The 115,343-nt window shown below is 68.3% G+C and carries 66 protein-coding genes and 4 pseudogenes; 23 read left to right on the plus strand and 47 right to left on the minus strand.

Features of this window, described 5'->3' with window-relative positions; translation table 11 throughout:
* Positions 1–135: 135 nt before the first annotated feature.
* Positions 136–1,428 carry a salicylate synthase gene (locus ACYVLQ_RS06640; RefSeq protein WP_460696495.1) on the minus strand — a complete coding sequence of 431 codons (1,293 nt, stop codon included), beginning with the start codon at positions 1,426–1,428 and terminating at the stop codon, positions 136–138.
* Between the two features lie 153 nt (positions 1,429–1,581).
* Here ACYVLQ_RS06640 and ACYVLQ_RS06645 point away from each other — a divergent pair, with 153 nt between their 5' ends.
* A complete protein-coding gene (locus tag ACYVLQ_RS06645) occupies positions 1,582–2,295 on the plus strand; it encodes a class I SAM-dependent methyltransferase (RefSeq protein ID WP_460696496.1) in 714 nt (237 codons plus the stop codon).
* Positions 2,296–2,303: 8 nt separating this feature from the next.
* Here the strand turns inward: ACYVLQ_RS06645 and ACYVLQ_RS06650 are convergent, their stop codons facing one another.
* From ACYVLQ_RS06650 to ACYVLQ_RS06680, 7 genes are read right to left on the minus strand one after another with little or no spacing between them, the layout of a single operon-like run.
* Positions 2,304–3,710, minus strand: a complete 1,407-nt coding sequence (locus ACYVLQ_RS06650; protein WP_460696497.1) for an MFS transporter — start codon at positions 3,708–3,710, stop codon at positions 2,304–2,306.
* 33 nt (positions 3,711–3,743) lie between these two features.
* Positions 3,744–5,093, minus strand: a complete 1,350-nt coding sequence (locus ACYVLQ_RS06655; protein ID WP_460696498.1) for a cytochrome P450 — start codon at positions 5,091–5,093, stop codon at positions 3,744–3,746.
* The gene (locus ACYVLQ_RS06660) at positions 5,090–5,878 is read right to left on the minus strand and encodes a thioesterase II family protein (protein WP_460696499.1); all 789 of its coding nucleotides are present in this window, start codon (positions 5,876–5,878) and stop codon (positions 5,090–5,092) included. The genes ACYVLQ_RS06655 and ACYVLQ_RS06660 overlap by 4 nt, the downstream gene beginning before the upstream one ends.
* A complete protein-coding gene (locus tag ACYVLQ_RS06665) occupies positions 5,875–7,053 on the minus strand; it encodes a Gfo/Idh/MocA family oxidoreductase (RefSeq protein ID WP_460696500.1) in 1,179 nt (392 codons plus the stop codon). The genes ACYVLQ_RS06660 and ACYVLQ_RS06665 overlap by 4 nt, the downstream gene beginning before the upstream one ends.
* Complete coding sequence (locus ACYVLQ_RS06670; RefSeq protein ID WP_460696501.1) at positions 7,050–8,255, minus strand: saccharopine dehydrogenase NADP-binding domain-containing protein; 1,206 nt, start codon at positions 8,253–8,255, stop codon at positions 7,050–7,052. The genes ACYVLQ_RS06665 and ACYVLQ_RS06670 overlap by 4 nt, the downstream gene beginning before the upstream one ends.
* The gene (locus tag ACYVLQ_RS06675) at positions 8,252–13,774 is read right to left on the minus strand and encodes a non-ribosomal peptide synthetase (RefSeq protein WP_460696502.1); all 5,523 of its coding nucleotides are present in this window, start codon (positions 13,772–13,774) and stop codon (positions 8,252–8,254) included. The genes ACYVLQ_RS06670 and ACYVLQ_RS06675 overlap by 4 nt, the downstream gene beginning before the upstream one ends.
* Complete coding sequence (locus tag ACYVLQ_RS06680; RefSeq protein WP_460696503.1) at positions 13,771–22,062, minus strand: non-ribosomal peptide synthetase; 8,292 nt, start codon at positions 22,060–22,062, stop codon at positions 13,771–13,773. Before ACYVLQ_RS06680 ends, ACYVLQ_RS06675 begins: the two co-directional genes overlap by 4 nt.
* 148 nt (positions 22,063–22,210) lie before the next feature.
* Here ACYVLQ_RS06680 and ACYVLQ_RS06685 point away from each other — a divergent pair, with 148 nt between their 5' ends.
* The 4 genes from ACYVLQ_RS06685 to ACYVLQ_RS06700 all read left to right on the plus strand — a co-directional run bounded on the left by ACYVLQ_RS06685 (position 22,211) and on the right by ACYVLQ_RS06700 (position 26,172).
* Positions 22,211–23,059: a class I SAM-dependent methyltransferase gene (locus tag ACYVLQ_RS06685; protein WP_460696504.1), complete on the plus strand. Its 849-nt coding sequence runs from the start codon at positions 22,211–22,213 to the stop codon at positions 23,057–23,059.
* The gene (locus ACYVLQ_RS06690) at positions 23,056–24,069 is read left to right on the plus strand and encodes a methyltransferase (RefSeq protein ID WP_460696505.1); all 1,014 of its coding nucleotides are present in this window, start codon (positions 23,056–23,058) and stop codon (positions 24,067–24,069) included. The genes ACYVLQ_RS06685 and ACYVLQ_RS06690 overlap by 4 nt, the downstream gene beginning before the upstream one ends.
* Positions 24,070–24,165: 96 nt before the next feature.
* Positions 24,166–25,401, plus strand: a complete 1,236-nt coding sequence (locus ACYVLQ_RS06695; protein WP_460696506.1) for a cytochrome P450 family protein — start codon at positions 24,166–24,168, stop codon at positions 25,399–25,401.
* A gap of 45 nt (positions 25,402–25,446) precedes the next feature.
* Positions 25,447–26,172 carry an alpha/beta fold hydrolase gene (locus tag ACYVLQ_RS06700; RefSeq protein ID WP_460696507.1) on the plus strand — a complete coding sequence of 242 codons (726 nt, stop codon included), beginning with the start codon at positions 25,447–25,449 and terminating at the stop codon, positions 26,170–26,172.
* Between the two features lie 44 nt (positions 26,173–26,216).
* On the opposite strand, the gene ACYVLQ_RS06705 is transcribed toward ACYVLQ_RS06700, so the two are convergent.
* The 6 genes from ACYVLQ_RS06705 to ACYVLQ_RS06730 form a co-directional block, all read right to left on the minus strand.
* Positions 26,217–26,861, minus strand: a complete 645-nt coding sequence (locus ACYVLQ_RS06705; protein WP_460696508.1) for a TetR/AcrR family transcriptional regulator — start codon at positions 26,859–26,861, stop codon at positions 26,217–26,219.
* 9 nt (positions 26,862–26,870) lie between these two features.
* Complete coding sequence (locus ACYVLQ_RS06710; protein WP_460696509.1) at positions 26,871–28,625, minus strand: ABC transporter ATP-binding protein; 1,755 nt, start codon at positions 28,623–28,625, stop codon at positions 26,871–26,873.
* Entirely contained in the window at positions 28,622–30,514 is a 1,893-nt protein-coding gene (locus ACYVLQ_RS06715; protein ID WP_460696510.1) for an ABC transporter ATP-binding protein, read from the minus strand. Before ACYVLQ_RS06715 ends, ACYVLQ_RS06710 begins: the two co-directional genes overlap by 4 nt.
* Positions 30,515–30,851: 337 nt before the next feature.
* Positions 30,852–31,628 (minus strand): hypothetical protein, encoded by a 777-nt coding sequence (locus ACYVLQ_RS06720; protein WP_460696511.1) that lies wholly within the window; start codon positions 31,626–31,628, stop codon positions 30,852–30,854.
* Positions 31,629–31,785: 157 nt separating this feature from the next.
* A complete protein-coding gene (locus ACYVLQ_RS06725) occupies positions 31,786–32,073 on the minus strand; it encodes a hypothetical protein (protein ID WP_460696512.1) in 288 nt (95 codons plus the stop codon).
* A gap of 371 nt (positions 32,074–32,444) precedes the next feature.
* Positions 32,445–32,810 carry an ArsR/SmtB family transcription factor gene (locus tag ACYVLQ_RS06730; protein ID WP_460696513.1) on the minus strand — a complete coding sequence of 122 codons (366 nt, stop codon included), beginning with the start codon at positions 32,808–32,810 and terminating at the stop codon, positions 32,445–32,447.
* 109 nt (positions 32,811–32,919) lie between these two features.
* Between ACYVLQ_RS06730 and arsM the strand changes: the two genes are divergently transcribed.
* Positions 32,920–33,702, plus strand: coding sequence for an arsenite methyltransferase (gene arsM / locus ACYVLQ_RS06735; protein ID WP_460696514.1), 783 nt, complete (start codon positions 32,920–32,922; stop codon positions 33,700–33,702).
* 91 nt (positions 33,703–33,793) lie between these two features.
* On the opposite strand, the gene ACYVLQ_RS06740 is transcribed toward arsM, so the two are convergent.
* Positions 33,794–34,168, minus strand: coding sequence for a nitroreductase/quinone reductase family protein (locus ACYVLQ_RS06740; RefSeq protein WP_460696515.1), 375 nt, complete (start codon positions 34,166–34,168; stop codon positions 33,794–33,796).
* Positions 34,169–34,313: 145 nt separating this feature from the next.
* Here ACYVLQ_RS06740 and ACYVLQ_RS06745 point away from each other — a divergent pair, with 145 nt between their 5' ends.
* On the plus strand, positions 34,314–34,964 hold the full coding sequence (locus ACYVLQ_RS06745; RefSeq protein ID WP_460696516.1) for a TetR/AcrR family transcriptional regulator: 651 nt from the start codon (positions 34,314–34,316) through the stop codon (positions 34,962–34,964).
* Between the two features lie 32 nt (positions 34,965–34,996).
* Here the strand turns inward: ACYVLQ_RS06745 and ACYVLQ_RS06750 are convergent, their stop codons facing one another.
* Positions 34,997–36,241, minus strand: a complete 1,245-nt coding sequence (locus tag ACYVLQ_RS06750; protein ID WP_460696517.1) for an MFS transporter — start codon at positions 36,239–36,241, stop codon at positions 34,997–34,999.
* 83 nt (positions 36,242–36,324) lie between these two features.
* Between ACYVLQ_RS06750 and ACYVLQ_RS06755 the strand changes: the two genes are divergently transcribed.
* Positions 36,325–37,218, plus strand: a complete 894-nt coding sequence (locus ACYVLQ_RS06755) for a LysR family transcriptional regulator (protein ID WP_460696518.1) — start codon at positions 36,325–36,327, stop codon at positions 37,216–37,218.
* Positions 37,219–37,241: 23 nt separating this feature from the next.
* Here ACYVLQ_RS06755 and ACYVLQ_RS06760 read toward each other — a convergent pair whose 3' ends face one another.
* Positions 37,242–37,808, minus strand: coding sequence for a TetR/AcrR family transcriptional regulator (locus ACYVLQ_RS06760; protein ID WP_460696519.1), 567 nt, complete (start codon positions 37,806–37,808; stop codon positions 37,242–37,244).
* A gap of 99 nt (positions 37,809–37,907) precedes the next feature.
* On the opposite strand from ACYVLQ_RS06760, the gene ACYVLQ_RS06765 reads away from it, so the two are divergent.
* Together ACYVLQ_RS06765 and ACYVLQ_RS06770 are read left to right on the plus strand one after the other, a co-directional pair.
* Positions 37,908–38,831 (plus strand): NmrA/HSCARG family protein, encoded by a 924-nt coding sequence (locus ACYVLQ_RS06765; RefSeq protein WP_460696520.1) that lies wholly within the window; start codon positions 37,908–37,910, stop codon positions 38,829–38,831.
* 180 nt (positions 38,832–39,011) lie between these two features.
* On the plus strand, positions 39,012–39,752 hold the full coding sequence (locus ACYVLQ_RS06770) for a phosphotransferase family protein (RefSeq protein WP_460696521.1): 741 nt from the start codon (positions 39,012–39,014) through the stop codon (positions 39,750–39,752).
* A gap of 2 nt (positions 39,753–39,754) precedes the next feature.
* On the opposite strand, the gene ACYVLQ_RS06775 is transcribed toward ACYVLQ_RS06770, so the two are convergent.
* The 3 genes and pseudogenes from ACYVLQ_RS06775 to ACYVLQ_RS06785 form a co-directional block, all read right to left on the minus strand.
* Positions 39,755–40,240 (minus strand): aromatic-ring hydroxylase C-terminal domain-containing protein, encoded by a 486-nt coding sequence (locus ACYVLQ_RS06775; protein ID WP_460696591.1) that lies wholly within the window; start codon positions 40,238–40,240, stop codon positions 39,755–39,757.
* A gap of 93 nt (positions 40,241–40,333) precedes the next feature.
* A pseudogene (locus ACYVLQ_RS06780) lies at positions 40,334–40,519 on the minus strand (FAD-dependent monooxygenase); the annotation flags it as partial.
* A gap of 64 nt (positions 40,520–40,583) precedes the next feature.
* Positions 40,584–40,898: pseudogene (locus ACYVLQ_RS06785) on the minus strand (FAD-dependent oxidoreductase); the annotation flags it as partial.
* A gap of 78 nt (positions 40,899–40,976) precedes the next feature.
* Between ACYVLQ_RS06785 and ACYVLQ_RS06790 the strand changes: the two are divergent.
* The 3 genes from ACYVLQ_RS06790 to ACYVLQ_RS06800 all read left to right on the plus strand — a co-directional run bounded on the left by ACYVLQ_RS06790 (position 40,977) and on the right by ACYVLQ_RS06800 (position 42,131).
* Positions 40,977–41,402 carry a MerR family transcriptional regulator gene (locus ACYVLQ_RS06790; protein ID WP_460696522.1) on the plus strand — a complete coding sequence of 142 codons (426 nt, stop codon included), beginning with the start codon at positions 40,977–40,979 and terminating at the stop codon, positions 41,400–41,402.
* Between the two features lie 76 nt (positions 41,403–41,478).
* Positions 41,479–41,715, plus strand: coding sequence for a FitA-like ribbon-helix-helix domain-containing protein (locus ACYVLQ_RS06795; RefSeq protein ID WP_460696523.1), 237 nt, complete (start codon positions 41,479–41,481; stop codon positions 41,713–41,715).
* A complete protein-coding gene (locus ACYVLQ_RS06800; RefSeq protein ID WP_460696524.1) occupies positions 41,712–42,131 on the plus strand; it encodes a type II toxin-antitoxin system VapC family toxin in 420 nt (139 codons plus the stop codon). Before ACYVLQ_RS06795 ends, ACYVLQ_RS06800 begins: the two co-directional genes overlap by 4 nt.
* Here the strand turns inward: ACYVLQ_RS06800 and ACYVLQ_RS06805 are convergent.
* From ACYVLQ_RS06805 to ACYVLQ_RS06815, 3 genes are read right to left on the minus strand one after another with little or no spacing between them, the layout of a single operon-like run.
* On the minus strand, positions 42,128–42,337 hold the full coding sequence (locus tag ACYVLQ_RS06805; protein WP_460696525.1) for a DUF397 domain-containing protein: 210 nt from the start codon (positions 42,335–42,337) through the stop codon (positions 42,128–42,130). The genes ACYVLQ_RS06800 and ACYVLQ_RS06805 overlap by 4 nt on opposite strands.
* Positions 42,338–42,355: 18 nt before the next feature.
* On the minus strand, positions 42,356–42,565 hold the full coding sequence (locus ACYVLQ_RS06810; protein ID WP_460696526.1) for a DUF397 domain-containing protein: 210 nt from the start codon (positions 42,563–42,565) through the stop codon (positions 42,356–42,358).
* Entirely contained in the window at positions 42,519–43,451 is a 933-nt protein-coding gene (locus ACYVLQ_RS06815) for a helix-turn-helix domain-containing protein (protein WP_460696527.1), read from the minus strand. Before ACYVLQ_RS06815 ends, ACYVLQ_RS06810 begins: the two co-directional genes overlap by 47 nt.
* A gap of 427 nt (positions 43,452–43,878) precedes the next feature.
* Between ACYVLQ_RS06815 and ACYVLQ_RS06820 the strand changes: the two genes are divergently transcribed.
* Positions 43,879–44,082, plus strand: coding sequence for a hypothetical protein (locus ACYVLQ_RS06820; protein ID WP_460696528.1), 204 nt, complete (start codon positions 43,879–43,881; stop codon positions 44,080–44,082).
* Positions 44,083–44,096: 14 nt separating this feature from the next.
* Here the strand turns inward: ACYVLQ_RS06820 and ACYVLQ_RS06825 are convergent, their stop codons facing one another.
* Positions 44,097–44,672 (minus strand): CGNR zinc finger domain-containing protein, encoded by a 576-nt coding sequence (locus ACYVLQ_RS06825; protein ID WP_460696529.1) that lies wholly within the window; start codon positions 44,670–44,672, stop codon positions 44,097–44,099.
* A 105-nt stretch (positions 44,673–44,777) separates the two neighbouring features.
* On the opposite strand from ACYVLQ_RS06825, the gene ACYVLQ_RS06830 reads away from it, so the two are divergent.
* The gene (locus ACYVLQ_RS06830) at positions 44,778–45,953 is read left to right on the plus strand and encodes an epoxide hydrolase family protein (RefSeq protein WP_460696530.1); all 1,176 of its coding nucleotides are present in this window, start codon (positions 44,778–44,780) and stop codon (positions 45,951–45,953) included.
* A gap of 9 nt (positions 45,954–45,962) precedes the next feature.
* Here ACYVLQ_RS06830 and ACYVLQ_RS06835 read toward each other — a convergent pair whose 3' ends face one another.
* Positions 45,963–46,547, minus strand: a complete 585-nt coding sequence (locus ACYVLQ_RS06835; protein WP_460696531.1) for an SDR family oxidoreductase — start codon at positions 46,545–46,547, stop codon at positions 45,963–45,965.
* A gap of 230 nt (positions 46,548–46,777) precedes the next feature.
* Here ACYVLQ_RS06835 and ACYVLQ_RS06840 point away from each other — a divergent pair, with 230 nt between their 5' ends.
* Positions 46,778–47,212: an SSI family serine proteinase inhibitor gene (locus ACYVLQ_RS06840; protein ID WP_460696532.1), complete on the plus strand. Its 435-nt coding sequence runs from the start codon at positions 46,778–46,780 to the stop codon at positions 47,210–47,212.
* A 143-nt stretch (positions 47,213–47,355) separates the two neighbouring features.
* Here ACYVLQ_RS06840 and ACYVLQ_RS06845 read toward each other — a convergent pair whose 3' ends face one another.
* The 6 genes from ACYVLQ_RS06845 to ACYVLQ_RS06870 all read right to left on the minus strand — a co-directional run bounded on the left by ACYVLQ_RS06845 (position 47,356) and on the right by ACYVLQ_RS06870 (position 55,133).
* Positions 47,356–48,804, minus strand: coding sequence for an NCS1 family nucleobase:cation symporter-1 (locus tag ACYVLQ_RS06845; RefSeq protein ID WP_460696533.1), 1,449 nt, complete (start codon positions 48,802–48,804; stop codon positions 47,356–47,358).
* Positions 48,805–48,820: 16 nt separating this feature from the next.
* Positions 48,821–50,326 (minus strand): CoA-acylating methylmalonate-semialdehyde dehydrogenase, encoded by a 1,506-nt coding sequence (locus ACYVLQ_RS06850; RefSeq protein WP_460696534.1) that lies wholly within the window; start codon positions 50,324–50,326, stop codon positions 48,821–48,823.
* Between the two features lie 32 nt (positions 50,327–50,358).
* Positions 50,359–51,669 carry an aminotransferase class III-fold pyridoxal phosphate-dependent enzyme gene (locus tag ACYVLQ_RS06855; protein WP_460696535.1) on the minus strand — a complete coding sequence of 437 codons (1,311 nt, stop codon included), beginning with the start codon at positions 51,667–51,669 and terminating at the stop codon, positions 50,359–50,361.
* Positions 51,670–51,805: 136 nt separating this feature from the next.
* Entirely contained in the window at positions 51,806–52,831 is a 1,026-nt protein-coding gene (locus tag ACYVLQ_RS06860; RefSeq protein WP_460696536.1) for a TIGR03842 family LLM class F420-dependent oxidoreductase, read from the minus strand.
* Between the two features lie 9 nt (positions 52,832–52,840).
* Entirely contained in the window at positions 52,841–54,262 is a 1,422-nt protein-coding gene (gene hydA / locus ACYVLQ_RS06865; protein WP_460696537.1) for a dihydropyrimidinase, read from the minus strand.
* Between the two features lie 22 nt (positions 54,263–54,284).
* Positions 54,285–55,133 (minus strand): nitrilase-related carbon-nitrogen hydrolase, encoded by an 849-nt coding sequence (locus tag ACYVLQ_RS06870; RefSeq protein WP_460696538.1) that lies wholly within the window; start codon positions 55,131–55,133, stop codon positions 54,285–54,287.
* A gap of 111 nt (positions 55,134–55,244) precedes the next feature.
* Here ACYVLQ_RS06870 and ACYVLQ_RS06875 point away from each other — a divergent pair, with 111 nt between their 5' ends.
* A complete protein-coding gene (locus ACYVLQ_RS06875; RefSeq protein WP_460696539.1) occupies positions 55,245–56,636 on the plus strand; it encodes an aminotransferase-like domain-containing protein in 1,392 nt (463 codons plus the stop codon).
* Here the strand turns inward: ACYVLQ_RS06875 and ACYVLQ_RS06880 are convergent.
* The 4 genes from ACYVLQ_RS06880 to ACYVLQ_RS06895 are packed head-to-tail and all read right to left on the minus strand — an operon-like array spanning position 56,599 to position 59,574.
* A complete protein-coding gene (locus ACYVLQ_RS06880) occupies positions 56,599–57,150 on the minus strand; it encodes a dihydrofolate reductase family protein (RefSeq protein WP_460696540.1) in 552 nt (183 codons plus the stop codon). The two genes, ACYVLQ_RS06875 and ACYVLQ_RS06880, sit on opposite strands and share 38 nt — an antisense overlap.
* 56 nt (positions 57,151–57,206) lie before the next feature.
* Positions 57,207–57,677 (minus strand): hypothetical protein, encoded by a 471-nt coding sequence (locus tag ACYVLQ_RS06885; RefSeq protein WP_460696541.1) that lies wholly within the window; start codon positions 57,675–57,677, stop codon positions 57,207–57,209.
* 22 nt (positions 57,678–57,699) lie between these two features.
* On the minus strand, positions 57,700–58,338 hold the full coding sequence (locus ACYVLQ_RS06890) for an asparaginase domain-containing protein (protein WP_460696542.1): 639 nt from the start codon (positions 58,336–58,338) through the stop codon (positions 57,700–57,702).
* Between the two features lie 42 nt (positions 58,339–58,380).
* Positions 58,381–59,574, minus strand: coding sequence for a phage tail tip lysozyme (locus tag ACYVLQ_RS06895; protein WP_460696543.1), 1,194 nt, complete (start codon positions 59,572–59,574; stop codon positions 58,381–58,383).
* 245 nt (positions 59,575–59,819) lie between these two features.
* Between ACYVLQ_RS06895 and ACYVLQ_RS06900 the strand changes: the two genes are divergently transcribed.
* The 3 genes from ACYVLQ_RS06900 to ACYVLQ_RS06910 all read left to right on the plus strand — a co-directional run bounded on the left by ACYVLQ_RS06900 (position 59,820) and on the right by ACYVLQ_RS06910 (position 92,331).
* Positions 59,820–61,553, plus strand: a complete 1,734-nt coding sequence (locus ACYVLQ_RS06900; RefSeq protein WP_460696544.1) for a WXG100 family type VII secretion target — start codon at positions 59,820–59,822, stop codon at positions 61,551–61,553.
* Positions 61,554–61,574: 21 nt separating this feature from the next.
* Positions 61,575–62,009 carry a YbaB/EbfC family nucleoid-associated protein gene (locus ACYVLQ_RS06905; RefSeq protein WP_460696545.1) on the plus strand — a complete coding sequence of 145 codons (435 nt, stop codon included), beginning with the start codon at positions 61,575–61,577 and terminating at the stop codon, positions 62,007–62,009.
* Between the two features lie 70 nt (positions 62,010–62,079).
* Positions 62,080–92,331, plus strand: a complete 30,252-nt coding sequence (locus ACYVLQ_RS06910) for a sigma-70 family RNA polymerase sigma factor (protein ID WP_460696546.1) — start codon at positions 62,080–62,082, stop codon at positions 92,329–92,331.
* Positions 92,332–92,510: 179 nt separating this feature from the next.
* On the opposite strand, the gene ACYVLQ_RS06915 is transcribed toward ACYVLQ_RS06910, so the two are convergent.
* The 3 genes from ACYVLQ_RS06915 to ACYVLQ_RS06925 form a co-directional block, all read right to left on the minus strand.
* Positions 92,511–94,313: a WXG100-like domain-containing protein gene (locus ACYVLQ_RS06915; RefSeq protein ID WP_460696547.1), complete on the minus strand. Its 1,803-nt coding sequence runs from the start codon at positions 94,311–94,313 to the stop codon at positions 92,511–92,513.
* A gap of 86 nt (positions 94,314–94,399) precedes the next feature.
* On the minus strand, positions 94,400–95,209 hold the full coding sequence (locus ACYVLQ_RS06920; protein WP_460696548.1) for a glycosyltransferase family 2 protein: 810 nt from the start codon (positions 95,207–95,209) through the stop codon (positions 94,400–94,402).
* Positions 95,206–96,327, minus strand: coding sequence for a hypothetical protein (locus tag ACYVLQ_RS06925; protein ID WP_460696549.1), 1,122 nt, complete (start codon positions 96,325–96,327; stop codon positions 95,206–95,208). Before ACYVLQ_RS06925 ends, ACYVLQ_RS06920 begins: the two co-directional genes overlap by 4 nt.
* A gap of 547 nt (positions 96,328–96,874) precedes the next feature.
* Between ACYVLQ_RS06925 and ACYVLQ_RS06930 the strand changes: the two genes are divergently transcribed.
* Positions 96,875–97,573, plus strand: a complete 699-nt coding sequence (locus tag ACYVLQ_RS06930) for a hypothetical protein (RefSeq protein ID WP_460696550.1) — start codon at positions 96,875–96,877, stop codon at positions 97,571–97,573.
* A gap of 252 nt (positions 97,574–97,825) precedes the next feature.
* Here the strand turns inward: ACYVLQ_RS06930 and ACYVLQ_RS06935 are convergent.
* The 6 genes and pseudogenes from ACYVLQ_RS06935 to ACYVLQ_RS06960 all read right to left on the minus strand — a co-directional run.
* Positions 97,826–98,101 (minus strand): annotated as a pseudogene (locus ACYVLQ_RS06935) (WhiB family transcriptional regulator); the annotation flags it as partial.
* A 386-nt stretch (positions 98,102–98,487) separates the two neighbouring features.
* Positions 98,488–101,004: an NB-ARC domain-containing protein gene (locus ACYVLQ_RS06940; RefSeq protein ID WP_460696551.1), complete on the minus strand. Its 2,517-nt coding sequence runs from the start codon at positions 101,002–101,004 to the stop codon at positions 98,488–98,490.
* A gap of 12 nt (positions 101,005–101,016) precedes the next feature.
* Positions 101,017–103,524 carry an ATP-binding protein gene (locus tag ACYVLQ_RS06945; RefSeq protein WP_460696552.1) on the minus strand — a complete coding sequence of 836 codons (2,508 nt, stop codon included), beginning with the start codon at positions 103,522–103,524 and terminating at the stop codon, positions 101,017–101,019.
* Positions 103,525–103,645: 121 nt separating this feature from the next.
* Positions 103,646–104,212, minus strand: a complete 567-nt coding sequence (locus ACYVLQ_RS06950) for a dihydrofolate reductase family protein (protein WP_460696553.1) — start codon at positions 104,210–104,212, stop codon at positions 103,646–103,648.
* Positions 104,213–104,356: 144 nt separating this feature from the next.
* Entirely contained in the window at positions 104,357–104,905 is a 549-nt protein-coding gene (locus tag ACYVLQ_RS06955) for a hypothetical protein (protein ID WP_460696554.1), read from the minus strand.
* Positions 104,906–105,094: 189 nt separating this feature from the next.
* Positions 105,095–105,829 carry a MerR family transcriptional regulator gene (locus tag ACYVLQ_RS06960; RefSeq protein WP_460696555.1) on the minus strand — a complete coding sequence of 245 codons (735 nt, stop codon included), beginning with the start codon at positions 105,827–105,829 and terminating at the stop codon, positions 105,095–105,097.
* A 131-nt stretch (positions 105,830–105,960) separates the two neighbouring features.
* Between ACYVLQ_RS06960 and ACYVLQ_RS06965 the strand changes: the two genes are divergently transcribed.
* Positions 105,961–106,317 carry a DUF1707 SHOCT-like domain-containing protein gene (locus ACYVLQ_RS06965; RefSeq protein WP_460696556.1) on the plus strand — a complete coding sequence of 119 codons (357 nt, stop codon included), beginning with the start codon at positions 105,961–105,963 and terminating at the stop codon, positions 106,315–106,317.
* Here ACYVLQ_RS06965 and ACYVLQ_RS06970 read toward each other — a convergent pair whose 3' ends face one another.
* Positions 106,318–108,774 carry a serine/threonine-protein kinase gene (locus ACYVLQ_RS06970; RefSeq protein WP_460696557.1) on the minus strand — a complete coding sequence of 819 codons (2,457 nt, stop codon included), beginning with the start codon at positions 108,772–108,774 and terminating at the stop codon, positions 106,318–106,320.
* A 239-nt stretch (positions 108,775–109,013) separates the two neighbouring features.
* On the opposite strand from ACYVLQ_RS06970, the gene ACYVLQ_RS06975 reads away from it, so the two are divergent.
* Complete coding sequence (locus ACYVLQ_RS06975; RefSeq protein WP_460696558.1) at positions 109,014–110,078, plus strand: SPFH domain-containing protein; 1,065 nt, start codon at positions 109,014–109,016, stop codon at positions 110,076–110,078.
* On the opposite strand, the pseudogene ACYVLQ_RS06980 reads toward ACYVLQ_RS06975, so the two are convergent.
* Both ACYVLQ_RS06980 and ACYVLQ_RS06985 read right to left on the minus strand, forming a co-directional pair.
* Positions 110,056–110,178, minus strand: a pseudogene (locus tag ACYVLQ_RS06980) (GNAT family N-acetyltransferase); the annotation flags it as partial. The gene ACYVLQ_RS06975 and the pseudogene ACYVLQ_RS06980 overlap by 23 nt on opposite strands.
* Before the next feature lie 95 nt (positions 110,179–110,273).
* Positions 110,274–115,214: an NAD-glutamate dehydrogenase gene (locus ACYVLQ_RS06985; protein ID WP_460696559.1), complete on the minus strand. Its 4,941-nt coding sequence runs from the start codon at positions 115,212–115,214 to the stop codon at positions 110,274–110,276.
* Between the last annotated feature and the right edge of the window lie 129 nt (positions 115,215–115,343).

Below are 115,343 nucleotides of genomic sequence, written 5' to 3' on the forward strand. Positions count from 1 at the left end.
GGCCGAGGCCGCTGCCCTGGCTGAAGCGCAAGCGCGACGGGTTATGGCAAAGCTGAAAGCGTGACACAGCGGTTGCTCCCCGACCGTCCAGTGGCCGAAGGAGGGTCAGTGATGACAGGGTTGTCGGCCGAAATCCTAACCCCTTCGGTGGAGCGGGACGATATGGTTGGCGACGCTGGCGAGTTTCTCGCACGTTTCCTCGAACTCGCGATCGGGCCGGGACTGCTCCACGATTCCGGCGCCCGCGTGTAGCCACGATCGGTTGCCGGATTGGTACACAGCCCGCAGGATCAATGCGGCGTCGATCGCACCGGAGGGCGAGAGGGCCACCACCGCACCGGAATACGGTCCTCGTGGGTGGTTTTCGTGGCGAAAGATGGCATCGATGGCCGGGTGTTTGGGGATTCCTGAAGCCGTGATGGCGGGAAAGAGAGCCTCGACCGCATCCCACCCGTCGCGGCCTGGAGCGAGTATGCCCTGCACGGTCGAAGCCAGGTGTTGCACGCTGCCTCGTTCGCGGACCGACATGAAATCCGATACCGAGGAGGAGTCGGGGGCGGCGACGGTCGCGAGTTCGGCGAGGGCGGCCTTCACCGAGATGGCGTGCTCGACTATCTCCTTGGGGTCCGACTGCAGATGATCGCGGGCGCGGCGGTCGGCGTCGGCGCCGCGCCCGAATGCCCGGGTGCCGGCCAACGGCTCGGTGCTGATCCGGCCGTCCTCGGTGGTCGCGACGATCAGTTCGGGGCTGAATCCGGCGGCCGCCATGCCGTCGAGCCGGAACAGGAACGATCGCGCCGGGGTGTTGTGAGCACGGGCGAGCCGGTAGGTAGCAGGCAGGTCGACCGGGTACGGCACATCCACCCGCCGGGAGAGGATCACCTTCTGGTAACGCCCCGAACGGATTTCGGCCCCAGCGGCGGCCACCCGTTCACGATAACCGCTCGGGTCCGCGTGGATGTCGACGAAGCCGGGAACGTCCGACGGCGCAGGCGGACCCGTGAGAAGGTGTTCGAGCACATCGAGATCGGATGGTGTCGCGCCACGCACGACGACGCCCGATGTGGCGACCTGTACCTCCAGCCGTGGAACCATCAAGCGCGCCAAGGGTGTTCCCTCGGGGACATAGCGGTCGGCGCCGAACCGGTGGGCGCAGAGCTCGAAGCCCAGCCATCCGTACACGACACCGTCGCAACCCTGCGCGCGTAACTCGTCCAGACCGGACCGCAGACCGGCTATGGGCCGGTCGGCCCACGGCAGCACCCGATTTCGGCCTTGGTATTCGAGTCGGAGTTCACCGTGGTCCAGCTCGATACGACCCACCGGATCCGCCGCGAAGACCCAGGAACCGGGTCGCTCGTAAACGACGTGATCGCCGAACCGATCCGATGCCGCCAGAGCGGCCACCGTCGCCACCGGATCCGCCACCGCGGATATCCGCGGTCGCGACTCTGGTACCGGAACCGCCGCTGTCGAATCCACGGTCGCCATCGAAACCCCTTCTGCCCGAACTCAATTTAATGATAATGATAATCTTTTTCAACAAAGCTGGTCAGCGATGTCACCTACAGGGAGAGGCACATGGACGACTTCTATTCGCCGGTCGCGGAGTTCTACGATCTGGTTCCGCGCGCGCATCCGGAGGGCGAATCGGCACTGCGATCGACGCTGGCCGAGGTCGATCCGAGTACGGGCCCCGTGGTCGACATCGGGGCCGGTACCGGGCGGACGTGCCGCATCATCGCGGAGGTGTTGCCGCAGGCGCGCATCCTGGCCTGCGAGCCGGCGCCGGCGATGCGCGCGGTCCTCACCCACGATGTCGTCTCCGACGAGGATCTGCGGCGGCGGGTGACCATCGTGCCCGAGGGCGTGGAGTCGGTGGCGCTGCCCGAGTCGATCTCGGCGTTGGTGCTGTTCGGGGTGATCGGCCACGTCTCTCCGGAGGCGCGGCGGGCGCTGTGGGATCGCGTTCTGCCCCGCCTTGCCCCCGGTGCGCCCGTGCTGGTCGAGCTGCTGCCGATCACTCGTCCGGCGCCGCTGCCCAGGATGGCCCTGGCCCGGGAGCAGATCGGCGACCTGCTCTACGAAGGCTGGATCGAAGGCGAGCCGGGTGTCGGAGATCTCATGCGGTTGACCTCGACCTGGCAGGTCAGCGGGCCAGCCGTGCCGACGAGGACCGTGCGCAACGTCAGTGAGTGGCACACGTTCGGCCTCGACGATCTCGCCGCGGAGACCGGCCTGAGCGGTGAGCAGCTCACCACACAGGCCGGAGTGCTTCGCACGCCCCGCCGGTAAACGCGCGGTCACGCCCGTTCCGCGGCGGCCTTCCGGGCCGCCGCGGGCCGCGGCACGAGCACGGCGACGGCCGCGGTGCCGAGCACGATGAGACCCGCGCCGAGCAGCAAGGCCGAGCGGTAGCCGTGGCTGAGCGCCTCGGGTGTCTGCTCGCCGGAGGTGACCGCGGCGGCGACCGTGGTCAATACCGCGAGGCCGATCGCGCCGCCGAGTTGGCGGGAGCTGTTCAACAAACCCGAGGCCATGCCCGCGTCCGCGGGCGGGACACCGGTCATGGCGACCGCACCCATGACCACGAAGCTGGCGCCGATACCGATACCGGCCACGATCGATGGCCCGAGCAGGTCGGTAACGAACGTGCCACCCGGCCCGGCGAGACCGAACCAGGCGATTCCGATGGCTCCCAGTAGCCCATTGGCCACCAATGCCGTCCGGGCGCCGAAGCGCTTCACGACCGCGGCGACCGCGCGCATCCCGGCCACGGCGCCGACCGCGAACGGCACGAACGCCACGCCGGCGGCGGCCGGAGAGTAATGCGCCACCGTCTGCATGTGCAGGGAGACGAAGTAGAACGCGGCGAGCTGCCCGGCGGTGATCATGAACCCGAAGACGTTGCCGCCCAGCACACTTCGATGCGCCAGCAGGCTCAACCGCATCAACGGCTCGGCCACCCGCGACTCCACCGCGACGAACGCGGTCAGCAGCGCGGCCGCGAGCGCGAGGGTGCCCACGGTGACCGCCGACGCCCAGCCCTGTTCCTCGGCGCGCACGACACCGAGGATGAGCAGGACCATGCCCGCGGTGACCAGCACGGCACCGGCGATATCGAGACGTGGCCGGACGCCCTCGCGTTCGTCACCCATCCCCGTGGCCGCGGTCACCATGGCGGCGACGACGATCGGCACATTGATCAGGAACACCCACCGCCAGTCGGCGAAGTCGGTGAGCAGACCGCTCGCGACGACGCCGGTCGTGCCGCCGAGCATGGTCGATCCGCCCCACAACCCGAGGGCCTTGGCGCGGGCGGGCCCCTCCGGGAAGGTCACGGTGATCAGTGCCAGCGATAGCGGCGACAGCGCGGCGGCCCCTAAACCCTGGACGGCCCGGGCGCCCACGAGGATCGACGGGTCGGTGGCCAGCCCGCCGACGAGGCTGGCGAGGCCGAAGAGGCCGAGTCCGAGGAGCATGGTCCAGCGGCGGCCGATCAGGTCACCGAGGCGGCCGCCGAGGAGCAGGAATCCGCCGAACACGACGGTGTAGGCATTGATCACCCACTGCAGTGCGGTCGCCGAGATGTCGAATTCGGCTTGGATCGCGGGAAGTGCGACGTTCACCACCGAGAGGTCCAGCGAAACCATGAACTGCACGATCACCACGGTCGCCAGCACCGCGGTGGTTCTGTTGTGTTGCGTCATCTGTGCTCCAAGAGGTTCGAAACAAGCAGGTTCTCAACGCTTTCCGATGATGCGCAGGTTCAGCCCGCCGGCCGGGCGCATCCCGATCAGTCCGGTCGGGCGCACGTCCACGGCGACGGGCTCGCAGTCGACGTGGCCGGCCACCGCCACGAAGGCGGTTTTGACGGCCATGGTCGCGAAGTTGGCGCCGATACAGCGATGCGGGCCGCCGCCGAACGGAAGGAACTCGTGCGGCGCCGGGCGGTGATAGTCGGCCGAGGCCGGATCCCATCGGCTCGGATCGAACCGGTCCGGGTCGGGCCAGATCGATGCCAGCCTGTGGGTGTGGTACGGACTGAGGATCAGCAGGTCACCGGGGACGAATTGCTGTCCGGCCAAGGAGAATTCGGTCGCGGTCATGCGCGAGACGACGGCCGTGGCCGGATAGAGCCGGATCGCTTCGGACACGAGGTGGTCGAGCCCGGTCACGTGGTCCAGGTCGGCGGGTGCCGGTGGCGTACTGCCCGGCAGTCGGTCGGTGATCGCGGCGGTGATATCGGTCCAGATCGGTCGCTCGCGCGAGGCGCAGTGCAGCAGCCATGCCAGCTGCGCCGCAGTGGTTTCCGCCCCGGCCTCCAGCAGGCTCACCAATTGGTCGGTGATCTCCTCGTCGGACAGCCGGGTGCCGTCCGCGCCCTCGAGCAGCGCCCCGAGTACGTCGCGGCCGGGGCCGGGATGCTCGCCGCGGCGGTGAATCTCGGCCACCACCCAGCGGTGTACCTCGGCGCGTGCCGCGAGCGCCCGGCGCCAGGTGGGCAGGCCCCAGCGCTGGATCTTGCCGCGGACCAGCCCAGCGTCGACGGCGCGGTGGATATCGTGCAGCCGGGCGTCCAGACCGTCGGAGCGTTCGATCGCGGTGGAGCCGAACAGGCTCTCCAGGGTGGCCCGGCGCAGTGCCCGGCGCAGCGGCTCGTACGCCTCGACGACATCGCCCGGTTGCCATTCGGCGACGGCCTGCCGCACATGGCGGGTGACTGTTTCGATGTGGTCGCCGACGCGGCGGACGGTGAACGCGGGCGCGACGAGCCGGCGCAGCCGCCGGTGCCGGTCACCGTCGTTGGCCAGTAGCGCGGCCGGACCGGCCAGCGGGACCAGACCGGCGAAAGCGCGCTCCCAGCTGAACAACTGACTGTTGGCCAGGATGAACTCGTTCACCTCCGGTCCCAGGGTCAGCCGGAACCGCATCGGCCCCGCGCCGAGCACCGAGATCGCCCCGTTGTCCTGATACAGCCGCTGCATCGCGGCATAGGGGTCGGAGGAGAACGCGCGCAGGCTCGACAGACCGCGCAGGGTGGACCGGAAACCGGCGACGGGACGGGAACCGGATGCGTCCACGCTGGTCATGCGGCACCTCGATTCCGGTCGGTGGACGATTGATGCGGGCCGGGGCGGTCGCGGTGGCCGAGCAGGGCGCGTTCGACGATGTCGAGGACCGTGGCGCGTTGGTCGACGAGGTAGAAATGGTCGCCGGGCAACCGCCACACCGTGGTTCGGCCGGTGGTATAGCGTGCCCAGTCACGTGCCTCACCGACGCTGACCTCCGTATCGCGGTCACCGATCAGGACCGTGAGCGGGCAGTCCAGTGGGGGTGGCGTGCCGGGGCGGTAGGTTTCGATGAGCCGATAGTCGTTGACCACGACGGGCAGGATCAATTCCGCCAGTGCGGAATCACCGACCAGGGCCGCATTGCGCGGACTCAACCGCACGAGTTCGGCGGCGACCGCCGACACTCCCCGGGTGTGCAGGTCACCGGCGCGCTGATGCATGGGCGGTTCTCGTCCCGATACGGCCATATGCGCCACCGGATTTCGGTTGTCGTGGCGCAGGCGGAGCGCCACCTCGTGAGCGACGGCGGCGCCCATGCTGTGCCCGAACAGGGCCAGCGGGCCGTCCGGCAACACCTCGAGGATCCCGTCGGCCAGCACCTCCATCCGGTCGACGAGTGGATCGTCGAGCCGGTCTTCGCGTCCCGGGTACTGGACGATATGTGTTTCGATACCGGAATCGATGGTTGCGGGCCAGTCGCGGAAGAAGCCGGCCGTTCCTCCCGCATGCGGGAAACAGATCAACCGCAGCCGCGCGGCCGGATTCGGCCGCGGGCAGCGCAGCCATCGGTGCTCGAGGCTCATGCTCGCACCTCGCTGTCGATCGGGTCCGACCTGCGAGCGGTTCGCTGCTCCTCCGCGGAGGGCCTGGCGGCGAGCAATTCCGGCAGCGGCACCGCCCGCGGTGTGCCCGGCTGGATCAGTTCCGGCGGCCCGAGCACGGCGGTGAGCCGCTGCCAGATCCCGGTGACGGTTACCGCCCACTGACCGGCGCCGACATGGCGCCGCGGGTCGGCGATGTCGGCCCGCAACTCGGCCAGTGCGGCGCGAACGCCCTGCGGCCAGACCTCGTCGAAGATTGCGCGGAATGTGGATGTGCCAGCGGATTCGAGTACTTCGGTGCTCGGCGCCTCGAGCCGCTCGGTACCGGGCCCGGCCATGATCAGCCGTCCGGTCTCGTCGCGCTCGCTGTGCAGCCGCGGGCTCCACAGCACCGGGCCGTGCGTGTCGGCCAGGGTGAGTATTCCGCCCTCGAAGGCGATCGACAGCCGGTGCAGCTGCAGGGCGTGGTTGTCCGGGTCGGCGGGGTGGATCTGGTTCTGCACCCGCAGCGACAGCGGAACCCCGCCGATCACTCCGGTGACGTGCTCGTAGGGCATCGGCCGGTCGGCCAGGGCGGCCACCGCGGGTGGCACCGGTGCGGGCTCGCCGACCGCCCACGGGCGTAGCCTGCCGACGGCTCGCCCGATGATGTCGAGCAGTGGATAGACGACTTGGGCTCCGGCCATCGCATCGACGTGCAGCGGTTCCTGTTGCTCACGCAGCAGCCGGGCGGCGTGCAGGAACAGCTGAACCGGCCGCAGGTGCGGGTAGAAGGCGTTGAGCCGGTACCGCACGCCGTGCTCGCGCGCCGTCCGCAGGCAGTCCGCCAGCTCGTCCGGGTGAAGCAGATGCTCCTGCAGCACGTGGATGCCACGAGCCAGCAACCTCCGCGCCAACGCACCGCCCTCGCCGCCCGCGACCGCGGCACGCACCGCGACACAGGCGATGTCGATATCGCCGGGAAGCTCGTCGATCTCGACATAGTGCGGTACCCCGTAGGCCCGGGCGGTATCGCGGGACGCGCTGCTCCCGCGCGAAACCACCCCGGCCAGTTCGACATCCGGGTCTTCGTGCACCGCCCGCAGATACACCCGGCCGAAGGAGGTGCCGCACACTACGACCTTCGGTCTCGCGCGGACAGGGATGGAGTCGTTCACAGGATGCCTTCTTCCAGTGGTTCGTCATGGGCATGCCGGTGGGTCTGCCACACGGGCAGCGCGCCCAGATCGATCACGCCGTCGAGAAGTTCTCGGGGATCGAGGATGTCGTCGGCATAGTGCAGGCCCGCGGGCACCGCGCCGCGCAGGATGGCCATCACCGCCCGCACCGCGGTAGCCGCCGTGAGTTCGAAACTGCTGGGCGTCCGCAGCAGCGCGGTGTCGGTGCGGCCGGGCCGCGACACCGTGAATGCCATCAGATAGAACGGATCGAGTCCGGCCAGGTCGAGGTCGGCCGCCGCGCGGACCTGCGCGACGGCCCCGGCCAGCGGCTGCCGCACGCCGGATACGCGTCCGCGCAGCCCGGCAAGGGTCAGTCGCAGCGCGGAGCCCAGAAAGACGTTGTACCACCGCAAGTCGGACAGGCCGGTCGACTTGGCCAGCCGCTCGGCGTCGGCGGTGAGGAACGGCATCGTGGTCACCCGGCCGGGAAATCCGGCGATCTCGACGTCCTCTCCCACCGGCAACGCTTTTCGCCGACGACGGCCGTTCTGCCAGGCGGCCAAGGCCTCGCCGTACCAGTGACCGGCGCCCGCTCCACCCGGCGTCGCACCGGACCCGTCCGAAGCGTCGACCGACAGCGCCAGATCCCCGGCCGCGGCGGGGGAAAACGGTTCGATGCCGCCGGCGTAGACCACCAGCCGCGCACCGATCAGGTCGTCGGCCAAGAGTCTCGGCACGAGATTGGCCAATCCCGGCAGCATTCCCGCGGACAGCACCGCTGTGCGCGCTCCGTCGAACAGTGGCGAGCCTTCGAGCAGCCGGTAGGCCGGGCCGTCGCCCGATACATCGACATAGTCGCTGCCCGCCGCCAGCGCTGCCCGCGCGACCCGGTCGAGCAATAGATACGACGGTCCCGCGCAGTTGAGGACGAGACCGGCCCCCCGGCAGAACGCGGTCAATGATTCCGTGTCGTCGGCGTCGACCCGGCACCGCTGGGCGTCGGGCGGCGCCGGGAGTGCGTCCAGGCGCTCGCCGCACCGCGCGCCGAGGCGCAGTCCGGTGACGCCGAGACTTGTCAGCATCCGCACCGCGGCCCGGCCGACGACACCCGTGGCGCCGAGCACGGCAACGCGCCGTCGGCCACCCGCGCCATCGGCGTGCCGCCCAGGCGAGACGATCTCCTCGTTCGGCTCGATCATGGGACCACCACCCCCGATCCCCGCACGGGCGCGGTGATCCGGCCGCCGAGCGCCGACGAGTGGGCGGCAGCCATGCAACCGAAATGATCGCCCGGAATGTCCTCGACGGCCAACGGCCCGAGGCAGATCCGGGACCAGAACTCACCGACGTCCTCGCGCGTCCCCGGCAATAGCGTCGAGGACTCGCTGTTGCGCAGCAGCCGCACCGGTCCGAGATACGGTTCGGGCCGGTGTGCCGCCACCGCGCGCAGGCTCTGCGCGAACACGTCGAACAGGCGGCGGAATTCGTCCAGCGCATGCCCGCCGGAGTTGTAGGCGCTACCACCCGTGGACGCGGTGTGCAGGGCGGCGATGCGTTCAGCGCGCGGCACCGCCGACAGGTCCCGGAATTTCGCCGCAAGCGGTGCGTGCGGTCCGTCCAGGCTCGCGAGGGCGGCGCGCGGGATCCGGTCGGGGCTCCGGTCGAGGATGGTGCGCACGGCGGCGCCGAATGCGTCGGCGTCCCCGGGGAATCCGGCGTCTTCGAGGTCGGCGCCGACGGCCAGCGCGAAGATGTGGTCGACCATCACCTCGTCGTCCACCGCGGGGGGCTGATACGAGCTGATCACCGTGAGCTCGTCCACCACCGCACCGGCCTCGGTCAATATCCGGCCGATCTCCGTGGCGAGCAGCCCGCCGACGCAGTAGCCGATGATCCGGAAGCGGCCGTGGTGGTCCCCGTCGAGCAGTTCGGTCGCGTAGTCGGCCGCCATCCTGGTGATCACCGATTCCGGGGGCAGTTCGAGGTACCGGCTCAGGTCGGGTGCCTGCAGTCCGACCAGCGCACCCGGGTGCGCGGCACGCAGGTGCGGGATCAGCGCATGATAGGGCTGCAACGTGCCGGTGCCACCGTGCACCAGCACCCACGTCCCGGCGGGATCGGCCTCGTCGCCACCGAGCGGTAGCAGCGCACTCGCCGATTCCGCCTGTGCCACACCGGCGTCGGGGCGGCGCAGCTGGGCCGCCAGGCCCGCGACCGTGGCGTCGCGCAGCATGTGCCGCAACAGCTCCTGCCATTCGACGGCCGCGGCCTGCGCCTCACGCTCCCGCAGTCGGCCGATCATCCGTGACAGCAACAGCGAATCGCCGCCCAGTGCATAGAAATCCTGATCGCGGCCGACACGCTCCACACCGAGCATCTCGGTCCACAGGTGGGCGATCCGCTGCTCGAGCCCATCGGCCGGGGCGACGAACCCGGCCACCTCGCCGTCTCCGGAGTCATGGGATGTCCGTGCGGCCAGTGCGGCGCGATCGAGTTTGCCATTCGCCGAGCGCGGCAGCGCATCCAGCAGCCACAGCTGATCGGGCACCATATGACCGGGCAGCAGCGCGGCGACGTGCTCGGTCAGCTGCTGCTCGGTCAACGCGTGCCGGTCGCCCTTGAATCGGGCGATGAATACGCCTTGGCCCGACGTCGCCAGCGGGTCACCGTCCGCGGGCAGCGCGCGCACCCGATCCGCTCCGGCGTCGGCGAGCAACCGCAGCCACTGGTCGCGGGTGAAGAAGGCTTGTCCGGTGCCCGCGCGCACATCGGTGAAGGTGGCGAGTTCACTGAAGAACTCGAATTCCATCGATACCAGCAACGCGTAGTTGTGCTGCCTGGTCGGCTCGAGGAAGACCAGCCACCCACCGGGAGCGAGGATCTCGCGCAGGCGCGCCAGGACCTCGTCGGCGTTGCGGGAGTTGTGCAGCACGTTGGCGCACAGGATCACGTCGGCCGAATTCGGACGCAAGCCCTGTTCCCGCGCGTCGGTGTTGATGTCGAAGCGCCCGTATCGCATCCACGGATAGTCGGCGAATGTCCGGCGCGCCTCGCTGAGGAAGAACTCCGACAGGTCGGTGAAGTGATAGTCGGGCTCGTATTCGGCCAGCGCCGGGATCAGATCGGTACTGGTACCACCGATGCCGCCACCCACCTCGAGGACCCGCACTCGGCGCGGGGTTCGCGCTGCGATCGCGCGCACGGTATCGATCACGACGCGGTGCACGCCACGGGCCACCAGGTTCGTCCGGTACACCGCATGCGCAGCACCGAATTCGCCTGCGGGAAAGAGCAATTCACGAACGTCGAGGTCACCGCGCAGCAGCTCGTCGAGCCGAGTGCTGCAGGTGCGGATGTAGTCGAGGGTGGCACGGCCGTATCCCACGATGTCATCCAGTTCGTGAATGCGGCGCCACCGCTGCTCGACCATGTCCGCGTCGGCCTCGACGAGGTCGCGGTAGCGGCCGGTCTCCGGATCGTGGACAACTGCTCCGGCATGTGCCAGCGCCGTCATCCAGCGGGCGAGCAACCCGCTCTGACGGTCCGAAACGCCTGTGGCCGTGGCGATCTCGGCGATGTCGTAGGATCGGCCCGCATCGCGGAACAGCCCGTCGGCACGCAACCGCGCCGCGATGGACAGCACCGCCACCTCGTCGACCGCGCGCATCAGCGCCTCGAACGATTCACCATCGATCTCGCCGCGGACCGTGGCGGCGGCGGTCTCGGCGGCCTCGAGTATCCGGTCCCCGGCCGGGTCGGCCGCCGTAGGCGCCGACGGGTCGAGCGCGATCTCGGCGAAGCCGAGCAACCGTGCCCCCGGGCCGTGCGCGTCGAGCACGACCGCGGCGTCGGCGACAGCGCGGTGACGGCGCAGTGCCGATTCGATCTCGCCCAGTTCGACCCGGTGTCCCCGGACCTTGACCTGGCTGTCTTCTCGGCCCAGGAACTCGATCCACCCGCCGGGGTGGAACCGCCCCAGATCGCCGGTGCGGTACAGCCGGGCACCGGTACGCGGATGCCGGAGGAACCGCTCGGCGGTCAGCTCGTCGTCGTGCAGGTACCCTTCGGCCAGACCGACACCCCCTATGTACAGCTCGCCGGTCACATGCTCGGGGCAATCCTGCGACACGCCGTCGAACACGTGCACGGTCTGATTGCTCAACGGTGTGCCGTACGGGATGCTGCGCCACCGCGGGTCGACCTCGCCCACCGGATGATGGATCGACCAGATGGCGGCTTCGGTGGCCCCGCCGAGGCCCACCACGCTGAGACCGGGGTGTTTCGCGTGGACCCGGCCGGGCAGGTCCAGCGGAATCCAGTCGCCGGACACCAGCGCCAGCCGCAGCGATCCGGCGTCGTGACCCGGCGCGCTGTCCAGGAAGTCCTGCAGCATCTGCAGTTGGCCGGGCACGCTGTTCCACACGGTGACCGCATGGCGCTGGATCAGGTCGGCCCAATGCGACGGGTCGGCCGCCCGCGCCGCCTCCGGAAGTACCAGCGCGCCCCCGGCGGCGAGCACCCCGAAGATGTCGAACACCGAGAGATCGAAGCTCAGATTCGCCAGACCCAGCACTCGGTCGCCGGGGCCGACGGCGAAACGCTCCTCGAGATCGTCGAGGGTGTTCGCGGCGGCGTGGTGCGTGACCACGACCCCCTTCGGTTCCCCGGTCGAGCCCGAGGTGTAGATGACGTAGGCCGGATCGACCGGGTCGGCGGAGCCCGCGAGATCGGGCGCGCCGTCGTCGCCCGCGACCTCGTCGACGAGAATCGCGGGCACGGCGGCGGGTGGTTCACCGGCTGCGTGGAGCCAGGACTGCGTCAGCACCACACCGGCACCGGCGCGGCCGAGAATCCGCTCCCGGCGCGCCGCGGGCTGGGCGGCCTCGATCGGCACATACGCCGCTCCGGCCAGCAGCGCCGCCAGCGCGGCGACCACCTGCTCGGGTCCCTTCTCCATCACGATCGCGACGCGCTGCCCACGCTCGACTCCCGCCTCGCGCAACCGGATCGCGGTAGCGGCCGCACGCCGGGCCAATGCGGCGAAATCGAGTGTGCCGGTCGGGTGGATCACGGCGGGCGCGTCCGGATGGGTGGCGGCCCGATCGAGGATCCGCTGGTGCAGCAGCCGGGGCGTGCGATCCACAGCGGTGGCGTCATAGGCGTCGCGGCGCACCTGTTGCGCGGTGGGCAGCGGCACCGGATATCGGGCCGACCAGGTCCCTGGGGCTCGGGCCAGATCGGTGACGAGGTCGGCGAATGCCGCGAAGGCATCGGCGGCGGTGTCGCCGGGCAGCACGCCGCGCCGGACGTCCCACGCCAGCAGTAGCCCGTCCTCGTGCGGGGTCACCTGGCAGTCGAGCCACACCTGCGGCGTGCGGGTCATGCCGCGCAGGATCCGGCCCCGCTCGGTCGAAGGGAAGGCGTCGCCTTCCGCACCGAGGGTGCTGGTATACACCACCGGCATGAGAACCGGGGCGCCCGCGCGGCGGGTCAGCTCGCCGAGGACCTCCACGCCGTCGAACAGGCGGTGATCGAGGTCGGTGAACAGTTGTGTGGTGATCGCCCGGGCGCGGTCGGTGAAGGTGTCCTGGTCGTCGAGGTCGATACCGAGCAGGCTGACCGAAGTGAAATCGCCGAGGACGGTATCGATATCGGCGTGCACCGGGAGGCGGTTGAACACCGGCAGGTTCAGGGTGAACCGGCGGTGCCGGCTCCAGCGTCCGATGACCTCCGCGTAGGCGGTCAGCACCGCGCCGGAGGCGGTGAGCCCGTGCGCCGCGGCGTGACCAGCCAGACCGGCCAGGTCCGCGCTGGTCAGCACGCGGTGGTGCCGGTCGAATTCGCCGGTGCCGGAATCGGATCCGGTCTCGGTGCCGAAACGAACGTCGAGGGCATCGACCGGGAGGGCGGGCGCGGGCGGCAGGTCGTCGAGCCGACGCTGCCAGTAGTCGCGGTCGCGGTGGTACCGCGAACCGTTGCGCAGCCGTTGCACGCCGAGCACATAATCGCGGAACCCGATCGCCGGTGCAGGTCGGGAATTCGACCGGCCGTACACGAGGTCGTCCAGCTCGGCCAGCAGTTGCTGCACGCTCGCCGCGTCGAGGACGAGCAGTTCCACCAGCAGGTGCAGGATGCTCCCCCGGTCGGTACGGGTGACGTGCAGATCGAACAGCGGCCACTGCTCGCTGCTGCGGGTCCCGCTCAGCATCGCGTCTCGCCTGCGGTCGCGCTGGGCGGCGAGGGCGGCCGCGTCCTCGCCGCGGGCATCGGTCACCGGAATCCGGTAGTGAGGCGCCTGCGGGTGGATGCGCTGGTACCCGTCACCGTGCACGGTGGCGCGCAGCATGTCGTGGCGCCGGACGAGTTCGTTCCAGGCCGCTTCCACCCGGTCGGGTTCGACAGCGGCATAGTCGATTTCGAGATAGCTGGTGCAGGCGACGCCGCCGTAGGCGTAGGCGTGGTTGCGGCCGATGAGATAGGCGGACTGCACCGGAGTCAGCGGAAACGGTTCGTGGACGGCGCCCGGGTCGGCGGTGACCCGAAGGGCCGCCTGGTCTCGGGTGAGATGGTCGATCACCGCGGGTTTGTGCGCGACGAGCAGTTCCCGGTGTTCGGCGGTGAGCACTCCGCGGGGCGCGCGGAACCGCAACCGGTCACCGTCCACCCAGAGGTGGATCCCGCGTCGTTGTAGGTCGGACACCAGATCGACGGGGTTCACAGGACACCTTCCTCGAGGTCGACTTCGTGCTGCGGCAGGCTCCGCGCGAGCCCGGCGATGGTCGGCGTGGCGAAGAACTCGCGCAGAGTCACGGCGATGCCGAGTTCGGTTTCGAGGCGGCTCACCAAGCGGGTGGCCGACAGCGAATCACCGCCCGCGGCAAAGAAACTGATCTGCCGATGCGACGGCGCCGCGCCGGTTACCTGTCCCCACACCTGCCCGATCCGCGTCTCCAGTCCGGAGCGGATCGGTTCACCGGGCGTGGATTCCACTGCCGACAGGGCGCTGTCCGCGCGGCGGGCCAGCGCCGCATGGTCGATCTTTCCGTTGCCGGTGAGCGGTGGGTCCGGCAACGAGATCAGCGCGGGCAGCCACGCGGACGGAACGCGGGCCGCGACGAAGTCCGCCAGGTCCGCGGGCAACTCCGGTTCGGTTGCGCCCGTGCCGGTCTCGGGCTCGACGAACGCCACCAGCCGGGTGTGCTCGCGGTCGCCGACCGCGAGCGCGAGGGCGCGACGGACGGCCGGGTGCGCGCTGATCGCGTGTTCGATCTCGCCCAATTCGATGCGGTGGCCCCGGATCTTGACCTGCCGGTCGGAGCGTCCGAGAAATTCGAGTAGTCCGCCGGGACGGTAGCGCCCCAGATCCCCGGTGCGGTACCAGCGGGTGCCCGCGTCCTCGAGGAAGGCGGCCGCGGTGAGCTCCGGCTCGCCGCGATAACCGCGGGCCACACCGGCGCCGCCGATCCACAGCTCGCCCACCGCCCAGTCGGGGCGGTCGCGGCCGGCTTCGTCCACGACCCGGTACCGCTGATTGCGCAACGGGAATCCGTACGGGATCGAGGTCCATTCCGGATCCACCGCATCGACCTCGAAACAGTTCGACCAGATCGCCGCCTCGGTGGCCCCGCCGAGCGCGAGCAGCCGACAGTCGCGCGACAGCTCGCGGACCCGGCGGGGCAGGTCCAGCCCCACCCAGTCACCGGACACCAGCACCAGTCGCAACGTCCGGGGGAGGCCGGGTCCGGCCTCGGCGACGGTGAGCAACATGTCGAACACGGCCGGGACGCTGTTCCACAGCGTCACACCGTGATCGCGGGCCAGCGCCAGCCACCGGAGCGGATCGCGCCGGTCCTCGTCGCCGGTGACCACCGCGCTGCCACCCGCGCCCAGGACGCCGAACACGTCGAACACCGACAGGTCGAAGTCGGCGGCCGCGACCGCGAGCACCCGATCGCCCGCGCCGATGTCGTAGCGGCACCGCAGGTCGTCGAGGGTGTTGACCGCACTGCCGTGGGTGATCTCGACGCCCTTCGGAGTCCCGGTCGAACCCGAGGTGAAGATGACGTACGCGAGGTCGCCGGGGTCACCCCGGTACACCGGCGCCGGGGGACACCGGTCCGCCTCCGCGATATCCACGATCCGGCACGACTCGGGCACCTCGCCGCAGCGCTCGCTGTCGTCGGTGAGCAACACCGACACCTCGGCGCTGTCGAGTATCGCGTTGCGGCGCTGCGGCGGTTGATCTTTCGCGATCGGCACGTACGCCGCGCCGGCGGCGAGGATCCCGTAGAGCGCGGCGATCTGCGCGGCGCCGCGCGCGGCGGTCACCCCGACCGCCGCCCCGGACCGTATCCCGCGCTCGATCAACAGCGCGGCGATCCGCCTGCTGTGCTCGGCCAGCGCGCCGAAGCCGATATCGGTGTCCGCATCGATGAGCGCCGTGCGGCCGGGGTCGGCCGCCGCGACATCGAAGAACGATGTGTGCAGCAGGCCGCCGCCGGGCGCCTCCCGCGGGCTCGGCCCGGTGGTGTCGTTCGCCCGATCTCGCACCGCGCGCTGCTGGGGCGGAACCGGATCCGGCAGGGGCAGTGTCCAGTCCGCGTCCGCGAGACGGCGCAGCTGTGCCACGTAGGTAGCGAACATATCGTCGACCATCCCGGCGGGGAACAACTCGTCGACCGAGTCCCAGCTCAGCAAGAGGCCGTCGGGCAGCTCGATAACCTGGTGGTCCAGCCAGACCTGCGGCGTCTGCGAGCAGGTGTGGTCCGGCCAGCGGACCGCCCAGGCCAGTTCGTCGTCCACGCCGAGCATGCTGGTGAACACCACGGGTACGGGTTCGGCCGGCGCCGCGTTCTCCCGAGCGAGTTCGCGCAGCACGCGCACCGCCGAGACCTGCTGGTGGTCGAGATCGCGCCACAGCTGTTCCTGCAGCCGCCTGGCCCGGTCCAGCCAGCTCTCCACATCGGCGGGGCGGTCGGCCAGCAGAAGCAGCGAGGTGAAATCGCCGACCACCCTGGTGATGTCGGGGTGGACGTCGCGGCGATCGAAGCGGGTCAGGGTGACGGTGAGGTCGCGCTGTGCGCTCCACGCGCCCAATACCCATGTGTAGCAGGCCACGAGCAACACGCTCGGAGTGAGCCCGAAGGCGCGGCCGCGCTCGGTGATGCGGTGCCAGGTCTCGCGTTCGAGCCGCGCCTCCCGCCGGGCGAACCGCGGACGGTCGATGCTGCCGGGCGAAACACGCAGCGGCAGTTGCGGTCCCGGCGGCAGATCCGCCGATCGAGCCCGCCAGTACGACAACGCGCTGCGGATCTCCGCCTCCGACGGAGCACAGTGGGTGACGTAATCGCGGAATTCGATACCGAGGGGAGGCAGCGGTGTACCCGGATCGGCGTACAGCCGCATCCATTCGGAGACGAGCACCAGTGTGCTGAGGCCGTCGGCGATCAGATTGTCGAAGACGGCGCACACCCGGGTCCGGTCGCCGTCGCGGACGACCCGGACCGCGAACAGCGGCCAGGCGCCCGCGTCGCGCGCCGCGCCCGACAACTCCGCGCGCAACACCGATGAGGCGGTGTCGATATCCGCCTCGGCGGCAACTGTTTCGGCGTCGATGATGGGGATGCGGTATGCGGGAACCTCGGCGAGCACCCGCTGCATACCGTCCGGGTCGATGATGGCCCGCAGCATCGCGTGCCGCTCGATCAGCCGGTTCCAGGCGTGTTCCAGCCGGGTCGGATCGAGGTCGGGCCAGTCGTATTCGAGGTAGAGTTGGGCGCCGATGCCACCGAGGTCGAAATGGTCGGACCGGCCCAGCCAGTAGGCCGTCTGGATGTCGGTGAGCGGGAACGGGTCGTGGCGGCGGGCCGGGTCCGATTCGAGTTGCGGCGCAGAGGAATCCGGCGATTCTCGGGGGCCTACAGTGATCGTGGCGGCGAACTCGTGCAGGACGGGGTGGGTGAACAGACGAGCCAGTTCCGCCCCGTCCAGCCCCTCGGACCGCAGGCCGCTCATCAACCGTGTGGCGACGATGCTGTCACCACCGAGATCGAAGAAGTTGTCGGCGCGGTCGACATGGTCGACGCCGAGCAGGGCCTGCCAGAGGCGCGCGACGGTCTGCTCCACCGCGCTGTCGCCGCCGGGTGTGTCGGGCGGTGTCTCGCTGCGGGCCGGGGCCGCCTCGCGCAGCGCCCGCGCTGCCGCGTCGCGCAGCGTGCGTTGTTCCTCGCTCAGCACCTCGGGCAGCGGCCGGGACCAGTCCATCTCGGCCAGTCCCTCGACGAGCCGCACATAGCCGTCGAACATCGCGGACGTCGTTGCCGCACCGAACAATTCGGCCACGACGTCCCAGTCGATGCCGATACCGCCCCGGTTCTCGGACACCTTGTTGTCGAGCCAGACCTGCGGCGTCTGGGTAATGCCGTAGATCGGTTCCGGGAAGGCGGGCGACAATTCCAGCGACGCATCACCGTTCGCGACGCCGAGGACGCTGGTGAAAACCACCGGCATCGGCGCGGACGCGGTACCCCGGTGCCGGGCAAGTTCGCGCAGCGCCCAGATGCCGGAGGCGTCGCGATGGGCCAGATCGCGCCCCTGCTGCCGATGCAGACGCTTCGCGACGGCCGCGAAACCCTCTCCCGGCGCCCAGCTGTGGCCGAGTAACAGCAGCGACGCGAAATCGCCGACCACGCCGTCCACCGCAGGACTCGTCTCCACCCGATCGAACATGGTGACGTTCACCGTCAGCGCGCGCTGTGCGCTCCACTCACCGAGCAGCTGGAAGTAGCACGCCAGCAGGGCGGCGTTGGGTGTGATCCCGTGCGTGCGCGCGGCCTGGGCGATCCGATGCCACCGGTCGGCGTCGATCAGGTGCCGCAGGCGCACGAAACGGGGCCGCACAATCTCGCGCGGCGCTCGGACCAGCGGCAACGGCGGCGCAGGCGGCAGCTCGCGGACGCGGCGTGCCCAGTACTCCTGCGCGGCCGCGGTGCGGTGCGGATCGGATCCGATCTGACGCACGTAGTCGCGGAACGACAACGGCACGGGAGGCAGCGTGGCGTCGGGATCGCGGTAGAGCCGGTCCCATTCGGTGAACAAGACCATGATGCTGCGACCATCGGCGATGATGCTGTCGATTCCGGCATACAGCCGCACGCGGGTCACCCCGTCCCGGCCGTAGGTGGCGGCCCGGATCGTGAACAGCGGCCAGGTTAGTACGTCGAAAACCTGGTGCGACAACACTTCCCGAAGCTGGTGCAGAGTGAACTCGGGCGCCCGTCCGGCCTCGATGCGCTCGATCCGGTAGTGCGGGACCTCGGGGAGAATCTGTTGCGTCCCTTGCGAAGTCACGACCGCGCGCAACATCTCGTGCCGGGCGATCACCGTGTTCCAGGCGGCCTCGAGCCGGTCCAGGTCGACCCCCGCCCCGTCGAACTCGAGGTAGAAATGCGATCCGACGCCGCCGAGTTCCATCCGCTCCGCGCGGCCTATCCAGAACGCCCGTTGGACGTCGGTGAGTGCGAAGGGGTCGTGCCGCTGCTCCGGCTCCGGGCGAATCACCGGCACGCCCTCGGACTCGCCGAATGTCAATGCCGCCGCGAACGCGGCCAGGGTGGGCGTGGCGAACAACTGGGCCAGATCGGCGCCGGACAGCCCTTCGCCACCGAGCCGCCGGATCAGCCGGGTGGCCAGCAGACTGTCTCCCCCGAGCATGAAAAAGTCGTCGTCACGCCGGATCTCATCGACGCCCAGCAGTTCCCGCCAGATCGCCGCCAGAGCGACCTCTGTCCGACCCTGCGGCACCGAGATCCCGGCGGGTTCACCGTCGCGGCCGCGCACGAGGAGCATTGCCCGCACGGCCGCCCGATCGACCTTGCCGTTCCGGGTGATGGGAAGTTCGGCCGCACGTATGAAACGCCGGGGAACCATATAACCGGGCAGGCGGTCGCCGAGCCAGGCCGTCAACGCCTCGTCCTCGACGGCGTCGTCCGCGACAACGACGACAGCGCCCAACTGCCGGGTCGCGTGTTCCACCACGGCCGCCGCCGCAGCGGTGACCTGCGGGTGGTCAGCAAGAACCGCCTCGATCTCGCCCAATTCGATGCGGTGGCCACGGATCTTGACCTGATGGTCGGTGCGGCCGAGGAATTCGATCGTCCCGCCGGGCCGGTAACGCACGAGGTCACCGGTCCGATACCAGCGGGCTCCGTCGCGGTCGACGAACCGCTCGGCGGTCCGCTCGGGGTCACCACGATAACCGTGCGCGAGGCCATGGCCCGTGACCCAGAGTTCACCGGGCACCCAGTCCGGCCGGTCCCGTCCATGTCCGTCGACGACACGGCAGCGCGCGTGCGGCAACGGAATTCCGTAGGGCACGCTCGACCAGTCGGCGTCGACAGCTCCGACCTCACAGATCGTCGCGTGGATCGCGGCCTCGGTCATCCCGCCCAGGCCCGCGAACCGGCACCCCGGGACGAGTCGGCGCAGCCGATCCGGCAGATCGACGGTGACCCGGTCGCCGCCCAGCATCACCACGCGCAGCGCGCTGCCGAGACCGGAGTCCGCGGCGGCGACGAGCAGCATGTCCAGCAGCGCGGGCACGGCGCTGATCACCGTCACATTCCAGCGGCGGACGAGTTCGGCCCAGGCCGCGGCGTCGCGGCGCTGTGCCTCCTCGACCACCACCACGCTCCCGCCATAGGCGAGGAATGCGAACAGGTCGTAGGCCGACAGGTCGAAATCCAAGGCGGACAACGCGATCGTGCGATCATCCGCCCCGATGCCGAAGTGCGTGTTGACCGCGTCGACCGTAGCGGCCACGGCGCGATGCGGCACCTCGACACCCTTCGGGATTCCGGTGGAACCGGAGGTGAAGATCACGTACATGACGTCTTCGGGATCTACCGCGACTGCCCCGGCCGCGGGCTCCGCGTCCCGTGCCTGTGCGGGCAGGACCAGATCGATGCCGTCCGGCACACCGGCCGCGGCGGCGTCCGCGTCGGTGACGACCAGCCGCACACCCGCCGCGCGATAGACCTGCTCCCGTCGTGCGGCCGGAACGTCGACTCCGGACGGCACGTAGGTCGCACCGGCGGCGAGCACTCCGAGCGTCGCCACGATCTGGTCGACGCCCTTGGGCAGGGTGACGGCCACACTGTCACCCCGGCCGATTCCCCGGGCGGCCAGCAGCCCCGCCATGCGGTAGGCGGCCGCCGCGAGGTCCCCGTAGGAAATCGGTTGCTCCGCGGTCAGTAGCGCGATGCGGTCCGGTTCCGCGGCGGCGCGGGCGAAGAAGCGCTCGTGCAGGGCGGTCGGCGCCGCGCCGTCGGATGCGGAAGCGGCCGCATCCGGGGTGCCGAGGCCCGCGATGATCGGCCAGGGCGCCTCGCGCCGCCACGCGGTCTCGTCGTCCAGGAGGAGGTCGATGCATCGGATGTAGGCGTCGAACATCGCATCGAGCATCCCGGACGGGAACAGCGACACCCGGACATCCCAATTCAGCAGGAGACCGCCGTCGACCTCGGTCACCTGAGCGTCCAGCCACACCTGCGGTCCCTGCGACACGGTCCAGCTCGGTGCGCCGAGACAGGCGCGGACATCGGGCGGGTACAGCTCGCCCAGGCTCAGCGCGCTGGTGTAGACCACCGGCGCCAGCACCCGTGCACCGCCGTTGGCCCGGCTCAGATCGCGCAGCACCTCCACGCCGGTGTAGGCGGCGTAGCCCGAGACTTGTCGCAGCCGTTCCTGAATCGCCTGTCCCCGTTCGGCAACCGGCATCCGGGTGGACAGGTCGACGTCCAGCAGCACCGAGCTGGAGAAGTCGCCGACGAGCCGATCCACGTCGTCGTGCAGCGGTTCCCGGTCGAATACCGGCAGATTCAGCAGGAACCGATCGGTCGCGCTCCAAACGCCGATCGTCTCCGCGAAGACGGTGGCGAGGGCGGTCGCGGTGGTCAGTCCGGCACGGCGGGCGCGCTCGTGCAGCAGGGCCACCCGTTCCGGCGGCAGCCAGCGGTGGCGGCGTGCGACTTTCGGCCCGCCGGTGGCGTTCTCATGCGCCAGCAGGGGAAGTTCGGGAGCCCCGGGCAGGGTCGGCAGCTGTGTGTGCCACCAGTCACGGGCCCGCGAACGAGCCTGCGCCCGTGCACGATCGCGCTCCGCGAGGTACCGGGCGTAGCTGAAATCGATGGCGGGCAGTGCGCCGGGGCCCTCGTGGTACAGGGTGGTCAGATCGGCGAGGAGGGTACGCAGGCTCAAGGCATCCGCGGCGATCATGTCGAGGTCCAGGTGCAGGCGCGCGCGGCCGCCGGGAAGCAGGGAGACCCGGAGGTCGAACACTTCACCGGCCGCGACGTCCATTCGCCTGTGCGAGAGGACATCCCGTGTGTCCGCCAGTCGCCGCGCGGCTACGTCTCCCGGCAGTGAGCGGAGATCGTCGATGAACAGGCCGCGCCAGTGCCCGCGTTCGGTCACGCGCTGCATCCCGGCGCCGTCGATGGTGATGCGCAGCATCGCGTGCCGCGCCGTCAGATCGCGCACCGCCCGATCCAGTCGATCGAGGTCGAGACCGTCGTCACGATCGAATTCGGTGTAGAGATGCGCGGCAACACCACCCAGTCGCTGCGAGTCGGCACGCCCGACCCAGAACGCGTGCTGCATCACCGCCAGGGGGAACGGCGCCGTCTCGTCCCTCTCGACTGCCCCGGCAGCCACTGCGGGTGGATCGTCGGAGTTGTTGCGCTGCAACAACTCCCACCACATGCGGAGGGTAGGACCGGCCAGCAGGTCCCGGTACTCCACCCGGGCGCCCGCCCGACGCATCAGTCCGGAGATCCGCATCACGGTAACCGAATCCAGGCCCAGGCCGAACAGGTCCACGTCGTCGGTCAATACCTCGGTGGGCAGGCCCGACAGAGCGCCGATCGCTTGCCGCAAAGTCTCCACACTGTCGCCCCAGTGCGTACCGCTCACCGCATGCGCACGCGGCAAGCCCAGCTGTTCCCGCATCACTTTCCCACCCTTAAGAAATGACAATCATTTTCATTAGGGTAGAATCTACGACGTTCGCAGGACGCCGTCAACTCGCGGCGATGAGCTCCGGCGCGGCAAATGCGTTCGCAGCGAACGTCTTTCGCGCTCGACAGAGGAAGGGTCCATGCCAGGAAAGCATCCCGTCGCGCTGGGAGCGGCCCAGGAAACGCTGCTGATACCGCTCTACGCCCGCGCACTCGAGACCCGGAAGAGGCGGCCGCTGGTGGCCGACCCCCGGGCGGTCGCCATGGTGGAACGGATCGACTACGACTTCGCCCGGCTCGGCACGGGGCGCAGCATGATCGGATCGGTCATGCGCGGGCTCACGGTCGACGCCTGGGTCGGACGGTTCCTCACCGCACACCCGAGCGGCACAGTGGTCGAGATCGGCGCGGGGCTCAATACCCGCTACGAGCGTCTCGACAACGGCACCGCCGGATGGGTCGAGTTCGACCTGCCCGACGTGATCGCGCTGCGCCGACAGTTTTTCGACGAGACCGAACGGCGCACCATCCTGTCCGCCTCCGCCGTGGACGACACGTGGGTGGCCGCCGTCCGTGAACGACCCGGCCCGTACCTCTTCGTCTCCGAGGCGGTGCTGATCTATCTGCCCCAGCCGGACGCGGCGACGGCGGTCGGGCGCATTCAGCGGGAATTCCCCGGCTCCGATCTGATCCTCGACTCGTTCTCACCCGCCGGTCTCGCGGCCCTGAACGGGCACGACACCCTGCGGCATATGAGCGCGCGGCCGGGCTGGGCGATCGACGATCCCCCAACCGATTTCGCCGCCTGGGACGTCGGATTGTCGGTCCTCGAGTCCCGCACGGTCACCGACCCGCCGGGCGAGGTCCGCGACCGGCTGCCCTGGCGGTTGCGCGCGACGCTGGCCCTGGTCGACCGCAGCGCCAAGGCCGCTCACTATCGACTGCACCGGCTGCATGTGGCCGGTGCACCCCCCAGGAAGCAGGCATGACACCTCATCTGCGTCTGATGAACATGATGTTCGGGACGATCTGCTCCCAGGTCGTCGGCGCCGCGGCCCGCCTCGGCCTGGCCGATCACCTCGGTGATGCCGAACTGACCCCCGCCGAACTGGCCGCGGCCACCGGAACGCATCCCGGTGCGCTTGCCCGGCTGCTGCGCGCCCTGGCCGCCCTCGACCTGGTGACCGAGACCCGGGCGGGTGCGTTCGGGCTGTCCGAGACCGGCATGCTGCTACGAACCGATCGACCCGACTCACAGGCCGCGGCGGCGCTGCTGTTCACCGATCCGGCCATGCTCCGCGCCTGGGAGCGTCCGGAGGACGCGGTCCGCACCGGACGCCCGACGTTCGAAGGGTTGTACGGCACCGATTTCTTCGGCTTCCTCGCCGCGAATCCGCAACTGTCACAACGATTCAACACGACGATGCGGCAGATCACGCTACCGATCGCCCAACTGCTCCCGGCCAGCTACGAGTTCACCCGGCACCGCACGCTGGTCGACGTGGGAGGCGGCGACGGCACCGTCCTGTCGGAGATCCTGCGGGCCGTTCCCGGGCTGCGGGGGGTGCTGTTCGACAGCGCGGCCGGTCTCGCCGAGGCAGCGGCCACGCTCGCCGCGGCGGCGGTGACCGACCGCTGTCGCGTCGAAGCGGGCGACTTCTTCTCCGCCGTCCCCGCCGGTGCGGACGCGTACCTGCTCAAGAGCATCCTGCACGACTGGGACGACGAGCGCTGCGTGGCCATCCTGGGCCGGTGCCGGTCGGCGATCTCCGATTCGGGGCGCCTGCTGATCGTGGAGACCGTGCTGCCCGAGGCCGCCTCCGGCGCCGAGCCGGCGCTGTACCTCAGCGATGTGAACATGCTCGTCAACATGGGCGGGCAGGAACGCACCCGGTCCGAGTTCGAAACCCTCTGCGGCCGAGCCGGATTCAGTATCACTGCGGCGCATCCGATGACGCCGCCCGCGCCGTACTCGATCATCGAGGCGAAACCGGTCTGAGTGATCCCCCCGGCACCGCACGGCCCGCAACGTCAGCCGCCCTCCCCGCACAGCAGAGATCGGCAGCCCCGCCGATTCCCGAACGGAGCATCACCCGTGACCGACGAACCCGAACCGATCGTGGTCGACCTTCTCGCCGAAGATTTCCACGAGCACGCCCATGACATCTACGACCGGCTGCGGACGCAGTCACCCGTCGCCTGGGTGCGGCTCCCCCAGCAGCCGGGCCGCGGATTCTGGATGGTCACCGGATACTCCGAGGCCGAGGCCGCCCTGCGTGATCCCCGATTGGCCAACGACCCGCGAACCGTGCTGTCGGCCGACGAGATCGCGGCCCGGCCCGAAACACAACACGTGGGCGCCCAGGCCACCATGCTGTTCTCCGATCCCCCCGAGCACACTCGGCTGCGGCGCATCGCCCAGCGGGCGTTCAGCCCCAGATTCGTTGCCGCGCTGCGTCCGTCGGTGATCCGGCATGCCGAACGGCTGCTCGACGCGGCGGAGCAGACAGCCGCCGACGGCGCCGTGGATCTGCTGCACGCCTTCGCTTACCCCCTGCCGATCGCGGTGATCGGCGAGATGCTCGGCTATCCCGAGGCGTGGCATGCGGACCTGCAGAAATTCGCGGTCCGGGCCGCCACCGAGTCCACCCCGCTCGCGGCGCCCGACGAGGGCCTGCGGGCACAGCTGGAGGGGTACGGGCGCGACCTCATCGCCCTCCGGCGCGACGACCCCGCCGACGACCTGGTCAGCCGGATGCTGCATCCGGGGCCGGACCAGGAGACGCTGACCGAGACCGAGATCATGGCGATGATCGGCCTGCTCACGGCGGCAGGTTTCGAGACGACGGCCGGGCTGATCGGCAGCGCCACCCTGGCACTGATGACCCACCGCACCCAGTGGGCGGACCTCTGTGAGAATCCCGAACTGGCCGGGCCCGCGGTCGAGGAAACGCTGCGTTACTGGGGCCCGGTCGAATCGGCGATGATGCGCTTCGCCGCGGAACCATTCGACCTGGGCGGCAAGCACATCGCGACCGGCGACACGGTGCTGGCCTTCCCTGCCGCAGCCAACCGCGACCCGGCCCACGTCACCGACCCGCATCGCTTCGACATCCGCCGCACCTCCCGCGGCCACCTCGGGTTCGGCGGCGGGATCCACACCTGCCTGGGCACCGCCCTCGCCCGCACCGAAGGCCGCATCGCGCTGACCACACTCACCCGACGCTGGCCGGAGCTGCAGCTGGCGGTTCCGCCGAGCGAACTCCGATGGCGTCCCGGAATGGGACTGCGGGGGCTACGCCGACTGCCTGTGCGCCCATCGCCCGCCTGAAGCCACACCGTTCCGACCGAGTCACCCCGGAAAGAAGATCGCACCATGCCCCAGACCACCGTCGTCCTCGTGCCGGGAAACTTCACCGGCGCCTGGATGTGGACCGACACGATAGCGCTCCTGCAGCGCGCCGACATCCGGGCGATCGCCCTGGAACTGCCGACCATCGGATCGCTGGCGCTCGATACCGACTTCTACGCCGATGCGCGGGCCGTGCGCGCCGTACTCGACGCGCTGGAACCACCGGTCCTGTTGTGCGGCCACTCCTACGGCGGCGGGGTGATCACCGAAGCCGCCGCGGGGCCGCACCCCGCGGTCGAACACCTAGTGTATCTCAACGGCGTCGTCCCGGACAGCGGTGACACCCTGGTGAGCCTGATGACCGCCGCCGTGCTCGGCGCGGAAGCCGACAACCGCCCCGACCACGGACTGCGGATGCGCGCCGACGGACTCGCCGAACTCACCCCGGAGCACGCGCGCCGGGTGTTGTTCGGTGACTGCCCGGACGAGCGCGCCGAGGCCGGGTTGGTGAGGCTGCAGCCCGCCAATGTCTCCGGTGGCACCCAACCCCTGACCGGTGCGGCCTGGCGCGAACTGCCCGCGACCTTCGTCCGCTGTGTCGAGGATGTCATGCCGGAGGCCGTCGCACCCGCGTTCTTCGAGCGCGACCCCGAGGTGGTCGAGCTTCCGGCAGGGCACAGCCCGCAATGGAGTCGACCGGAGCTACTGGCCGAACTGCTCACCCGCCTCGCCAAATCGCTTCAGCCGTAACCGGTTCCGCGGCCCCGCACCGGCACTGCGAGGCGGGGCCGCGATCACATCTCCGGCCAGTAGTGTTCGAGGCCCTTGATGATGAAGTCCATTTTGATGTCGAGGATCCCGCGGTCGGTCCACGATTCCTGCGGCCGGAAACCGGTGGTGGTGTCGTCGACGGCCGCGCGGACCTGCTCCAGCCCGGTGGTACCGCGGTGATCTGTGGTGCGCATCGCGTCCACGGAGAGGTGGCAGGCGAAGACGTTATCGCCGATGAAGTCCAGCGCAAACATGGCCTGGCCGTGAGTAATTCCCTGCGCGGTCATACCGGCGGCGTAATCGGAAAGAACGTCGGCGATGCGGGTGAACGCCGGCGCGAAGGAGTACACGACGCGGTCGAGTCCCGGATACTCCTCGCATACCCGCCAGCACTCATCCGACCATTGGCGCAGCACCGCTTGCCAATCGCTGCCGGGAGCGGGTCGCCGGATCGTCGCGGCGATGACGTCCAGGCAACCGATGACGATATCGTCGCGAGACGGAAACAGCCGGTAGATCGCGGTGGTGACGACGCCGACCCGGTCGGCCACGGCGGCCAGAGTGAACTTCTCGATGCCCAAGTCCAGCGCGGCCCGCACGACCTCGTCCTCGGTGAAGGCAGGTTTCCGACCGACCTTCTTCCCTGCCGCCCATCCGGTACCACGCATGCGAACAGGCTAATGGTTCGCCAGTTGCCACCCCTGCGCGTTGTGCAGGTGCTCCCAGAAGCGGGCGTAGGTACCGCCCGCGGCCAGGAGTTCGTCATGGGTGCCCTGCGCGGCCACGCGGCCGTCGCCGTCGAGTTGCACGATGAGATCCGCCCGGGCGATGGTGTCCAGGCGGTGTGCGATGACGACGACCGTGGCCTGCTGACGCAGTGCCTCGACGGCGGCTACCACGTGGGTTTCGTTCTCGACGTCGAGGGCGGAGGTCGCCTCGTCGAGCAGGACGATGGGCGCCTTCTTGAGCAGTGCCCGCGCGATAGCGACTCGCTGGCGCTCGCCGCCGGACAGGGCGCGCCCGCCCTCACCGACCCGGCTGTGCCACCCATCGGGCAGGCGATGCGCGATTTCGGTGACACCGGCGAGGTCTGCGGCGTGGCGGATCTCGGCCTCGGTGGCATCCTCGCGACCCACGGCGATGTTCGCCGTGAGGGTGTCGTCGAACAGGTAGACGTCCTGGAAGACCATCGACAGCTGCCCCATCAACTGTTCGCCGGTCTGTTCGGTGACCGGAACGCCGCCGACCAGCACCTGCCCCTCGTCCACGTCGTAGAAGCGGGAAATGAGCCGCGCAATGGTCGTTTTCCCGCTTCCCGACGGACCGACGAGAGCCACCATCGACCCTGCGGGCACGCGCACCGACAGCTCCCGCAACACCGGTTCGGACCCGTAGCCGAAGGTCACCCCCGCCAACTCCACGGTGCCGGGAGCGGGGAGTACGGCTGGCGTGGCGGGCTCCGGCAGCGGCTGGGCGGTGAGCACCTCGTCCAGCGAGTCGAGCAGCGGGCGGCGGGACTCCAAAGCCACCGCGCTCTCGGTGATCGCGGATACCGTGGAGGAGAACCGCAGGGCCAGCCCGATGAACGCGAGAGCGGGGATCGGTTCCAGCGTGCCCGCGACCGCCAGTGATCCGGTCGCACTGATCAACGCGACGACGACGCCCTGGGTGACCATGCCGCTGAGCAGCATTCCCGCGGACTCGAACCACAATCCGCGGACCTTGGTGGAATATGCCTTCTGCAATGCGGCCGACAGCGGAGGGAAGTCGTCGCTGCGACCGCACGAGCGCAGCGCGCCTTGGCACTGGGCGTATTCGACGATCCGGTCGGCGAGGACGAGTTCCTCGGGTTCATGGATCGACCTGCCCTTGCCCATGAGCCCAGTCGATACGAGTGTGATCCCGGCGAAAACCGGGATCGCGATGGTGAGGATCAGTCCGAGCAGGGGGTTCCAGAGCCATGCGGCGACGACGATCACCGCGGCAGCGGTGGTCCGGGATACCAAGGGGCCGAACATGTGCGCGAAGATCTCCCCGGCCGACATCAGTTCGGTGGAGACCATCCGCGACAGCCGCCCGGCCACCGGCCGGGCGAACCAGCCCAGGGGCTGTTTGGCGACCTGGTCACCGGTCAGCCGGTGGATGCTGCGCAAGAAGTCGAGCGCGACGGCGTAGTTCTTGCGGCTCTGCGCATAGTTGACGCCGAAGCTGGCCACCGCCAGCGCGGCGAACACCCACAGCCATCCGGCCAGTCCCATCCCCCAGACCGGGGCGTCGCGGGCCAGGGCGCTGATGGCCGGGAGGAGCGAGGCGAGCGCCAGGCCCTCGACCAGCCCGGCGGCCACGCTGATGGCGAGCGCCGGTTTCATCTGTTCCGGATGTGCGATCATCCGGCTCATCCGCGGCACGATGTCGATCAATGGCAGATTCATCGCCGGTCTCCTTCGAATGTGCCGGTGGCAGCCTGAGCATCGGTTTCCGGCGCGGCTCCGGTGGATCGCCACAGTTGCGCGTACCCGGGCTGGGTGAGCAGCTCGTCGTGGGTGCCCGTCGCCGTGATCCGCCCGGACTCGATGAGAATGATCTGGTCGACGCCGCGGATGGCCTCGGGGCGGTGGGCGATGAGCAGCACGGTCCGGCCCCGGGCGAGCGCGGACAGCGCCTGCTGGATCTCGTGCTGCGATTCCGGATCGGTCAGCGCGGTGGCCTCGTCCAGCACGAGGACCGGTGCGTCGACCAGCAGTGCCCGGGCGATCGCGATGCGTTGGGCCTGCCCGCCCGACAGGCCGGTGTCCCTGCCGTAGACCGTGTCGAATCCTTGTGGCAGCGCCTCGATTTCGTCGAGTACCTGCGCGGCGCGGGCAGCGTCGCGGACCTCCGCATCGGTGGCGCCGGGACGCCCGAGGGCGATGTTGTCGCGGATGCTGATGCTCAGCAGTTGCGGATCCTGCAGGACGAAGCCCACCTGCGCATAGAGATTCGCGACCTGCGCCACGGGCACCCCGCCGATGCTGATGGCGCCCGACAACGGATCGTCGAACCGGGCGAGCAAGGTGGCGATCGTCGATTTGCCCGATCCGGACGGGCCGACGAGCGCGGTCACGGTCCCCGGCCGGAGCGTGAAGCTGACGTCCTCGACGGCAAGTACGGAATCGGTATCTGCGCCATAGGAATAGCTGACACGGTCGAAAACGACCTCATGGGACTCCGGTTGCACGGTGTCTTCCGCACCGTGTTCCGGTAGCACGGGAGTCTCGAGCAGATCGGCGAGCCGCAGCGCGGCGCCCCCGGCGAGTTGCTGGGACCACATCGAGTGCATCAGTACTTCCAGTGCGTAGGGGACCAACAGCGCGATCAGCGCGGTGGCGAGCACATCGGCCGTACCGACAGCGCCCTGATGAACCAGCCAGGACCCGGCTCCGATATTGATCAGCAGCACCAGCGGGACAGCGAGGAAGGAGGTGCCCAGCGCGGAGACCCGGATCAGCGGTTTGACCCAGTCGCGGTAGAAGTCGTAGAAGTCGTCGGCGGCATGCTGATAGCTGCGATGTGCCCGACCGACCCGCCCGAACGCCTTGACCACCGTGATTCCGGTGACGAACTCGACCATCCGCGCCGACACGGTCGACAGCCGGTGATCCATTTCCACGGTCTTGGCCCCCATGCCGATCATCGACAGAGACATCGCCCCGACATACAGCGGCAGGGTCGCGATCGACAACAGGCCCAGACGCCAGTCGATGACGAAGGCGTAGACCATCAGAGCCAGCGGCATCACGACGGCGTTGGTGCCGTCGACCGGCTTGTGCGCGATCAGCTGGTGGACCGTCCCTATCTCATCCTGCAGCGCCTTGCGTACCCGGCCGGAATTGGTGGAGGTGAACCACGCCAACGGAACCCGGGAGAACCGCCGCACCATGCGTTCACGGAGCAGATGCCCCAGCCGGGCATCGGCCAGGTGCGTGACGAACAACGCGACGAAGTAGATCAGCAACCGAAACGCGAAGGCAGCCAGCAGGATCCGCAGCCAGCGCTGTACTTCAGCCGCATCGACCTCCGCGCCCGCGGTATGGGCGTCGAGCAGCACCTCACCGATACGCACCAGTGCGATATACGGAACGACAGCGAGCACACCGGACACGACCGCGAGCAGCCTGCCGACCGTCAACTGCGCCGAAACCGGCTGCAACAGACCCGTGAGCGCCCGCGCACCGGCCTTCTGCTGTTCCCGCTCGGACTTCTGACCGGTGTCACCGACATCCGGTGGCGCGGCGGTGCGGACTTCGTCGGACGCGGCGGCCGACACGGACGCTGTGGACATGACACTCCTGGATCGGGTGCCCAAGCACCGGTCCGAACGAACCTCGAGCTGTGGGACTTAGGTTTGCCATACTAAAAAATGAATGTGGTTCAGAATAAGCATCGACGGTCGTGGGCACAAGAGCTTCGGACTCTATTGGAATCGATTTTCAATAGCAAGCACCCGCCCATGCCCTCCTCATGGGTGAAGTCGCCCCCACCCCTGCACGCTCGAGCCAACTCGAGCGCAACCCTGTGATGACGAGGAGGGGCACCACAGGATCAGCGAAGTCGCCCGGGCCGCACTCGGACCCGAGTCGACGGCTTCGTGCCGATGCCGGACGAGTTCGCCGAGATGTTCACGGATCGACCGGGGGTTGGAGGCTGATCCGGTCGGCGAGTGCGTCGACGGCCTCCGCGTCGGCGTATGCCTCGGTGGTCAGCTCCAGTATCGCCGCCCATCGCTGGATGCGTGGTGTCCAGCGTGCGATGTAGGCGCGAGCGTGTTCGATCTCCGCCAGGTTTCCCTCGCGTCGTGCCCGCGTCTCCGCCTCGGTCGCCGCCTGGACGGTGGCCTGGGCGAGTGCGAGTTGTTCGCGGCAATGATCGGCGTCGGGGACCTCTTCGCGCACGGTGGCGGCCTCGACCCGCAGCGTGTCGATCAGGCCGCGCAGCCGCGGGTCGGCCGGTTTCGACGGTGGCGCGGCGGTACCGGCGGCGATCGCGCGCTCTCGCCGTTGCTGGCGCTGCGCCGCGCGCTTGTCGATCAGTGCCTGTTCCTTGCGGTGACTGTCGACGTCCGCTTCGCCGACCGCTGCGTAGGTCAACGTCGCCGCCGCCGAAAACCGTTCTGCGCCATCGTGGTCGCGCAAGGTCAAGCTGAGCCGGTCGAACGGCGGATCCGGGTCCGGACGCCCCTCGATCCGCGCGTCGAGCACCTCGTAGCGATGGTCGACGACGATGCCGTCCGCGATGTAGTCGAACACCGCGGTGCCCACCTCGACGTAGGTGCTGCACGGACGCCCGGTCATGGGGTCGGGGCCGCCCAGCTCACCGGCTCCGGAGTCGACTAGGCGCTCGCCCTCCGAATTCGTGCCCACGATCTCCCAGTTGTAACTTCCCTCTGCCGCTGACATGAGAGCTTCCACAGTCGAAGAGTAGTCCCGCGGCGCCGTACCGGAGAGATCAGCACACGAGTGAACGGAAATCCGCTCGAGCACGCCCGAATTCACGCCCTACGCATCGGCCTGCCCCGTCGCCCACGGTTCGCCGACCGATGCCGAGGGGCGCGCGCTAATCGCGGAACGGCTCGGTGCGGTGGGACAGTCGCTCGGCGAAGGTTTCCGCCCACGCGACCGATTCGGGCTCGTCGTCGATTTCCGGCCTGCGCCGTGCGGCCCGCAGTCCGCGCAGTTCGCTCGATGCGGGTGTGCGGCCGGGGCCGTTCTGCGCCGCGAGCAGCCGCACACCCCAGGCGATATAGGCGCACATGCCCATCCCCGCGCATTCGGCGGCGTCGTTCAAATTGAGCCATTCGGCTTCGTCCACGGTCACGGTCACCGTGATATCCCTGGTCGACATGCGAGCCCACCGTAGTCGTATCCGGTGGCGGCCGTCACGACTGGGGACAAACCCGCACGATTTCCGAACAACCCCCACCCGGTTAGAGACCAAGCGGTTTGAAGTAACGGATCGGTTGCTACCGTACAGAAATGTCCGGCTACCCAGTCCGGTTGCCATAGGGTCATGATCGTTCCCGGGTGCCCCTGGGAACACCCGACGGTGATCGGCGGTAGCCCAAGCCGCGGATCGCCCGCTGTACGCAGTCCGGTGCGGCCCGAGGGAAAGTCAGCCCATTCCCTCGGGCCTCATCATGTCCCGGTCGGCGCGCTCACGAATTCGGCAGAATGACCGCGCGGCCGTTGCCCTTCGCGGGCCCAGGTCCCGCCCCGCTACCCGGCTGCGACACCCTGCGGAACAGCGGGCGACAACGCCAGGGAAAGGCGTTGCAGCGCTTCGGGAATCACCCAGTAGTACACCCAGGTACCGCGCCGCTGGCTGTCGATCAGCCCGGCCTCGCGCAGCACCTTCAAATGGTGGGAAATCGTCGGCTGGGACAACTCGAACGCCGGGGTCAGCTCGCAGACGCACACTTCCCCGCCTGCGCGCGCCGCGATCAGCGACAGCACCCGCAGCCGGACCGGGTCCGCGAGAGCCTTGAACATCCTCGCCAGCCCGGCCGCCGCGTCGACCTCCAACGGCGCCGACAGGGCGGGCGTGCAGCAGTCCGTGGATACCGGCGAAATTTGTTTCGACACACATCTATATTGACACTCACCGAATCAAGGCGCAAACTTGCATCGATACTCATCAATACAATCCCCGGCGCCTCTTCCGCCGGGATTGCTCGCCAAGGAGTGTGCAGTGATGCCCGACCAGCAGCAGATCGAACTGAGAGAGACTGTCCGAGCACGGTATGCGGCCGCCGCCGAAACCGTGACGGCCGGCGGCATGGCCGAGGATTGTTGCGGAACAGACTGCTGCGCAACAGGTTCGGTCGATATCGACCCGACCTTCGGTGCGAGCCTGTACGGCGCGGACGACCGCGGCCGGTTGCCGGTCCAGGCGGTGGCGGCCGCGCTGGGCTGCGGCAACCCGACCGCCGTCGCGGAATTGCGCGAGGGCGAGCGGGTGCTGGACCTCGGCTCCGGCGGCGGCATCGACGTGATCCTGTCCGCGCGTCGCGTCGGCGCGTCGGGCAAGGCGTTCGGGGTGGATATGACCGAGGAGATGCTGGCCCTGGCCGGACGGAACGCGGCCGCGGCCGGGGTGTCGAACGTGGAGTTCCTGAAGGGCACGATCGAGGCGATTCCGTTGCCCGCCAACACTATCGACGTCGTGATCTCCAACTGTGTGATCAACCTGTCGGTCGACAAGCCCGCGGTGTTCGCCGAGATGGCGCGAGTCCTGGCGCCCGGCGGGCGCATCGGCATCGCCGACGTGGTCTCCGACGACGCCCTAGGCCCGGCCGAGCGGGCCGAGCGGGGCGACTATGTCGGCTGCATCGCCGGAGCGATGTCGTTCACCGAATATCGCGAGCAGTTGGAGGCCGCCGGATTCACCGATATCGACATCACCTCGACCCACGCGGTCGCCGACAGCATGCATTCGGCGATCATCAAGGCGGTCAAGCCTTCCGGCATCAGGTGATCAGGCGCTTTTCCTTCGCAACGGCCGCCGCGGCGGATGTGCAGGGCGCCCGGCCGATCCGAGATCGCGGTCCTGCTCCGCGGCGGTTGAACTACCCCGGGACCAGATCCATGCGGAGGAACTCGGTGATGCGGAGCAGTTTGGGTGGGCGGGCTGTGTCGTCGGAAAGGGATTGGAACGCTTCGGATTTCCCGATCAGGCGGGGTGCGGTGAGATCCACCTCTCGGCCGTCGATCCGGAGCCGGGCGGCGCCCGACGCGAACACGTTCTGCACCCAGTCCGCGCCCGGGCCGTACACGGGGACGAACAGATAACCGCCGTCGACGGGATGCGCGTCCATCGGCGTCCGGTACGTGACGCCCGACCGTCGGCCGACGTGTATCAGCACCGGCCACTTCCCGCTCGCGACGGCGCGCGGGTTGAACACCCGCTTGTTCACGTGCCCCCACCATCTCGGCATCGGCATCGCGATCTCCTTGCTCTCGCCCCGGCCGGTCGGCGGTTTTCACCGATCCTGCGCGAGTGTGGCTTACGACTGTAAGGCTAGCTTACACCTGTAAGGTAGACTCCGCTCAGCCGACCTGTCAACACCCTCGCGCCCAGGAGCCGCAATGCCACGACCGCCGTCACCGCTCAGCAGAGACCGCGTGCTGGAAGCCGCCGTCCGAGTCGCGGAACGCGGTGGCGTGGAGGCGATCACGATGCGGCGGGTGGCGCAGGAACTGGGCGTGGAGGCGATGTCGCTCTACCACCACGTACCGAACAAGGACGCGATCCTCGACGGCGTGGTCGACGTCGTGTTCGCGGCCATCGCACTACCCGAGGCGGGGCACGGGGACTGGCGCGCCACGATCCGTGGGCGCGCCCACTCCGCACGGGAGGTCCTGTCCCGGCACCGATGGGCGCTGGGCCTCGTGGACTCCCGCCGCAGCCCCGGACCGGCCACGCTGCGCCACCACGACGCCGTCCTCGGAACACTCCGGAAGGCGGGGTTCACGCTGCCGATGGCCGCGCACGCCGTCTCGCTCATCGACAGCTACATCGGCGGGTACGTCCTCCAGGAAGCCAACCTGCCGATGGCGACGCCCGCCGACGTCGAGGAGGTAGCGGGCGCCCTCCTCGAAGAACTGCCGCCGGATCGCTTCCCACATCTCCGGGAGATGATCGTCGACCATGCCCTGCGCCCCGGCTACGACCACACGAGCGAATTCGACTACGGCCTGGACCTGATCCTGGATGCCCTCGAGGCCCGCCGCGGCTGACCCGCCCGTCTCGAGCTTTCGCATCGCCACGATCAGCCGATCCGCAGTTCGTCGTGGTCAGCGGCACGACGGCGCAGTGCCGGCGCCAGCGCCCGTTGAGCGGCGAACAATGCGACCCCGCCGAGCACGCACGCGGATCCGAGGACCGCGGGTCCGGACAGTTCGAGCAGCGTGGTTCCGGCCAGGGGACCGAGCACCGTGCCGGTGCTCCAGGTGGTCGAGGCCAGGCCCATGTACCGGCCGCGCAGTTCGGCGGGTGCGAGGTCGGCGAAGGTATCGCCGAACCGGACGGCGATACCGATCTGCCCGAGGGTCCAGATCAGGACCGACCCGGCGAATCCGGCGGTACCGTGGCTCACTGCGCCGATCCCGGCGCCGATCCCGACCAGCAGCATCGAAAACGCCGATACCGCACTGCCGTTGCGGCCCGCGAGCAGCCGGACCGCGAACGGCTGGACGACCACGATGGCGATTCCGTTCAGCGCCAGCACCGCGCCGTACGTCGCGGGACCGAGGCCGTCGGCCGTCATCAGCAGCGGCAGCGTCGTGAACGTCTGGAGGAACAGCGTGAAGTAGCCGACGTGGACCGCCATCATCGCGATCATCAACCGGTCCCGCAGCAGCACGGGCAGCAGCGCCTGCCGCGTCGGCATCGACCCTGCCGGACGGGTTTCCGGCACCAGCCGCCAGACGATCAGCGCCGCCACGAGCGAGGCCCCCACGTTGATCCAGAACAGCGGACCGTACCCGTGCTTGGCCACGACGCCGGCCGTGACCGTGGCGACCGAGAAGCCGACGTTGGCGGCCCAGAACAGCAGTCCGAACGCGCGGATTCGCTGCTCCGCGGGAAGATCGGCCACCGCCGCCGATCCGGCCGGGCGGAACAGCTCGATCGTCAGCCCGACCCCCACCGCGGCCGCCCAGATCTGGGGCATCGAATCCGCGGAGCCGAGGGCCGCGAGCGCCGCCGCGGCGCCCAGGAATCCGACCAGCATCGTGTTGCGCCGACCGATTCGGTCGCCCAGCCAGCCACCCAGCAATTGGGAGCCGATGTCGCCCACCCCGACGGCTGCGACCACCGCGCCCGCGGTCGCGGGCGAGAGGTGCTGTGCCTGCGTCAGATAGAGCACGAGAAACGACCGGACCACACCTCCGGCCCGGCCGACGAAATGTGTGGCCGCCAGTGCCCAGACCAGGTGCGGCAGCCCGAAGCGCAGCCGGGCCGGTCGGCTCGGTACTGCCGTGGGTGCGGGATTGATCGTGCTCGAGATCGTCATAGCTATGACGCTAGGTTCGCGGAAGCATTACGAAAAGCGATGATTTTCGATCAAATCAATCGCTATGACTTATGTTCTCTCTCGTGGCGGACATCGAACTGCGTTACCTGCGAACCATGGCCGTGATCGCCGAGGAGGGAACGTTCGGCCAGGCGGCGGCCCGGCTCGGCTATACCCAATCGTCGGTGAGCCAGCAGATCGCCGTGCTGGAGAAGGCCGTGGGCGGCCCGGTCTTCGATCGGCCCGGCGGGCCCAAACCCGTCCGGATCACGCCGCTCGGCGAGGTGGTCCTGGCCCACGGCCGCGACCTGCTGGCTAAGGCAGGGGCACTGACCGACGCCATCGATCGCTTCCGGGCGGGCAGCGGCCGGATAGATATCGGCACCTTCCAGGGCGTCTCGAATCTGATTCTGCCGATGGTCATTCGCCGCCTGCTGGACGAGCATCCCGGCTGCGACATCAGGCTGTCCGACGTGCAGCCGGAGGATCCGCGAATAGGCGATCTCGACCTGCTGTTCCACGACGGACCGGTCGCGGGCGATGTCGAGCACATCAAGCTCTTCGATGAGCACTATTTCCTGGTGACGCGCGCGGACGCGCTCCCCGACGGTCCGGTGCGCGTCAAGCGGCTCGACGATGTTCCGATGGTCGGCTGGCCGTCCACCTACCACCAGAAATGGCTGGAGCGGACCTTCGCCCGCGCCGGAGCGCAGCCCCGGTTCGTGTTCCGCACCGTAGGCCACGAAACCATCCTGTCGATGGTGCGGGTGGGCATCGGCTGGGCCGTACTCCCCTGGCTCGCCCTGCGCGGCACCGATGCCTGGTCCGAAGATCAGCTCCGCATCCACCGGCTGCATCCGTCGCCTGCCCGCGAGCTGTCGCTGTACCGCCCCGCCGGACGCACCGAATCCCCGCTAGCGATCCGGACCCGGGAGATCGCCCTCGACGTCGCACGCGGTCTCGCCGAGCAGATGTAGAGATGGTGCGGCGTCTTGCGTCGTCACCGTGATGGCTCTAGTCCCGCTACCGCCAGCCGGAAGAGCCGGCCCGCGTGGTCGGCGGGGTCCGGGGCGTGCTCGGTGGCGAGGGTTATGCCTACGATCAGGGTGATCAGGTCGGAAACCGTGGCGCTGGTCGAAACCTTTCCCTCGCGTACTGCTCGGTGCAGCAAGGGATTTCCCGCCTTCTCCAGGGCGGCGGAACACGCGTTGTCGTGCGCGGGGTCCGCTCCGGCGCTGTCGTAGGACAGCGCGACCGCCAACCCTCGCGCGCTCACGCAGTAGGCGACCACGTCGCCCAGCCACTCCAGCAGCGCGGCCCGGCTGTCCTGCGCACCGGCCAGTTCGCGGGCGCGCTCACACAGTGCCGCGATTCGCTTGTGGGACACCGCTTCCAGCAGCGCGCGGCGGGTCGGGAAGTGACGGCGCACGGTCGCCGAGCCGACCCCAGCGACGCGGGCGATCTGCTCCAGAGACGCGGCGGGGCCGTGGGCGGCGATCTCCTGCTCCGCCACGGCGAGGACATGCGCGTAGTTGCGACGGGCGTCGGCACGCTGACGCTCGGGCATGCCATCACCTCCAGGGTTGCTAAACGGCGGGGCCCGCCATATCGTAGCCGAAGGTAAATGGCGGGCCCCGCCGTTTATGTCGAGCACTAGAGGAGCATCATGTCCGCACCTTCCGCACCGGTTCTGGTGACCGGCGCCACCGGCAAGCAGGGCGGCGCCACCGCCCGCGCACTACTCGCGGCGGGAGTTCGGGTCCGTGCCCTGGTGCGCGACCCGGCGACCGACCGAGCCAAGGCCGTCGAGGCACAGGGGGCCGAACTGGTCACCGGCGATCTGCACGACCGTGAGTCGGTGATCCGCGCGGCCGCGGGCGCCCGCGCGGTGTTCTCCGTGCAGATGCCCGAATTCACCTCGGCGGGAGTGGATTTCGATGGCGAGTTCGCCCAGGGGGTCAACCTCATCGAGGGGGCGAAGGCGGCGGGGGTGCCGCAGTTCGTCCACACCTCCGTGAGCGGCGCCGGTCAGCACACCGACATGCCCGGCTGGGAGGAGGGGCGCTGGGTTGCGTTGGAGGCGTCCATGTCTACCAAGGCCGCGCTCCAAGACCGCGTCCGCGCCGCGGGATTCCCGCATTGGACGCTGCTCAAACCGGGGACGTTCATGGAAAACTTCCTCCCGTCCATGGCGTACATGTTCCCGCGCGGCATCGAGGGCGGGTTGGTGAGCGTCATCGAACCCGGGACTCGGCTGTCTTTGATCGCGGTGGACGACATCGGGTGCGCGGCCGCCGCGGCCGTCACCGCGCCCGAGCAATTCGACGGTGTCGAACTGGAGCTGGCGAGCGACTATCTCTCGATGACCGAGATCGCCGAAGTCCTGTCCCGCGCGCTGGGTACGTCCGTGTCCGCTCCGGATATGACCGAGGAACAGGCCCTCGCCGCCGGAATGCCGCCCATGGGCGCCGGGCTCGCCTGGCTGAACGTGGCGGGCCAGCCTGCCCGCCCCCAGTACGCCACCGACTTCGGCATCCCGCTCACCAGCTTCGATGATTGGGCGCGAAAGTACATGGGCCCCAAGGCCTGAGCCACCACGACCCGCTCGCGGGTACCGCCCCGGAGAGTTGCTCACCGAGCAATCGCGGCTGCCGTCGATGGGCGAAATCCATGAACGTGGGCCGGCGGAGGTTTCGGATTTCGAGGCCAGGTCGGGTCGCGGGCGAAAACCCGTGGCATCGATGCTGGCTGGCCCGCGACAATGATCGGCGTGGACGAGGAGGTCGAGGTGGTCGTCGCTCACCACGAGCGTGCGACCCTACGGGTGGGCAACGTGTTCCTGAAGGTCGACGCCGATCGGGGACGCGCCGCCGTCGAGGTGGAGGCGATGGCCATGGCGCCGATTCCGACTCCGGAAGTGCTGTGGCACAAGCCGCCCGTCCTCGCCCTCGCCGCCCTCCCGGGGACGGCGCTCGGCCGCCTCTGCGAGCCGTCGACCGCGTCGGCGGCGGCGTGGGCCGCGGCGGGCGCCGCCGTGCGGAAGCTGCACGACGCGCCGCCGCCGCCATGGCCCGGTCGAAACCCCGACCACAGCATGTCGGAGCTGGACGGCGAATGCGAATGGATCATCGCCAACGGCGTCCTGTCCGCCGAGGTGGTCACCCGCAACCGCCGCATCGCCGAGGCCGCGCTCCGGCCGTGGACGCCGGTGTTCACGCACGGCGATCTGCAGGTCTGCCACGTATTCGTCGATGGCGACGAGGTCACCGGCGTGCTCGACTGGTCCGAGGCGGGCCACGGCGATGCCCTGCGCGACCTCGCCACCCTGACCCTCGGACACCAGGAGCACCTTCCCGACGTCCTCGCGGGCTACGGCGCCGATGTCGAGCTCGACGTGATCCGCGCATGGTGGTCGCTGCGAAGCCTGCTCGGGCTCCGCTGGCTCATCGAGCACGGATACGACCCGTCGACGCCGGGCGGCGAGGTCGACGTGCTGAAATCCCAAATGTGAGCTCACCTCCCGAGGCCTCCGGGCGCGCTGCGGTCTCGTCCCAGGATCGCCCCGACAGCATCGCCGAGACCCTCACCATTGCTGCTTCCCACATCGGAGGCATGCCAGGCGACGAATCCGTCCGGCCGCACCAGCACGGCGCCGGTCGCCGCCAGCCCCGCGGCCGTTCTGTTCTCCGATTCCGTCTCGCCGGTCGACCCGTGCGGGTCGGGCAGCGCGCGCACCCGCAGGTCGATCCCGTACGCCGTGGCGACGGCGGCGGCCACCGCCTCCCACCCCGCTGCCTCCCTACCGGTCAGCAGCAGCCATCCCGGACCGGCCAGATCGATCGTGGAGCACCGGCGCTCGGGATCGAGCCACAGATGCGGCAGCCGATAACCGGGCAGCGCGACGTCGGTCAGCACCGACAGCGCGTCGCTGTCCGCGGTCGACCGCTCGAGCTGATCTCCGTCCACGACCGCGGCCGACCGGTAGCGGTAGAACATCATCGCTCGCAGGTACTCGACGCCGATGCGGTCGTACCAACCGGCGGGGTCGGCGTCCCGGTCGGCGAATCCATAAGACAGGCTGCGTGACAAGGCAAGCGACGCCCGCGCCGCGGCACGGCGCTCGGGCTCGTAGCTGTCCAGTAGCGCGGGGTCGGCGCGGCCGTGCAGCACCGCCGCGAGTTTCCAGGCCAGGTTGTGGCCGTCCTGGATGCCGGTGTTCATGCCCAGCCCACCCGCCGAGGTCTGCACGTGTGCGGAGTCCCCGGCCAGGAATACCCGGCTCCGCCAGGATCACCGCTTCCAGCTCGCCCTGGGGCACCAAACGGGAATCGAACGGGCTACACGTCTCCAGTCGCTGGGAGAACCGATCCGGCAGATCGATCCGCGCCAGCTCAGCACCGAACGCGGTGTCCTTCACCACCGCCCGCAACGCCCCCCAGGTCCGCCAGCCCAGCCGCGCCATCTCGTCGCCGAGCCCGAACGATCGGAAAATCTCCAGCGTGCGCAGGCTCGCCCCCGCCCGGTGATGCGGGAACGTCGACGACCGCTTGTCCACCACCATCGCCCGCACACCCTGGCGCGCCAGGAACAACGCGGTCGACAATCCCACCGGCCCCGCCCCCACCACCAGGACATCCACATCGTTTTCCGCGTTCACAGCTGGCTCCTCTCGCCGGTCATCAGGTTCCGGCGCCAACCCTGCACGCTGAAGCCAGCTTTAGCGCAAGCTGGAGAGGTGAACGACGACCACTACTCCATCAGCCATGTCGCGCGCTGCTTCGGCCTGCGCGTGTCCACGCTGCGCTACTACGACCAGATCGGCCTGCTCACCCCCGCCGGACGCCGCGGGACCGTCCGCTACTACAGCCACACCCAGCTGAGCCGTCTGGCCCTGATCCAACGGCTGCACCACCACGGACTGGTCAACCTCCCCGATACCGCCGCCCTGCTCGCCGACCCGCCGCCCACGAGCACACCCTCCGGGCGAGACATCCTCACCACCACCATCGAGGAACTCGACCGGCAGATCACCCACCTGATCGCCGCCCGCGACACCCTCCGTCACATCCTCGAATGCCCAGCCGACGACCCTGTCCGGCAATGCTCCTACCTGCGTGACGAATTGGACGACACAGTCACGCGAGCCCTCGAGGACCTCTGACACACCCACGTCGTTCGACGGTTCCCCCTGTGGCGCCAGAGAGCATGCACATGCCATGCGCATGTAGACTGGTGGCATGCCTGTTGCTATTCAGATCAAGGACGTACCCGAGGAGGTACGGGACGCGATCGCCGCCCGAGCCGCGGCTCGCGGCCAGTCGACCCAGGTCTACCTGCGTGCCCTGCTGGAGCGCGAATTCCGTGCCGAGCGCAACAAGCATCTTCTCGAGAGCCTGGTTGGCCGCCGGAGCCTGTCCCTGAGCGCCGACGACGTCGTCGATGAGATTCGGAGCGGACGCGAGGACGACGAGTGATCGTTGTCGATGCCAACGTCATGGTCATGGCGTTGTCCAGCCCGACGACACAGGGCGACGCCGCACGCGCGGCGATGCTCACCGACGACGACTGGGTGGCTCCCGCGCACATGCCCCTCGACGTCTTGCGCACACTGCACAAAGCCGTACTCGGCGGCTTCCTCACCGCCACGGATGCCGACGCGGCATTCGGAGCGTTGACCGCCGTGCAGATCGACTACATCGGAACCGATATCGCTCTGTTGCAAGCGGTTTGGGCCATGCGCCACAGTGCCTCGATCCACGACGCCGCCTACCTGGCCATCGCTACGGTCCACGACGCTCCCCTCGTCACATTCGACGCCCGGCTCGCCAAAGCTGCCGAACAGGCGGCGCCCAACGTGAGCCTCGTCCTCCTCGATCGTTCGGCTACCTAGGCCGAAGTACCGAACTCCGCGTTGGTGATTCGCGCGGTGAAGGCGTCCCATTCGGCGGGGGTGAACACCAGGGCCGGGCCCGACGAGTTCTTCGAGTCGCGAACACCCACCAGGCCCCGGTCAAGGAACGCGACCTCAACACAGTCCTTGGAGCCTGAGCTGCGGGTGCTCTTGAACCACTGCGCGCGGGTCAGGTCTACATTCATGCGCCACACTCCAATTGGCTATGCGGGTGGGATGGAATCCTCGCTGGCAATACCTGTGGTGAAAGCATCCCACTCGGCAGGGGTGAACACCAGGGCCGGGCCCGACGGGTTCTTCGAGTCGCGGACGCCGACCAAGCCCTCGTCGAGGAACGCAACCTCCACACAGTCTTTGGATGCGGTGCTACGAGTGCTCTTGAACCACTGCGCTCGAGTCGGGTCTACGTTCACGCGGCAACTCCTTTGCGATGTTCAGGATAAGAGCGCGGCTGTCGGCCTCATCCAGCGCCAGTCGTTCGATACCGGCACATACCTCACGATACTGTCGGACCTCCTCTGGCCGCTCGAGGTACAGATCACCGAGGAACCCCTGGACGTACACGACCGGGCGCATCGCCAACTGGGCCTTCGGATGTGGTGGGAAGTCCAGGATCACGAACGTACCGATCGTCAAGCCGCGATAAGTCCCTGCCGATAGCGGGACGACACGAATCGACACGTTGCGGAGCGATCCCAACTCCGCCAGGTGATGCAACTGGGCCGCCATGATCGATGCATTGCCGGTGGTCCTGCGCAACGCGGTCTCATCGATCAACACGTTCAGAGCCAGCGGCTTTTCCTCGCTGGTCAGCCTCTCCCGACGCTTCATAGCAACTTCCAACATTCGTTCGTGCTCATCGGTGGGCTTGTGCGGGAACTCGACCCAGCTCAGCGCCCGCCGGTAGTCGGTCGTGTGCAAAAGCCCAGGGATGAAAGAGGTCTGGTACGACGTGATCCGTTCGGCCGCGTCCTCCAAACTCACGAACAACCCGAACTCCTTGGGGATCGCATCCTCTGAGAACGCCTGCCACCAGCCCGTCGCCCTCGTCTCCTTCACCAGTTCCAGGACGACCTGGATCTCCTTCGGCGTCGCCTCGTACAGCTCGCACAGATGCTTCATCAGGACCGGGTTCAGGCGGGCGTGCTGGCCCGTCTCGATCTTCCAGAGCGTGGATCTCGCGATCGCGATGGCATCCGCAGCATTCTCGCGAGTGATGCCTTGCTTCTTACGCATCGCCTCCAAGGTGAGGCCGAGCATGCGGCGAGCCACATTCGGGTCGGGCTTGGGGGGTGTCATCGGGTGGGCCTCCTGGGCTCGTTTCAGAAAGCGCGTTGTTACTCGAACAGGAATTCACGCGCTACTCGAACCGCGTGAATTTTTCCTCGGACATTCGCTCCCGAGTGTTGCACAGCAACGCTTCTCGGTGTGTTCTATGTATACCCGAATCCCGGAACGGGAGTCCCCGAAACCATTGCGCGAGTAGCGATCTCGATGGATAACCCAAAGGAGCACAACCATTGTTGCCCCAACTGCATCCGGTCCTGGCCAACCATGAGGCACCGCCGCCCGACCACAGCTGGACCGTCGAAGAATCCCACGCGGTGATGCAGGTTCACCGCGATTGCCCGCTCACCATCTGCCCCGCCAAGAGATACGCGAAGAAACGTCTCATCGACGCGAAAAGGTTGGTGCCAGCGGATGTTCCGCATTTCGGATTCGGACAGTGAACCGGCACCTGCGGCCGGTCCCGCCCGACCCGGAATCGATGCGCGTCCGGCGGCTGATGCTCCGATCGCGCCGCGCCGGTTATCAACTCGTGCGCGACCCACGCCCACCGCACGAATGGCGCCTGCTCGACCTCGCCGACGGCCTCCCCCTCCACACCGCCACAACCCTCGAGCAGATAGACACCTGGCTCGACGAATAACCCTCTCTCCGTAGCTATTTCGCCGAGGCCGGCTGCTCGCGCCGGGTGGCGTTGAAACGGGCCTTCTTCTGCTTGTTCCCGCACGTGTTCATATCGCACCATCTGCGGGTGCGGCTCTGGCTGGTGTCGAAGAAGGCGGCCCGGCAAGTCGGCGATGCACACAGCGCCAATTTCCCGTCGCGTTCGCCGGCGATGATGCTGATCGCGTCGGCGGCGATGACGCCCAAGGCGTCCTCCACGGAGGAATCCGAGCCGAGCCGCCACCGCCGATCGCCCTCGTGCGACAGGACGGCCGCCGCTCGCCCCGCGATGCTGCGGTCGTTGATGACCCGGACGGCCGCCGCCGGGAGCGGGTCCCCGACCGCGGCGGCCGTCGCGGCGGAGTGAATCGCCTCCCGCAGCTCCCGAGCGAGTTCGAGCTGGGCGGGAGTGCAGGAGTCCACGGCGAGGCCGTACACCGCCAGCCAGTCGACGAGCCGCTGCGGCGTGGGGATGCGCTCCACGGCGTTGCCATGACGCTCCGACAGCGTCCCCGTGAAGCTCGTCGCCAGCACGGCGCCCAGGCGGAAGTCGGGAAACCCAGCGCTCATGGAACCACCTTAGCTGGTTGCATATCGGCACGGTCGCGTGTTAGAACCATCTTAGCCGGTTCTGAACTGTCAAAGCCGGTTCCGCAGAGATCAGGAGCACATACCATGGACCGACCTACCGATGACGTGCAGGCATTCGAAGCCCACGCGACCGACGCCGACCTCGACGATCTGCGGGCGCGATTGGCCGCGGCGCGACTGCCGGAAGTCGAGACGGTTCATGGCGCCGCGCCCGGCCCCCGACGCTGGGATCAGGGCGTTCCCCTCGCCGACCTCATCGAGCTCGTGCACTACTGGCGCACCGAATACGACTGGCGAGCGTTCGAAAAGCGCCTCGACAGGATCGGCCAGTTCCGCACGACCATCGATGGTCTGGGAATCCACTTCCTGCACCGCCCATCGGCGCGGCCGGACGCCATTCCGCTGATCATGACGCACGGCTGGCCGGGCAGCGTCGCCGAATTCGTCGACGTCATAGACGAACTGGCGAATCCGAGGGACGCCGACGCTCCGGCGTTCCACGTCGTGGCCCCGTCGCTGCCCGGCTTCGGTTACAGCGACAAGCCGACCACCACCGGATGGGGCATCGAAACGATCGCGGCCGCGTGGGTGGAACTGATGGACAGGCTCGGCTACCGCGAGTTCGCGGCCCACGGCGGCGACTGGGGCGGCGTGATCACCACAATCCTCGGCGGCAGGTACCCGGAACACGTGCTCGGCGTCCACAATTTGACCCCGCAGGCGCCGCCCGGGTTGACGACGGAGGGGCTGACCGCCACCGAGCGCCGCTGGACCGAGGAAAGCCGTGCCTTCTGGCATACCCGCCACTCGGCGTTCGCGAAGCAGCAGGCGGCCCGGCCGCAGACCATCGGCTACTCGCTCGTGGACTCACCGGTCGGGCTGCTCGCCTGGATTCTCGACAAGTTCGCCGAATGGACGGATACCGGGGACAGCCCGTTCGAGACTATTTCCCGAGACCGGTTTCTCGACAACGTCACCCTGTACTGGCTGACGGCGACCGGCGCGTCGGCCGCGCGCATCTACTACGAAAGCCACAATTCGCTCGACCCCGAACTCCGGGTCGACGTCCCGTCGGCGCTCAGCGTGTATCCCCGCGATATCGAGAAGTGCCCGCGCCCTTGGGCTCAGGAGCGGTTCCGGCAGATCGTCACTTGGCGGGCGCCCGAATTCGGGGGACACTTCCCGTCGCTGGAGGTTCCCGAGTATTTCGTCGAGGACGTGCGAGAAGGTTTCGCGGCCGTGCTCGCCGCGCATCGGTGAGCGGGCGGCTCAGCCCTGACGGGTCGGGCGGATCGTCAGGTCGCCGATTTCCACATCCTCGGGCTGGTCGATGACGAAGGCGATCGCCCGGGCCACGGCCGCGGGATCGATACCGAGATCGGCCATATTCCGCCTGGCCTGTTCGCGCACGGCCGGATCGTCGACGGCGTGGTCGATGAGTTCGGTGCGGACATAACCCGGGGAGATCGACGTGGTTCGCAACATCCCGTCGGTGCTCTCCTGCCGCAGCCCCTCCAGGAGCGTGCGCACCGCGTTCTTGGTCCCGGCGTACACCGCTTGCGCGGGAACGATTTTCAGGCCCGAGGTCGAGACGACGGTGACGAGGTGGCCACTGCCCTGACGGCGCAAGACCGGCAGGGCCGCGGCGATCCCGTGCAGGATGCCCTTGACGTTCACGTCGACCATTGCCGACCAGCCGTCGACATCGAGATCGGCGACCACCCGGTCCAGCCGGTCGGTGCGGCGGGCTCCGAGGACGACGGCCGCGCCGCGAGCGGCGAGGTGGCGCGCTGTGGCTTCGCCGATTCCGCTGCTGGCCCCGGTGACGACGACGACCTTGCCGTGGACGGTCATGATGATTCTCCCCTCGGCACGGACGAATGTCCGGCGGCGGGTGATGCGTTGATCGAGGCCATGGAACACAGTGTTCAACCTGGAGGGCACTCGAAGTCAAGCGTGACCGGGAACTCCAGCGCTCCGCGCGGGGATCCACGAGTGCCGCCGCCGCTGTGGCATCGCGGCGATACGGGCAGCACGGTCGATAGGCGTGGACCACGACGCATCCCGCGGGCTACGGTCGCGCCATGCGGAAGACGTTCACCCGCGCATCGCCGGGTCAGGCGGCATTCGTCGCGATCGCGGCGGTGGAGCTGGCGCTGGGGGCGGCACCGGCGCGGGCCTACACCGACTCGCCCGCACCCTCGGCGCTTGTGCTCACCGTTCGTGAGATCGCCCCGGAGGCAACACATCTCGGTGTCAGAATCGCGACTCTGACCTGTGGGCCCGCGGTCGGCGGCAACCATCCCCGGGCGGAACTGGCCTGTGCTGAACTGGAGGCGGCGAACGGGAACCTCCGGGCGCTGACCGACGTCCCCGATCCGGCCATCTGCCCGCAGAATTTCGACCCGCTCGTCGCCACCATCGGCGGCACCTGGCACGGCGCCCCCTTGGCCGACTACGGCACCTTCTCCAACCGGTGCGTCATGCAGGCGACCACCAAGTCCGTATTCGACGTCTGATCTGCGCGAATGTGGGACCGGGTCCCGGCTCCGCCGGGATGACGAAGGCCGGACCTCAATACCCGGGACGACGGGGCCGGACCTCAATACCCGGAACGACGAGAACCCGACCTCCATACCCCGGGATGACCGGGGGCCTGGGCTCACTGCTCCGGGGCGCGGCGACCCGTGCTCAGGGCGTACATGATTCCTGCGCCGAGGAGGGCGCCCGCGGGCCAGGACAGTGCGGTCACCGACTGGGAATCCGGGACCAGGGCTACCGCCACACCGACCACGCCCGAGATCAGCAGGGCGATGAGCGCACGCGGGTTGAAGCCGCGGGTGTAGTAGTAACTGCCTTGCGGGACAGCCGAATACAGCTCGGAGACCTCCGTGCGGCGACGTCGCACCAGGTAGTAGTCGACGACGAGGATGCCGAAGACAGGGCCCATGAGCGCGCCGACGCCGCCGAGGAAGTTGACGATGAAATCCTGGTTGGCCCACAGCTTCCATGGCATCACCAGGATGGACAGCACCGCCGTGATGATGCCGCCGGTACGGAAGGAGATATATTTCGGCGCGGCATTGGAGATGTCGTAGGACGGCGAGACGAAGTTCAGCACCACGTTGATGCCGACGGTGGCGATCGCGAACAGCGCCGCGGCGATGATGACGATCGTATCGCTCTCCACGTGAGCGACGAGTTCGACCGGGTCCGAGAGGATCTCGCCGTACACCTTCAGCGTCGCCAGCGAGATCACGATCGAAATCACCACGAACGCGGTCTCGTTGAACGGGATGCCCCACGCATTGCCCCGCAGGATCGCCTGCTTGCTCGGCGAGAAGCGAGCGAAGTCGGCGTAGTTGACCAACGGCCCGGCCATGAACGCCACCATCAGGAACGCCACACCGATGAACGCCGACACGGTCTGCCCGCCGCTCAGCGCCGCACCGCTGCGCGCACCGAAATCGATGCTCCAGTCGGCCTTTCCGAGAATCCAGACGGCCAGCGCGATCATGCCGATCCATACCACCGGGCCCGCGAAATCCGACGCCTTGCGCACGACGTCCATGCCGTAGGTGATGATCAGCAGCTGCACCGTCCACAGCGCCAGGAACGAAATCCAGCCCAGCGCAGACAATCCCAGGAAGGTCGAGGTGGTCCAGGACTCCAGCCCGGGAGCGACCCGCAGCAGCAGGACGATGATCGCGGTGGAGGCCAGATAGGTCTGGATGCCGTACCAGAACACCGCCACCAGCGCCCGGAGCAGCGCCGGGATATTGGCGCCGAACACCCCGAAGGCGCCGCGGGCGAAGACCGGGAACGGCACACCCACCCGCTGGCCCGCGACGCCGATGAGGTTGCTGCCCAGCCAGAGCAGCAGGACCCCGGCGAACAGCGCCAGCATGGTCTGCCAGCCGGTCATGCCCAGTGCGAGCATGCCGACGGCGAACCCGTAACTACCGATGCTGTGCGCCGAGGTCATCCAGAGACAGAAGAGGTCCCAGGTGCGCCAGACTGCGGTTTCCTTGGTGGTGGGCAACAGATCGCTGTTGACCAGCACCGAACTTTCGGGTGTGCCCGCGGGCTCCCGGACCTGGGTTTCTGTCATCGAATTTCCTTGTTCTCTAACTGTTCTGCGGGAATCCGAGATTGATGCCGCCGTGGCTGGGGTCCAGCCAGCGCGACGTCACGGCCTTCTCGCGGGTGAAGAATGCGAAGCCCGCGGGCCCGTAGGCCTTGGCATCGCCGAAGATCGACGCCTTCCATCCGCCGAAACTGTGATAGGCCACCGGAACCGGAATGGGCACGTTGACGCCGATCATCCCGACGGTCACCTGCCGTTGGAACCGTCGTGCAGCGCCACCGTCATTGGTGAAGATGGCGACGCCGTTGCCGTACGGTGACGCGTTGATCAATTCCACGCCCTGCTCGAAACCGCCGACCCGCACCACCGACAGCACGGGGCCGAAGATCTCGTCGCGATACACCTGCGAGCCGGTCGAGACGTTGTCGATCAGAGTGGGGCCCAGCCAGAATCCGTCCGCGGCGCCATCCGGCTGCACGGCACGCCCGTCGACCACGACGTCCGCGCCATCGCGGGCGGCAACGTCGAGGTATCCGGCCACTGTGTCGCGGTGCGCGCGGGTGATCAGCGGACCCATGTCGCAGCCGCGACGGCCGTCGCCGGTGCGCAGGCCGCCCATGCGTTCGGCGATCTTCGCGACCAGTTCGTCGGCGACGGAGTCCACCGCCAGCACCACGCTCACCGCCATGCACCGCTCCCCCGCCGAACCGAACCCGGCGTTCACGGCGGCGTCGGCGGCCAGATCCAGGTCCGCGTCGGGCAGCACCAGCATATGGTTCTTCGCGCCGCCCAGCGCCTGCACGCGCTTGTCGTGCGCGGCGGCGGTCTGGTAGACGTAGCGCGCGATGGGGGTCGAGCCGACGAACGAGATCGCGGCCACGTCCGGGTGCACCAGCAGGGCGTCGACCGCTTCCTTGTCGCCGTGCACCACGTTCAGCACACCGGCCGGGAGGCCCGCTTCGATGGCAAGGGCCGCAAGCCAATTCGAGGCCGACGGATCCTTCTCGCTCGGCTTCAGCACCACCGTGTTCCCGGCCGCGATCGCGATCGGGAAGAACCACAGCGGCACCATGGCCGGGAAGTTGAAGGGGGTGATGATCCCGACCACCCCGACCGGTTCCCGCACCGAGTACACGTCCACGCCGGTGGAGGCGTTCTGGCTGAACTCACCCTTGGTCAGATGCGGCATGGACAGGGCGAATTCGACCACCTCGAGGCCGCGGGCGATCTCACCCGCGGCGTCGCTGAGCACCTTGCCGTGCTCGGCGGTGAGGATCCGCGCCAGCTCGTCCTTGCGGGCGTTGAGCAGTTCCCGGAAGGTCAGCAGGAAGCGGCTGCGGGTGGCGACCGAGGCCTCGCGCCAGGCGGGCAGGGCCGCGGCGGCGGAGGCCACCGCCGCGCTGACATCGGTCGCGCTCGCCATCCGCACCGAGCGCTGCCGCGTGCCCAGTGCGGGGTCGAAAACCGGTGCGACACGGTCGGATTCGCCCGACCAGGGCTTGCCGTCGACCCAGTGGTCCAGAATGTCGGTGGTCGTCGACGTCATCGTCGTCTCACTCTCCTTCACAGCATCTTCGATCACAGTGCGGTCAGTACGTCGCGGAACGCGCGCATCGCGGTGTCGACCTCGGCGGCGGTCACCACGCACGGCGGCACCACGTGAATGCGGTTGTCGGCCCCGAACGGCAGCACGCCGCGGGCCACCAGCCCGGATTTGATTCGCGCCATGGCGGCCGCGGGCACGGGTTCGCGGGTGTCGCGGTCGACCACCAGCTCGAGGGCCCAGAACACCCCCTCGCCGCGGACCTCGCCGATCACCGGGAAGTCCCGGGCCAGGGCCGCGAGCGCCGGGCCGATCGCCTCCCGCCCGATGCGCTCGGCGTTCTCGACGATCCGTTCCTCCGCCATCGCGTCGAGCGCGGCCACGATCGAGGCGCACGCCAGCGGGTGCCCGCTGTAGGTGAGGCCGCCGGGGAACACCTGGTCATCGAAAGTCCTTGCCACAGCGTCGGATACGATGACGCCGCCGACCGGCACGTAGCCGGAGTTGACGCCCTTGGCGAAGGTGATCAAGTCGGGCACCACATCGTGGCCCTCGAAGGCGAACCAGCGTCCGGTGCGACCGAATCCGGACATCACCTCGTCGAGAATCAGCACGATGCCGTAGCGGTCGGCGATCTCGCGGACACCGGCCAGATAGCCCGGCGGCGGCACCAGAATGCCCGCGGTGCCCGGCACGCTCTCCAGCAGGATCGCCGCGATCCGTTGCGGCCCTTCACATTGCACCACGCGCGCCAGGTGGTGCAGGGCGCGCTCGCACTCCTGCTCGGGCGATTCCGACCAGAACTCGCTGCGGTAGAGGTACGGCCCGAAGAAGTGGACGTGCCCGCGCGCGTACTCGTTCGGCATGCGCCGCCAGTCGCCGGTTGCGACCACCGCGGCACCCGTATTGCCGTGGTAGGAGCGGTAAGTCGACAGGACCTTGTCCCGCCCGGTGTGCAGGCGCGCCATCCGGATGGCGTTCTCGTTGGCGTCGGCGCCACCGTTGGTGAAGAAGACCTTGTCGAACCCCTCCGGCGCGAGCGCGGTGATCCGCTGCGCGGCTTCACCTCTCGCCAGGTTGGCGGTCGCGGGGGCGATGGTGGTCAGCTGCGCGGCCTGGGCGGCGATCGCCGCTGTCACCGCCGGATGCTGGTGTCCCACATTGACATTCACCATCTGACTGGCGAAGTCGAGGTACTCGCGCCCGGCATGGTCCCACACCCGGGTCCCGCTGCCACCCGCGATGACCAGAGGATCCAACGCCCCCTGCGCCGACCAGGAATGAAAGACGTGTGCGCGATCCAGCTCATACGCGCGTGCGTCCAGATCGATCTGCGTGCTAGTCATGCTGCTCCTCTCTCAGCGACGTGAACGGAAGTACCTGTCCCCCTCTCGATTCCGGCGAAAAGCGTGCCGGAAAAACTTGGTGAGGCGGCGCCGGAGGGACGAGGGGAGGTGGCTGCGGAGCGAGGTGTGTGGTCACTCATAGCGTGCCCTTCGTTGCCGTGATCGACGGTGCCAGTTGGGGGATGATGGTTTCGCCGTAGACGCGTAGGGTTTCTTCCTTGTTGTCGTGTTGCAGGTAGCCCGCGAACTGGTCGACGCCCAGGTCGGCCAGGCGGCGCAGCTTGGCGATGTGGTCCTCGGGGGCGCCGAGGAGGCAGAAGCGGTCGACTATGTCGTCGGAGACGAAGTCGGCGTGGGTGTTTCCGGCTCGGCCGTGTTGGTTGTAGTCGTAACCTTCGCGGTCGGCGATGTAGTCGGTCAGGGCCTGCGGGATACCGCCCTCGGCGCCGTAGCGGGCGACGATGTCGGCGACGTGGTTGCCGACCATGCCGCCGAACCAGCGGCACTGGTCGCGCATGTGTTTCAGGTCCGTGCCGACGTACATCGGTGCCGCGACACAGATTTTCACCGCGTCCGGATCGCGTCCCGCCGCGGCGGCCGCATCCTTCACCGTGCGGATCATCCACTCGGCGATATCGAGGTCGGCCAGCTGCAGGATGAACCCGTCGGCCACTTCGCCGGTGAGCGCCAAGGCTTTCGGACCGTAGGCGGCCACCCACACGTCGAGCGTCGAGCCGATGCTCCACGGGAACTGCAGCACACGGTCGCCCACCTCCACCGGCCGCGAGTTTGCCAATTCCTTTATTACCCTGATGGATTCGCGCAGCGTCGCCAGGGACGTCGGTCTGCCGCCGCCCACGCGCACGGCCGAATCGCCCCGGCCGATCCCGCAAATGGTGCGATTGCCGTACGCCTCGTTCAGGGTCGCGTAGGTGGAGGCGGTCACCGCCCAGTCCCGGGTCGCGGGATTGGTCACCATGGGCCCGACCGTGATCCGCTTGGTCTCGTTCAGGATTCGGCTGTAGAGCACGTACGGCTCCTGCCACAGCACGTGCGAGTCGAAGGTCCACACGTGGCTGAAACCGTGTGCCTCAGCGAGTTTCGCCAGCTGCACCGTGCGCGCCGAGGGCGGGTCGCACTGCAGCACCGCTCCGAATTGCATGCGTGTCTCCTAGATCAGGTACTGGCAGGGATCGCGGCGGACGAACCGCCCGTCGCCCTTGCGGCCGAGATACTCGCCTCCGCCGACGACGACCTTCCCCCGCGAGAGCACCGTGTCGACGCGGCCGTCGATCTCGTAGCCCTCCCAGGCGGAGTGGTCCATGTTCATGTGATGGGTCTTGCCCAGCCCGATGGAGGTGTGCCCGACCGGGTCGTAGACCACGACGTCGGCGTCGGCGCCGGGCGCGAGCACGCCCTTGCGGCCGTACAGCCCGAACATCCGCGCCGGAGTCGTGGAGGTGATCTCGACCCACCGCTCCAGGGTGATCTTGCCGTCCACCACGCCCTGGTACATCAGGTCCATGCGGTGCTCCACCGAGCCGATGCCGTTGGGAATCTTGGAGAAGTCACCGACGCCCATATCCTTCTGCCCCTTCATGCAGAAGGGACAGTGGTCGGTGGCGACCATCTGAACGTCGTTGGTGCGCAACGCCTGCCACATATAGTCCTGATGGTGCTCGTGCTTGGACCGCAGCGGCGTCGAGCACACCCACTTGGCGCCCTCGAACCCCGGCGCGCCGAGTTGATCCTCCAGCGACAGGTACAGATACTGCGGGCAGGTCTCGCCGAAGACGTTGCGCCCGCGATCGCGCGCCGAAGCAAGCTGCGCCACGGCCTGTTTCGCGGATACGTGCACGACATACAGTGGGGCGCCGGTCAGATCGGCGAGCATGATCGCGCGGTGCGTCGCCTCCTCCTCGAGCTGCCAGGCCCGCGCGATACCGTGGTAGTACGGATCGGTCTTGCCCTGCTCGAGCAGCTGGCTCACCAGCACGTCGATGGCGGGCCCGTTCTCGGCGTGCATCATCGTCATCAGGCCGGTGTCGGCGCCGACCTGCATGGCCCGCAGGATCTGCGCGTCGTCGCTGTAGAACACGCCCGGATAGGCCATGAACAGTTTGAAGCTGGTGATGCCCTCGCCGGGCAGGTCCCGCAGCGCCCGCAGCGAGGCCTTGTCGACGTCGCCGACGATCTGGTGGAAGCCGTAGTCGATCGCGCACTGCCCCGCCGCCATCTCGTGCCAGGTCTGCAGGCTGTCCTGTAGGCGCTCGCCGAACTTCTGCACCGCGAAGTCGATGATCGTGGTCGTGCCGCCCCAGGCCGCGGCCCGGGTCCCGGTCTCGAAATCGTCTGCGGCCGTAGTGCCCCCGAACGGCATCGACATGTGAGTGTGCGCGTCGATGCCGCCGGGGACGACGTATTTGCCGGTGGCGTCGATGACGGTGTCGGCGGTCTCGGCCAGGTTCGCGCCGAGCACGGTGGAGCCGGGCTCCAGCAGTGCGACGATGCGCTCGCCGTCGATGAGGATGTCGGCGGCGCCCCTGCCGGTCGACGAGACGACCGTGCCCCCGGTGATCAAAGTTGTTGCCATACTGCGCGTTTCCTTCTGTCGATCAGGGGGCGACGATGGAGTCGTAGGAGTCCGGGCGGCGATCGCGGTAGAACTGCCAGTCGCCGCGCACCTCGCGGACCACGCCCAGGTCGATCTCGCGGACGACCAACTCCTCGGTGCCGGTGGAGGCGACCTCGCCGACGTAGTTGCCGCGCGGATCCACGAAATAAGAACTGCCGTAGAAGGTCACGGCCGCGTCGCCGAATTCGTCGGTCTCCGTGCCGATCCGGTTGTTGGCGGCGATGAAGTACTGGTTGGCGGCCGCCGCGGCGGGCTGCTCCAGCTCCCAGAGACGGTTGGACAGACCGGGTTTCGTCGCCGACGGGTTGAACACCAGCTCCGCGCCGCCGAGGCCCAGCGCGCGCCAGCCCTCCGGGAAGTGCCGGTCGTAGCAGATGTAGACGCCGACCTTGCCCGCCGCGGTGTCGAACACCGGATAGCCGAGATTGCCGGGCCGGAAGTAGAACTTCTCCCAGAAGCTCGGCAGGTGCGGGATATGATGCTTGCGGTATTTGCCCAGGTAGCTGCCATCGGCGTCGATCACCGCGGCGGTGTTGTACAGGACGCCCGGCTGCTCCTCCTCGTACACCGGCAGCACGATCACCATGTTGTGCCTGCGTGCCAGCTCCGCAAAGCGCTCCGTGGTCGGCCCGGGGACGGATTCGGCGTACTCGTAGTACTTCTTGTCCTGAACGTTTCCGAAATACGGCCCGTAGAACAGCTCCTGGAAGCAGATCACCTGCACGCCCGCGGCGGCGGCTGTCTCGACGAACTTCTCATGCTTGGCCAGCATGGACTCCTTGTCGCCGGTCCATGTGGCCTGGGTGATGGCTGCCTTGATCGTGGTCACCAGTAGATCTCCTGCCTCGCTCGATTTTGTTATTCTGCATGGTGAACATTTCCTGAATATTTCAGCGAGTGCCGGAAGTGTAAACCTGCTACACCGATTCCCGAGGCGGAAATGAGCAGACCGATACAGATCGATGACCCGACCCCCGCAGGCATCGCGGGCGCCATCGCCCGGATGATCCGCAGCGGCGAGCTGCGGCCCGGGGACCGGCTGCCGACGGTGCGGGAGCTGTCGGGTCAGCTGGGCGTGAGCCCGGCGACTGTGAGTCACGGGTGGAAGGCGCTCGCGCAGGCAGGTCTGGTCGTATCACGCGGCCGCAGTGGCACTTTCGTCGCCGAGCCCGCGGCCTCGGAGCACCGCCCCGCCCCGGCGCGCACCGCGCGGATGGTCACCGATACCGGGGACGCCCGGCTGGATCTGTCGCTGGGCACACCGGATCCGACCTTGCTGCCCGAACTGGGACCGCTGCTCGCGCACGTCGCGCTCAGCGCCGAGCCCACGGACTATCACCAGGCCCCCGTGGTCCCCGAACTCGGGCGGCTGCTGCAGGCCGACTGGCCGACCACCTCGGGCGGGCTCACGGTGGTCGACGGGGCGATGGACGCGGTCGCACGCGGGCTGCGCGCCGTGGTCCGCTACGGCGACCGGGTGATCGTGGAGAACCCGACCTTTCCGCACTTCCTGGACTATCTGGAATCCATTGGCGCGCAACCTGTTCCGGTGGCGATGGACGAGCACGGCATACTTCCCGACGATTTCGAGCGGGCCCTCGCCCTGGCCCCCGCCGCCGCGATCATCCAGCCCCGGGCGCAGAATCCCACCGGCGCTTCGATGACCGCCGAGCGGATCCGGGAGCTGGCGGACATCCTGCGCCGCAGTGAACATCGCTGCATGATCGTCGAGGACGACCACTCGGGGCGCATCGTGCCGACCGCGGACCTGAGCATCGGCCGGTGGCTGCCGGATCAGGTGCTGCACGTGCGCAGCTACTCCAAATCACACGGCCCCGACCTGCGGATCGCGGCGCTGTCCGGGCCGGAGGAGGTGATCGACCGGGTCGTGGCCACGCGCATGCTGGGGCCGGGGTGGACGCCGCGGATCCTGCAGCGACTGCTCTACGAACTGCTGCGCGACGACACCGCCACCCGCGCGGTCGACAACGCCCGCGAGCAGTACCGCATCCGCCGCCGCACCTTCGTCGACGCCCTGCGCCGCCACGGAGCGCCGGTCGGCGACGGCGAGGGGCTCAACGTCTGGGTGCCGGTCTCCGACGAACGGACGACACTGGTTCATTTGGCGGCCAACGGTATTCGCGTCGCGCCCGGCGGCCCGTTCTGCACCGACACCCGGGGCAGGCACCCCCAGGCGGTCCGGGTGACGGTGGCGCCGCTCGCCGACGGGAGCGAGGAGGTGGCCCGCATATTGGCCGCGACGACGCAGTCACGGCAGTCGGACTACTTCTCCCTCAGTCCGCGACATACCGCAGCAGCACCGCGGTCTTGAACTGCCGCGTCTCGGCGAGCCGGACCGGAATGCGCTTGTCCAGCGGCGGGAACATCGGCGTGCCGCCGCCGAGCACCACGGGGCACACGAACATGTGGTACTCGTCGATGAGCCCGTGCGGTATCAGGGAGGCCGCGAGGATCGCGCCGCCGACCTCCATGACGCCGTCGCCCTCGGCCTTGAGCCGGCGGACCTCCTCGACCGCGTTCTCGCTGACCAGCGTGCTGTTCCAGTGGACCTCGGCGAGAGTGCGGGAGAAGACGACCTTCGGCTTCTCCGTCCACAGCCTGCCGAACTCACGCTCGATGGGCGGCGCGTCCTCGCGCACGTGCGGCCAGTACTCGGCCATCAGCTCGTACATGCGCCGCCCGTGCAGTGAGATCTCGTGCGCGCGGAAGCGGTCGTTGTGAAACTGGTGCAGTTCGTCGTCCGGATCGGTCCAGTCGATGGTGCCGTCGCGGTCGTTGACGTAGCCGTCCAGGGATACACCGAACGGGTAGATCAGTCTCCTCATATCGGGTAGACGACTCGGGCATCCGAAACTCATCGGTGCCGGGCGCACCGATCAGCTCAGCTCGGCCGGGGCTTCTCGGGGCAGTCGGCCTCCACCCAGGTGGCCGTCAGGTCGCGACAGGTCACCGTGAGTGTTCCCGGGCGGAAGGCGATCTCGTGCGTGCAGCCGACCGCGCCGGGCAGCACCTCGTCCAAGATCACGCCACCGAGGTTGCGCCACTCGCCGCCGGGAGCGTCGATGTCGAAGCCGGAGACGCCCACATACCGAATGTGCAGATCTTCCTCGTGCTTCCAGCAGTTGTGCCGAAACCGGAGTTCGATGTCGCCGCCGCATATTTCGACGGACTCGAGTTTCAGGTCCTTCACACATCGCTTGCCGTAGAAGTCGTAGTGCTCCGCGTCGGTCGCGAACGATCGGGCCCCCTCGGGGAGCTTCTCGACGAACGAGGGCAGTCGGTTCAGGTACTCCGTGGGGCTGATGACCCCGGTCAGCTCGCCCACTGTCGCGTCGAGGTCGACGTATCGCACGTGCCGCTCCTTCGTCCCCAACTCACCTCGTCGGGCTGCGGACATCTTCCCAGATCAGGCCCGTACGGCGCTGTTCGGTCGCGGGATCGAACGGAACTTGCGAACACTGTACGGTGACTACAGCCGGGACACCGGGCGGGGTGGCGCTCAGCGCGGTGGCCGGTCGCATGGCCCCCGCGAGCACGACCGGCTTATCGCCGCCGACGACATTGTCGAGGAAGAACGCGGTCTCCTCGATGGTGTCGGTGCCGTGCGTGACCACCACCCCGTCCGCGGCATTGTCGGCGAAGAGCTGGTTGATCCGGCGGGCCAGGGTCAGCCAGATCTCCTCGGTCATATCCTGACTGCCGACATTGGCGATCTGCTCGGGCTGCAGTGTCGCGATCTTGTCGATCCCGGGCACGGCGTCGACCAGATCCTGCGCGCTGGCCTGGCCCGCGGTGTACCCGACGCCCGCACCCGGCGTGGACTTGCCCGCGATGGTGCCGCCGGTGGCCAGGATCGCGATGCGCGGCAGCGCTCCGGGGGCGGGCGGCGGCGGTGTGGCGGATACCGTGTTACCGCTGGTGTCAGCCGGTTTCGGCGGGTCGGCGGCGCACCCCGCGATCAGTGCGACGCCCAGCGCCAGTCCGAAGAGACGAATCACCGTTGAGCGCGCCATATCAATTCCTTCCGGTTTCCGGAATGATAATGGCACCCGCACCTAGACGGCGACGTTCGCGGACTTGCTGTTGTAGGACTTCAGCAGTTCGATCGCATCCGCCTTCCGACTGCCGGTACTCAATCCGGCGCTCTTCTCATAGTGATGGTCGAAACCCGCTGCCACGGCACTGGGGTTGTCCGGGTTCGCGTTCACGATGTTATTGGCCTGCTGATACCCTCCGCCGCGCAGTTCCTTGACCATGTAATCGAGATGGGTTCGCCAGTCGCCCTCGCCATACTCCGAGTTGGCCGCGTGGTTCTTGAATCCGGTGTGCCGATCGAAACGCCACTGGAACAGGCCGTGGGCTGTCGGTTGACCATTCCGAAGGTCGCCGCCGGCATTGAGATTGAACTTCGACTCGTGCCAGGCATTCGCGACGATGCCCGCTGCTTGCGCCGGCGTGAATTTGTGCTCTTTGACGAGATAGTCGATCATGGCCATCGCGGTCTCGTGGGCCTGTCCGGACTTCAGGTCGCCGCTCGGCGCGCCGCCACCGATACCACCGCCGTAATCCTGCGCCGACACCGGAGTCGCTCCCCCGCCGCCGGTGCCGCCCCCGCCGCCGGTACCACCCACACCGCCACCGGTGTTGCCATTACCCACAGGCGGCACTTCCGGAGCTTCTTTGCGGATTTTGACCGCCTCGGCCGCTACTTTGTCCGTGATCCCGCTGACGTTCTTGTAGGTCGTGTCCAACGTCTCCCAGAGACCGTTGAAAAGTTTGTCGACCATCCACTGGGGCAATTTCTGCTTGGGGTTGCCGTTCTCATCCTTCGCCGGCTTTCCCTCGCTGTCGAGCACGTCCTCCTTCTTGACGTCATGGGCGGCCTGGATCTTCCCGTTGAGCTCCTTCACCGAGGTGCCGATGGCGCTGTAGGCGTTCGTAACGACCTCGCCGATCCCGTCGGTACGGAGGGCGATGTCGTCGTCCTTGTCGTGGATGCCCTTCGTGGCCTTCTCTATCTCGTCCTTGTGGTCGCCGTACTTGTCGACCATCTCCGACCGGTCCTCGGGCTTGGTAATTCCCTCCTTACTCAACCGCTCACGCAGGTTGGGAGCCTTGGAGGGTGTGCCGGAACCCAGATCGTGGGTCTGGGCCTTGATAATCATCTCGCCCTTGTCGAACCATGCCTTCAACCCCTCGGGTGCGCAGCCCGGAAGCGGATCCAGATCCCCCAGTACCTTGGGGCTCATCGGCGCCTCGCTCTCACCCGGACGGACACTGTCGACGCTCTCACCCGGGTAGACAGCATCGACATGCGCTGATTATCGAATGTTCCCGGGCGTGGGAACGCTCAGCGCGTTGTCCGCGGGCGCGGTATTCCCACGACTGGGATTATCAGCGCGGACAGCCGACTCCCCCGGTGGACCACAATCGAACCCGGATCCGGTCGGTGCCATTATCTCCGCACGCCGCGCGACGCTACCCGAGGGGCTTTGTGAGCGACTCCCTGTCGGTCGACCCGGCCGAATTACGTGCCTCCGCAGCGGAATTGAAGCAGCAAGCCGACGAGACCGAACAGATGCTGCGGGAGATGCGAACGATCATCGCCACCGAGGGTCGCTGCTGGGGCGACGACGAACTGGGCGAAACATTCGCGAAGAGTTACGAACCGGATTCCGAACGCGGCCTGGAAGGTCTGGAAGACCTCGTCGCAGAGCTGCGGGCGATGAGCGCCAACCTGGCCAAGTCGGCCGATGAGTTCGAGAACCAGGATCGCGGCGGCGGGCAGCACGTCCGGGACGCGATCCCCCTCGCTCGTGACAGCGCGGCACCGCCCACCTCGAACCCGTTCGCGGATCCTGCGCCGCGACCGGAACCGTCCGAATACCCCGATCCCACAGGCGATCCCACACCGCAGCCGAGCGCCTCCGAGCGCCCGGCAAGCGAACCGAACCCGCGTCCGGAGTCCACGAACCCTCCAGGCTCCGTCCCCGCCGCCGACTCCGGCCGCAACACGGACCCCGGTCCCGCTGCCCAGCAGTCGCCGAATCCCGGCCGGTCGGACGACCCGTCGAATTCGGAGGCTCCCGACACCGACGCTCCCGGCGATCGGGCCGAGGGCCTACCTCCGGACGCCGCGTCACAGACGCCGTCCACGACCGGAGATCCCGCGAGACAACAGCACTCCCCGGCGGGCAAGCGGCCGAACGCGCCGTCGACCGCGGACGGGCGCGCACCCGCCGGTCGTTCGGCGGCGGAATCGCCGTGGTCCCAGAACAAGTCGGGCACGCCGTGGTCCAGGCCACCGGCCCCGGCGCCCACCCCCGCGAACGAAACACCGCCGCGGGTGTCGCCGCCGCAGGCGCCGAACCGCCCGCCCGGCGGGAAGAAGCCGGACGAGCCGCGGCGAGACCGTCCCGGCCGCCGCTCGAAACCACGGGTGTCACCGCCCCGGACGAACAAGCCGACCGACGCCGAGGCGATGAGGATCGCCCGGGAGATGGCCGCCCGGCACGGCCTGAACATCGTCGGGTTCGAGTCGGCGGGTATCGAGGCGAGCACTGTTCAGGACATCGCCGATGCCGTCGACACCGTGCTGGCGCGGTGCCCCGCGGTCCTGCGCGGGATCGAGATCACCGAGGTGACGAATACGCTGCACGCCCTCGAGAACCGCGGCGCGGCAACGGCATCGAAGATCGCAGCGCCCTGGATCGTGCTGGCTCGTACCGCCGCGGTCAATCCCGGGCTGCTGGCCGACAAGCGCCCGGCGACCGTGCAGGACGCTCCCCCGCACCGCCCCATGTACACGACGATACTGCGGGAGCTGGGTGCCGCCGTCGACCTCACGGGCGGGTTCCGCGCGCGTAAGGAGGCGCAGCGCGCCCTGATCACCGAGTATCTGCGAGTGCACGGCGCGCAGGGCGAGACACTGGCCCAGGTGGTCGGCGGCTACAAGCGATGGCGTGCCCAACTCGGTGACGACTGCTTCGAACAGGGTGTCTTCGTCCCCGCGCGGGCGCTGACCGAAGCGTTCGCCGCGGTGGAATCGAGGGGCGCCCGAGCCAGTGGTCCGGCGAAGGTTCTGCACCGCACACTCGTGATGATGTCGCAGGCCCCGGTCCGGCCCGGGAGCCACGACCTTCCCACCAGCAGTAAGGACTATCCCCACCCCCGGCCACCTTCCTCGGTAGATTCGAGGTCCCCCGCGAGTGTTTCGGTTCGCCGGTGATTTCGAGGTGTTAGGGGCGTCATGGATCGATGGGAGCGTGAGGGCCTACGCTCGGCGAACAACGGCATGCGCAACCAACTCGACCACCTCCTCGATGCGTTCGAACGGCAGCAGGCCCGGCTGACCGAGGTGTACAAGCAGGTCGAAACCTCTCGCACACAAGCCGTTTCACCGGATAGCTCGGTGGAGGTGACCGTCGACGCCGCCGGCGTGCTCACCGATCTGCGGCTCACCCCGGCGGCTCTGCGCCACAGTCCGGACCAGTTGAGTCGGTCGATCGTGGAGGCCGTTCGAACCGCGGCACACCAAGCACAACACCAGGCCGAGGCTCTTACCGCGCCTGTCGATGCCGATCTCGACGATCTGCCCGACTACACCGACATCACTCCGGACGCACCCAGCTTTCACGACATTCGGGCACTCTTCCGCGCCGGCAAGGAAGACACCCCGGCCTGACATCGATGGCACGGGACAAGGTGAGGCGCCGGTCTTCTCGCCGGGCGGGCGTTGACGGGTTCGAGCGCCGATGAGTTTGATATTGCCGCCGTGGCTGCCCGAGACGGTGGTGGCATGCGCGGCAGGGCGCTTCCCGGCGGGCGGAGAGGACGAGCTGCGCCGGCTCGCCGACGGCTGGTCGGACCGGGCCGAAGAGAGCCGTAAGAAGGCCCAGTTCCACGAGCACAAGGCCCGCATGCCCAGCGAGGCGCGCGGCGAGGTGGCCGCCGCCGTCAGCAAGAAGCACGAGCAGTTCGCCGATCGCTTCCGCAAACAGGCCAGCTATTACGACAGCCTCGCCAGGGGACTGTACAAGTACGCCAATACCGTCGAATTGATGAAGATCACCATCATCGGCATCCTGGTGATCCTGTCCATCGCGCTGTTGCGCTGCGCACTGATGTTCGCGTTCGGGGGCGCGCTGGAGGCCCATATCCAGCGCTTGGCCGCGCGAACCGCAATCGAGAACGCCTGGAAGAAGGCCCTGCAACTGCTGGCCGGACGCATCGCCCAGCTGGCGGCCGAACGCGGCGGGATCGTATTGGTCGGCCACGGTATGGCGATCGGCATGCTCCAGGGCGGCGGGCTGAACGTCATCGGACAGGGCATTCAGGTTCTCGAGGGCAATCGCAAGGAGATCGACGGGAAGGCCGCGGGTGTGGCGACGGCCGCCGGTGCGGCCGGTGGCCTCGTAGGCGTGCTGTCCGCACGCTGGCTCGGCCCCAAGGTCGGGGCGTACGCCGCCAGCCGCGAGAGCAACGGGGCCCGGATCGGCGTGCAGCTCGCCGGAACCGCCGCCATCGGCGGTCTCGGCGGGCTCGGGGGCGCCGTCGCGGGCACCGCGGTCTCGCTCGGGTTGACCGGAGAGGCGTTCACCGCCAAGGCCTTTACCGAGGGCATGCTGCCCGGCCTCGTCGGTGGCGCCGTCATCGCCGGCGGCTACGCGGCCCGCGACATCCGCGCGGCCACACCGGTTTCCGTGCCGACCGGGGAATCGCCGAAACCCGCTGCGAAACCAGAGGCTTCCGATGCCGCGCTCTTCGATGCGCTGGCGACGCACGGCCTCACCACCAGGGATTTCGATCCTGCCGACCCCGCCGTCGCCCAGCAGCAGATCAACCAGCTCGTCTCGCGGATGCAGCAGGCGAACCAGCAGGCCGATGCCTCGCGTCCGGCCCCGGCGGTCAACAACAGCCGCGATTGGCAGCCCGCGGGCATGCCGAAGATTTCGGTGGACAACCTCAACCCGGTCAAGACCCCCGAGAGCAAATTCGGCGTCAACACCACCGCGGACCCGGTACCGAAGCCGACGAAGACCTCACCGTCGCCGGACGCGGTTGCGGAACCGGCGGCGGATGCCGGCGCGGGCAATCGTCCACCTGATGTGTCGCCGCCGAAACAGTACAAACCACCGCCGGAGCAGCCCTTCACCGTGGGGAACAACAGCACGGACTGGCAGCCCACAAATGTGCCGGGCGTGGTGGTCGACAACGTCAATTTCGTCAAGAACTACTCCTTCCCCGCCGTGGCGGCCCCCGTCAACCCGCTCGGGGCGCCGATCACCGGGACACAGGAGTCGGCGTCCCCGGAGGCCCCCGGGCCGCAGAACGCTCCTGCCGCACAACCGGATTCCGCGGCCGTCGGTGACGCCACCCCGCCGCCTGCCGGGGGTTCGGACGGGCCCCGACCGGCCACCGGTGCGGCGGAGCCCGCGGTCGGCGCGGGCAAACCGCGACCGGTGGGTGACGAGGTGGGCGCTGCCCGGCCGCCCTCGCCCGAGTCCGCCGGGGACGATGGCGGGCGTGCCGATCTCGGCGTGCCACGTCCCGCCCCGAAGTCTTCTGCGGAACAGGAGAATCCGGGTGCTGCGGACAAGCCGCGCCTCGACGGCTCCGATCCGGTCGGTGCCGCGGGACAGGGGCGCGCGGGCGCCGTGAAAGCTGGCGCCGCGGGACCGCCCGTCGCGGAGGGCGGGGGTGCGGGGCGACCGCCCTCCGCCGACGGCGAGCAGGCGCCCGCCCGGCCCGGCGACCAGACCGCCGCGCAATCGCCTCCGGAACGCCGAAGCGGCGCGGCCGATGCGGAAGCCGGTCCCGCGGCGCGGCCTCCTGCAGCGAAAGACGAAGCGGCGCAGCTAGCCCCGGCGGCAGCCGACACCGACAACACTCCCGCGCAACACAGTACGACGGGCGCGGATACCCCGCCCGCGGTCTCCGAACCGGCTCCCGCCGGGCACCGTGAGGGCGTCGAAGCGGCCGATCAGAACGCCGGACCGGTGATGACGGTCGCCGGTCCCGACGCGCCCGCGCCGCCGCGCGGCACACCCGGACAGCCCAGCGGCACGGGAGAAGGATCGGGCGCGCCGGTACGGCAGCAACCGGCCGCACAGCCCACGGGCGGCAACGCGCCGCGGGCCCCCGCACCACGCACCGGTCCGCCCGCGGAACCGCCCGCCGCCGCAAGCGGGAATCGCCCGCCCGCCGTCTCGGCGCCGAAAGTCGCCGCGTCGGAACGCCCCCCGGCTGTCGAACCAGCGAAAACCGGGGCCGGGCAGCCCGACAAGGCCGGAGCCACGGCCCACGGCCCCGACCAAGGGCGCACTGAAAACGGTGTCGCACAAAAGAACCCGACGAATACCGACGAGGCCGCCGGAAGGATATCGTCCGCCGAGGGCCCGGCCCCGCCGCACGTGCCTGTGGACGACAGCGCGAGCCCGGTGAAGACCGAACCCGCCGGCGCGGAGGTACCGAAGGGGGACAAGGCAGGACGCCCCGTTTCGGCGGAGCAGCGTCAGAACGAGCTGGTCTGGGAACACCATCGGCAGCGGATCCAAGAGGCGAACGAGCGTGTGCAGGACACGCATGCCGAGCTGAAACTGCAGGAGCAGGCCGTCGATGTGGCGGAGGCGCACGAGCTGTCCGGTCAGCTCAGCCGGGCTCAGGAGGATCTGGCCGAGTGCCGAACCGCCTATCAGGAGGCCGTATCCGCGCGCAATGACGCCGCGTCGGCGCTGGCAAAGGATCTGCTGGCCATGCTGCCGTCCGCGGACCCGAAGGTCAGGGCGGATCTCACGCCCGAGCAGCTGACGCGGTTCAAGACGACAGCGAAAGCAGTGCAGATCGTGTACCGCCTGCGGAGCGAGGAGTTCGCGGGCGCCTCGTGGACGCAACGCAGGCAGGGGATCGAAAGCGGCGACGACCTGGCGTCGCTGCTGTGGTGCGTCGATACCGTGCGCGAGGCCACCGGTTTGACGCCGCGCTGGAACCAGAACGAGGCGGTCTTGCTCGGTGAGCACGGGTACATGCGCCAGATGGGCACGGGGCAGGGAAAGTCGATCGTCGGTGCGATGGACTCGCTGCGGCAGTTGTCGCGCGGGGAGCCGGTGCAGCTCTCCGATAGCCGACGGGAACGGGTGCACCATGTGATCACCACGACCGAGACCTTGGCCAACGAGGGAATCCGGCAGTTCGCGCCGATGTTTCGCGATCTCGGTTACGAGGCCGCCCGCTGGGACACCCACAATCCACCGGCCGAGCCGGATGTCCCCACGGTCTATTACATGACCTACGACGAACGGGCGACGGCCCAGCTGTTCGACCAGCCCCCACCGGGGAACACCGCGACGATCGACGAGGCCGACGCGGTGCTGGTGCACAACCAGACGGTTCATTACCAGTCCGATGGGCAACGTGAGGTCGCATCGGACGTGGAGGCGGCCGAGGTATATCGGGTCCGCGATTTCATGCGCGGGATACTGAAAGAGCGGGAGCTGACATCGGCGAACCTGCGCGCCGACCCGGAAGGGAGCCTCGAGAAGGCCGGACGGCTGTGGGAACAGCGGTCCGGTCGAGCGCTGTCGTCGGAGGAAACCGAGATGGCCCGCGCGTTCATGGACGTCAAGGCCGGCCGGGTGAAGTTGAATCGGGACTTCCAGATATTCGATGGAAAGATCCAGATCCTCGACGAATACGGGAAACCGCGCAGCGATCCGAAGGTCGGCACCGAGAGCCGCTGGTTCGGTGGTCGCCACAAGATGGTCGAGGCGATGTTCGGCGTCGACGTGTACTCCGATGGGAAGGGCTCGAAACAGGTCACCGTCGAGGATGTATTCGGCGATTATCGGCGGTTGAACCTGATGTCCGGCACGCTGGAACGGACCGCCGCCGAAATCAAGGAGAATTTTCCGGTCGAGGGCGGGCTGGCAAAGGTGGAGGACTTCGCCAGATCGAAACTGACCGGCGAGCAGGACCGAATTTTCCTCACCGGGCCGGAAAAACTGAAGGACGCCGTGGCGCAGGTGCTGAAGCTCCAGGCCGAAGGACGTCCGGTCCTGGTGATCAGCCCCACCAACGACATCGCGAGGAATTTCTCGCTGATGCTGACGAAGGCGGGAATCGAACACGACGCCATCCACGGCCGCTGGTTCGCCGAGCATCGCGACAACAACGCGGCCGAGGAAAACCTGCTGTCGGTCAAGGACGGGGCGGGCGAGCGAGGCCGGGTGACAGTCGGCACGGGCATGCTGGGCCGCGGCTTCGACGTCTCGATCACCGACGAGGTCAACGCCCTGGGCGGGGTGCACGCCCAGATGCTGGGCCGCTCGGCGCGCAACCCGGACGAGGATCACCAATGGGCCGCGCGCGCCGGTCGCAACGGCCGCAACGGCAGCTACTGCTTCAATGTCGCGGTCAGCGACCGCCTCTACACCGACATGCCGAACCACCAGGCACAGGTCGCCATCACCCACTACCGGGCCGCGGTGGCCGACCACGCCGAGGCCACCGCCGGGAACTCCGGAGCGGCCCACCATCCACCGGACGGGACACCACCGGCTCATACCGTCGACGAGGCCGCGCGGGCGAAGGCCGCTGCCGCCGAAACGAACCTCGAAGCGGCCGCGGACCGGATCCGCGAGGTGACCCCCGAACTGCAGAAGGAGGCCGCCGACCGCGCGTACCAGGAGCGCTCGATGCGGCGCGCCAACCCGGCCAACGCCCCGCCCGGTGATCCGGCAGGGCAAACCCAGCAGTCCCAGCACGCCACCGTCACCGTCGACGGCGTCCCCGTACCGACGGCGGCCGGGCTCGCCGCCGGGGCGGCCGCCCCCCTGGCCTCCGGTAACCCACCGGCCACCCCCCACCTGCGGGACGAGCACGGCGACAGCGTCCTGCGCCAGCTACTGCAACTGCTGGACGCACCGGGCGGGCAGGCGGCCGCGCCGCTGCTGCCGGTGGCGCAGGCCGTCCAGCAGGCGGTATTCGAGGCGGTCGAGACCCACGGGATCCCCATCGGCACCGACGTCACCGACCACCTGCGCACGACCGCGCGAAATCTGTTGGACGCCAGTCTCGACCAACTCGACCCGGCGCAGCGTCGAGTCGTCACCGAGGCCGGTACCGCGCTGCGGCAACGCCATCAGCTCGGCGCCGAGCAGGGCCAGGCCGCCACCCGGTCCATCGCCCAGGCGGTCGCCGACGTGGTCGGGCACGTTCAGACCGCCCAGCAGGCTCTCGCGGCCACACCGACCTCCGGCATTCCGTTCGACCTGTGGTCGGCCGCCGACCGCACCGAGACGGTGCGGCTCGCCCAGCAGGGCGACCGGGCCGCCGCCCAGACACTGGACCGCCATTACGGCCCCGCCACCGCCCAGGGCCTGTGCACCGTGCTCTGGGGCACGGACCGCGGCACGCCACCCACACAGGTTCAAGTCTTGGCGCACGCGGTCGCCCGCGCCACGATCGCCGCCGCGACGGCCGGTGGTTGGCAGGTCGACCCGAGCGTGGATGTCGGCGACTGGCTGCTCGGCATGGCACGAAGCAAGGTCCTGCCCGACAGCTTCAATCTGCTCAATCCGGCCGTCCGGCGACTCGTGAGCGAAACGCTGAACTCCCGGTCTCCCGACGACCTCACCGACGCCCAGATCAATTTGTTGGGGTGGGCCGCACAGGCGATCGCGGTGCGGAACACCACCGATCCGACGACTCGGCAGCCGCCGTCCTCGGCCGAGCGGAGCGGCGCTCGCACTACCTCTGATCCGACAGCCGCGGATCGAGATACCAAGCAGGCCATCGCCCGGCAGTTGTTCGAGACGTACGGGGTCGAGGTGCTCGGGCTGGACAAACCGGGGATCTCCATCGATACGGCGCTGTCGATCAGGAATGCGATCGCCGATGGTTTCGCCGCAGACCCTTCGATCAAGCTCGACGTGGTACTCCTCGCTCCCATGGGCGGCAAGATCGGTGCCTGCATCTGGTCCCCCGACGGCATCGGCGAGACGACCCCGACCTGCATGGTGCTGAACGAGAATCTCTTCGGTGATCCCGAGGAATTCCAGCGGTCCATGCGGAGTGCGGTGCGGGCGGGTCGCCTGAATGCCCCGACCGGCGATCCGGCGTACGACGCCATCAGTCATGAGATGGGCCACCTGCAAGATCACGCGCTCCGGAACAACCTGTACAACCGGTCGCCGATCGCGAACCTGGAAGCCAAGACCGCCTGGAAGGACAGGAGCGACGATTCACCGGTCGCGAACCCGCGGAACGAAACTACTTGGAAAGGCGATGAGAAAGAGCGATCTATACCCGACCCGCGAAGGGATGGCAGCTGGAAAGACAAGGACGAAAAATCACCGATCGCCCATCTCCCGAACGACTCCGGTAGAAACGATCTCGACAACTCGAAGAAGACACGGGGTTTCGGTTTCCTGTACGAACACTTCATCGGATTCAAAAAGTCCGGTCAGCTGTCACCGGACACGGAGTTCGATGAGTGGCTGGGACAGCTCAACGCGTACAGCGCCGACAGGAAGAACCTGACGAACGATGAGGAAGCACGCCTGCGCGCGACCTTCGAATCGTGGTTGAGTCGGTTCGAGACTCGCACGGATTTCGATGTATGGCTACGGCAAGCCGGGGTATCGGGAAGGAATGACCGCGCGGTTGCCGCGGGGAAAAATACCGAAGAATACGAAAACGTCGGCCGGATCGCGCCCGAGGTCGTATACCGCGCATGGCGGAGATGGCTCGACGACGATGTACTCAACCGAATACTCGCGGTCGAAAAAGCCGGACCGGATGCCTACGAACGCAATCTGCGAAGCCTCAGAATATTCAATCCGGTGGAGGCGATGGCCGAGTCGAACAACGCCTTCGGCAGGAGTGCTCCGACCGACCCCACACACCCCGCCTACGTCCTGCAGGCCCTGCTGCGCCGCATCCCGCACGCCCAGGTGGTGACCGAAGCCGGACAACGTAACGCCCTGGTGCGGGCGAACTATCGCGGCTCGATCCCGGCCGCGACCGAATCCGGCCCGAGCCTCGCGGACAGGGGCCCGGCCGCGTCCCTGGCCGCGGCATGGCGCGCGAAGCCCGCCGCCGCCCGCACCGCCTACGCGAAACAGCAAGTCGCGTACCTGAACCCCGACTCCGGTTTCGTACTCGACGAATTGGACCGACTGGAGGAAGCGGCGCAGCGGGCCGATCCGGCGAACACAACACAACCTCCCCGAGCCGCGCCGCCCCGACAGCGCATCGGGTCCAGGGAGCGGGCGGCCGCTCCCGTTCCGGTCGACCTGGGCGAGTCCGAGGACGGGCAATCCGAATCCTCCGGCGAGCGTCGAGCGGCACCCGTGCCCAGAACAGTGCTGCGCCAACTGATCGACCGTTACCTCGCGCAGGGGCGCCGCGACGAGGCGATCGAGGTGCTACGGAACCAGTTCGGCGACAAGGTGTTTCGGTGGATATCGACCGCCTTCACCGAGCCCCGTGTGGCCCAGGAGATTGCCGACGAAGCGTTCGAAACGAGCGTGGATCGTTTCGCTCAGATCCCCGACCGCGACGTTGAGAAATGGATTGTCTTCGTCGCCCGTAACCTCATGCCCAAGCATGCCGAATTCGCCCGCTTCCGGGACCGCATTCAGCAGGCATTCGCGGAGTCCGGAGGCGCCGAGGAACTCCGGCGCCCCCTGGCAGAGGCTACGACGTCGGAACTGCGGCGCGCCATGAGCGCGATCGCGGCAGGCCAGCGGGCGAACATCAACCGCTTCGGCCCCGACCAACGTCGTCACGGTGCGGCACAACCTGTGCCCTCCGGCAATCTCGCCGCTCGAGACCGCCCATTGTGGGCCGCCGTCCAGGCATACGTACTTGCGATCGCGGCCATGCGGAGTCACCCCTCCGAGACTGCCGCCGGTTCGGCCGGGCAGCCGAGCGGGCTCCAGGTCGAACTGCTCCGCCTGGCCGCACAGGGCAAGTCCGACGCGGAAGTCGCGGAACGCTGGGGAATAACCGCACAGGATGTCTCCGAGCAATTCACGACGATCGCTCAGCAGCTGAACCTGGACGTCCGCGATGCGGCACTGCGTGCAGCGGGCCACTGGTTCGGAGAAGGCCATGGAACGAGTGCGGTCGACCTACCCGATAGGCGGTACAAGGCTCTGACGGAGGGACAGAAAGAACTGTTCCGCATGGCCACGGCGGGCAAGAGCGATGCCGATATCGCGGCTGCCTGGGGAATTTCCGTGCACGATGTCACGACACGTTGGCTACAGGTCGCGGACAAACTCGGCGTCGAATTTCGGACCGACCTGTTGGACGTTGCGACAAGGGCCGGTTTTGTAGACTTTCCGAACGACCCGGCCCCTCCTCACCATAATGCCGCATTACCTTCCGATCATATCGAGCTGCTGCAGTTGATCGCCGCGGGGTGGACCGATAAGAGGATAGAGAAAGCCAAACAGCTACCACCCAGAACAGTCGAAAGACAATTGAGGCTGGTCGCGAAGGCTCTCGGAGTAGGCGGCAACCGAGTCGCCATGGTAGCTTTCGTGATCCGCAATGGCATTTTCGAAGCTCCCGGACCGACCACCGCGTTGAAGTTCCTCACCCCGAGGGATAAGGCATTGCTCGAACTCGCAGCGGAAGGCAGGAGCGACCGAGAAATAGGGGAGATGGTCGACAAGACCACAGGGGCCATCGGAGAGTACTTCCGGGATATTCGCGGACTGCTCGACGCGAAGACACGAGCCGAGATGGTCGCGATGACTGTCACCGTGCTGGACGACCGATCGAATTCAGCGGCGGAACCTGGGCGGCGCGACAAGCTGCGCCAATTGTTTCCGGCAGAACCGCCGGCTCCGACCGAGCTGCCGGACCCCCGCCATTCGACGTATATACACGAGTGGCTCAGAGAGTTGCGGCGATATTTCGACATTACTCAAGATAGATTCGCACGATACGCGGGGACGACAGCTCCGACGGTTTCCCGAATGGAGCGCGGTTTCAACAAACCACGGGTTGTAGTGCTACGGACTTTGCGAACCGAACTCGGTCTACCCGGTGACTTTATCGTCGAAGCGCTGAAGCGCTTCTACGTGCGCCCCGACACGAAGGCAGCCGATCCGGCGATACAGCACTTGTTCTGGCAGTTGGTCGCCACCGAACCAGGCTCCCGAGAGCAATGGGAGCTGCAGGAGCGGATCTACCGAGAACATTATTCATGGATTCCAGCCGTGGTCGCTCCCGGCTGGGCGGAATCCGACACGCATCGCCAAGACCTCATAGAGCTGGCCGCGAACAACATAAAGACCGCGATAGTGAACTTCGCCCCAGTCGGCGACTTTTCCGACCTGGCGTGGTCGACAGCCCGCTATTCCTGCCTCGACGACTATTTCGCGCGCCGGTTCCCGGATCTGGATGAGAGCACCCGGAAACTGGCCGTGCGAGTCGATACATACATCAGGCGCAATGGCGAGCCGGACAGTATCTCCGACACGGAGATCGCGCAGGCAGTCGACCTCGATCTCGCGCAGGTCGCTCGGGCGCGTGCGATTATCGAACAGCGCTGGTCCGCAGGCCAGCCGCTATCGAAAAAGTATTCGGCCATCCTTCGGAAGGCGCTGGCGGACAATCCCGACGCCGAACTCGCGGTGCAGGTTGTGCTACTGCATTTCCTCGAAGAGCTTCCGATGACGCGGGTCGCCCGGCGCCTGGCGATCTCGCCCGAGGAGGCTCAGCGCATCGCCGACGAGGCGGTCCCACTCGTCCGAGCCGCCTTCCGACAGACGCCGCCCACCCAGCACACACCCGCCAGCGATCACCGGGGCACCGACCCGGTCGCGATCTCACTGGACGACTCCGACGATCCCGAGACGCCTGATCAGACCAACACCGGTTCGCCACAGATCCGCCTCCGCGACCTCGCCGCACGCGACCCAGCCGAGGCCCACCTCGTGGCGCGACGACTCACCACCCTGCTGGAAGGCTGGTCGTCCTCCGGGTACGTGAGCGACATCGCCGACGCGGTCGCCGCGTCCGTCCGATGGGGAGTGGGAACCATTACCCTCACCGTCGAACTCACGGACAACCGACTGCACATCCGGCTCCTCGACTCCACCGGCGATCACAGCCACGTCGAAGTCAACTGGCATCTCGACCCAACACCCGGCCCCGTCGAACACGCCGCCCGAGAGCCGGTCACCGCATCTTCCAACGAGTTGGATGAGGCGCGCGCACTGGAGATGTACGGCGACCTCGACGACGACGACCCACCGTACGTCCAAGAGGTCGGAGCGGCTCGTAAAGCCCTTGTCGAAAATCTGCGCCGCCTAGAGCAACACCCCTGGCGCACCCGTGACGAAACCGCTCCTATCGAGCGCGCTGTCAGCGAACTTCTCACCAATGCCAAGAAGCACCTGCACAACAAGGCCGAGGAATACGGGCTCGAGCCTCGGGAAGTCTTCGAAACCGCCCTGTCCGGATCAGGTGACGATCACAAACTCCTCCTTACCGTCACCAACGACCTCGCACCGGGATCCGCGGCAAACCTGCCGGAATGGTCCGAGCGCGAACAAGCGGCGGATCGTGAAGGCGGGCGGGGAACTCAGGTGGTCGTCACAGAAAGCACGATTGCCGTCAGGCGTCTTACCTTTACCGCGACCAGGAGTACCGTCGAACACTCCGTCGAATACTGGCAACGGCCTCCGGCGGAACCTCGGCCCGGACCCGATCCCGTCGCCATCGACCTCGCCGGTCCGGACGAGTCCGCACAACCTCGTCCGGCGCTGACGGTCCGCCAGCGGGAGATACTCAATCTGGTCGCCACCAGGCGGACGAATCCGGAGATCGCGGCGTTCCTCGGCATCTCGGTGCGGACCGTGGAGAAGCATCTGGACAATCTGCGCGCCATCTACGGGCCGGGATCGCGGTGGCACCTGGTATCGGCCGCCGAACCGGACGGCATCTTGCCTGTCGCCGCGCCACCGCGAGAGCCGACGTCTACCGCGCGGGACCACCCGGCGTCGAGGCGAGCCCCGCACCGCGGCGAGGAACCGAGAGTGAAACCGACGGTCCGCCAGCTGGAGATCCTGGCGCTGGCCGGTGCGGGCCGACCCAACCAGGAGATCGCGGAAATCCTCGGCGTCGCCCCGGAGACCGTGAAAAAACACCTGGAAAATGCTCGGAAGGTGTATGGCCGTGGGTCTCGCGCCCAGCTCGCGGCGGCCGCCGAAAGAAATGGTGACCTTCCCTGGACCGCGCTGTCCAGTGGCAAGAACGAGTTCCTGGAATGGTACCGGCGACGGCGTGACCGCAGGTCCGGTCGACCGGTCCAGAGCCTCGAAGATTACGCGGAGATGAATTTCCTCGAGCCGGCGCAGTTGCACCGCTGGCTGGACGATGCCGGAATCGGCCGGAACCGCGAGGACGCGCTTCCGGTAGGACGCATACCGCGACCCGACGGGAACGCGGCACTCTGGACCATCGAGTTGCGACATTTCCTGGCGACGACACCGGCCCGGATGGACAGGCTGGTGGGCGCCGTGCCGGGCACGTGGGAGGCGGCGGAGCGCGGCGAGCGCGACCTCGAGATCCGGCAAATCCGGGCAGCCCTGCGCCGGATACCCGGCGCGCGTGCGGTATACCTCGATGCGGCGCGTATCTACCCGGCGTTGATTACCGCCGATGGCTCGCCCGCATATCCGGAGGGATATCACCGCATCGGCGAGTATGTGAAGTTCCGCCGAACATCCCAGCATCTCCAGCGCGCACAGCTCGCCAGCCGATTGGAGAAGGGGAAGAATACCGTCTCCCGCTGGGAATCGACAGACAGCGAAATTGCACGAGAGGATGTCGCCGCATTACTCGCGGCCACAGCCACCGAAGAGGATGTGGTATACGACGAGGTCGCCGAGTGTTACTCCTATCTGCCGAGAAGCATGATTCGCTATCCCAGCCCGCTCGACTCCGAATCTCTCGGCGAGTACATGCGGCACTTCCGGCGCGTGAACCGGCTTTCCTCGCCGGAAGCCGGGACTATGTTCGGCATCTCGGCCGGTGCGGTCCAGAGCCTGGAGGCCGGAGTGCGGGATCCGCTCGATCTCACCGTGACGCGGATCTACCGGCGCGCCCTGCATCGCGCCGGTAGGTGGAGTGAGGTCGATACCGCATGGGGACTACATCATCTTCCGGATCTCGACAGCCCATCCGTTCCTCACCCCACCGACTGCGATTCCATCCAGGATTGGATTCAGAGCGTACGAATCTATCGGGGAATCACACCGGTCGAGCTGGCCGCCAGAATTGGAAAATCTGTCGCCTGGGTCGGAGCTGCAGAGAATGATCTCAAACCCGGGGTGGAAGACCTCCGGAGAATCCGAGATGCGCTCGACACATCCAACGACACCCTCGTCTCGGCGCTGCTGACCTACTATTCGCGCACGGATATCGGGGAGCGTAATCTCGAGGAAGAGCGGTACTTCTGGGATCTGATCGCCACCCGGCCGGGTTCCGAAGAGGAAAAGAACATCAGAAAGAAGATAACCGAAGGATACGTACAGCTCGCATACGAGGTCGCTGGCCGCCGGTCCATTCCGGCCGAACATCGCAACGAGTACGCACAACGGGCAGCGTTGGCGATCGTGCTGGCCACCCGAAATTTCGTACCGCCCGGCAGCTTCTTTCCGGCCGCCCTGATGGCGGCTCATTACTCGGTTATCAGGACACGCCTGGCGCTGCGCTATTCGGAGGTCACGCCGCATGGGCAAAACATTCTCGCGGCAGTGGATCAGTACGTTCGCGCGAACAGCGTCGGCACCAGCACACCCGGCGTCGACGAGATCAGCTCGGCACTGAATCTCACCCGCGCGCAGGTGATCAACATCCTTCCGCTGCTCAAACAGATATCGAAAGATGCACCGGCGGAGGGCAGGCCCGGCCAGGGCGATATCAAACAGAAGGGCGAGTCTCCACTGACCAATGTGGAATTCGCCGACAAGTTCGACAGAGCGTTGTCGGACCTCGAGAATCCCGAGCTGGCCAAACGCGCGGTGGTTCTGGTCCGCTGGAACGAGCTGTCGGTCGACCAGGCGGCCGGGCAGCTGGGGATCCCGACCCGCCTCGTAGAGAAATACCTGGCCGAGGCCGAGGAAAAGATCCGGACAGCGTTCGCCGACGAGTACGGCACCGCGGATGCAAGGCATTCCATCGGCACGGAAGTGGCGATGGACGGGCGCCGGACATCGGAGTCGAACCGATCCGAGAGCCCCGACACCGTCGCCATAGATCTCGGTCCCGACGAGTCCGACCCCGGCGCGGGTCTGCAGGCGCTGCGGGATGCCGTCGCCGCGAGAGTGGTTGCCGCGGGGTCGGTTTCGGAGAATCAGGCGCTGGCACACGCACCGGCTCTCATCGATGAACTGATCGCCGCACGGCGCCGACCGGATACGCAGATGGCCGAGGACCGGCTGCGGGCACTGGAACAGTTCGCGCACACGGTGTCGACATGGTTGGCCTGGGCGGACGAACTCGCGCAGGCGACCGCCGCGCACGAGCGGGGATCGCGCGAAGGGACCGCGGACGTCCTGCGGGCCCGGCAGACCTCCGCGGAAATTCGGCTGGGAGTCGCTCTCGCCGACGTCGCCGACGTCGCGGGGCGGCCCGTGCCCGCGCGCCCGGATACAGCGGGCCGGATCTGGCCCGCGGACCATCTCCGTCCCGGGGAGACGGAGCGGCTGCGGACCGTAGCCGGGGCGGTCTTCGCGGAGATGGCGACCGCGAGCGAAGGCGCCGATCCGGAAAGTTCGAACGATCAGCAACTGCTCACCGAGGCCACGCGGCGCTACGACGCGCTGCGTGACAGGTCGGAGTGGCTGGAGGAGCTGCTGGCCTTCGCGGAGCAACCGAATACCGTGCCGATGGGCCCGGATCGCCTCGCATTCTTGGTCGACCACTTCCGCGCGGTCTCCGAGCTGTTGACCGCCACCCGGTCTCGCGACACGGCCGCCGCGGCGCTCGCGGCGGCGGCCGATCGACAGCGCCGGGTGGAGCAGGCCGGCGAGAGCTACGGCATGGCCGATCGTGCGGTACGCAATATCGCGGCGATGCTGGGCGAACCTCGAGGCCCCGGCGACACGGTCGCGGCGCCCGAGGCGGCCACTTGGCGCCACCATCACCCCGTCGAGCGGAACGGCGCCGCGGGCATCACCGACATCGGCGGTCAGCCCGGTCAGCGGCACAAGGTCAACGAGGACTTCCTCGCGATCGAGACCGCACGGGTCCACGGCGAACAGTGGACCCTGGCCGCGGTGGCCGACGGGGTTTCCAGCCAGGACCACAGCGACGAGGCCTCCGAAGCCGCCGTCACCGCGGCGTGCGCCGTCCTGGCCGAGGAGGCCGCGCGGGTGGACCAAGGCGGCCGCCCGGACCCCGAGGACACGGTCCGACGTGCCGTCCGAGCCGCCTATCGGGCAGTCCTGGCATTGGTGACGGAGAAGTACCTCACCACCCAATATCCTCCCGAGTGCACGATCGTGCTCGCGCTGGTGACGCCGGACAAGGTGGTCAGTGTGTCGGTCGGCGACTCCGAGGCGCATCTGATCCACCTCGACAGCGGAGATTCCGAGCGCCTGTTCGAGGAGGAGCCCGCCGTCCGGGACATGCTGCGGCGCTATCCGGACATAACTCCGGGCGAGATCAAGGCGATGCGGAAGCAGGCGGGTCCCGTGCGCGCCCTGGGCCGGGCTCTCGAATGGCGAGAGCCGGAACTCATCGTCCGTGAAAACCTCACCGGCGATTGGGTTGTGGCGCTGGGATCCGACGGCGCCTTCAACGTCCACGACGATCCAGGTTCGTTCGCCGCCTGCGTCCGGCAGCAACTGGCACAGTCCGACGGCGACCTGCTCCGGACGTCGGACGGAATCATCCAGTACGCCAAGGACCGTCGGGAAACCGACAACATCACCGTCGCCTTGGTACGGCCCGTCGGGACCTCGCACGGCGAGGGAACACGCAGCACCACAACGACTCTCGGAAGCGATCCCGCTATCCGCGATCCCCTGGCCGCCACGCGACCGGGCGTCACCCCGTGGGATCGGCCCACACGCACAGCCGACATGTCGACACCATGGCAGAACCGCGGTAGCGGCGCCGAACCCGTCGCCATCGATCTCGGCGGCCCCGACGGGCTTCCGACACCGTGGAGCCGGTCGGGCAGGTCCGAGGAACTGCAGGCACCGAGATTTGACGGGGATCGGCGGCCCGCGCGATCGGCGGCCTCCGGGAGCGACGGCAACCCCGTCGCCATCGACCTCGATTCGGAAGAACCCGGCCCGGCCGAATCGCTCCGTATCCAGCCCACCTACACCAATGCCCTGCTGTACCGCGTCCAGGAATCCGAGCTGGCCCGGTACCTCTACGACAAGCCGGAGGCCAAAGCCGCGGCGGTGGCGATGCTGGACCGGCTGGAGGAGGTGATCCGGGGCCTGTGTCCCGAGGCGACCGACGACCAGGTCCGCGCGACGTTCGACGCCTCCGCGCGCCCCCGGTGGGGCGGCATGGTGCTGCCGTCGGTGCCGCTGGACGAGCTGAAGCGTGACGGGAACCTGCGCGAGCAGATGTCGGCCGTGCTCAACGCGATGATTCGCCACGCCGAGTTGGGCGACGCGGTACTGGGCCCCTCCCTGGACCAGGGCGTCGCTCGATATATGAACCGCGACAAGGAATCTCGCCGTCGCCAGGCAGACGAGCTGGGGTTGGACTTCGACTATCTGGAGAAGGTCCGTGCGGCGATCCTCGAGGACAAGCACCCGGGCGAACCGATCACGTGGAAGGACCTCAACCCTGTCGAATACGTTCGGACAGCGGGCGAGAAGGCCGACGCGGCCTTCGCCGAGTATCTGCGGCGTAGGCAGGCGTTCCCCGACCGGGTCGGAGGAGCACCGCGGCTCACGCCCACCTCGGGTGACCTCGTCGCGATGGGCATGCCGCTGTCGCTACGCGAATACACGGCGCTTCCCGAGCGAAAGGTGTTGCGGGTCAGCAAACTCGGCTCCGATGTGGCACTCCCCTATCTCGCCGACGGTCGCGTCGACGCCGACCGTCTGACGGCAGTGCTGCAAGAACACGACCCGCACATCGAGTACGTGGCACCCACGTACCTGCTCGACGCGCGCGGCCATCGGATGTTCGACGACGACGGCCGTTGCCGTGTCCGATCGATCAAGGTCTATCGCGACGAGGGCCTGGCCTCCCCGGAGCAGGCGCATCGGCTCGACCATTCCGAATATGTCGTCCAGCTTCCGTGGCAACCGGGATTCGTCTACGTCGACCCGGACCCCGACAACGACTACATCCGCGAGCTCGCGGACCGGGAAATCCCCGTGAACTCCGGGGTTTCCGGTACCGCCACGCGCATGCTCGCCCGTTTCCGCTGGCTACGCCCGCCCGGGGTCCCCGAGCACGACTTCATCGCGGCGATGATCGCGTTCATGCTCCCGTACCACCACACGACGTACGAATTCGTGCGCGGCCTGGAAATGCTCGGGATGTGGATGGGAGACGACATCAGGGCCATGCACCGGTCCATGGCCGACCGGTTCGGGCCGGGCGATGCCCGGCTCCGGCGGGAGATCGAGCAGCAGGTCGGCAGGGGGCGCCGGGCGCGGGCGGCCGAACTGCTCGAGGAGCACCATGGTTCGACCGTCGCTCGCTGGATACGGGAACACGCGCCCAAACACGTTGCGGCGCGGGAATTCACCGCCGAAGTCTGTGCCGTGGCCGCCGAACGCTGGTCCGAGATCGGTGACCGCGGCACGGATGAGTGGCTCACGCTGATTTCCTCCGATGTCCTCGCCGAGCACAGGAGGTACTCCGCGGTGCGGCGGCAGGTCCGGCAGGCGCTGCTGGGCGACCGGGGCGTTCCTGGGAATTCTGTACTCGCCCAGGCGCTCTCGGCCGCGCACCCGCGGGACGTCGAACGCGGCTTCAGTAGCCTCGCTCCCGACAGTCGGCGAGAACTGAGCCGGTTCCTGGCTTCGCCGGACAACGACGCCGCCACACCACGCACCTGGGCGGCGATCGAGGCCCTCGCCGACAGGATCGCCGTCCACCACCGGGCACGAACCGAGCATTGGCGCGAAATCATCCGCCTGGCCGCGGCGGGCAAGACCAACCCGCAGATCGGGGAGGTATTCGGCATCTCGGACAAGGCCGTCGCGAGACGCCTGATGAATATCTACGACACGCTCAACATTCCCGGCCGGGCCGCCTTGTCGCAGGCCGCGCAGGCCCTGGACGCGACCGCGGTCGACCTCGCGGCCGTCAGATCATCCGGCCGCAGGGTCGATTGCCGTCGTGGGCTGACCGAAACGCAGAGCAGGGTCCTCGCACTGGCTACCGACGGGCAGACTGAACCGGAGATAGCCGACGCGCTGCATATCGCCCGGTCCGATGTGCGGCAGGCGCTCGTCGAAATACACGCTCGGGTCGGTATCGACAAGCTTTCCGATCTGACGAATGCCGCACGCGTCATCGGCCTCTCGTTCACCCGCTATGCGGAGCTCTCGGAGACGGAGTTCCGGACGGTCGCCCTGGCCGCCCGGGTGACCGAAACCTCGCGGCTCGCCGAGCATTTGGGCATTTCGGAGGCCGGGGTCGATCGGCTCCTGTCCAGGATCTATGGCAAGCTCCACATCGGCAGCCCATCGGAATTGGCTGCGGCAGCCGGTGAAATGGGGCTTGCGCCCGCGACTTCGATCCACCCCGGACTCACGGTGAGCGAAGTCCAGGTACTGACCCTGATCGCGGAATTCACCCGCGCCCGCGACCCGGGACGCGGTCTCGATATTCATGACGAGAACCGGCGCATGGCGCGACGGCTCGGCATATCGAACGATGCCATGCGGTTCCGGATCGCTCGCCTGCTCGACAAGCTCGGGATCACCGACAGGGCCGAGCTGGAGGACGTGGCGCAGGCCATGGGCGCCCCGCTGACGACGCCGGTACCCACGGAAATGTTTACGCCACATGCCGACCGCACCAGCCGCGAACGTCTGCCGAATGCTCACGACGAGACGCCGAAGAACTATCTGCTCACCAAGCGCGAAACCGAGGTGCTCTCGCTGGCGTCGACAGGTATGCCCGCGGCAGAGATCGCGGCGAGCCTGGGGACAACCGAGAATGCCGTACGGCAGAGTCAGCAGCGTATCCGGCGCAAACTTCGCATTCGAGCCGATGCCGCGGCGGCGACCGAACCGACCGTCACGGAAGCCGCACTCGTACCCCATTCCCAATCCGCCCTGGGTCGGCCCGCGGCGTCCCCCCGCACGGAAGCGTTCGATGCGTGGCTCGAGGAACTCGGCGGGCTGAGGGTGGACACCGACCGGATGATGGCGGATCTGAACCGGATCTGGGACTACCTACGGCAGGACCCGACCTGGTCGTACCGGCGCGACCGCCACTACGACGCCGTGGTCGTGCTCGGAAGCCCGGATATCGGCACGGCTGCCGTCGCCGCCAACCTCCTCAACGAGGAGGAGCATCTCGGCGACTGTCCGGTTGTCTTCTCCGGTTTCGCGCGGAACAGGAGCAAGTCCGGGGACGCCTGGTTCGAGGCAGTCGCGAACGAATTGGGAATAGATTCCGAGGCGAAGAGCTTCCGGGCGGTCGCGGAGCAGCTCGGAGTGGACTCGGAAAGAATTCTCGAGGAGCCGCACGCCCCGCACACCCGCGGCAATGCGGTGAATTCGGCGCGGCTGCTGTGGAAGCACGGATACAACGTGAGGTCCATTCTCGTAATCTGCGCACCACCGCATGCGAGGCGCGCCCACAGCACCTTTATCAAACAAATCCCGGATCTCGTCGAACGATTGCGAGCCTCGGACAGCCTTCCCGCATCTCCGCGGGAGACCCCGGCCGAATCTCCCCACATCAGCGTTCATACGGCGACCGTGTCGCTGGCCGACTACGTCCGCTACGGCCCGATGCCGCACGCACCGCGCGCCCTGGTATCGGCCATCGCCACCGAGGTACGCGGCCTCATCGAAACGCCCGCCCTCGGGCACATCGCCCCGCAAGAAATCCCGGACGAGATACGCGCCGCCTATCTGAACGTGGCCGGTCTGCTCGAACTCACGCGAATCGGCTCGACCCGCCACGACCTCGAGATGCTCGCCCATCTCACCGGCGGCAAATCCTACAGGGACATCGCACGGGAACTCGCCACGACGCCATGGGCGGTGAAGGCGCGGGCCGCGTCGATCTACACCAAGTTCGGCATCCGTGGCCGCAACGACTTGGACGCGGCGATCCGGGCACGTCATGCGGTCGGCAACGCCGCCGATGCCAGGGCCGCCGACAACGCACGGCGCGCGCCCTCCCCCGACCCCGTCGCCGTGGCTCTCGACGATCCCGACAGCCCGGACGCACACGGTGCCCCGGAACGGTTTCACCGACTGATCGACCGGCACATAGCGGACGGGAATCGGGAACAAGCCGTTGCCCTGGTTCGAGAACGATTCGGCAGCAGGCTTTTTCACCTGTCGGCGCGCGCTGTGGGCGAACCGAGTGCAGCGGTGATTGTCGACGAGGTGTGTGCGACTGCTATCGCCCGAATCGGACAGATCGGCAAGCACGGCATCGAGGAGTGGGTGCTCGGTATCGTCGGCCGAAACGTAGTGGCCGAGCACCGCGCCCTCACCGATTTCTGGCGCCGGATCCAGCATTTCCTGGCGCTCGACGCGGGCTTCGGGGATCGGGTCGCCGAGGCGCCCACCTTCGTGGTGCGGCGCCAACTCCAAGGTCTCGCGGTCACTAATCGCGATCAGCTGCACCTGTTCCGGCCGACCCGCGCGCAGAGAGCCCATCCCGCCCCGGTTCCCGCGACCGCGTCCAAGGGACTCCGGGAGGCCGCCCGGGAATTGGCTCGCAACGTTGCCGCCGACCCCGAAGTTCGGGAAGCCGCCGCCGCGCGCCGGTTGGCGGAACTGCTGGCGCCCTCGTCGCAACCACGCACGCGGCCGAGCCCGTGGACGGTATCGTTGGGCGCCAGCGGACTGACCGAACTCGAGACCGCGATTGTCGAGCTGCTCGCGCAGGGCCTGAGCGACAGGAAAATCGCGCGGGCGACCGGCGTATCCGAGGGTGTCGTGCGCTATCGCGTCGAACGAATCCACGTCAAACTCGGCACCAACGGCCGTCGATCGGATATCGCCGCGATAGCCGAACAGCGACGGCTACTCGGCCGCAGTCGGCCGACCACCCCGGACCCGGCGAGCGCGTCGTCCCGCCATGACGCAAGGCTCGCCGTAGCGACCACCGACGAGCCCGCGGGGACGGATCTGGAAACCGCTCGCGCTGCCGCATTCCTGGCGCCCGCGACGGACCGGCCCGGTGAAGCGCTCGCGCCGTCGGAGCGGGAGCTCGAGATACTCGAGCGCTACGCACCCACCGAGCGGGATGTCCACCTGTTGGAGTTGGTCGCCGAAGGTATGAGCAACAAGGAGATCGCCGCGATCCGCCGCCTGACCCCGGGTACGGTCAACGTCTATCTCAATCGCCTGCACACCACGTTCGGGACGAACAATCGCGCGGAACTAGCGGCCGTAGCCATTCGCCTGGGGATCGTCGAGCCCCGCGGCGACTCCGCGGAAGCCCCGGCGAACGCGGCGGATGACCTGCAGCAGGACCTCCTCGCCATGACCGCGAAGGGGATGTCGAACCGGGCGATCGCGGCGGTGCTCGGCGCGGAGGAACACACCGTCGGCCGCTACTACCGCAAAATCAAGGACAGCCTAGGTACCGAGAGCCGGGCGGCCCTGGTGGCGATGGCCTTGCCGCACCTCGACGTCACGGTCGGCGGTGCGCTGTCCGACCGTGAGGAACGGATTCTGCGACTGGTTGCGACCGGCATGCGGAACACCGATATCGGGCAGCGGCTCGGGATGCCGGAGCCCGCCGTCATCGCATGCCGGGCGCGCATCGCGGTCAAGCTGAATGTCACGAACCGGAACGAAATGCTCGAGGCTGGGCGGCGCACGATATCCGACGGTCCCGTCGCGATCGATCTCGGCGTCGAGGAGTCGGACGACGGACCGATCACCGGCAACTCATCGCCCCGCCGCGGGGCACCTCCGGCCGCGGATCAGCGCGGCGACTACGAGGCCGATCTCCTGCACTATCTGCGGCAGCGGCTGAAGGTGCCCAATCCCCCGCGGGACTCGGTCGGTGAGCGATTGGGGCAGCTGGCAGAGGAGATCAACGGCGATGCCTTCCGGCTCGCCGATAGGCAAGGATGGCCCGACACCGAGGGCGAGGACGTCGTTCGGTGGTTGCGCACGGTCGCGGATAATGCGTTCCGGCACCGGTTCTTCCACGAGATCAGGGCCGGCGTTCTCAAGGTTCTCCGCGACGCCGGCGGCCCCGAACTCGATGGCATCATGACCGCGGAGCTGTCGATATCGGCGTTCGAAGCCGGATGGACGCGATTGCCGCTGGCGCACCGCAGGTGGCTGCAGCACCGGTTCTGGCTCGGACTCGATCCCCGCCGAGCTGATCCGCGCACCGGGTCGCCGACCTCGCCGGCGAGTACGGACGAATTCGCGATCGAGCAACTGCTGCAGACGCTCACGGAGACGGCCAGATCGTCACGGACCCAACCGGAGACGCAGGCCGAGATCGATCGGAGCCGCGTCACCGCCTTCGACTACGTCCTGGTTCGGGATCTGCTCGATAGTGACGATGACCGTCGGTATTACGAGCTGCGCTTCCGCCGCGGCTGGACGCTCACCCGGATCGCTGACGCGCTGGGCCGCACCGAGAAGCAAGTCCGGGGAATGGAGGCCGCCCTCGGCCGGAACATGCACGGGGAAGGTCTCGTCGCGCGACCCGCCGCCGAGATCAAGGCAGCGGCGTTGCGGGCCAAGCATTTCGGGCCCATGAAGGGCGTCGACTTGCTGCGGAGAGTCGATACGCTCACCGAAGAAGAGGCGGAGTACTTTCGCCGACATTTCGTAGAAGGGCACACTTTCAAGGCCATAGCCGCCGACTCGGGCAGCTCCCAGCACCATGTCGAAGGGCTCGATCAGCGGGTCACTCGCAAACTGCAACCGGCCGATGGCCTGGATCTGGAAACAAACGAAACGCGAGCGACCGCGATGCGGCGACAGCATTTCGGCGACACCGATATCGCCGTGCTGGAGGAACGGGCCGGGTGGCTGCGCCCCACCGAGCGCAGGTACTTCCAGCTTCGCTTCCAGCGTGGGCGAACCTGGCCGCAGATCGCCAAGGAGCTGGGCTGCCACCGGAGCACTGTCGCCAGGCTGGAAAAGCGCGTCGTTCAGCAGATCTCGCATGCCGAGCCGCCCCCGAATCACCTGACAAACGAAGCGCGGGACGCGGCGGGCATCCCCGGGCGGTGGCGGCGGGAACGCCTGGGTGATCAGGAGCGGCTCGCCGCCGTCCGCGCGGGCGACCACGACGCCTTCGACGAGCTGTACCAGCGGTATTACGGGCTGGGGATAGCTACCGCACTGGAGATCCTCGGTGACCGAGCCACCGCCGAGGACGTGGTGGCCGACATTTTCGCCGAATTGCTCGTCATCATCCGGCGAGGTGACAGGCTGGACAGCTTCGGCGCATATCTGCGAACGGCCGTGCGCCACCGGGCATACACGACCAGCGCTCGTGCCGACCGGCATTTTCCCACCGACGATATGGCGAAACTCGACAGGATCCAGCTGGGCGGCGCCCCGGCGCCGGAGATCTCGGAGGACACCCCGATAGGGCTGGCATTCGAGTCGCTGCCGGAGCAGCTGCGCACGGCGCTCTGGCTCACCGCCGTCGAAGGTTGTTCCGCGGATGAGCTGGCCGCGCACCTGGGATCCACTCCACACGAGGCGAAGCGCCTGATCGCCCGCGCGCGTAGGGAACTCGGGGGAAAATTCGCCGCGCAGATGCCACGGTACGGTCCATTGGTCACAGCGCTCGACGCGCTCGCCGCCGGAAACGAAGGACTCACCGCGGCACTCACCGCGGGCGGCGCGACCCTCGCGCCCGTAGACGACGACCTGGCCACGGACGTCGCGACGATTCGCGCGGCGCACCGCGAACAACCCGAAGCGCTCGGCGCCTTCGTGCGGCGGCTACGCCCCGGCCCATGCGAATACTTCGTCCGCTGGTTCATGGGACAACCGCTGGCCGACATAGCGGCCGCCACCGGACGCAAGCAGCACGCGGTCCGGAAGCGACTGCACAACGCGCTACGCGATGTGTCGAAGTCGTTGTCCCAGACCGAATCCCCCGAACAACAACGAAAGGTCCTCTGGCTCACCGAGATCGAGGGTCTTACTCCGGAGGAGGTGGCCGCTCGTCTCGGGTCCGCAACGCGGGACGTACGGCAGCTGATCGCCCGCGCACGAGCCGAGCAGGGCGAGAAGTTCGCCGTGGAACTGGCGCGATACGGCCCGCTTACCAGGGCACTGGCCGCCCTCCGCGCGGGCAACCAGGGACTCACCGCCGCGCTTGCCGAGGGGGGTGCGGGGCTCGCGGTGGATGATGACACCCTGGACGCCGACGTCGCGGCGATCCGGGCCGCCCACCACGCACGACCCGAAGCGCTCGGCACGATGGTCCGCCGCCTTCGCCCCGGTCAACGCGAATGCTTCGTCCGCTGGTTCATGGGACAACCGCTCGCCGACATCGTGGCCACCACCGGACGCGAACAACACGCTGTCCGGAAACAACTGCACAGCGCTGTACGCAACGTATCGAAGTCGTTGTCCCATCCCCATTCGGCGAAGACGCCCGCTACGCCGCACCCGGGTGGACCCACCGATGAAGCGATATTGCTGCTGGCCGAGGCGGTCTGGGCGCATGACCGAGATCTGCTGGCATCGGCCGCGAGATCGACCACCGAATACGAGCGCACATGTTTCGAGTCGTACTTCGAGCAGGGTCGGACCGTGCCCGAGATCGCCGCGACGCTGGGCTGGCAGCCGAAACGGGTTCGCCGCGTGCTGCACCGAACCGCGCGACGAATGGCCGCGGCACTGTCACCGGAGGTGGTGGAGCGGTACCTGAGCGGTGGCGCGCTGCGGCGGGCCACCCAGGCGGATGTCGCCCGGGAGACCGGGGTGAGCATTGCGACCGTCAAGCGAGTTCTCGCCGGCCATCGAGATGCCGGGCCCGAGACAATCGAACAGGTACAGGCATCCGCTAGGCGCCTCGGTGTGCGGCGCGGGCGCACCGGAATCGTCGCCCACGGCGACGAGCAGACGTCGAATTCGCCGGTCCCCGTGGTGCGCACAGATCACACGCGGGTGCCGTACCAGCAACGCGGTATGGCGTTGCAGCTCGTCCGCGCGACACCGAAGTCCCAATTGAAACGTCTGATCCCATTCCTCTCCCAGGGTGATCAGAATGTGGCGACCCTGCTGCTTCTGGAGGGAGAGTCCATCCCCCGCGCCGCGGAGCGATTGGGGCGCCCATCCAACTCGGTGCAGCAACGCCAACACGACATCGCCGACCTGTTGGCAGCGATGCTCCTGTCGGAGAATTGGGAACTTCTGCTCGTGGAGGCAGTCCACGCGCACGACCCGCAGGTGCTGGCCGCGTGCCTCCCCGGACTCACTCCACTCCAGCAATGGTATGCCGACCAGTATCTGACACAGGGCCTTTCGACACATGACATAGCGAACGCGCGCGGCATTCAGCAGACGACGGTCAACAAACTACTGCGGCGAATCGCCCACGTCTCGGCGGGAGAACTTCCGTCCACACTGGTGCGGCGCTACATGAGGGCGGGCCCACTGCGCCGCGTGACGCTGGAGGACATCGCCGCTCGGGCCGGAGTGACCGTGGGGACAGCGCGGCGCGTGCTCGGCGGCGGCCACGCCGATCCGAAGACGGAGCTGCGGATCCGGACGGAGGCCGATCGGCTCGGATGGTCGAGTAAGCGTCCCGGCGTCGTGGTGGATCAGCCCGACGAGAAATCCCCGGTTCCAGCGGTGCACGACGGGACCGCCGATTATCCGCGCCGCGGCAGGGCATTCCGTATCATCCAGGCAGCCTCGCCGGAGGCACTGGCGGAATGCATCGGTCAGCTCCCGCCGGACCTGCGAGCAGGCGGCGCCCTCGTGTACTCCGACGAGCTGACCGTCGAGGAGAAGGCGGAGGCGCTGGGGATCTCCCCGTCTCGGGTCGCCGCGCTGCGACAGGCCGCCGCACCACGGCTGGCGACGCTGTTGTCCACGGGCAAACTACTCACCGACGGTTCGGCGCTGTTCCTGATCGAGGCGATCGCGGCGCACTACCCGCAGGTGCTGGAGCCCTGCTACTCCCAGCTCTCGAGTACCGAGTGGGAATACGCCGACCTGTATCTGGTGCAAGGCATCTCGCAAGTCGACGTCGCGGAGGCGACCGGCAAGGGCCAGAGCACCGTCAAGGGCGCGCTGTATCGGATAGCGCATGTGCTGGCCGCGGAACTCCCACCCGAGGTGGTGTCGCGGCTGCTGAGCCGAGGACAACTCGGGCGAGTGACGCTCGCCGACGTCGCCGCTCGGGCGGGGGTCAGCAAGGCACAGGCCGATCGCGTACTCAACGAACGCGCCGCAGTGAATCCCGAGACGACCGAACGAGTTCGAGCGGCCGCCACCGAACTCGGATGGACGCAGCAGCGACGCGGCATCGTGGTCATGACCGAGACGGGTGTGGAGCCGATCGAACCGTCCGGTAACCGCGCGGACCCCGTCGCGATACAACTCGACGACCCCGGAGATCCCGAGCCACAAGCCCCGGGCGAATGGGGCAACCCGCCGGGGGCGCATGACGATCCATCGGCGCGACATCCGGAGCCCCGTTGGGGCACGTTCCCGGACGAGGCCGCCGCGGCCGCGATACACGGCCTGCCCGAACCTGCCGGGTACCTGGATTCGGATCTGACCCTCGACATCCATCCATTCTTCGCATCGGACGGCCTGCAGACCGCGGAAGACGTGGATGCCGTGGCGGCCGCCGTCGGCGAGATGATGCGCGGGCGAGGCTGGCGGGACACGGGTCAGATCGACGCAGCGGTCGAGCTGGTGCGCGCCGCAGGGCGCAACGCGGTCGCATACATGACGGACTACACCGACGCGTTACAGCGAGCCAACGTCTCTCGGACCGATGAGCAGATTGCCTTGGACGGTATGCGGGCGCGGCTCACACTGCGGATGACACAGCAGGCCGGGATCCGATCGCTGCATGTGGCGCTCGCGGTCGATCAATACCGGCCCGAGCGCGGGCCCACCATCGAAACGCTCGTTTGGCATGTCCCCTTGTTCAGCCACGACCATATCGGTGCCGACGTCCGATCACCGCTCGGCGCCGCCACCCGGTCGGGCGTCGAACAGTGGGGCGAGGTCTGGGCACGCTTCGATGACCCGGCACCAGTCGAGCCCGACGGCGCGAGCGCCGAATCTCCGCCGACGAGCGCACTCGAGGCCAAGGCACGTATCGCGCGCAAGCTGTACGAGGATCACCACATTCGCCTGCTGGGCTGGGATATTCCGGTCGTCCCGCTGCCGGCGGTCGAATCGGTCGACCGGACGCTTCGCGCATTGATCGCCGAATACGGCGGACGCTTCGCGTCGCGGGCCATCGGCTTCCGCGACGTGCCCCAGGACTTCGGCCGAACAGATTCGTTCGGCAGTACCACCGCCGACTCCCAAGACCATTACGCGACCATCACGATAAGCACCAAGATCTTCACCGACCCGGACACACCGCGCAAATGGGCGGAACGCGTCGACAACCATGTCTATGCCAAGTCGAACCTGGACATCGTCTCCCAGACCACACACCATGAGTTCCTGCACGCGGTGGCGGGCAACAGCGACTGGATTCTGCACGACCAGGCTCCGGCGATCCTGCGTGCGGCCTATCGGCTGTACCACGCCCACGGCCTCATCCCGGAGGATTTGAGTTTCCCTGCCTGGCTGGCTCAGCTTCCCGCCTACGCGTTCTATGACGGGAGGCCCGAAACCGAGACCATCGATCCGGTCGAGGGCCTGGTGGAAGGAGCCACCGCGGGTGCGCTCGAATCATCGCTGCCGCTGACCCATCCGGCTCGGATTTTGCACTGGCTCATGGTGACCCGCGACGAATCGTCACCGGCGGAGATCCTGGCGCGGTGGGTGCGGTGGCAAGCCGCCGTCGAGCCGGAGAACCGACAGGTTCAGTTGCTCGTCCGAGAGTTTCAGGCACTCTCCGGGCGGGCCGACATCACGATACCCGCGCAACCGGATCGGGCGGGCACAACCGCCGACACGCTGGCCGCCGTGACCGGAGGCCGGGTCCACGCATACTCCGATATCGGGGAGGTCGACAAGCTGCTGCGGACCTGGCCGCCCGGCCGGCATTACGGCGAGCGCGCAGACGGCGCGATGGCCCTCGTCGTCCAGCCGCGCGGCGACGGAGCGAACGAGCGCACCTGTTTGCTGGTCCGCCGCGACTGTCCGGACGGACGGGTTCGCATCGAACAACGCGATCCCGCATCCGGCTTGCTCCTGGCCAATCATGTACCGGCGCCGCGGTTGCCGGGTGAACCCTCGGTGCGAGTCGTTCTCCTCGACAGCACCGGGACACCCCGCGGATCCGAGAGTCCCGACGCCCCCGTCGCCATCGACCTCGGCGACGCCGACTCGACGCTTCCGGCGGATCCGCGCCCCACCCGGCAGGAGCGGCGGGACGCCGCGCGAGCGCTCGCCGCGCTGCGGCGGCAGTTCGGGGAGCACGCGAGGCTCAGGTCGCTGGTCGAGCGGGTGGACCCGGATGTGGTGGTCGACGCCGCCCGCGCCCGTGCGAGAACGAATGCGCGCTGGTGGTTTTCGCTGTCCGCCGGGCAGCAGGCGGCGATGGTGGCGCTGCATCCCGAGCTGATCGGCAATACCGACGGCGTCCCGTACTCCGTCCGCGATAACGCCAATCGCCGGTCGATCACCCGGCAGCTCGCGCGGTTGCACCGCATCCTCGGACACCGCGAACTCACCGCCGCCGAGTGCGATCATCTGCGAAACCTCGAGACAACCCAGGAGCAGCTGGCCGAAATAGCCCGCCGCGTAGCGGAATTGGGGTCGCCGCCGGTGCAGTTGCTCGCCTACGACGCCCAGAAGTACGGCGGCAACGGACGGATCTCGGTCTCCATCGGTGACGCCGACGAGGCGACGAACGTCACCCGCCATGTCGGCGGCTTCGGGACCACGCTGCGGTCGCTGCTGTACCGATCCGCGTTCGCGGGCGCGCAGTACGACATGGCCTCGCGGTACGCGCGCGATGACACCGTCGCGGCCATCATCGATATCGGCTACGAGCACCCGACCAAGCTGCTGAGGGGAACGGCGCCGGTGCTCCCGTTCGACCCCGCCTATCACCGGTTCGCCGCGGCCGGCGGTTATGTCGTCGCGCGAGATACGGTGTCCTACAACGCTACTCGTGAGGCATTGGCCGAGCATCGGGGGATCGCCCCGCCGCGGCTGCACACCCTGCTCGGGCACAGCTACGGCGCCACGACCGTGTGCTACGCGGGACGGGACATGCGGCTTGCCCACGAGATCGACCAGGTGGTGCTGACGGCTTGCCCGGGCGCGGGGCCGATGACCCGGGCCTCCGACTTCGGTATCGGAGCCGAGAACGTCTACGTGCTGACCTCGACCCGTGACCACATCGCCTGGCTCGGCGCCGCCGCCCCCGGCGGGCGCGGCCGAATCGTCAACCGCGGGCTGGGGATGGATCCGTCCACGGCATCCTGGGGAGCGGTCCGGGTCACCGCGGAGCCACCGAAGACACCGGAGTTCCGCAGGCGTATCCAGGTCCACCAGGGCTACAACTCCTACGCCGAGGCCGAGGCGCGGGTGCCGACCGAGTCGCTGGACAATATCGGCCTGATCACCGGGGGCCGTGGCACCGAGGCCCGCCGCGCCGACCATCGACCGTCCGCCGCGGGCCCCGGACCGGCGTTGCGCTTCGCCGATCCCGAACGTCGGCGAGCCACCCGGACCCGGGCACTGAACGACGGCTTCGCTCCGGCGGCGGCCGCCGAGATCGAGCGGCTCATCGCCGAACTGCTGACCTACCGCGACGTGGACGGCAATCGCCCGTTCGCCTACCTCGAGGACATGCCGATCCCCGACGCCGCCGAACCCTCCGGACCGGATTGGGTCGCCAACCGCGGGGAATGGTTCCGGGCGCTGCGCGAAGGCGATCTCGACAAGCTGCGCGACACAGAACTCACCGAGAAGGATTTCTTCGAACTGAAGCGTCTGCTGCGACGCTCCCCCATCTACTTGACGCTCGCGTTGATCGTCGCCACCGGTTTGAAAGCCGAACAACTGCTGGGCATTTCCGACCCAGGGCCGCTGTTGTTCAGGCAGGAGAAGCGAATTCAGGGCGACAGGACAATCACCGTCTGGAAGTTCCGGACCCTGCCGGAGGGCGAACCGGAGGAACCCACGAGCGACGAAGCCATCGATCGGGCCAGTCCGGCTCAGCGTTTCGCCCGGGACACGTCGCTCGACGAACTGCCGCAGCTGCTGTCGATCGCGCGGGGGACCATGTCCTACATGTCGGGCAGACCCATGCTCGACGGAGACCGCGCCCGGATGCGGAAGGTCCTCTCGCCCGGGGAGTACGAGTTCTGGGAGCAACACCTCAAGAACGACCTGTGGTCGGCGCTGCACTTCCCCGGTTGCCGTAGTTTCGACCGCGAGTCGCCCGAGTACCTGCGCACCAGATACCTTGCGGCCCGCCTCTATTCGCTGCTCGGTAGCCGGTCGGTCGACGAGTACATGCTCGGGGTGATCGACCGGTACCTGCTCGGCACGGTGCGCGGCGAGGGTCGCGTGCTGGCACGCAAGCTCGCTGCGTACCTGCACGGCCGCCTCGACTCCGGCCCCGAAACGAGCACGGACACAACCGCTGTCGCAACACAGCCGTCGCCCGACGATCCGTTGCTCGAGCGGATCCGTGGCATGTCTACCTGATCGACGACGTCGCAGTTTTGATTCCGAAGCCCCCGGACGGGCCGTCGCTGGACTTCACGCTCTGGTCGGACGAACACGTACGCGCACACCGGCGGAACCGGGTACCTCCACGACTCCGCTGGCCACTGGCCGGCCGGTCGGGTGGTATGCCGCCGCCAGGCGCGAGGAAGCGAGACCACCTATCGCACGGGCCTTGTGGGCCGGGCGGATTGTTCGGGCGTCCCTGACCGCTGCTCCGGTTCGGCCGATTCCCGAGGCCGCGCCTCGGACGCCTCGCCCTCGACTGGGACTCCTTCGGGCTCAACATTTTTCGGCGCGACTGTCTCCCGTTCGCCGGTCTCCGGCGCGGCTGGTTCCGGGCCGGTGGTCTTCGGGGCGACCACCTTGGGAACGCCGGTCTCCGGGGCGACCACCTTGGGACCGGTGGTTTTCGTCGTATCCCGTTTGCGCTCGGCGGGTTCCGGCGCGAATACCTTGGGCTCGGCGGCGGTGGTTTCCTCGGCCGCGGGACGGGCGCCCTTCGACCAGGGGGTCGCCCCGGTCTTGTGCTCCGCGGCCGGGGCGACCACACGCCGCGCGGGACCGCGCCGTTCCGATTTCGGGGTACCCTGCCCGGCGCGCTGCCAGGGTGTGGACGCCTGCGACGACCCGCGAGAAGGTTGGGCGGCTGTCTGCGCCTGGGGACCGCCTTGTCCCCGAGGGGCGCCTTGCTGCTGGCCGGGAGACTGGGAGTTCGTCTCGGAGGAGAGAGCGGAGGCATGGGCAGCCGAGGTCGTCATCGGCGCGTTCGACGCCGGGTTATCTTGCTGTACAACGTTTTCCGAACCCACCGGTGCACTGACCGACGGCGCGTGCTGCCCGGCGGGCATTCCCCGCTCCGAAACACTGCCGCCCATCGGAGCGGCGCCGTCCGCCGTCATGGATGCGGGCGCCGCCGCCGCGCGGTCGGCGGCGGGGCCTCCCGCACCGGTCCGATCCGCGGATTGCGCAGCGGCCGAACTGTTTTCCGAGGGAGCTGCCGCACGATCGGACTTCTCGGGGGCGTCCTGCGTCGGTGTCGTCGCACTCGGACGGTCGACCTCGGATCGGTGCGGGGCCGCGACCGCGTCGGTCGGCACCTGCGGCGCGGGAGAGGCGGGCGGTGCCGCGCCCGGCGGCGCGGCCTGTCTTTGCGGCGAACTGTCGTGGCCGGGCGCGCCCGGCAGTGGTGCGGTCGGTGCGCCCTGGTCTGTCGGGGTTGGTTCCCCGATGCCGTCGGAGCGGGTGAAGTTCAGTACCGCAATGTTTTCCGCGAACCGCCTCGAATGATCGAGCATATCGTCGGCGTACTTGTCGAGCAGATCGGCGTAGCGCATCACCTCGTCGAGATCGATGCGAAGCTCCTGCGGAGACGACGACGGCGGCCCCCCGAGTTCCTCGGCCGCCTTGTTGTAGACGGTCCGGTTGATCATGCGCTCGACCGCATCCTCGAGGGGTTCGATCGCCTTGCCGATCACCTCGGCGGCGATATACCCGATCACCATGTCTTCCATGGCGGACACAATCCTTTGCGCCGCGGTCCGGACCGCCAGCGTCCACGCCGCCGAAAGACCGCCCGTCGCTGCCGTAACCACCATGAGCGAAGCGAAACTGGCAGCCAGTGCGGCGAGCGCGGTCAGCACCGCGATCTTCACCGCGGTGATCACCTCGGCCGCGATATCCAGCGCCCGCGCCACAACCCTGCACGCGTGGTCGAGCTCCTGCATATTGCCAGCGCTCCGGCGCCCCCACGCCGCGAGCAACTGCTCATAGGAGTAGCCGGAATATACCGAGCCCATATCCCGCACGGCTCCGGTCGCCGATTCGTGGGTGCTGGCCACATTGTCGGCGTAAGTCCGCACCTGACGCGCGAGTTCGCGGACCTGGTCCTCGTCGATGTCCGGATACGGGACACCCATGAAATTCAGGAAGGCCGCGACTTCGTGCGGCACCTCGACGCCCATGTTCGCGGCCTAGGTCCGGTACGAGTACGCGAGGACAGCCTCCGTCGCAGGCTCCGACTGATAGCAGCGCAATCCCTTGGCCCCCATCACCACACGCCCTGGAGTCCGGTCGGGCTCACGGCTCCGGCCGTGTCGAAGCGCTCGGTGCCGCACATTCTCCGGATGGCCTGCCGCTCGCCCTGTGATCGGGCGCCCAGCCATGCGCGGATGTCTCCCCACGGGGGGTTCGGTTTGGCCTCCGGAGGTGGCTGTTCGCCCGCCGCCTCGTAGATCACCGACCACAGGCAATGGTAGTTGACCGTCACGGAGGTGTTCACCGCGGCGCGCAGACCGTGATGCCGGAGAGTGGCGTAGAAGATCCGATCACCGATCACCGAGAGAGTTCTGGGAATCCGGCCGAGATACGGGATGATGTCGTAGGAGCCCGGGAGTAGAAAAAGGCAGCTGGTATCCACATGGGTGTCGATCGGTTCGTCTTGCACTGGCAGCGGCGTGCCGTCCAGACGACGCATCGATCGGCGGGCGATCACGTAATCGACGCGCCCCCGCGGCGCGGCGCAGCGCGCGGCGTCCTCGCACGCGGCGATATGCCCGGGTTCCAACCAGTTGTCGGCATCGAGGAAACCGATTCCGGCGAATTGTTCACTCATTGCCAGCATCGCGCCTATCCCGCGCGGGGTATTGCCGTAGTCGCCGTGGTTCCGGTCGAGTCGAATGTGCCGGACGTTTTCGGCGTCGATCCAGCTCTGCGGCGCCCCGTCGGCGACGAGGATATGGTCGACCGCCACGGTCTGCGCCTGCACACTGTCGATGCATCGGCGCAACAGTGCCCGCGACTCCTCGAAATAGGGCGTCACCACGGCATAGCGGGGCCTCCGTCCCGTCTCGCTGATCACAGGAACTCACCACCCTCGCTCGTGGTGGCGGCGTCGGTGCCGGACCCGGAACCGGCGTCGGTGGCGGGGGTGGCGTCGGCGTCGGTGGCGGGGTCGGTGGCGGGGGTGGCGTCGCTGGTCTCGACGGCATCGGTGCCGGTGCCGGAGCCACTGTCCGAGCCACTGCTCGAATCGGTACCGGTATCCGCGCCACGAACGGCGCCCGGGTCACCACCCGTGTCCGAACCCGCACGCGGATCACCGCCGGTGCCCGAGTCCGAATGTCCACGCGAATCGGCGCCCGAACCGCTACCCGAGCCCGAACCACTGCCCGAATCAGCACCGCTACCCGAGCCCGAACCGCTACCCGAGCCCGAACCACTGCCGGAATCACCGCTGCCCGAACCGGCACCGGCACCGGAGCCGCTGCCCGAGTCCACACCAGCGCCCGAGCCGCTGCCCGAGTCCACACCGACGCCCTGATCGGCGCCAGTACCCGGGGCAGGAGGAGCGCCGAGGTCGGAGCCCAGGTCGCCACCGCCGCCGTCGAGCATCCCGCCGAGTCCCGAGGCAAGAGCAGGCCCGGCAGCGGCGGCCATGGCGGCGGCGTTGGCCAAGGCGGGTCCGAGCGCTCCCATGCCGCCGCCCATACCGCCACCCGGGATAGGACTGGAAGTCGGCGGTGGGCTGGCCGGGGGCGGGTCGGTGGGATCCGGATCGACCGGGTCCGGATCGGCGGGATCGGCAGGATCGGGATCGGCGGGCTCCGGTTTGATCGGGTCGGGATCGATGGGCTCCGGTTTGATCGGAGCGGGATTGATCGGGGCCGGATTGGCCGGGTTGGCCTGACCGGGGGAAGACGGACCAGGATAAGCCGGGCCCGGAGCTGACGAGCCCGGGGTGGACGAGCCGGGTCCGATCGGGGCGGGAGTGGTCACACCAGACACCCCGGGAATGAGTTTGTCCGGATGGACCTTCAGCGGATCGACCTTCGTCGGATCGACCTTCGTCGGATCGGGCTTGGTCGAATCGGGTCCGGTGGCACCGGGCGGTGGCGCGGCCTGGCCACCGCCGGATTCGTCGTCCCCGCCGAACATGTCGGCGAGGAAATACCCGCCGACGCCGGCGGCAGCAACCACGCCAGCAGTCTTGAGCCCCTTGAAGGAACCACTGGCACCAGTCGGACTACGCGAACCACGCGAACCGCTGGCACCACTCGCACCACTCGCACCACTCGCACCACTGGGTCCGGATGCTTGGGTGCCGCTGCCACCACCCCCCGGAGTCCGGTCCGGATGGCTCGAGTCCACCCCAGGGCCGCTGGCGCCGCCAGGGCCCTGATCGCCGGAGACCAGCGAAGCATTGGCTTCGTCTCGGCTGCTGGAGGTTCGAACTACTCCGCGAAGGCGGGCGGTGAAGCTACTCCCCGAATCCCGCTGGAGAACCGGGCCCAATCTTCGGCCAAGCGCGCTCAGCCTCGCGATGACTGGACCAAGCGGGTTCCCACTCAACGGCTCTCACGCCCTGATGGCTCGCAAGCGTCGCCCCCGAGTTCGGTTGCCCTCGCACACATGATCGCCAGTGTCACCCTACTTTTCGACGCCAATATATCCACCGGACACCCCGATTCTCTGCTATCCCCAGCGCTGGTAAACGGGCTGCTCTCGCCGGTCGTACGGTCGCACCATGGACCCGTCCCGTTGCGTCGTCCTCGTTCCGGTCGGCGGACACATCGAACTCGCCTGCGCCCGCGGGCTCGCCGAACTCGAGAGGCGCGGTTACACCGTGCGTTATGTATCCGGCCACTCGGCCATCGATCAAGGGCGTAGCCAGATGGCTACCGACGCACTGCACGACGGCTTCGACGGCTTGATGTGGATCGATGCGGATATCGGCTTCGAGGCGGATTCGGTGGATCGGCTGCGCAAGCACGGACTGCCCATCGTGAGCGGAATCTATCCGAAGAAGAGCAGGCGCCAACTGGCCTGCCACCTGCTGCCGGGCACCAAGCAGGTCCTGTTCGGCGAAGGCGGCGGCCTGCTGGAAATCAAGTACGCCGCCGCGGGTTTCCTTTTCACACACCGATCGGTGTACGAGGCGATCTACGCGCACGAGAACCTGCCGGTCTGCAACAAGCAGTTCGGCCGCCCCACCGTGCCCTACTTCCTGCCGATGATCGAGCCGGTCGGCGAGAACCATTGGTACCTGGGCGAGGACTACGCGTTCTGTGAGCGCGCGCACCGCAGCGGATTCCGAATCATGGCGGACTCCAGCATTCGCCTCCATCACATCGGGGGGCGGGACTACGGCTGGGAGGATGCGGGCACGGACTTCCCGCGCTACTCCACCTACAATTTCGTGATCCAGAGCGACGACGAGTCGTAGCGAGCCACTCGAGATCGCGATGCGGGCCTGACGCGCGGAATTGCTCCCGGACCGCGGTGAGGGTATGAGGGCCGCGATCCGGGAGCAAGTTCGAGATTACCTACCGCACAAGGAGTTTGATTCCCAGCGGTGGGGAGTTTGGCCCGCGTGCGAGAGGGCCGGTTCCCGGCGCACACCACGATGTACGACGGCCTCCTGCGTGCCGCGGTGCGCCACAGGCTCCTGCCCGACGGCCGAGGGCGCCGGCGGCAGCTGACGTGTCCTGGCGTGCCGACGCCGCTCGTCCTCCGACATGCCGCCCCAGATCCCGTAGGGCTCGGCCGCCGACAGCGCGTAGTCGCGGCAGGCCGCCAGGACCGGGCAGTCGCGACAGATCCGCTTCGCGTTGCGCTCCCGATCCGCTCTCGCGCGACCGCGCTCACCGTCCGGATGGAAGAACACCGCCGAATCCACGCCACGGCACGATCCCTGCAGCTGCCATTCCCAGGATTCGGCGGCGAGACTGCGAAGACGAGCAACCGCGGGCATCAGCAACTCCTCGATGCCGCAAACATGCAGTCAGCTTAGGATCTCCCCACTTCTGGGAACCGATCCCGGCCAAAAGCGTGCCGGGACAACAAGGAAGGCGCGCGCCAGGACCAGAATGGGCCCGCGCCGGGACCATAGGAAAGCGCCTGCCGAGGCCAGAATCGGCGTGCCAGGGCAACGAAGAAGGCGTGTGCCGAGATTACAACGGGACGTATGCCGAGATCGCAGCGGACACCTGCCGAGATCGCAGCGGAGCGCATGCCGAGGTCAGGATGGGACACGCACCCGGGACCACGACGGGACACTGTCAGGACCACGGCGGGAGGCGCTGGGGCGACTACGCGGAGTAGGACCGCGAGGGGCGTGGTCGGGTGCTGATGCCGCGGTTAATTGCGCGTTCGGGTGGGGCGCTGGAGGGATTCCGCGCGGACGCGCTCGGCGAGTTCGGCGGGGATGTGTTCGACGACCACGGATCTGTTGCGCGCGAACAACTTCCGGCGGATGGACACGACCTGGGCATCGACCGTGCGCACGGAGGTGCCCCGGCGCGCGGCGATGGCGCTGTTGGGCCACCCGGCCGCCACCAGCACGGCGACGTCCTGTTCCGCCGCGGAGAGGTCGTGCCAGTGCGACGATTCGGCGGGTGTGGCGGGCCGCTCGGCGGGCTCCTCGAGCGTCAGCGTGCCCAGGAAGTATCGCTGCAACTCCTCCAGTTCGGGGCGCAGGCGCGCGCCGCGCCGGGCGGCCGCGGCGTACCCGGGCCGCCCCAGCACCGAAGTGGCGACCTCGACGGCCCGCACGATCCCCCGCGCCACCAGCGGCACCCGGTGGGGATCGACGCCGATCGACCGGTGCAGCGTCTCGACGCCGCCCTGCAGGACGGCGATTTCGGTGGCGGCCGCGGTGAGCTCCGCCGGGTCCGCGAAACCGGTCGCGATCCGCTCGGCGAGCGCGTGCGACAGAGATCCTATGCAGCAGTGGATGATCCAACCGGAGGTCCACGTATTAACCGCGGCGACATGATGTTTCAGGATCGCACGTCCCAGGGCTACGGAATCCCGCTTACCGTCTACGGCGGTGTCGGCGATCAGGGTGCTCAGCTCGTCTTCCGAAATCACCCATCCCGCAACGGCTTCCAATGATCGGTCCATCTGCTGCCGATGATCGGATCCGCCGCCGCCGAGAAACGCTCGGGCCAGCGAGGTGGTGAGTTCGGCGCGCCGCACCCCGGCGTGATCGCCGTCGGCGGCGAATTTCGTTCTGGCCCGCGACAATACGTCTATCGCCCGCGGGTCCTCGTCCATCAGCAGCAGTTCTTGGCCCCAGGTGAACTCGACCGCCGCGGGCAGGCCGATATCGACTCCCGGGTCCGCACGCCAGGTTTCACGCAGCCGCGGATCGGACATGTAGGCGGCGACACACTCGTCGAGCAACTGCGCGGTGTAGGCGCTACGCCCCTGCCACAGTGCGGCGACGCCGACTCGCGCCGCCGCGGTGACCCGGAGTTCGGCGGGCACCGTCGCGGTCCCGCGGGTGACCTCGAGCGCCTGCTCGGTGAGATGGGTGACGGCGCGGTTGGCGCCGGCTACGTAGGGAACCCGCAGGGCCATCAGGGTGCTGGCGCTGGTCAGGCCGATCACCGCCTCCGCCGGGTCGGTGAGACTGGACTCGATGCTGAGCAGGATGTTGTCCCAAGCCGACCGCGCCCACTCCAGCCACTGCTCCTCGTTCGGGCCGTACCAGGCGGTATGGCCCGCGAGCACGCGGTCGCGGTAGTACCGGCGATGCCGGGCCAGCAGCCGGTCCGCGGCCTCGGGATCACGCCGCCGCAACCGCTCCCGGGCGAAGACCCGCACGCTCTCCTGCAGGTAGTAGTACACCGAGGTCGGTGTCATGTGCGTGCTCACCAGCGAGCGTTCCACCACCCGCTCCAGCAGATGGACCACCCGCTCCGGCGACAGCGGATCGTCACCGCACACCGCCACGATCGCCTCGGTCTCGGCGCCGCAGCCGCGATTGTGGTCGCAGGCCGGGTCGAACCCGGCCGCGAAGATAGACATCCGCTCGAGCAGCAATTGCTCACTGCCCGTACACAATCCGTAGGACCAGGCGATGACGTCGTGCACGCTGTGATGACGCTGCTCGGCGCCCGCGCGCGCCCCGTGCGACCATTCCAGCCGCTTGTCGTCGGTATCGCCCGTGAGTTCGCGCAGCACCACCGACAGCGGCCGGTGCAGCAGCCGCGCCGCGGCCAGCCGGATGAACAGCGGGTTGTGGTCGGCGTGCAGGCAGATGCGCGCGGCGAGCCGGTGGGTCTCGGGATCCTCCGGCAGCACCCGGCCGGTGAGTTCGGCGCGATATCGGAACAGCTCCAGCGCGTGCGCGGCCGAGAGCGAGGGCACGACGACGACCTGTTCATCGACCCACCCCACCGGTTCCCGGCTGGTCGCGACGACCACCAGCCCCGGCACCGTGGCCAGCAGGGCCGTGACCAGGAGGCGTACGCCGTCCAGCACGTGCTCGCAGTTGTCGAGCACCAGGAACGTCCGGTACGCGTCCGTCGCGGTGAACGTCTCGACCAGGCACTCCCACGCGCTGCGGCCCGCGATATCGGACCGCACCACCGTGCCCACCACCTCCTCGGCGACGGTGTCGGAGTCCGTCCCCGGCGCCAGCCTGGCCAGCCGAATCCAGTGCACCGCATCGTGTTCCGGGTCGCGGTAACGCCGCAGGCCCTCGGCGGCCAGCGTCGTCTTCCCGATGCCACCCGTGCCGACTAGCGTGATCAGCCGGGCGTCGCCACCGGCCAGGAGCGCGCCGAGACGACGCAGCTCGGTCTGGCGGCCGATGAATCCGCTTGCCGTGGCGGGGATCTCACTGCCATGACGAGGATGCTCGGACATGGTCACCGGTGATCAGACCCGTCGCCGCCGCGTCGCGCGCGCCGGTCGACATTCGGATTCGCGTCGCACCCGCTCGGCCAATTCCTCGGGGATGTGGTGGGCTATCTCGGCTCGGGTGGGTGTCATCAGCTTCTGCCGGATCGTGGCGACCTGGGCGTCGACGGTCCGCACCGAACTCTGGCGGTGGTCGGCGATGGCCCGGTTGGACCAGCCCGCCGCCGCGAACACGGCGACATCACGTTCCGCGCGCGACAACGTAGTCCACCGCGCCGACGACGGAACCGACTGCGGCCCCTCCGGTTTCCGTTCAGTACCGGGCGCGGTCGGCAGATCGGGTGTCTGGCCGTCGATCACGAAGCGCCGCAGCGCGTCGAACTCCGGCCGCACCCGCGCGCCCTCGGCCGCCGCGCTCGCGTAGGCCCGGTCGTCGAGGACGGTGGCGGCGAGGCCCGCGGCACCCTGGAGCTGTGTGGTCATCAGCGCGACCCGATCGATCACCGTGCCCATCGTACGGTGACAGGTGCGGAAGACCTCCACCAGGCGCGCGATCTCGGTGGCCGCCGCGGTGCGCGTGGCCTCGTCCCCGATTGCCGACGCCTCCAGCAGGATTCGGCCGGCGACCATGATCCGCGCGCCCACCGCCCAGCTCACCGTCCAGATATCCCCCTCGATCAGATGATCCGCGAGCACGCCGTGCGTCAGCGCCGCGGCCGCCTCGCCGTCGCCGTGCTTGACCAGGGCGACGGCGCGGGCCAGCCGGGCCCATCCCTGCGAGAGCACCGAACCGGAGTCCGTCGAGCGCGCGAGAATCCGCTCCGTATCGTCGAGCGCCGCACGGCGGTCACCGACGAATGCCGCGGCCAGGGCGACGAAGACGCTGCTGAGTTCCGACCCCGCCACGTCGCCCGCGGCCACCGACTTGCGCCAGGACCGTTCCAGCACCCCGATCGCCCGGGAGTCGCCCCGCACCAGGAACAGTTCGAGCCCCCAGATCCATTCGACGGCCGCGGGCAGGCCGAGATCCTCCTCGGTGGAATCGCGCCATCGGGCGGCCTCGTCCGCGGGCAGCCAGGCGGTGGCGCAGGCGTCGAGCAGCCGGGCCGCATCCGCGCTGCGGCCCTGCCACAGGGCCACCCAGGCCAGCAGGGCCATGGCCCGCACCTGCAGCTCTGTCGGCACCGGATCGGCCTCGCGGGTGGCGCGGACGGCGCTCTCGGTGAGCCGGGTGAGGGCGGGCCCGCCGCGGGTGGCGTAGGGGATCCACATCGACAGCAGTCCGGTCGCCGTCTCCAGCGCGACGACCGCCTCGGCGGGGTCGGCCAGTCCGGTCTCGACCGCGAGCAGGATGTTGTCCCAGCGGGCCCGCATCCGATCGTGCCAGTCCTGCGCCTGCTCGCCGTGCCAGATCGACTGTCCCGCAGCGACTTCGTCGCGGAAGTAGCGGCGGTGCCGCGCCGCGGTGCGGGCCGCGTCGTGCCCGCGGCGCCGCAGCCGGGCGCGCGCGAACACCCGGACACTCTCGACGACATACCAGCGCACCGCCGTCGCGGTCAGGTGTTCCGACACCAGCGACCGCTCGGCCAGCCGTTCCAGCAGCGGCTCGATCCGCTCCGGGGGCAGGTCGTCGTCGGCGCAGACGGCCACCACCGTCTCGAGGTCGATCTCGTTGCGCAACTCGTGCTCGTCGTCTGTCTCACAGCCCGCGGCGAATACCGACAGCCGCTCGAGCAGCAGCTGTTCCTCGGCGCCGCACAGCGCGAACGACCAGGCGATGACGTCGTAGACGCCGCGGTGGCGCGCATCGGCACCGGCGCGGGCGCCGTGCGACCACTGCAGCCGCTTGTCGTCGGTGTCGCCGGTGAGCTCGCGCAGCACCACCGCGGGCGGCTGATAGCGCAGCCGCGCCGCAGCCAGCCGGATGAACAGCGGATTGTAATCCACGTGCCTGCAGATCAATTCGGCGATGCGCAGCTGCGCGGGGTCCGCCTGGATCGGCCGCCCGGTGAGTTCGGCGCGGCGGCGCAGCAGGGCGAGCGAATGCCGCGCCGACAGCGGCGGCACCAGCACGATGTGCTCGTCCACCCACCTGATCGGCTCGCGGCTGGTGGCCAGGATCGTCAGTTCGGGATCGGCCAGCAGGCCTTCGATGATGCCGCCGACCTCCGCGAGCACGTGCTCACAGTTGTCCAGCACCAGCACCTTCCGCCGCGGCGGGCCGTCGGGCGACGGCCGGGTACCGGCGTCGACCCGCATCGCCGAGCGCACCATGTCCTCGGTCACCGACTCCGGTCCGATCTCGGCCAGACCGACCCAGTAGACGCCCAGGTGGCGGCTGCGGTGCGCCCGGCGCAGCGCCTCGGCGGCGAGCCTGGTCTTGCCGATACCACCGGGCCCGACGAGGGTGATCAGCCGCGCACCGCCGAAGAGCCGGGCCTCCAGGCTCTCCACATCTGCTTGCCGACCGATGTACTCACTGGTGGCTACGGCGGGGACCGCGCCGGGCGTCGGTACAACGGACATAATCAGAGAAACCTAGCCTAAACGGCATTGGCTCGCTGCATGTTTCGCCATGAGAGCTGCAGGTCACAGCTCGCACGGGCATCGCGGAGCCGGGCTCCCGGGCGCTATGTGAAGGCCGGTTCTACGCTGCCGCGGCGGGTTGCTGGTAGTGCATCTGCACCACGGCGCTGTCGAAGGTCATCACGTCGACCAGCTGTAATCCGGCCTGCTCCACCGTGGTCGGGAACAGCGGAATCCCGCCGCCCAGCAGCAGCGGGTGGACGAACACTCTGTATTCGTCGATCAGCTCGTGCTCCATGAAGAACGACGCCGTCTGCGTGCCGCCGAACAGCACCATGTCGCAGTCGGGTTGCGCGCGCAGGGTCGAGATCTGGTCGACGACCGAGTCGCCCATCACCTTGGTGTTCCAGTCGGCGCTGCCCAGCGTGCGGGACAACACGAGCTTCGGCGTCGACTTCCAGCACCGCGCGAAATCCACATAGAACGGGGAGATCGCCGGATCCGCGTCCGCCGTCGGCCAGAACGACGCCATGATCTCGAATGTCTTGCGCCCGTATATGAAGTAGCTGGCGCCCCGTAGCTCGTCGAGAAACGACGCGCACAGCTCCTCGTCCACCACCGGCCAGTGCACCTCCTGGTCGGGTCCCTCCGCGAAGCCGTCCAGCGACATCTGCATCCACAGAGTCACACGTCCCATCACATACCCATCTGCCGCCCTGATGTAACTGTGATTCTGGACAGAAGTTGTAATGATGCGCAATCGGTAGATCGACGGGAAACTACTTAAGTAGCCGATGGGTGGCGGGCGGTGGAACGGGAGAAGCGGGAGCGGTCAGCTCAGCGAGCCCTCCCGGCACGAGCTCGAGGTCCGCCAGGTCGCCTCCGGACGCGCTCCGTCGAAGGTCCAGTTCGAGATCGGACCCGCCGCGCGCCAATACAGGCCGCCACCGGCCGGGAACGCCTCGTAGATGTCCTCGGCGCCCTCGATCAACTGGTCGCCGACGCAATAGTCGGTGTAGGCGGTGCCCGGCTGGCGGGCACCCGGACTGAACCGGCCCGCGGGATTGCCGTCGGCGCCGGGGTTGGGGACGTTGGAGCGCTGGTTCGCCACGCCGTCGCGGTGCCAGCGCGCACCGGCCGTGAAATCCGAATGGCAGGTGAAGGCCCAGCCGCCCGCGTAGACGGTCGCACCGCCCGGATAGGGGTTGCCCGCCCAGAGACAGGGCGCCCCGGGCAGGTCCGCCGACGCCGGTGCGGCCACCGCCCCGAGGCCGAGGCCGCCGACCGCCACCGCGGCCACCGCGGCCGCGGCGTACCTGCCCACCCTTGATACCCGGCCGTCGCTACAGCCCTGATTCCGCGCACCGCTGGTGGTGATCATCGACGTCTCCGCTTCCTATCGAACTTTGCATGGCGACCCGACAGTGATCGACTCACAAATCAATGTACCGTTACCTAACGGCGTATTAAGGACGTGGCTTTCCACGGTTGGGAACGAGTCGCGGAGATATCACCCAGAGCGGGTGGAGCTGTGCGAGACGGAGTGGGACGCGGGTATCGGGTGGTCCGGTCAGGAACCGGAGAGCACCTCGGTGAGCTCGGAATCCTGCTCGAGATAGCGTGCGACCAGCCGCGATACCAGCTCCGCCGTCATTCGCGCGGGCACGGTCCGGGTCGCGTCGGCCCGCTCGGACAGCCTGCCCAGATCCTCCGGGCCCCGCTCGGACTGTTGGAATTCACTCCAGGCGGTCCGCTGGAAGAGGTCGGCGAACCGGCGGGCGATGCGGTCACAGTCGCCGTGCAGCCGCTCGAGCTCCGCCAGCAGCGTGTCCTCGGAGACACCCGTCGCGGCCAATTGCTCGGCCGTGCGGACCAGCTGGGGATCGGCGACGCGGTACGTGGTCGCGTCGACCGGTTCGTACAGCCCGAGCGTGACGACGCGGGCCAGCCCCTGCGGTACCCCGCGATACCGCTGTTCCAGTTCGGTCGCCGAGATCGTCTCACCCGACGGCGCATCGCTCGGCGTCGGCGCGTCCGGCCCGCCGACGCCGAGGATGACGCCGAGATCGTCGCCCCGGTCCCAGGCCGCGAGCAGCTCTTTTATCCCGTTGAGTTTGATCCCCCGGTCCAGCAGCCGACTGATCGTGTGGACCCGATTGAGATGATCCGCACCGTAGAAACCCGTCCTCCCCTTCACCTGAGGCGGGGGAAGTACACCCCGCTCGTGGTAAACGCGCAAGCTACGCACGGTCGTACCGGCCGCACGGGCCAGTTCATCGATCGTGTACTCAGTACCGACTGACATACATAAAGGAAACCACACTGAAACAAGTTTGCACGATGGGCGGCACAGTGATGTGCGCCCCGTCATGGTCAGACGACCATCTTCCCGCCGGTGGAAATCAGCTGGCCGCGGCTGTCCATATTCTGCTCGACATGAACGAAATCCCGGGAGCTCGGACGGGAACGGACGAGCGAGAACGCGCACTGCGGGATCTGTCACAGCACCTGGCCGCCGGGCGGCTGACACTGACCGACTTCGAGGAACGCAGCGCGCGAGCGCACGCCGCCACCACCAAGGCGCAACTGGCGGAGCTGTTCACCGACCTGCCGGGCGCCGAGGCCCCCGAACCCGTCCCGATCGCCCCGAACCCACTCCTCCGGCTCGCCGTGATCGCCGCGGCGAGTGTGGTTTTCGCGGTGGCGGCCGTGCTGGTCACGGGCAACTGGCTGTGGCTGTCGGTGCTCGCGGCCGCGCCGGCGGTGGTCGTCGCCCGCAAGTATCTGCGCTGATCACCACCGGGTGCGCGGGCGCACCTGGTTGGCCAGATCGACCAGCCGGTAGCGGTGCAGCCGGTCGGGTGCGGCCCGCGCCAGGTCGCGCAGGCATGATTCCAGGCCGCGCGACAGACCCGGCTCGTCCAACGGAAAATCCAGCAGGGTCGCGCCCGGATCCCGGGCCCAGCCACCTGCCCGCAACCATTCCAGCGCCGCGCCGACGACCACGACCCGCAATTGCAGCGCCCGGGGCTCGTCGGGCAGCGTCTGCAACCGCGTCGCCGCCGCCACGATATCGCCATCGGTGACCTCGGAGACCGGCCGCGACACCAGCAGCAGGCATCCGGTCATATGCGCCACCGCGTAGTGCCGGGACGCGGACGGCACCTGATCGAGAACGGCGACCGCGTCGAGCAGCTCGCCGTCGGCGGCCAGCCGGCGCGCCAGGCCGAAGGCCGCGCTCACCACGCCGTGGTTGGTGCGCCACACCGCCCCGTAGAAGTCCACGGCGGCGCGGTGCCAGTATTCGGGATCGGCGGGCTCGTCCAGCGACTGCAGCACCAACTCCGCCGTCGCCGCCAGCGCTGTCATCGGCGCGATCTCGCCGGGCACCATCGAGTGCACCAGATCGAAATGCCGGTAGGCGCTTTCGTGCCGACCGCCGAGCAGCGCCGCGATGCCGTGGTACCACTCCAGCCGCCAGTCCGCGCCGTAGCGCGGCTGCAGCTCGGCCAGCAATCGCGTGGCCATCTCGATCTCCCCCAGATCGAGATGGGCCCGTATCGCGGTGAGCGCGCCCTCGAGTTCGAACGACTCGGGTTCGGCGATGGTCCCCGCGGCGATGCGGTCGCTGGTGCGGCGCAACGCGTCCAGGGCGTGCCGCGGATCGGCGTGCAACATCGTCGACAGCAGTTCCGCGCTGGGATCCTCGCTGTCGATCAGGGGAACCGGCAGCGCCGAGGCCACGCTACGCGCGTCGAGGATGGGCATGCGAGTACGGCCGTCCACGATTCCATCGGTCTGACCGATCAGCGTTTCGATGCCGAAATCGCCCCGCATCGAACTGAATTCGACCGATGCCTGGGGATATTCGCGTCCGGTATCGGTCGCGAGCACCGTCCGCAGCACCCCGGCGAGCTGCAGGTACATAGCGTAGGTGGACGGGAAGCGGCGCTGCGGATCCCGGTCCGTGGCGCGGCACAGCAGGCGGTGCAGGGCCGGGTAGCGCCGCAGCAGTGGCTGCTGTTCGGGTGACGGAATTCCGTGCAGATAGTGACCGGCTTCGTCACAGGGCATGTCGAGTGCCAGCGCGGCCAGCGTCCGGCCCACGGTATAGATGTCCGACATCACCGTGGGCCCGGTCTCGGTGATTTCGGGAGCCTGGTAACCGGGGGTGCCGTAAATGCTGCCGTAGGATTCCATGGCGGCGACCGCCCCCAGGTCGATGAGCTTGACCTCGTCCTCGCTCACCATGATGTTGTCCGGTTTGAGATCGTTGTAGCACAGGCCGAACGAATGCAGATAGTCCAGCGACGGCAGGATTTCCATCATGTAGGCAATGGTTTCCGCGACCGGAATGCGTTTCGGCGCCCGCTGATCGAGGACTTTCTTCAACGACCGGCCACCGACATATTCCATGACGATATAGCCGTCGGGTATGTCGCGCGCCGACCGGTGCTTGACGAAGTTGTAAATCTTGACAATTCCCGGGTGCGCAACTTCTGACAAGAATTGTCGTTCGGCCAGGGCGACCACATGCGCCTCGAAGTCCTGCGGATTCTGCAGTCCTTTCAGTACCACCCAGCGGTCGCTGACATTGCGGTCCACGGCCAGATAGATCCAGCCCAGCCCGCCGTGCGCCAGGCAGCCCTGCACCTCGTACTGCTCGGCCACCAGCTCGCCGGGTTGCAGGGCGGGGCGAAAATTGAAGGGCGAGTCGCATTTCGAGCAGGTGCCGCTCACCGCGGCGGGCTCGGTATCGGTGGCGCGGCCGACCGGGGCGTTGCACTGCCAGCAGAACCGTTTGTGTTCGGCCACTTCGGGATTGGCGAGCATCGCCGCGCGCGGGTCCACGGGGGCGACCTGCGGCATCTCCACCAGGCCGCCGCCCAGCCGACGCGGGCTGGGACGCGTTCTGGCGCTGCGGCCCGATCCGGCATCGGATTCGGACAGGCCCAGCATCTCCAGCTCGGAGGCCTCCGACAGCTCGGGTTCCGCCCGGCGGGTGTGGTCCGATACCTCGGATTCACTCCCGGAGGAGCCCGGATCCGAGGAGAACGACTGCGCGGGTTCGTCTTCCGGTGCGCCCGGATGCGACCACGGGTGCCGGAACCGCTGCGAGAGTTCCGATTTGGCGGCGCGCCGGGTGGCCCAGGGACGCGGCGCCCGGCTCGGCACCTCGGTTCCGCGCATCCGCCGATTCGCCCAGGGGTGCGGCAGCGGCTGTTCGGATGCGCCGGATGGCTCCGCCATGAGAAACCTCTCGAGCCCGCGGATGAATCGGGCTCTCATTGTGGTTCGCCGATCGTCGCGGTGCTTTTGCCCGCTTCCCCGGCATGGGAATACTTCCCCGCCCCCACCGGCCACAGAATGAAATGGAGGAACATCTACACAATGTACCGTTGTTTAACGGCGCATTCAATAGCGGTTCGTCTGATGTCGGGGCGGCGGCAACCTCTGCCACCGGTACGAGCGCGGATGAGGGAGCACATATGGCCTGGCTGGAACGGGAATTCATCGCGGTCCCCGAGGAACGCAAGAACCAGCTGCTCTACAAGTGGCCGGATCTCAACATCCGGCGCTACACCCGCGCCCTGGTCAATGCCGACGAGATCGCCCTGTTCGTGAAGTCCGGCAAGGTGGTCGGCGCGATGGGGCCCGGGCGGCATCGGGTCGACGCGGATGAGCTACCCGTGCTCGGCGCCCTCGTCGATACCCTCAGCGGCGGCAACTTCTATCGCGCCGAGCTGTACTTCGTCTCCACCCGGGAGTTCTCCGGGCTCAAGTTCGGCGGGCGACTGACCGATATCGTCGATCCGGCCACCGAGCAGGTGGTGACGCTGCGAGTGTTCGGGGAATTCTCGCTATCGGTGCGGGATCCGTCCGATCTGATAACCTCGCTGGCGGGCACCGTCGATCCGGCCGATCCGGGCGCCGTCCCGAGCTGGTGTGCCGACCTGCTGCTGAAATCGATGAAGGTGACAGTCGCCCAGGGGATCTCGGCCGGGGAGTGGCCGGTGCTGGGGTTGTCCGCCCAGCTGCAGCCGGTCGAGGCCGCGGTGCTGCGTCAGACCAATCTCGCGCTCTACGAGTACGGCCTGCGCATCCCGCGCCTGGGCAATTTCGACATCACGCTGGCGCCCGAGGATGCGCAGCGGCTCAAGCGACTTGCCAAGGACGTCACCTACATTCGGCTGGCCGGTGACTTCCAGCGCTATGCCGCGGGCGAGATGGCGCTCGGCGCGGGCCAGGGACTCGCCGAGGGCGGCGGGCGGGTCGAAGGCGGATTTCTGGGTGCGGCGCTGGGAGTCAACGCGATCCAGCAGCACGTCGGGAGCCCTCCCCCACCCCAGCAGCCCGCCCTCCCCGCCGGTGGGCCGTCCTGCACCGGCTGCGGCACCACCAACCCGCCGGGCGCGAAGTTCTGCATGAACTGCGGTACGCGACTGGTGAACTCGTCTCCTGCGCACTGCACCGAATGCGGCGCCGAACTGGCCCCGGGCGCCAAGTTCTGCAACTCCTGCGGCACTCCGGTCACGACGGCGGGCGGCGCATGATGACGCGCGGGAAGCCGCCCCAGACCGCGTCGGTGCGTCCGGCAAGGGTGAATCCGGCGGCCTCGACCAGCGCGCGGGTGCCTACGTAGGCCATCGTCAGGCCACCTTGGCACCGCGCGCTACGGCCCGATCGGCGACCTGTCGGTCAGAGTGTGCCGGGCGTCGATGGTTCGCTCCACCGCCCTGGACGTGGCGTTACCCGACCGCGCCGGTGGCTACCGTGGCGGTCGTCTCGCCACTGGAGACCATGCTGCGAACCTGGCGGGCGGCGACCGAGAGGGTGGCCAGGTCGTAGGAGCCGACCGCGTAGATCTCGCCGAGCGCGGCCCGGGCGCGGGTCAGGCGGGAGCGGTTGGTGGATTCCCAGTAGGCGATCTTCTCGTCGGGGCTCTCGGCCGGATCGGTCGCGGCGAGCACGTCCACCGTCAGCGAGCGCAGCGAGTCGTACAGGTCGTCGCGGACGGCGAGGCGGGCCAGGGTGCGCCAGCGGTCGCCGCGGTCGAGACCGGCGACGGCGGTGAGCAGGCGCTGGATCTCGAAATGCAGGTCCAGCGCGTAGTAGAGCGCGGCCACCTCGGCGGCGTCGCGTTCGCAGATATCGGCGATGTCGAGCACGTCCAGCAGTGGGAAACGGTGCACGAGCAGCGCCACCTCCTCCGCCAGTTCCCGCGGCGCGCCGCGCTCGATCGGACCGCCGGACCGCTGCAGCACGTCATCCGCGAGCGGGCCCGGACGCCAGGACGGCACCTTGTCGGCCAGCTCCTGAACTCCCTTGCGGTACCGGGTTATTCCGGCGCCGATCGCCAGCGGCTGCGGGCGGTTGGCCAGCAGCCACCGGGAGGCGCGGTCGAGGGTGCGCTTGGTCTCCAGCTCCAGTTCGTTGCGCACCGCGGTCGGCATCGGCGTGGTCCGGATGCGCTGCCACAGGTCGCGCAGGTCGAAGATCTCCACCGCGGCGGTGAAGGCCCGCACGGCGTCCTCGGCCGTGGCGCCGGTCTCCTCGCTCAGGCGGAAGGCATAGGTGATGCCGCCGTAGTCGACGACATCGTTGACCACCATGGTGGCCAGGATCTCGCGGCGCAGCGGGTGGCGGCCGATGGCGGCGCCGAACCGTTCGCGCAGCGGCGACGGGAAGTAGGTGGGCAGCACGGCTTCGAAGGCGGAGCTGTCCAGCAGGTCCCCGGCCAGCAGGTCGGCCTTCAGCGAAAGCTTCACGTGGGCAAGCAGGTTCGCCAGCTCCGGCGAGGTGAGCCCCCGGCCGTCTGCGATGCGCCGCTCCAGTTCGGCGTCCGACGGCAGCGCCTCCAGCCGTCGGCTGAGCCCGCGCCGGTTCTCCAGTTCGGAGATCAGGCGGCGGTGAACCACCGCCAGCGACGCGGCCTCCGCGCGCGACAACCCCATCTGGACGTTCTGGGAGATGTTGTCGCGCAGTACGAGTTCGGACACCTCGTCGGTCATCGCGGCGAGCAGCGCGTTGCGTTCGTCGACGACGAGGTCGCCGCCGGAGACCACGCCGTCCAGCAGCACCTTGATGTTGACCTCGTGGTCGGAGCAGTCGACACCCGCCGAGTTGTCCAGGGCGTCGGTGTTCATCCGACCGCCGTTGCGGCAGAATTCGATACGGCCCAGCGCGGTGAGGCCGAGGTTGCCGCCCTCCCCGATCACCTTGACCCGCAGGCTGTTCGCATCGACCCGCACCGCGTCGTTGGACTTGTCGCCCACCTCGGGGTGGGTCTCCGACGACGCCTTGACGTAGGTGCCGATGCCACCGTTCCACAGCAGGTCGACCGGAGCGAGCAGGATGGCCCGGATCAGTTCGGGCGGGGACAGTGTGATCACGCTCGGGTCCAAGTCGAGCGCCTCCCGGACCTGCGGGGTGATCGGGATGGCTTTGGCTGTGCGGTCGTAGACGCCGCCGCCCGCGCTGATCAGTGCGGTGTCGTAGTCCCGCCACGAGGAGCGCGGCAGCGCGAACATGCGCGTGCGCTCCGCAAACGACTGCGCCGCATCCGGATTCGGATCCAGGAAGATATGCCTGTGGTCGAACGCAGCAACCAACCGAATGTGCTCCGACAACAACATCCCGTTACCGAACACATCACCCGACATATCACCGACACCCACCACAGTGAACTCCTGCGACTGCGTATCGACATCCATCTCAGCGAAATGCCGCTTCACCGACTCCCAAGCACCCTTGGCCGTAATCCCCATCGCCTTGTGGTCATAACCCACCGAACCACCCGACGCGAACGCATCACCGAGCCAGAACCCATACGACCTCGCCACCTCATTGGCGATATCGGAGAACGTCGCGGTCCCCTTGTCGGCAGCAACCACGAGATAGGTGTCATCACCATCACGACGCACCACTCGTGCGGGCGGAACGACCTGACCCGTCGCATGATCCACATTGTCGGTCACATCCAGCAGGCCCGAGATGAACGTGCGATAGCACGCCACACCCTCCGCCTGCAACGCCTGACGATCGGCGGCAGGGTCGTCGGTGCTCTCCGGTGGCCGCTTGACCACGAATCCGCCCTTGGCCCCCACGGGCACGATCACCGCATTCTTCACCGCCTGCGCCTTCACCAGGCCCAGGATCTCGGTACGGAAATCCTCCAGCCGATCCGACCACCGCAACCCACCGCGCGCCACCGGACCAAACCGCAGATGCACACCCTCCACCCGAGGCGAATACACGAAGATCTCGAATTGCGGCCGCGGCCGGGGCAATTCGTTGATCGAGTGGGGATCGAACTTGAAAGACAGGTACTCCGTGGGCTGCCCGTCGGCGTCGCGCCGAAAGTAGTTGGTACGCAAGGTCGCCGTGATCAGGCCCAGCATGGCCCGCAGGATGCGGTCGGTGTCCAGACTGACGACCGCCTCGATCTCCGCCTGCAGCCGCTCCGCGATGGCGGCGGCGCGCACCGAGGCGACCGAACCGACGCCGTCGGGATCGAAGTAGGCGTCGAACAATTCGGCGAACGCGCGCGCCGTGGTCGGGTGGGTGACGAGCGCGCGGGTGATATTGCCGAAGGTGTAGGCGAACCCGGCCTGCTGCAGGTACTTCGCGTAGGCCCGCAGCATAGCGACCTGGCGCCAGTGCAGCCCGGTGCGCAGCACGAGTTCGTTCATCCCGTCGACCTCGGTGCGTCCGTGCCACATGGCGGCGACGGCTTCCGGCAGGCGGCGCCGAATGCTGGTCTCGGGCAACGACTCCGGGGCCACGGAGCGGGCCAAGTCCGCCTCGATGTCGGGATCGGTCGTGCCGCGTAGCAACGCGGCGGGCACGCGCAGGCCGAAGTCGTAGATCCACTGCCGCGAACCGTCGGCCAGGTCCAGCCGGTAGGGCCGCTCGTAGACCACCTCGACGCCGAAGCTGTGCAGGACCGGCAGCACCCGGCTCAACGAGACCTCGGCACCGGCCACGTACAGCGTGAATCGCCACTCCCCCGAGGCGGATTCGGCGCTGCGGTACAGGTTCGTCTCGATCGCGCCGTCGGACAGCCGCCGCAGCCGGCCCACATCCTCCAGTGCCTGCGCCGGCGAATACTCCTCCTGGTATCCGGCCGGGAAGGCGGCGGCGTAATCCTGTGCCGCGGTGGACAGTTCGGGGCTTCCCCCGGCCTCGGCCAGCAGCCGGTCCGACCAGGTCCGGGTGGTGGCGAACAGCAGCTCCTGGATGCGTTCGCGATTGGACTCGGTGATATCGGCCATGGGTGCGTCGGACTTGCGGTGCACCGTGAAGTAGACGACGGCCAATTCGGATTCGGTGGCACGGGCCGAGTACGCGACCTGCTCGCCGTCGAATTCCGTCTGCAGCACATCCTGCATCCGCAGCCGCACCTCGGTCGAGTAGCGGTCGCGCGGAATGTAGACCAGGCAGTAGACGGCGCCGCTGCCCGCGTCGCGGCGGATGAACAGCCGCACCTGTCGCCGCAGACCCAGATTCATGACGGCCGAGACAGTTTCGAACAACCGGCGGGCATCGGTGGAGAACAGCTCCACCCGCGGGAAGGTCTGCAGCATCTCGAGCAGGGCCTGGCCGGAGAACGAGTTCAGCGCGAAACCCGCCCATTCGATCACCTGCAGCACCCGCCGCGAGATCACCGGGATATCGAGAATGTTCTCGTGCGCGCCCGCGACGGTGAACATGCCGACGAAGACGTGCACGCCGCGCGGCGTAATCGGCCCCCCGGCGGGCAGGAACTGCTTGGGATCGGCGTCGCCGTAGTCGGCCACGCTGATGAAGTAGATATCCGGTGAGCCCGGCATCATGGCGTCGGCCGACCCGTTGGCCATCCGCAGCACGGAGTCCTCGCCGTCGAACGCCGGGACCGCGATCTCGCTGCCCGATTCGCCGCGCAGCACGCCCAGGCCGGTGCCGGACACCGGGATCGGCGCGGCCGGACCATGTTCTGCCGTACCGAGATTCGGGCTGTCGTAATATCCGTAGCCCAGCAGCGTGAAGTGGCCGTCGGCGAGCCAGCGCAGCAGCCGCGCGCATTCGGGCACCTCGGCGTCGCGCACCCACTCCGCGGTGTGGTCGAGCCGGTTCGCCAGCGCGCGGATCGCCCGGGTCATGGGCGTGGTGTCGTCGGCGACCTGCCGGATCACCCCGAGCACCGGGCGCAGGGACCGCTCGATGTTCTCGATCAGTTCGTCGCCGACATCGGGGCCCAGCTGCACGTGCATCCAGGACTCCCGGACCGCGGTGCCCGCGCCGGGCCTGGGTTTCGCGCCAGGTCGGCCGTCGCCCTCGGCGGGCGCTATGGCGCGCAACCGGCCGTGATTGTCGCGCAGCACGTCGAAGACCGGATGCACCACCTCGGTGACGACGGCGCCCAGGCGGCGCAGTGCGGCAGTCACCGAATCGACCAGCAGGGGCATATCGTCGTTGACGATCTGAATCGCCGGGCCGAAGCCGTCACCGGCCCGGTAGACACGCGTCAGCGCCTTACCCGGCCGCCGGACCGCGGCCAGCTCGAGATGCTGCCGGTAGATCAGCTCGGCGCGGCCGGTGATCGCGGGAGCGGCGGCGCCCGGCTGAATCCAACGGAAGTAGATCGCTTCCAGATCGGTGGGATCGTCACGGAATCGCTTCCATGAAATCGTCTGCTGGGTTCCCGCCACCGTTCCTCCGTGTCTCCTGCATGCACTGCCTGCCGCCCGACCCGGAGAGACCTGATTACCGTGCCGTTGTTCAGCGGTACGTTCTGATGGTAATTCGCGTGGTAAAGCCCACTCTCCCCAACACTGGGG

The sequence above is a fragment of the Nocardia thraciensis genome (assembly GCF_054782435.1).

What these genes read in the sequence shown, in the direction of transcription:
- ACYVLQ_RS06685 (WP_460696504.1), top strand. Translation starts at nt 22,211, where the DNA reads ATGCCAGGAAAGCATCCCGTCGCGCTGGGAGCGGCCCAGGAAACGCTG.
- ACYVLQ_RS06655 (WP_460696498.1), bottom strand. Translation starts at nt 5,093, where the DNA reads ATGACCAGCGTGGACGCATCCGGTTCCCGTCCCGTCGCCGGTTTCCGG.
- ACYVLQ_RS06750 (WP_460696517.1), bottom strand. Translation starts at nt 36,241, where the DNA reads ATGACGATCTCGAGCACGATCAATCCCGCACCCACGGCAGTACCGAGC.
- ACYVLQ_RS06715 (WP_460696510.1), bottom strand. Translation starts at nt 30,514, where the DNA reads ATGTCCACAGCGTCCGTGTCGGCCGCCGCGTCCGACGAAGTCCGCACC.
- ACYVLQ_RS06905 (WP_460696545.1), top strand. Translation starts at nt 61,575, where the DNA reads ATGGATCGATGGGAGCGTGAGGGCCTACGCTCGGCGAACAACGGCATG.
- ACYVLQ_RS06815 (WP_460696527.1), bottom strand. Translation starts at nt 43,451, where the DNA reads ATGACACCCCCCAAGCCCGACCCGAATGTGGCTCGCCGCATGCTCGGC.
- ACYVLQ_RS06945 (WP_460696552.1), bottom strand. Translation starts at nt 103,524, where the DNA reads ATGTCCGTTGTACCGACGCCCGGCGCGGTCCCCGCCGTAGCCACCAGT.
- ACYVLQ_RS06835 (WP_460696531.1), bottom strand. Translation starts at nt 46,547, where the DNA reads ATGACCGTCCACGGCAAGGTCGTCGTCGTCACCGGGGCCAGCAGCGGA.
- ACYVLQ_RS06660 (WP_460696499.1), bottom strand. Translation starts at nt 5,878, where the DNA reads ATGAGCCTCGAGCACCGATGGCTGCGCTGCCCGCGGCCGAATCCGGCC.
- ACYVLQ_RS06845 (WP_460696533.1), bottom strand. Translation starts at nt 48,804, where the DNA reads ATGACAGAAACCCAGGTCCGGGAGCCCGCGGGCACACCCGAAAGTTCG.
- ACYVLQ_RS06725 (WP_460696512.1), bottom strand. Translation starts at nt 32,073, where the DNA reads ATGTCGACCAGGGATATCACGGTGACCGTGACCGTGGACGAAGCCGAA.
- ACYVLQ_RS06940 (WP_460696551.1), bottom strand. Translation starts at nt 101,004, where the DNA reads ATGTCCGAGCATCCTCGTCATGGCAGTGAGATCCCCGCCACGGCAAGC.
- ACYVLQ_RS06975 (WP_460696558.1), top strand. Translation starts at nt 109,014, where the DNA reads ATGGCCTGGCTGGAACGGGAATTCATCGCGGTCCCCGAGGAACGCAAG.
- ACYVLQ_RS06840 (WP_460696532.1), top strand. Translation starts at nt 46,778, where the DNA reads ATGCGGAAGACGTTCACCCGCGCATCGCCGGGTCAGGCGGCATTCGTC.
- ACYVLQ_RS06645 (WP_460696496.1), top strand. Translation starts at nt 1,582, where the DNA reads ATGGACGACTTCTATTCGCCGGTCGCGGAGTTCTACGATCTGGTTCCG.
- ACYVLQ_RS06775 (WP_460696591.1), bottom strand. Translation starts at nt 40,240, where the DNA reads ATGATGTTCTACCGCTACCGGTCGGCCGCGGTCGTGGACGGAGATCAG.
- ACYVLQ_RS06745 (WP_460696516.1), top strand. Translation starts at nt 34,314, where the DNA reads ATGCCACGACCGCCGTCACCGCTCAGCAGAGACCGCGTGCTGGAAGCC.
- ACYVLQ_RS06690 (WP_460696505.1), top strand. Translation starts at nt 23,056, where the DNA reads ATGACACCTCATCTGCGTCTGATGAACATGATGTTCGGGACGATCTGC.
- ACYVLQ_RS06965 (WP_460696556.1), top strand. Translation starts at nt 105,961, where the DNA reads ATGAACGAAATCCCGGGAGCTCGGACGGGAACGGACGAGCGAGAACGC.
- ACYVLQ_RS06740 (WP_460696515.1), bottom strand. Translation starts at nt 34,168, where the DNA reads ATGCCGATGCCGAGATGGTGGGGGCACGTGAACAAGCGGGTGTTCAAC.
- hydA (WP_460696537.1), bottom strand. Translation starts at nt 54,262, where the DNA reads ATGGCAACAACTTTGATCACCGGGGGCACGGTCGTCTCGTCGACCGGC.
- ACYVLQ_RS06970 (WP_460696557.1), bottom strand. Translation starts at nt 108,774, where the DNA reads ATGGCGGAGCCATCCGGCGCATCCGAACAGCCGCTGCCGCACCCCTGG.
- ACYVLQ_RS06955 (WP_460696554.1), bottom strand. Translation starts at nt 104,905, where the DNA reads ATGATCACCACCAGCGGTGCGCGGAATCAGGGCTGTAGCGACGGCCGG.
- ACYVLQ_RS06960 (WP_460696555.1), bottom strand. Translation starts at nt 105,829, where the DNA reads ATGTCAGTCGGTACTGAGTACACGATCGATGAACTGGCCCGTGCGGCC.
- ACYVLQ_RS06930 (WP_460696550.1), top strand. Translation starts at nt 96,875, where the DNA reads ATGGACCCGTCCCGTTGCGTCGTCCTCGTTCCGGTCGGCGGACACATC.
- ACYVLQ_RS06650 (WP_460696497.1), bottom strand. Translation starts at nt 3,710, where the DNA reads ATGACGCAACACAACAGAACCACCGCGGTGCTGGCGACCGTGGTGATC.
- ACYVLQ_RS06700 (WP_460696507.1), top strand. Translation starts at nt 25,447, where the DNA reads ATGCCCCAGACCACCGTCGTCCTCGTGCCGGGAAACTTCACCGGCGCC.
- ACYVLQ_RS06670 (WP_460696501.1), bottom strand. Translation starts at nt 8,255, where the DNA reads ATGATCGAGCCGAACGAGGAGATCGTCTCGCCTGGGCGGCACGCCGAT.
- arsM (WP_460696514.1), top strand. Translation starts at nt 32,920, where the DNA reads ATGCCCGACCAGCAGCAGATCGAACTGAGAGAGACTGTCCGAGCACGG.
- ACYVLQ_RS06850 (WP_460696534.1), bottom strand. Translation starts at nt 50,326, where the DNA reads ATGACGTCGACGACCACCGACATTCTGGACCACTGGGTCGACGGCAAG.
- ACYVLQ_RS06880 (WP_460696540.1), bottom strand. Translation starts at nt 57,150, where the DNA reads ATGAGGAGACTGATCTACCCGTTCGGTGTATCCCTGGACGGCTACGTC.
- ACYVLQ_RS06705 (WP_460696508.1), bottom strand. Translation starts at nt 26,861, where the DNA reads ATGCGTGGTACCGGATGGGCGGCAGGGAAGAAGGTCGGTCGGAAACCT.
- ACYVLQ_RS06720 (WP_460696511.1), bottom strand. Translation starts at nt 31,628, where the DNA reads ATGTCAGCGGCAGAGGGAAGTTACAACTGGGAGATCGTGGGCACGAAT.
- ACYVLQ_RS06760 (WP_460696519.1), bottom strand. Translation starts at nt 37,808, where the DNA reads ATGCCCGAGCGTCAGCGTGCCGACGCCCGTCGCAACTACGCGCATGTC.
- ACYVLQ_RS06795 (WP_460696523.1), top strand. Translation starts at nt 41,479, where the DNA reads ATGCCTGTTGCTATTCAGATCAAGGACGTACCCGAGGAGGTACGGGAC.
- ACYVLQ_RS06860 (WP_460696536.1), bottom strand. Translation starts at nt 52,831, where the DNA reads ATGCAATTCGGAGCGGTGCTGCAGTGCGACCCGCCCTCGGCGCGCACG.
- ACYVLQ_RS06890 (WP_460696542.1), bottom strand. Translation starts at nt 58,338, where the DNA reads ATGGCGCGCTCAACGGTGATTCGTCTCTTCGGACTGGCGCTGGGCGTC.
- ACYVLQ_RS06680 (WP_460696503.1), bottom strand. Translation starts at nt 22,062, where the DNA reads ATGCGGGAACAGCTGGGCTTGCCGCGTGCGCATGCGGTGAGCGGTACG.
- ACYVLQ_RS06805 (WP_460696525.1), bottom strand. Translation starts at nt 42,337, where the DNA reads ATGAATGTAGACCTGACCCGCGCGCAGTGGTTCAAGAGCACCCGCAGC.
- ACYVLQ_RS06910 (WP_460696546.1), top strand. Translation starts at nt 62,080, where the DNA reads ATGAGTTTGATATTGCCGCCGTGGCTGCCCGAGACGGTGGTGGCATGC.
- ACYVLQ_RS06830 (WP_460696530.1), top strand. Translation starts at nt 44,778, where the DNA reads ATGGACCGACCTACCGATGACGTGCAGGCATTCGAAGCCCACGCGACC.
- ACYVLQ_RS06895 (WP_460696543.1), bottom strand. Translation starts at nt 59,574, where the DNA reads ATGAGCCCCAAGGTACTGGGGGATCTGGATCCGCTTCCGGGCTGCGCA.
- ACYVLQ_RS06765 (WP_460696520.1), top strand. Translation starts at nt 37,908, where the DNA reads ATGTCCGCACCTTCCGCACCGGTTCTGGTGACCGGCGCCACCGGCAAG.
- ACYVLQ_RS06915 (WP_460696547.1), bottom strand. Translation starts at nt 94,313, where the DNA reads ATGGGCGTCGAGGTGCCGCACGAAGTCGCGGCCTTCCTGAATTTCATG.
- ACYVLQ_RS06855 (WP_460696535.1), bottom strand. Translation starts at nt 51,669, where the DNA reads ATGACTAGCACGCAGATCGATCTGGACGCACGCGCGTATGAGCTGGAT.
- ACYVLQ_RS06710 (WP_460696509.1), bottom strand. Translation starts at nt 28,625, where the DNA reads ATGAATCTGCCATTGATCGACATCGTGCCGCGGATGAGCCGGATGATC.
- ACYVLQ_RS06825 (WP_460696529.1), bottom strand. Translation starts at nt 44,672, where the DNA reads ATGAGCGCTGGGTTTCCCGACTTCCGCCTGGGCGCCGTGCTGGCGACG.
- ACYVLQ_RS06875 (WP_460696539.1), top strand. Translation starts at nt 55,245, where the DNA reads ATGAGCAGACCGATACAGATCGATGACCCGACCCCCGCAGGCATCGCG.